General features: G+C 34.5%; 110 protein-coding genes and 1 tRNA gene (1 of these 111 cut by a window edge). 64 read left to right on the top strand and 47 right to left on the bottom strand.

Annotated elements, in window-relative coordinates:
• From GQ46_RS16835 to mnmE, 4 genes are all read right to left on the bottom strand, one after another.
• Nucleotides 1-785, bottom strand: the 5' portion of a protein-coding gene (locus GQ46_RS16835; RefSeq protein ID WP_044404280.1) for a gliding motility-associated C-terminal domain-containing protein. Its footprint begins 688 nt before the window's first position; 785 of the gene's 1,473 nt are visible here — the first part of the coding sequence; its start codon is at nt 783-785; its stop codon lies beyond the left edge, outside the window.
• Nucleotides 786-953: 168 nt separating this feature from the next.
• Entirely contained in the window at nt 954-2,252 is a 1,299-nt protein-coding gene (locus tag GQ46_RS16830) for a hypothetical protein (RefSeq protein ID WP_044404277.1), read from the bottom strand.
• A gap of 330 nt (nt 2,253-2,582) precedes the next feature.
• Nucleotides 2,583-3,020: a hypothetical protein gene (locus tag GQ46_RS16825; RefSeq protein WP_044404275.1), complete on the bottom strand. Its 438-nt coding sequence runs from the start codon at nt 3,018-3,020 to the stop codon at nt 2,583-2,585.
• 417 nt (nt 3,021-3,437) lie between these two features.
• Nucleotides 3,438-4,829 carry a tRNA uridine-5-carboxymethylaminomethyl(34) synthesis GTPase MnmE gene (mnmE, locus tag GQ46_RS16820; RefSeq protein ID WP_044404272.1) on the bottom strand — a complete coding sequence of 464 codons (1,392 nt, stop codon included), beginning with the start codon at nt 4,827-4,829 and terminating at the stop codon, nt 3,438-3,440.
• A gap of 105 nt (nt 4,830-4,934) precedes the next feature.
• Between mnmE and GQ46_RS16815 the strand changes: the two genes are divergently transcribed.
• Nucleotides 4,935-6,071, top strand: coding sequence for a TlpA disulfide reductase family protein (locus GQ46_RS16815; protein ID WP_044404269.1), 1,137 nt, complete (start codon nt 4,935-4,937; stop codon nt 6,069-6,071).
• A 44-nt stretch (nt 6,072-6,115) separates the two neighbouring features.
• Here the strand turns inward: GQ46_RS16815 and GQ46_RS16810 are convergent, their stop codons facing one another.
• Nucleotides 6,116-6,787, bottom strand: coding sequence for a rhomboid family intramembrane serine protease (locus GQ46_RS16810; protein WP_044404266.1), 672 nt, complete (start codon nt 6,785-6,787; stop codon nt 6,116-6,118).
• Nucleotides 6,788-6,917: 130 nt separating this feature from the next.
• Between GQ46_RS16810 and GQ46_RS16805 the strand changes: the two genes are divergently transcribed.
• Nucleotides 6,918-7,808, top strand: coding sequence for a lysophospholipid acyltransferase family protein (locus GQ46_RS16805; RefSeq protein WP_044404263.1), 891 nt, complete (start codon nt 6,918-6,920; stop codon nt 7,806-7,808).
• Nucleotides 7,809-7,943: 135 nt separating this feature from the next.
• Here GQ46_RS16805 and GQ46_RS16800 read toward each other — a convergent pair whose 3' ends face one another.
• The 3 genes from GQ46_RS16800 to GQ46_RS16790 are packed head-to-tail and all read right to left on the bottom strand — an operon-like array spanning nt 7,944 to nt 11,917.
• Nucleotides 7,944-9,440: an aminotransferase class V-fold PLP-dependent enzyme gene (locus GQ46_RS16800; RefSeq protein WP_044404261.1), complete on the bottom strand. Its 1,497-nt coding sequence runs from the start codon at nt 9,438-9,440 to the stop codon at nt 7,944-7,946.
• A 26-nt stretch (nt 9,441-9,466) separates the two neighbouring features.
• The gene (glmM, locus tag GQ46_RS16795) at nt 9,467-10,855 is read right to left on the bottom strand and encodes a phosphoglucosamine mutase (RefSeq protein ID WP_044404259.1); all 1,389 of its coding nucleotides are present in this window, start codon (nt 10,853-10,855) and stop codon (nt 9,467-9,469) included.
• The gene (locus GQ46_RS16790; protein WP_044404257.1) at nt 10,856-11,917 is read right to left on the bottom strand and encodes an acyltransferase; all 1,062 of its coding nucleotides are present in this window, start codon (nt 11,915-11,917) and stop codon (nt 10,856-10,858) included.
• A gap of 41 nt (nt 11,918-11,958) precedes the next feature.
• Between GQ46_RS16790 and GQ46_RS16785 the strand changes: the two genes are divergently transcribed.
• The 3 genes from GQ46_RS16785 (at nt 11,959) to GQ46_RS16775 (ending at nt 15,420) form a co-directional block, all read left to right on the top strand.
• A complete protein-coding gene (locus tag GQ46_RS16785; protein WP_044404255.1) occupies nt 11,959-12,558 on the top strand; it encodes an ACP phosphodiesterase in 600 nt (199 codons plus the stop codon).
• Between the two features lie 60 nt (nt 12,559-12,618).
• Nucleotides 12,619-14,307 carry a gamma-glutamyltransferase gene (gene ggt / locus GQ46_RS16780; RefSeq protein ID WP_044404253.1) on the top strand — a complete coding sequence of 563 codons (1,689 nt, stop codon included), beginning with the start codon at nt 12,619-12,621 and terminating at the stop codon, nt 14,305-14,307.
• Nucleotides 14,308-14,679: 372 nt separating this feature from the next.
• Complete coding sequence (locus GQ46_RS16775) at nt 14,680-15,420, top strand: hypothetical protein (RefSeq protein ID WP_044404250.1); 741 nt, start codon at nt 14,680-14,682, stop codon at nt 15,418-15,420.
• 36 nt (nt 15,421-15,456) lie between these two features.
• Here the strand turns inward: GQ46_RS16775 and GQ46_RS16770 are convergent, their stop codons facing one another.
• Entirely contained in the window at nt 15,457-15,981 is a 525-nt protein-coding gene (locus tag GQ46_RS16770; RefSeq protein ID WP_044404246.1) for a hypothetical protein, read from the bottom strand.
• A gap of 250 nt (nt 15,982-16,231) precedes the next feature.
• Between GQ46_RS16770 and uvrA the strand changes: the two genes are divergently transcribed.
• The 7 genes from uvrA (at nt 16,232) to GQ46_RS16735 (ending at nt 28,222) form a co-directional block, all read left to right on the top strand.
• Nucleotides 16,232-19,063 carry an excinuclease ABC subunit UvrA gene (uvrA, locus tag GQ46_RS16765; RefSeq protein WP_044404242.1) on the top strand — a complete coding sequence of 944 codons (2,832 nt, stop codon included), beginning with the start codon at nt 16,232-16,234 and terminating at the stop codon, nt 19,061-19,063.
• Between the two features lie 126 nt (nt 19,064-19,189).
• Nucleotides 19,190-19,357 carry a lmo0937 family membrane protein gene (locus tag GQ46_RS17825; RefSeq protein WP_044404240.1) on the top strand — a complete coding sequence of 56 codons (168 nt, stop codon included), beginning with the start codon at nt 19,190-19,192 and terminating at the stop codon, nt 19,355-19,357.
• Nucleotides 19,358-19,489: 132 nt separating this feature from the next.
• On the top strand, nt 19,490-20,179 hold the full coding sequence (locus GQ46_RS16755; protein WP_044404237.1) for a TIGR00730 family Rossman fold protein: 690 nt from the start codon (nt 19,490-19,492) through the stop codon (nt 20,177-20,179).
• Nucleotides 20,180-20,254: 75 nt separating this feature from the next.
• Entirely contained in the window at nt 20,255-23,089 is a 2,835-nt protein-coding gene (locus tag GQ46_RS16750) for a metalloprotease (RefSeq protein ID WP_044404234.1), read from the top strand.
• A gap of 159 nt (nt 23,090-23,248) precedes the next feature.
• Nucleotides 23,249-25,660 (top strand): thiamine pyrophosphate-dependent enzyme, encoded by a 2,412-nt coding sequence (locus GQ46_RS16745; RefSeq protein ID WP_044404232.1) that lies wholly within the window; start codon nt 23,249-23,251, stop codon nt 25,658-25,660.
• 203 nt (nt 25,661-25,863) lie between these two features.
• Entirely contained in the window at nt 25,864-27,465 is a 1,602-nt protein-coding gene (locus GQ46_RS16740; RefSeq protein WP_044404230.1) for a class I SAM-dependent methyltransferase, read from the top strand.
• Between the two features lie 268 nt (nt 27,466-27,733).
• The gene (locus GQ46_RS16735) at nt 27,734-28,222 is read left to right on the top strand and encodes an ATP-binding protein (protein ID WP_044404228.1); all 489 of its coding nucleotides are present in this window, start codon (nt 27,734-27,736) and stop codon (nt 28,220-28,222) included.
• Nucleotides 28,223-28,279: 57 nt separating this feature from the next.
• On the opposite strand, the gene GQ46_RS16730 is transcribed toward GQ46_RS16735, so the two are convergent.
• Nucleotides 28,280-29,110 carry an alpha/beta fold hydrolase gene (locus tag GQ46_RS16730; RefSeq protein WP_044404226.1) on the bottom strand — a complete coding sequence of 277 codons (831 nt, stop codon included), beginning with the start codon at nt 29,108-29,110 and terminating at the stop codon, nt 28,280-28,282.
• Nucleotides 29,111-29,409: 299 nt separating this feature from the next.
• On the opposite strand from GQ46_RS16730, the gene GQ46_RS16725 reads away from it, so the two are divergent.
• Together GQ46_RS16725 and GQ46_RS18155 are read left to right on the top strand one after the other, a co-directional pair.
• Complete coding sequence (locus GQ46_RS16725) at nt 29,410-29,883, top strand: hypothetical protein (RefSeq protein WP_044404224.1); 474 nt, start codon at nt 29,410-29,412, stop codon at nt 29,881-29,883.
• A 171-nt stretch (nt 29,884-30,054) separates the two neighbouring features.
• On the top strand, nt 30,055-30,291 hold the full coding sequence (locus tag GQ46_RS18155; protein WP_052503517.1) for an RDD family protein: 237 nt from the start codon (nt 30,055-30,057) through the stop codon (nt 30,289-30,291).
• 74 nt (nt 30,292-30,365) lie between these two features.
• On the opposite strand, the gene GQ46_RS16715 is transcribed toward GQ46_RS18155, so the two are convergent.
• The 3 genes from GQ46_RS16715 to holA all read right to left on the bottom strand — a co-directional run bounded on the left by GQ46_RS16715 (nt 30,366) and on the right by holA (nt 32,527).
• Nucleotides 30,366-30,926 (bottom strand): type 1 glutamine amidotransferase domain-containing protein, encoded by a 561-nt coding sequence (locus GQ46_RS16715; RefSeq protein WP_044404222.1) that lies wholly within the window; start codon nt 30,924-30,926, stop codon nt 30,366-30,368.
• Nucleotides 30,927-31,129: 203 nt separating this feature from the next.
• Complete coding sequence (locus tag GQ46_RS16710) at nt 31,130-31,522, bottom strand: hypothetical protein (protein ID WP_044404220.1); 393 nt, start codon at nt 31,520-31,522, stop codon at nt 31,130-31,132.
• Entirely contained in the window at nt 31,523-32,527 is a 1,005-nt protein-coding gene (holA, locus tag GQ46_RS16705) for a DNA polymerase III subunit delta (protein ID WP_044404217.1), read from the bottom strand.
• A 135-nt stretch (nt 32,528-32,662) separates the two neighbouring features.
• Between holA and GQ46_RS16700 the strand changes: the two genes are divergently transcribed.
• The 4 genes from GQ46_RS16700 to GQ46_RS16685 all read left to right on the top strand — a co-directional run bounded on the left by GQ46_RS16700 (nt 32,663) and on the right by GQ46_RS16685 (nt 36,708).
• The gene (locus GQ46_RS16700; RefSeq protein WP_044404214.1) at nt 32,663-33,109 is read left to right on the top strand and encodes a type I restriction enzyme HsdR N-terminal domain-containing protein; all 447 of its coding nucleotides are present in this window, start codon (nt 32,663-32,665) and stop codon (nt 33,107-33,109) included.
• 127 nt (nt 33,110-33,236) lie between these two features.
• On the top strand, nt 33,237-34,226 hold the full coding sequence (locus tag GQ46_RS16695; RefSeq protein ID WP_044404211.1) for a glycosyltransferase family 2 protein: 990 nt from the start codon (nt 33,237-33,239) through the stop codon (nt 34,224-34,226).
• Between the two features lie 93 nt (nt 34,227-34,319).
• Nucleotides 34,320-35,180 (top strand): OmpA family protein, encoded by an 861-nt coding sequence (locus GQ46_RS16690; protein WP_044404208.1) that lies wholly within the window; start codon nt 34,320-34,322, stop codon nt 35,178-35,180.
• A gap of 163 nt (nt 35,181-35,343) precedes the next feature.
• Nucleotides 35,344-36,708 carry a cytochrome-c peroxidase gene (locus GQ46_RS16685; protein WP_052503516.1) on the top strand — a complete coding sequence of 455 codons (1,365 nt, stop codon included), beginning with the start codon at nt 35,344-35,346 and terminating at the stop codon, nt 36,706-36,708.
• Here the strand turns inward: GQ46_RS16685 and GQ46_RS16680 are convergent.
• Both GQ46_RS16680 and GQ46_RS16675 read right to left on the bottom strand, forming a co-directional pair.
• Nucleotides 36,705-37,325 carry an L-threonylcarbamoyladenylate synthase gene (locus GQ46_RS16680; protein WP_044404205.1) on the bottom strand — a complete coding sequence of 207 codons (621 nt, stop codon included), beginning with the start codon at nt 37,323-37,325 and terminating at the stop codon, nt 36,705-36,707. The two genes, GQ46_RS16685 and GQ46_RS16680, sit on opposite strands and share 4 nt — an antisense overlap.
• Before the next feature lie 180 nt (nt 37,326-37,505).
• On the bottom strand, nt 37,506-39,845 hold the full coding sequence (locus GQ46_RS16675; protein WP_044404203.1) for an ATP-dependent helicase: 2,340 nt from the start codon (nt 39,843-39,845) through the stop codon (nt 37,506-37,508).
• Nucleotides 39,846-40,487: 642 nt separating this feature from the next.
• Between GQ46_RS16675 and GQ46_RS16670 the strand changes: the two genes are divergently transcribed.
• Nucleotides 40,488-42,041, top strand: a complete 1,554-nt coding sequence (locus GQ46_RS16670) for an FMN-binding glutamate synthase family protein (protein WP_044404201.1) — start codon at nt 40,488-40,490, stop codon at nt 42,039-42,041.
• Nucleotides 42,042-42,113: 72 nt separating this feature from the next.
• On the opposite strand, the gene GQ46_RS16665 is transcribed toward GQ46_RS16670, so the two are convergent.
• Nucleotides 42,114-43,871 (bottom strand): hypothetical protein, encoded by a 1,758-nt coding sequence (locus tag GQ46_RS16665; protein ID WP_044404199.1) that lies wholly within the window; start codon nt 43,869-43,871, stop codon nt 42,114-42,116.
• 186 nt (nt 43,872-44,057) lie between these two features.
• On the opposite strand from GQ46_RS16665, the gene GQ46_RS16660 reads away from it, so the two are divergent.
• Nucleotides 44,058-44,579 carry a hypothetical protein gene (locus GQ46_RS16660; RefSeq protein WP_044404197.1) on the top strand — a complete coding sequence of 174 codons (522 nt, stop codon included), beginning with the start codon at nt 44,058-44,060 and terminating at the stop codon, nt 44,577-44,579.
• A gap of 2 nt (nt 44,580-44,581) precedes the next feature.
• Here GQ46_RS16660 and GQ46_RS16655 read toward each other — a convergent pair whose 3' ends face one another.
• The 3 genes from GQ46_RS16655 to GQ46_RS16645 are packed head-to-tail and all read right to left on the bottom strand — an operon-like array spanning nt 44,582 to nt 48,524.
• Nucleotides 44,582-45,514, bottom strand: coding sequence for a patatin family protein (locus tag GQ46_RS16655; protein WP_044404195.1), 933 nt, complete (start codon nt 45,512-45,514; stop codon nt 44,582-44,584).
• Nucleotides 45,511-46,419 (bottom strand): patatin family protein, encoded by a 909-nt coding sequence (locus GQ46_RS16650; protein WP_044404193.1) that lies wholly within the window; start codon nt 46,417-46,419, stop codon nt 45,511-45,513. The genes GQ46_RS16655 and GQ46_RS16650 overlap by 4 nt, the downstream gene beginning before the upstream one ends.
• 38 nt (nt 46,420-46,457) lie before the next feature.
• Nucleotides 46,458-48,524: a M1 family metallopeptidase gene (locus GQ46_RS16645; protein WP_044404191.1), complete on the bottom strand. Its 2,067-nt coding sequence runs from the start codon at nt 48,522-48,524 to the stop codon at nt 46,458-46,460.
• Nucleotides 48,525-48,725: 201 nt separating this feature from the next.
• Between GQ46_RS16645 and recG the strand changes: the two genes are divergently transcribed.
• The 5 genes from recG (at nt 48,726) to GQ46_RS16620 (ending at nt 53,916) form a co-directional block, all read left to right on the top strand.
• A complete protein-coding gene (gene recG / locus GQ46_RS16640; protein ID WP_044404189.1) occupies nt 48,726-50,828 on the top strand; it encodes an ATP-dependent DNA helicase RecG in 2,103 nt (700 codons plus the stop codon).
• Nucleotides 50,829-50,831: 3 nt separating this feature from the next.
• A complete protein-coding gene (locus tag GQ46_RS16635; RefSeq protein WP_044404187.1) occupies nt 50,832-51,905 on the top strand; it encodes an FAD-dependent oxidoreductase in 1,074 nt (357 codons plus the stop codon).
• An 84-nt stretch (nt 51,906-51,989) separates the two neighbouring features.
• Entirely contained in the window at nt 51,990-52,571 is a 582-nt protein-coding gene (locus tag GQ46_RS16630) for a tRNA-(ms[2]io[6]A)-hydroxylase (protein ID WP_044404184.1), read from the top strand.
• A 186-nt stretch (nt 52,572-52,757) separates the two neighbouring features.
• On the top strand, nt 52,758-53,288 hold the full coding sequence (locus tag GQ46_RS16625) for a CIA30 family protein (protein ID WP_044404182.1): 531 nt from the start codon (nt 52,758-52,760) through the stop codon (nt 53,286-53,288).
• A 79-nt stretch (nt 53,289-53,367) separates the two neighbouring features.
• On the top strand, nt 53,368-53,916 hold the full coding sequence (locus tag GQ46_RS16620) for a GNAT family N-acetyltransferase (RefSeq protein ID WP_044404180.1): 549 nt from the start codon (nt 53,368-53,370) through the stop codon (nt 53,914-53,916).
• Nucleotides 53,917-53,938: 22 nt separating this feature from the next.
• On the opposite strand, the gene GQ46_RS16615 is transcribed toward GQ46_RS16620, so the two are convergent.
• Nucleotides 53,939-54,091, bottom strand: a complete 153-nt coding sequence (locus GQ46_RS16615; protein WP_156133273.1) for a hypothetical protein — start codon at nt 54,089-54,091, stop codon at nt 53,939-53,941.
• Nucleotides 54,092-54,463: 372 nt separating this feature from the next.
• Here GQ46_RS16615 and GQ46_RS16610 point away from each other — a divergent pair, with 372 nt between their 5' ends.
• From GQ46_RS16610 to GQ46_RS16595, 4 genes are all read left to right on the top strand, one after another.
• The gene (locus GQ46_RS16610) at nt 54,464-54,967 is read left to right on the top strand and encodes a YkgJ family cysteine cluster protein (RefSeq protein WP_044404176.1); all 504 of its coding nucleotides are present in this window, start codon (nt 54,464-54,466) and stop codon (nt 54,965-54,967) included.
• A 588-nt stretch (nt 54,968-55,555) separates the two neighbouring features.
• Nucleotides 55,556-55,831, top strand: a complete 276-nt coding sequence (locus GQ46_RS16605) for a hypothetical protein (protein WP_052503515.1) — start codon at nt 55,556-55,558, stop codon at nt 55,829-55,831.
• A 138-nt stretch (nt 55,832-55,969) separates the two neighbouring features.
• Entirely contained in the window at nt 55,970-56,779 is an 810-nt protein-coding gene (locus tag GQ46_RS16600; RefSeq protein ID WP_044404174.1) for an EcsC family protein, read from the top strand.
• Between the two features lie 247 nt (nt 56,780-57,026).
• Entirely contained in the window at nt 57,027-57,251 is a 225-nt protein-coding gene (locus tag GQ46_RS16595) for a hypothetical protein (RefSeq protein WP_044404172.1), read from the top strand.
• Between the two features lie 176 nt (nt 57,252-57,427).
• On the opposite strand, the gene GQ46_RS16590 is transcribed toward GQ46_RS16595, so the two are convergent.
• From GQ46_RS16590 to GQ46_RS16565, 7 genes are all read right to left on the bottom strand, one after another.
• Entirely contained in the window at nt 57,428-57,778 is a 351-nt protein-coding gene (locus tag GQ46_RS16590) for a hypothetical protein (protein ID WP_044404170.1), read from the bottom strand.
• A gap of 170 nt (nt 57,779-57,948) precedes the next feature.
• Complete coding sequence (locus tag GQ46_RS16585; protein WP_044404168.1) at nt 57,949-58,446, bottom strand: hypothetical protein; 498 nt, start codon at nt 58,444-58,446, stop codon at nt 57,949-57,951.
• Nucleotides 58,447-58,474: 28 nt separating this feature from the next.
• Entirely contained in the window at nt 58,475-59,137 is a 663-nt protein-coding gene (locus tag GQ46_RS16580) for a hypothetical protein (RefSeq protein WP_044404166.1), read from the bottom strand.
• Between the two features lie 36 nt (nt 59,138-59,173).
• Nucleotides 59,174-59,326, bottom strand: a complete 153-nt coding sequence (locus GQ46_RS17820) for a lmo0937 family membrane protein (protein ID WP_156133271.1) — start codon at nt 59,324-59,326, stop codon at nt 59,174-59,176.
• 350 nt (nt 59,327-59,676) lie between these two features.
• Nucleotides 59,677-61,698: an OmpA family protein gene (locus tag GQ46_RS16575; RefSeq protein ID WP_044404164.1), complete on the bottom strand. Its 2,022-nt coding sequence runs from the start codon at nt 61,696-61,698 to the stop codon at nt 59,677-59,679.
• 31 nt (nt 61,699-61,729) lie between these two features.
• Nucleotides 61,730-63,436 carry an ice-binding family protein gene (locus GQ46_RS16570; protein WP_044404162.1) on the bottom strand — a complete coding sequence of 569 codons (1,707 nt, stop codon included), beginning with the start codon at nt 63,434-63,436 and terminating at the stop codon, nt 61,730-61,732.
• Between the two features lie 121 nt (nt 63,437-63,557).
• Nucleotides 63,558-63,743 (bottom strand): general stress protein CsbD, encoded by a 186-nt coding sequence (locus GQ46_RS16565; protein ID WP_044404160.1) that lies wholly within the window; start codon nt 63,741-63,743, stop codon nt 63,558-63,560.
• 584 nt (nt 63,744-64,327) lie between these two features.
• Between GQ46_RS16565 and GQ46_RS16560 the strand changes: the two genes are divergently transcribed.
• Genes GQ46_RS16560 through GQ46_RS16545 form a run of 4 tightly spaced genes read left to right on the top strand, consistent with a single transcriptional unit; the run spans nt 64,328 to nt 71,819 of the window.
• Nucleotides 64,328-69,964, top strand: a complete 5,637-nt coding sequence (locus GQ46_RS16560) for a PAS domain S-box protein (RefSeq protein ID WP_044404157.1) — start codon at nt 64,328-64,330, stop codon at nt 69,962-69,964.
• Nucleotides 69,965-69,966: 2 nt separating this feature from the next.
• The gene (locus GQ46_RS16555; protein WP_231567364.1) at nt 69,967-70,407 is read left to right on the top strand and encodes a response regulator; all 441 of its coding nucleotides are present in this window, start codon (nt 69,967-69,969) and stop codon (nt 70,405-70,407) included.
• A 4-nt stretch (nt 70,408-70,411) separates the two neighbouring features.
• A complete protein-coding gene (locus GQ46_RS16550; protein ID WP_044404155.1) occupies nt 70,412-71,422 on the top strand; it encodes a response regulator in 1,011 nt (336 codons plus the stop codon).
• 10 nt (nt 71,423-71,432) lie between these two features.
• The gene (locus GQ46_RS16545) at nt 71,433-71,819 is read left to right on the top strand and encodes a response regulator (protein WP_044404153.1); all 387 of its coding nucleotides are present in this window, start codon (nt 71,433-71,435) and stop codon (nt 71,817-71,819) included.
• Nucleotides 71,820-71,890: 71 nt separating this feature from the next.
• Here GQ46_RS16545 and GQ46_RS16540 read toward each other — a convergent pair whose 3' ends face one another.
• The 5 genes from GQ46_RS16540 to GQ46_RS16525 all read right to left on the bottom strand — a co-directional run bounded on the left by GQ46_RS16540 (nt 71,891) and on the right by GQ46_RS16525 (nt 76,393).
• A complete protein-coding gene (locus GQ46_RS16540) occupies nt 71,891-72,106 on the bottom strand; it encodes a hypothetical protein (RefSeq protein ID WP_044404150.1) in 216 nt (71 codons plus the stop codon).
• Between the two features lie 25 nt (nt 72,107-72,131).
• A complete protein-coding gene (locus GQ46_RS17815) occupies nt 72,132-72,287 on the bottom strand; it encodes a lmo0937 family membrane protein (RefSeq protein ID WP_156133269.1) in 156 nt (51 codons plus the stop codon).
• Nucleotides 72,288-72,479: 192 nt separating this feature from the next.
• Nucleotides 72,480-72,914 (bottom strand): response regulator, encoded by a 435-nt coding sequence (locus tag GQ46_RS16535; protein ID WP_044404149.1) that lies wholly within the window; start codon nt 72,912-72,914, stop codon nt 72,480-72,482.
• The gene (locus tag GQ46_RS16530; RefSeq protein ID WP_044404145.1) at nt 72,907-75,816 is read right to left on the bottom strand and encodes a PAS domain-containing hybrid sensor histidine kinase/response regulator; all 2,910 of its coding nucleotides are present in this window, start codon (nt 75,814-75,816) and stop codon (nt 72,907-72,909) included. The genes GQ46_RS16535 and GQ46_RS16530 overlap by 8 nt, the downstream gene beginning before the upstream one ends.
• A gap of 37 nt (nt 75,817-75,853) precedes the next feature.
• Nucleotides 75,854-76,393 carry an AraC family transcriptional regulator gene (locus tag GQ46_RS16525; RefSeq protein ID WP_044404143.1) on the bottom strand — a complete coding sequence of 180 codons (540 nt, stop codon included), beginning with the start codon at nt 76,391-76,393 and terminating at the stop codon, nt 75,854-75,856.
• A gap of 383 nt (nt 76,394-76,776) precedes the next feature.
• Between GQ46_RS16525 and GQ46_RS17910 the strand changes: the two genes are divergently transcribed.
• Nucleotides 76,777-76,947, top strand: a complete 171-nt coding sequence (locus GQ46_RS17910) for a hypothetical protein (protein ID WP_197077370.1) — start codon at nt 76,777-76,779, stop codon at nt 76,945-76,947.
• Nucleotides 76,948-77,205: 258 nt separating this feature from the next.
• Here GQ46_RS17910 and GQ46_RS16520 read toward each other — a convergent pair whose 3' ends face one another.
• Together GQ46_RS16520 and GQ46_RS16515 are read right to left on the bottom strand one after the other, a co-directional pair.
• Entirely contained in the window at nt 77,206-78,273 is a 1,068-nt protein-coding gene (locus tag GQ46_RS16520) for a methyltransferase (protein ID WP_044404140.1), read from the bottom strand.
• Nucleotides 78,274-78,769: 496 nt separating this feature from the next.
• Nucleotides 78,770-79,618, bottom strand: a complete 849-nt coding sequence (locus GQ46_RS16515) for a DUF2911 domain-containing protein (RefSeq protein ID WP_044404137.1) — start codon at nt 79,616-79,618, stop codon at nt 78,770-78,772.
• Nucleotides 79,619-79,759: 141 nt separating this feature from the next.
• Here GQ46_RS16515 and GQ46_RS16510 point away from each other — a divergent pair, with 141 nt between their 5' ends.
• From GQ46_RS16510 to GQ46_RS16410, 22 genes are all read left to right on the top strand, one after another.
• On the top strand, nt 79,760-80,092 hold the full coding sequence (locus GQ46_RS16510; RefSeq protein WP_044404134.1) for a helix-turn-helix transcriptional regulator: 333 nt from the start codon (nt 79,760-79,762) through the stop codon (nt 80,090-80,092).
• A gap of 12 nt (nt 80,093-80,104) precedes the next feature.
• The gene (locus GQ46_RS16505) at nt 80,105-80,572 is read left to right on the top strand and encodes a DUF6428 family protein (protein ID WP_044404131.1); all 468 of its coding nucleotides are present in this window, start codon (nt 80,105-80,107) and stop codon (nt 80,570-80,572) included.
• A 1-nt stretch (nt 80,573) separates the two neighbouring features.
• Complete coding sequence (locus GQ46_RS16500) at nt 80,574-81,062, top strand: GNAT family N-acetyltransferase (protein ID WP_044404128.1); 489 nt, start codon at nt 80,574-80,576, stop codon at nt 81,060-81,062.
• A gap of 27 nt (nt 81,063-81,089) precedes the next feature.
• The gene (locus GQ46_RS16495; RefSeq protein ID WP_044404126.1) at nt 81,090-81,725 is read left to right on the top strand and encodes a low molecular weight phosphatase family protein; all 636 of its coding nucleotides are present in this window, start codon (nt 81,090-81,092) and stop codon (nt 81,723-81,725) included.
• A gap of 68 nt (nt 81,726-81,793) precedes the next feature.
• Nucleotides 81,794-82,465 (top strand): MIP/aquaporin family protein, encoded by a 672-nt coding sequence (locus GQ46_RS16490; protein WP_044404123.1) that lies wholly within the window; start codon nt 81,794-81,796, stop codon nt 82,463-82,465.
• Between the two features lie 104 nt (nt 82,466-82,569).
• The gene (locus GQ46_RS16485; RefSeq protein ID WP_044404120.1) at nt 82,570-83,226 is read left to right on the top strand and encodes a TetR family transcriptional regulator C-terminal domain-containing protein; all 657 of its coding nucleotides are present in this window, start codon (nt 82,570-82,572) and stop codon (nt 83,224-83,226) included.
• A gap of 59 nt (nt 83,227-83,285) precedes the next feature.
• The gene (locus GQ46_RS16480; RefSeq protein ID WP_044404117.1) at nt 83,286-84,596 is read left to right on the top strand and encodes an AarF/ABC1/UbiB kinase family protein; all 1,311 of its coding nucleotides are present in this window, start codon (nt 83,286-83,288) and stop codon (nt 84,594-84,596) included.
• Nucleotides 84,597-85,214: a flavin reductase family protein gene (locus GQ46_RS16475; protein WP_044404114.1), complete on the top strand. Its 618-nt coding sequence runs from the start codon at nt 84,597-84,599 to the stop codon at nt 85,212-85,214.
• A 114-nt stretch (nt 85,215-85,328) separates the two neighbouring features.
• Nucleotides 85,329-86,753 carry an SDR family oxidoreductase gene (locus GQ46_RS16470; protein WP_044404112.1) on the top strand — a complete coding sequence of 475 codons (1,425 nt, stop codon included), beginning with the start codon at nt 85,329-85,331 and terminating at the stop codon, nt 86,751-86,753.
• On the top strand, nt 86,746-86,895 hold the full coding sequence (locus GQ46_RS17490) for a DUF2256 domain-containing protein (RefSeq protein WP_082041781.1): 150 nt from the start codon (nt 86,746-86,748) through the stop codon (nt 86,893-86,895). Before GQ46_RS16470 ends, GQ46_RS17490 begins: the two co-directional genes overlap by 8 nt.
• Nucleotides 86,868-88,178 (top strand): DASH family cryptochrome, encoded by a 1,311-nt coding sequence (locus GQ46_RS16465; protein WP_044404110.1) that lies wholly within the window; start codon nt 86,868-86,870, stop codon nt 88,176-88,178. Before GQ46_RS17490 ends, GQ46_RS16465 begins: the two co-directional genes overlap by 28 nt.
• Nucleotides 88,179-88,194: 16 nt before the next feature.
• Nucleotides 88,195-89,727 (top strand): cryptochrome/photolyase family protein, encoded by a 1,533-nt coding sequence (locus GQ46_RS16460; RefSeq protein ID WP_044404107.1) that lies wholly within the window; start codon nt 88,195-88,197, stop codon nt 89,725-89,727.
• Nucleotides 89,727-91,214: a cryptochrome/deoxyribodipyrimidine photo-lyase family protein gene (locus GQ46_RS16455; protein WP_044404105.1), complete on the top strand. Its 1,488-nt coding sequence runs from the start codon at nt 89,727-89,729 to the stop codon at nt 91,212-91,214. The genes GQ46_RS16460 and GQ46_RS16455 overlap by 1 nt, the downstream gene beginning before the upstream one ends.
• A gap of 154 nt (nt 91,215-91,368) precedes the next feature.
• The gene (locus tag GQ46_RS16450; RefSeq protein WP_044404102.1) at nt 91,369-91,797 is read left to right on the top strand and encodes a hypothetical protein; all 429 of its coding nucleotides are present in this window, start codon (nt 91,369-91,371) and stop codon (nt 91,795-91,797) included.
• Nucleotides 91,797-92,075, top strand: coding sequence for a TIGR03643 family protein (locus GQ46_RS16445; RefSeq protein WP_044404099.1), 279 nt, complete (start codon nt 91,797-91,799; stop codon nt 92,073-92,075). Before GQ46_RS16450 ends, GQ46_RS16445 begins: the two co-directional genes overlap by 1 nt.
• A gap of 97 nt (nt 92,076-92,172) precedes the next feature.
• Complete coding sequence (gene folE, locus GQ46_RS16440) at nt 92,173-92,874, top strand: GTP cyclohydrolase I FolE (protein WP_044404096.1); 702 nt, start codon at nt 92,173-92,175, stop codon at nt 92,872-92,874.
• A gap of 2 nt (nt 92,875-92,876) precedes the next feature.
• Complete coding sequence (locus GQ46_RS16435) at nt 92,877-93,098, top strand: hypothetical protein (protein ID WP_044404093.1); 222 nt, start codon at nt 92,877-92,879, stop codon at nt 93,096-93,098.
• 53 nt (nt 93,099-93,151) lie between these two features.
• A complete protein-coding gene (locus GQ46_RS16430) occupies nt 93,152-93,835 on the top strand; it encodes an SDR family NAD(P)-dependent oxidoreductase (RefSeq protein ID WP_044404090.1) in 684 nt (227 codons plus the stop codon).
• Nucleotides 93,836-93,839: 4 nt separating this feature from the next.
• Nucleotides 93,840-94,379, top strand: coding sequence for a glutathione peroxidase (locus GQ46_RS16425; RefSeq protein WP_044404087.1), 540 nt, complete (start codon nt 93,840-93,842; stop codon nt 94,377-94,379).
• Nucleotides 94,376-94,837 (top strand): TspO/MBR family protein, encoded by a 462-nt coding sequence (locus GQ46_RS16420; protein WP_044404084.1) that lies wholly within the window; start codon nt 94,376-94,378, stop codon nt 94,835-94,837. Before GQ46_RS16425 ends, GQ46_RS16420 begins: the two co-directional genes overlap by 4 nt.
• Nucleotides 94,838-94,912: 75 nt before the next feature.
• Complete coding sequence (locus GQ46_RS16415; protein WP_044404081.1) at nt 94,913-95,377, top strand: SRPBCC family protein; 465 nt, start codon at nt 94,913-94,915, stop codon at nt 95,375-95,377.
• Nucleotides 95,378-95,571: 194 nt separating this feature from the next.
• Entirely contained in the window at nt 95,572-96,876 is a 1,305-nt protein-coding gene (locus tag GQ46_RS16410; protein ID WP_044404078.1) for a deoxyribodipyrimidine photo-lyase, read from the top strand.
• 277 nt (nt 96,877-97,153) lie between these two features.
• On the opposite strand, the gene GQ46_RS16405 is transcribed toward GQ46_RS16410, so the two are convergent.
• The 3 genes from GQ46_RS16405 to GQ46_RS16395 form a co-directional block, all read right to left on the bottom strand.
• Nucleotides 97,154-97,948 (bottom strand): hypothetical protein, encoded by a 795-nt coding sequence (locus tag GQ46_RS16405; RefSeq protein ID WP_156133267.1) that lies wholly within the window; start codon nt 97,946-97,948, stop codon nt 97,154-97,156.
• A 3-nt stretch (nt 97,949-97,951) separates the two neighbouring features.
• Entirely contained in the window at nt 97,952-98,488 is a 537-nt protein-coding gene (locus tag GQ46_RS17290) for a hypothetical protein (RefSeq protein ID WP_052503513.1), read from the bottom strand.
• An 84-nt stretch (nt 98,489-98,572) separates the two neighbouring features.
• On the bottom strand, nt 98,573-98,938 hold the full coding sequence (locus GQ46_RS16395; protein ID WP_044404073.1) for a hypothetical protein: 366 nt from the start codon (nt 98,936-98,938) through the stop codon (nt 98,573-98,575).
• Nucleotides 98,939-99,246: 308 nt separating this feature from the next.
• On the opposite strand from GQ46_RS16395, the gene GQ46_RS16390 reads away from it, so the two are divergent.
• Nucleotides 99,247-100,056, top strand: a complete 810-nt coding sequence (locus tag GQ46_RS16390; RefSeq protein WP_044404071.1) for an amidohydrolase family protein — start codon at nt 99,247-99,249, stop codon at nt 100,054-100,056.
• Nucleotides 100,057-100,240: 184 nt separating this feature from the next.
• Here GQ46_RS16390 and murA read toward each other — a convergent pair whose 3' ends face one another.
• From murA to GQ46_RS16375, 3 genes are all read right to left on the bottom strand, one after another.
• Nucleotides 100,241-101,557, bottom strand: a complete 1,317-nt coding sequence (gene murA, locus GQ46_RS16385) for a UDP-N-acetylglucosamine 1-carboxyvinyltransferase (protein ID WP_044404068.1) — start codon at nt 101,555-101,557, stop codon at nt 100,241-100,243.
• Nucleotides 101,558-101,565: 8 nt separating this feature from the next.
• The gene (locus GQ46_RS16380; RefSeq protein WP_044404065.1) at nt 101,566-102,228 is read right to left on the bottom strand and encodes a DUF4290 domain-containing protein; all 663 of its coding nucleotides are present in this window, start codon (nt 102,226-102,228) and stop codon (nt 101,566-101,568) included.
• A gap of 189 nt (nt 102,229-102,417) precedes the next feature.
• Entirely contained in the window at nt 102,418-102,711 is a 294-nt protein-coding gene (locus GQ46_RS16375; protein WP_044404063.1) for a DUF493 family protein, read from the bottom strand.
• A gap of 262 nt (nt 102,712-102,973) precedes the next feature.
• Between GQ46_RS16375 and GQ46_RS16370 the strand changes: the two genes are divergently transcribed.
• The 5 genes from GQ46_RS16370 (at nt 102,974) to GQ46_RS16350 (ending at nt 107,547) form a co-directional block, all read left to right on the top strand.
• Nucleotides 102,974-103,516 carry an AAA family ATPase gene (locus GQ46_RS16370; RefSeq protein WP_044405266.1) on the top strand — a complete coding sequence of 181 codons (543 nt, stop codon included), beginning with the start codon at nt 102,974-102,976 and terminating at the stop codon, nt 103,514-103,516.
• Between the two features lie 9 nt (nt 103,517-103,525).
• Nucleotides 103,526-105,427, top strand: coding sequence for an ATP-dependent DNA helicase RecQ (locus GQ46_RS16365; protein WP_044404062.1), 1,902 nt, complete (start codon nt 103,526-103,528; stop codon nt 105,425-105,427).
• Complete coding sequence (gene fmt / locus GQ46_RS16360) at nt 105,427-106,383, top strand: methionyl-tRNA formyltransferase (RefSeq protein ID WP_044404060.1); 957 nt, start codon at nt 105,427-105,429, stop codon at nt 106,381-106,383. Before GQ46_RS16365 ends, fmt begins: the two co-directional genes overlap by 1 nt.
• A gap of 192 nt (nt 106,384-106,575) precedes the next feature.
• Complete coding sequence (locus tag GQ46_RS16355; RefSeq protein ID WP_044404057.1) at nt 106,576-106,848, top strand: HU family DNA-binding protein; 273 nt, start codon at nt 106,576-106,578, stop codon at nt 106,846-106,848.
• Nucleotides 106,849-106,986: 138 nt separating this feature from the next.
• Nucleotides 106,987-107,547 (top strand): YqgE/AlgH family protein, encoded by a 561-nt coding sequence (locus tag GQ46_RS16350; RefSeq protein ID WP_044404055.1) that lies wholly within the window; start codon nt 106,987-106,989, stop codon nt 107,545-107,547.
• Here the strand turns inward: GQ46_RS16350 and GQ46_RS16345 are convergent.
• Together GQ46_RS16345 and GQ46_RS16340 are read right to left on the bottom strand one after the other, a co-directional pair.
• A complete protein-coding gene (locus GQ46_RS16345) occupies nt 107,544-108,386 on the bottom strand; it encodes an aminotransferase class IV (RefSeq protein WP_044404053.1) in 843 nt (280 codons plus the stop codon). The genes GQ46_RS16350 and GQ46_RS16345 overlap by 4 nt on opposite strands.
• Before the next feature lie 55 nt (nt 108,387-108,441).
• Entirely contained in the window at nt 108,442-108,828 is a 387-nt protein-coding gene (locus tag GQ46_RS16340; protein WP_044405264.1) for an START-like domain-containing protein, read from the bottom strand.
• A gap of 345 nt (nt 108,829-109,173) precedes the next feature.
• Between GQ46_RS16340 and GQ46_RS16335 the strand changes: the two genes are divergently transcribed.
• Nucleotides 109,174-109,247, top strand: a tRNA-Met gene (locus tag GQ46_RS16335).
• 210 nt (nt 109,248-109,457) lie between these two features.
• Here the strand turns inward: GQ46_RS16335 and GQ46_RS16330 are convergent.
• The gene (locus GQ46_RS16330; RefSeq protein WP_052503512.1) at nt 109,458-110,477 is read right to left on the bottom strand and encodes an AraC family transcriptional regulator; all 1,020 of its coding nucleotides are present in this window, start codon (nt 110,475-110,477) and stop codon (nt 109,458-109,460) included.
• A 340-nt stretch (nt 110,478-110,817) separates the two neighbouring features.
• Here GQ46_RS16330 and GQ46_RS16325 point away from each other — a divergent pair, with 340 nt between their 5' ends.
• Nucleotides 110,818-111,057 carry a hypothetical protein gene (locus GQ46_RS16325; RefSeq protein ID WP_044404047.1) on the top strand — a complete coding sequence of 80 codons (240 nt, stop codon included), beginning with the start codon at nt 110,818-110,820 and terminating at the stop codon, nt 111,055-111,057.
• Nucleotides 111,058-111,974: 917 nt separating this feature from the next.
• On the opposite strand, the gene GQ46_RS17905 is transcribed toward GQ46_RS16325, so the two are convergent.
• The 4 genes from GQ46_RS17905 to GQ46_RS16310 form a co-directional block, all read right to left on the bottom strand.
• The gene (locus GQ46_RS17905) at nt 111,975-112,130 is read right to left on the bottom strand and encodes a hypothetical protein (RefSeq protein ID WP_197077369.1); all 156 of its coding nucleotides are present in this window, start codon (nt 112,128-112,130) and stop codon (nt 111,975-111,977) included.
• Between the two features lie 93 nt (nt 112,131-112,223).
• Entirely contained in the window at nt 112,224-112,709 is a 486-nt protein-coding gene (locus tag GQ46_RS16320; protein WP_044404044.1) for a ferritin-like domain-containing protein, read from the bottom strand.
• 355 nt (nt 112,710-113,064) lie between these two features.
• Nucleotides 113,065-114,447, bottom strand: coding sequence for a histidine--tRNA ligase (hisS, locus tag GQ46_RS16315; protein WP_044404041.1), 1,383 nt, complete (start codon nt 114,445-114,447; stop codon nt 113,065-113,067).
• A gap of 264 nt (nt 114,448-114,711) precedes the next feature.
• Complete coding sequence (locus GQ46_RS16310) at nt 114,712-115,179, bottom strand: DUF6495 family protein (protein ID WP_044405258.1); 468 nt, start codon at nt 115,177-115,179, stop codon at nt 114,712-114,714.
• Nucleotides 115,180-115,343: the final 164 nt, after the last annotated feature.

The following is a 115,343-nucleotide window of genomic DNA, read 5'->3' as shown; positions in this document are numbered from 1 at the left end:
GTTAAAGTGGTTAAGCCTTGATCTGGGCAAAAAGGATTGCCTAAACTTGAAGAAATAGTAGCAGTAGCAGTTCCCGATGTCGCTTCACTAATGGTAACACGGTTTGAAAAAGAATTAGAAGTACAAGTACCATAATCAGTCTCTACAAAATAAGTACCTGGTTGGTTTACGGAAAGCGTAGGACCACTACCTCCTACTGGTGACGAAGTCGTAGGACCCGTTTCTATAAACCAGTTAAAGGTAAGCGATGGATAATTTAACGGAGAATCATTTTCTCCAGTTCCTGGATTATCTATTGTTAAAAGATAATCTCCTCCAGTACAATAGGCACCTGTAGACACCAAATTATTGATAGAAAAAGGACTGTCTTGAATTTTATAGTATGCTGCAAAAGGTACTGAACCCGCGCTAGAAGCAACTGGCGCAGTGCTTTTAATTTTAATTCTATAGCCTTCACCAGCTGTATCCGTAGGGAAAGGGAAACTTAAAGTAGCTGGAGATGTTGTTACTGCTCCCGCAGCTGAAGTAAAAATACGTATCTCATTTGAGAAATCTCCATTTGCATCTGATAACCAAACTTCAAATTGATTTGTAGGTCCTAAACCAGCCTCGGGAGAGAAGACAAATGAAGTGTTATAAGTGTTAAAAGATGCGCTAGCACATGCTTGACTGAAACCTAGATTTGGAGTAGCTATAACTATCTGAGCTTGTAGCTGTTCTGTAAAAAATAGAACAAAAAAACACAGTCCTATAAAAAGCTTATTTGAAATAGTAACTTTCTGCATACACTCTTATTTTGTAGATATGATTTCTATGATGCTTCATTTTATATTTTTATTATAAAATCACCTTCTAACTCAAAATAATTAGTGTTTTCTAGGTTTTTAGGCTTATAGAGAGAATACCTAATTATTATTATTAATTAACTAAATAGAGAAATCATATTTGACATCCTAATCTTCACTAGAAGCAACGATTTTATTAATTCGCAGTCTAAAGTCAGGATTTCTAGAGTTATTAGGATCAATGAATGTTTCTGAATCTGTAGTTTTCTGGTATACATTAAAAAAGGCACTGTTACCATACCAGTTTTCTAAGTCTTCGTTATTAGCATTGCCTTCGGTAAAAATATTTCCATTACACTTATTGAAATACATGTTACTGAATTTTATCTTTTCTAAGTTTTCACTATTTATAACTATACTTCTTTCGAATAACACCGCTGGATTATAACCTGAAATCACACTTTGTGAAATGTCTAATGAAGAATTATTACCAATGTATATCGCTTCATCTACTAAGCCTATTTTAATATCTTTTTCTAGATCTTTAGTAATATTTACGAATGTTAAATTTTGTGCTTTTACCACCGTTCCTTTTTTACTAAAATCTACTTCCTCTTTCTTTTCATAAGAAGAAACCCACAGCGATCTTGAGCCATTAACACCAGATACATAAGATGATCGAACAGCTAAAGAATTAACTAAATTACTTTGAGCTCCATAATTAAAGGCATAGTCCGTTCCTTTTGATTTATAGGAAACCATTTTTTTCAAATCTACAACACCACCCAATACATTGAATGAATTACCACCACAATAACTAATCATTACGTTTTCTAGAACTGTAGCTTTACCTACACCAGCCAACGTAAGACCATTAAAATAACCATGATCTTTAGTTCTTCTTCCTGCGTACTCTATTCTTACATATTTTAAAATACCAGAATTACTTTTTACATTATTTCCACCGTAGCTTGTATATAGAAAAGACGAAGGCTTTAAACCATAATCTACAGCCGACGCATTGCCAAATTTATTTATAGGCGCACTTCCAAGAATAAACAAGCCACCCCAGTCTCCTTCTTTTTTAACACTTCTATTAGAAGTGAAAACAATTGGATCTGTTTCTAAACCTTCTGCTATTATTTTGGAACCTTTGCTTATTGTTAAAGATCCATTCGTTTTAAAATCACCAATAATAGTGGTACCTGGCTCTATGGTAAGTGTCGTACTATCTGTAACAAAAACACTTCCTAATAACAAGTAAACATCTCTTTTTTTCAGTTTAGTATCCTGAGTAATGTTACCAGTTAAGATTTGAGTTGGCTCACCGTAATCTTCAACCTTAGGCTGGAATTCTGTCCAAGATTCTAACCAATTTTCTTTTCCTGTTATACCCTTTTCTTGTTGCGCTTGCATAGTGCTGGTTAACAATAATGTTAGGCATATAATTTGGGCTAAATTTTTCATATGTAATTAAATTCATTCTATTATCTATTCAAACATATAATAAAATACTATGAAATGCAAATAAAATCGATGAAATCCATCTTTTTATCGTATCTGTAGTACTTTTCATTCATATTAGAGTCATAATAGAGAGGGTTAATAATGTATTACTTAATTAAACTTTAGGATTAATTTCATTTTTTTAATTTAGTAGCAGCTGCTTAAACTGCAAAAAATCAATTATTTAGATATAGCTCTTAAAATTTATGTATGTGCTAAATTTTGTGTGTTAAAAGGGTATTTAAAAATCTTATGGTCTTGAATGTACTCGAAACCAATTAAAACTAAAAATTAATTAAATTCGCGATAAGTATGCAATGATTTTAAAGTTTCCTCATAAAACAATATGGCAGCTATTAAATTCGATTTATCAGAATAAGGCAATATCTTATTTTGAAATTCGAGTGTATTATTAAAATAATTAGATGTCGCCTCATGTTGATCCTCTAATGCCTTCCTGTGATCTTTAGTATCAGGAATACCTAATGCACTCATAGTAACACCTGGCATAGTTGCAAATGCTATATTAGGAAGTATTTTAACAATCACTTCTATTCTCTCAATATATAACGTTAACAATTGTCCTTTTTGCATTTGGTCTAATTCGTCGCGGTCGTGGTATTTTGAGATACCTACTTTCCCACTAATTATAGAAAGCTCAGCCTGAGCGAAACCAAAACTGGTTACTAGCAAAAAAACAATAATAAAAAGGGTAGGTTTCATTTTCATAATGTATAAGTTTTTAATTAATCCTTTAGAAAGCAAATCTATACAAATTATTAAGACCTACAAATATATTGTTAATTTTTTTTGCATTTCACCGCGTTTTTTAACATTACAACGAGAATTTTTATGCTTTTAGTCGATGTTTTTAAATAATTCAACACATTGCCTTAGAGCATTTTAAGTGAAATTTTAACTTTTTTAAGGTTTAAAATGAAGGGTTTCATATAATCCTATAAACAGGTTGTTTCGTCGATATATAGGCATTCTTTTAAAGCTCTATTTTTAAATTTACGTGAGTTTGTTTAAACATAGCACACCTAAAAGGGCAGAATTAGTAAAAATATAAAATATAAACACCTATAATTAAAGTTGTTGGAATGTGTTCGAATAGAAATATCACTCCATTAAAATGACTTGTTTTTACTTCCCAATACAGAAATTAGCAAAGATATTTCCTAGTAAATCATCACTGGTGATTTCACCTGTAATTTCTCCAAAATGATATAAAGCCTGACGAATATCAATAGCTAATAAATCGCCTGAAATCGCCGTTTGTAAGCCATATTTAACCTTAGCGACTTCTTCAAAAGCTTTTAAAAGCGAATCGTAATGTCGCGTGTTAGTAATTATCGTTTCATTATTTCTAAGTGCTCCGGTGTTAACGAAACCGATTAGTTTTTCTTTTAGCGCTTCTACGCCTAAGCCTGTTTTTGCAGACAACAAGTGGAGATTTTCAAACTCGGATTGCAGTTTATTTAATTCTGAATCGTTTAAGGTATCCACTTTATTCGCTATGACAACCAAAGGTTTTAATGGAAACCTATTCTTTATTTTTTCAATTTCAATTTTAAGTCTATCCGGTTCTGTTTTAAATTCTTCCGCAGAAAATAACAGAACAACGACTTGAGCCTGTTCCATTTTTTCAAACGTTTTTTTAATACCAATACTTTCTACAATATCGTCGGTCTCACGTATTCCTGCCGTATCGATAAAGCGGAAACCAATACCCTCAATCACTAATTCGTCTTCAATCGTATCACGCGTGGTACCTGCAATACTACTCACAATAGCACGCTCTTCATTTAAAAGCGCATTTAATAATGTTGATTTTCCCACATTTGGCTCACCAACAATAGCAACGGGAATTCCATTTTTTATAACATTCCCAACAGCAAAAGAATCAATTAATCGTTTTAATACAAATGAAATACGCGCTATTAATGCTTTAAACTGTGTACGGTCCGCAAATTCAACATCCTCTTCCGCAAAATCGAGTTCGAGTTCTATTAACGATGCAAAGTTCATGAGTTCTTCTCTTAACTTTGCTATTTCTGAAGAAAACCCACCACGCATTTGCTGCATTGCAATTTGATGGGAAGCTTCATTATCACTGGATATTAAATCGGCAACTGCTTCTGCCTGACTTAAATCCAGCTTTCCGTTTAAAAAGGCACGTAAAGTAAATTCACCAGCATTAGCCATTCTGCAGCCATTTCTAAGAAATAACTGAATAATTTCCTGTTGAATATATATAGAACCATGACAAGAAATTTCGATGACGTTTTCTCCTGTATACGAATTTGGGTTTTTAAAAATAGACACTAACACCTCATCAATAATCCTCTTTTCATCAACTATATGACCTAAATGTATGGTATGCGTTTTTTGATTTTTAAGTGATTTATTTGATTTAACAGACTTGAAAAAGCCGTCTGCAATAGTAATCGCTTCTTTTCCAGACAATCTAATAATTGCAACTGCGCCCGCTCCAGAAGCCGTTGCCAGGGCAACTATGGTATCGTTATAAATCATAGTACAAAGGTAATAAAATGCGCTTTGAAATTATTGTTAACATCAACTAATAAAGATGCAAATTTCAGATTATCTTATATATTTGTAACTCTAAAAAAATAAGCCGTGATAAAGAAAATAGTATTATTTAGTTTGATAACTTTAATGTTTGCCTGTAAAAAAGAGCAAAAAACCGATGGTTTTAATATTGATGTCACATTGGATTCTGATATTAATAATAGTACCGCAAGTTTATTTAGAGTAGAAAATAATAAAAAAATTGTTTTAGATTCTACTTTGATAACTAATGGGACTTTTACATTTAAAGGCAAGGTTGAATCAGCAGATAAATATTACATAACTATAGAGCATGTATTAGGCAATTTTCCCCTTATAGTTGCAAACGAGCATTTTTCTATCGAGATACCTTCAGATAGTTTAGCAGCATCTAAAGTTATTGGAAGTAAAGAAAATGAGTATACAAAAATCTACGTTGACGACTCGCAATATTTGCGTGACTTTAATGACGGTTTACGTTTAAAGTTTAAAACATTCCAATCTAACAATAATACAGAAGGAATGACAGCCGTTAAAAAATCTTATGATAGCCTGCTAAATGAAGCATTAAAAAATGATATTAAATTTATTGAAAAACATCCAAATGCTGTGCTTTCAGTTCTAACATTAGAACGCATAACCTTGGCCAAGCAAATTCCTTCAAAGCAATTGAAAACATTATATGATCTATTAGCAGATGATTTAAAAGAGACTAGAGCAGCAAAAACGGCCATGGCTTTTGTTAAAAAAAACGAATTAGCAACTCAGGCGGCAATAAACAGTGAGGTAGGTAAAGTTGCACCAAATTTCTCTGGTAAAACACCACAAGGAGAAACATTATCTTTAAGCGATATAAAAGCTAAGGTTATTGTCATCGATTTTTGGGCCTCTTGGTGTGTACCTTGTCGAAGAGAGAACCCGAATGTTGTGAAAACGTACAATAAATACCATGAGAAAGGACTTGAAATCATTGGTGTATCTTTAGACAGTTCAGGACAGCAAGATAAATGGATAGCTGCTATTGAAAAAGATCAACTCAAGTGGAGACACGTATCTAACTTAAAAGGTTGGAACGACCCTATTGCTATTCAATATGGCGTAAGTTCCATCCCTGCTACCTTTGTTTTAGATAATGAAGGTAAAATAGTCGCAAAGAATTTAAGAGGGCAAGCTTTAGAAGACAAAATAGCAGAATTACTTCAATAATTTAAAAAGTATTTGTTTATGCTTAGGTAGAAAACTTTTTCAGATTATATTTTTCCCAATTTTCTCATAATGAATAATATAATTATTGGAACAGCCAACAATCCTGTTATTAATAAATTTTCGGTTACTAACCAAGATGCCATTGCAATGGTTAAAACATAACCACCTATAGCGCCACCAAAGTGTGCGTCATGCCCAATATTATCGGCTTTCTTTTTCATGGCATAAATGGTATATAGTAAATATCCAATACCTAAAATATACCCTTTAATCCCTAAATCTACGGTTCCAATATGAGACGGTAAAAACATAAAATAATATTTCAATTCAGGTCCTAATAAAATAGCTGAATATAAAACTCCTGTAACAGCACCGCTTGCTCCAACGGCTGTATAATGGTATTCGTTTTTATGAAAATAAAAAGATAATAAACTGCCTGCTATCAAACTCGCAAAATAAACAATTATATAGCCTACCTCTCCTACACCACTAATAACCTGATTAGAAAATAAATAAAGCCCAAACATATTCATAAACAAATGCATTTGGTTAGTATGCAGAAAACCGGAGCTCAACATCCTGTACTTTTCGCCGCGTGCTATAGCACCTACATTAAACTTATATTTTTCAAAAAAAGAAAAGTCATTAAAGCCTTTTAATGACACCAGAACGTTTGCTATTATTAAAATAATTGTTACCGAATTTAAACTACCCATGCATATTACTATTTAGCGGTAAAGGTATTTAAAAAGAAAAACACACCCTTTACTTCTCACAATAATTTATAATAATTTTATGCAGTAAAAATATACTTTATCTTTGTCACTTAAAAAATAGAACACAACAATGCAATTATTAGCTTACATTATAATTTATCCTTTTTTATGGCTTATTTCTATACTGCCCTTTAGACTATTATATGCGTTTTCAGATTTTTTATTCCTACTGATCTACCGTATATTCAAATATAGAAAGCGAGTGGTAAAACAAAATTTAAGACTGGTTTTTCCGGAAAAATCTCCTGAAGAAATAAAAGAAATTACCAGAAAATTTTACCATCATTTATGTGATATGGTTGTAGAATCTGTAAAATCAATGACGATTTCTGAAGCTGAAATGAAAAAACGTTACGTTTTTACCAACTTGGATGTATTACATAATATTGAAGCCAAAAATAGAAGTACTATTTTAATGTGCGCTCATTATGGCAGTTGGGAATGGATTTTTATTCTTCAAACCTATATAAAATCTAGAGGAAACGCCGTTTACAAGCGTTTATCTAACAAATATTTTGATGCCTTAGTAAAACGTATTCGTGCACGGTACAATTCTTATTTAATTACTACAAAAGAAACGATTCCTATACTTACTGAATTACAAGAAAAAGACGTTTTAACTATTAATGGGTTTATTTCTGATCAATCACCAAAACCAGATAAAGCGCATCACTGGAATGAATTTATGGGAATTAAGGTACCAATACATACTGGCGCAGAAATGCTAGCAAAAAAATTAGACATGTCTGTCGTTTATTTCGCTGTTAGGAAAGTTAAACGTGGGTTTTATGAAGTAAGCTTTAAAATGCTTGCCGAGTATCCTAACGCGTTTAAAAACTATGAAATTACAGATCAATTCATCAGATTGGTAGAACAACAAATACATGAAGCTCCTGAATATTATTTATGGACGCACAAACGCTGGAAACATCGCGATAAAGTACCAAAAGAATTTCTATAGACCATTCTAATTAATAAAACCTGTGCGCTATTCCCCTGAAGTCTAAAGTACAAGATGTGACCTTATATAGCTTATGGAATTCGCATTAAAAATCAACGATATGGTCTGCTGTTTTATAAAACTAAAAGTTAAACATTACAACTCAAACCAATCACTCACTCGCGTGTCTTGCTTTGGCAAAAAATGCTTATGAACAAACTCATTATTAGCTTTGTTATAATCATAATCATTTGCCCATTCTTGGTGATTTTCAGACAAAGCAATTAAACTCTCACAGACGTAATCGATTTCATCACAGGTGGTGGTTGGGTGAATAGATAGCCGGATCCAACCAGGTTTGTGGGTTAAATCTCCAGACGTTATTTCACAGGTTAACGCATCAGACTTCTCTCTATCTACATTTAGTAAATAATGCCCGTAAGTACCCGCACAACTACAACCACCACGTGTTTGAATACCGTAGCGATCGTTCAATAATTTCACACCTAAATTAAAGTGTAAGTCTTCGATATAGAAAGATATGACACCCAATCTGTCTTTATGATTTGGTGCTAGGATTTTGATGTTATCTATAGCTCCAAGATTTTCAAATATTAAATGAAGTAATTCATGCTCTCTTTCTAAGATTTTCTTTACTCCCATTTGGTCTTTTAGCTTAATGGCTAATGCCGTTTTTATGGTTTGTAAAAACCCTGGTGTCCCGCCATCTTCACGATCTTCAATACTGTCAATGTACTTGTGTTCTCCCCAAGGGTTGGTCCACGACACAGTGCCTCCTCCCGGACAGTCAGGAATCATATTTTTATATAATTTCTTGTTAAACACCAAAACACCAGAAGTTCCTGGTCCTCCTAAAAATTTATGTGGTGAAAAGAATATCGCATCCAAAGACGCTTCTTCGTTTTCGGGATGCATATTAATATCTACATAAGGCGCAGAACATGCAAAATCTACAAAGCATACGCCTCCATGTTGGTGCATGAGTTTTGCAATCTCATGATATGGTGTTTGAATACCCGTGACATTACTACCTCCAATAACCGAGGCTATTTTTAAGGTACGGTCTTTATAGTGTTCTAAAAGCGTTTCTAAATTTTGTAAACTGAATAAGCCATCTTCACCAGCAGGAATCACCTCTACCTTTGCCATGGTTTCTAACCAAGAGGTATGATTAGAGTGGTGCTCCATATGAGTAACAAAAACTACAGGACGAATCTCGTCTGGAATCTTAGCGTACTTTTTAATATTTTCAGGTATTTTTAAACCTAAAATACGCTGAAACTTGTTTACTACACTGGTCATACCATTACCTGCTACAATTAACACATCATCTGCATTGGCATGTACATGACCTTTTATAATGTGTCTTGCTTTATGATAGGCATTTGTCATGGCTGTACCAGAAACTGTTGTTTCGGTATGGGTATTCGCAACAAATGGTCCAAATTGATTGGTGATTTTATCTTCAATTGGACGGTACAAGCGACCTGAAGCCGTCCAATCTGTATAAATCATTTTTTGTTTCCCGTAGGGAGACTCAAACTCCTGATTAATGCCTATAATATGCTTCCTAAACTTAGAAAAATACTGTTCTAATTCAGAATGTCTTGCTCTTGGTTTTGATGTAATCATAACGCTTTTTGTATTCCGCTAAAATACTAAATATTAGCTATTTCCTTAATTTCAGAAATTATTTTATCTGCTAAATCATCTGCTAATTGCTGAGATTTTGCTTCGGTATAAATCCTGATGATTGGTTCTGTATTACTTTTTCTTAAATGTGCCCAGTTTTCAGAAAAGTCAATTTTCACACCATCAATAGTGGTTAACTTTTCACCTGAATACTGCGCTTCCATGGCTTTTAAAATCGCATCCACATCAATTTCTGGCGTTAATGCAATTTTCTTTTTACTCATAAAATAACTGGTGTAGGTTTTTCGTAATGCACTAACACTCATTTGATTTTCGGCCAATAGGCTCAAAAATAGGGCTACACCTACTAAAGCATCACGTCCATAATGCGACGCTGGATAAATAATACCACCATTACCTTCCCCTCCTATAACGGCATTATTCTTTTTCATTAACGAAACAACATTTACTTCGCCAACAGCACTAGCTTCATAACTTCCACCATGTTTTTCTGTGATATCACGCAGTGCGCGGGTAGAACTCATGTTACTAACTGTATTACCAGGGTTTTTACTCAACACATAATCTGCACAAGCGACTAACGTATATTCTTCTCCAAACATCTCGCCATTTTCATCCATAAAAGCCAATCGGTCGACATCTGGATCTACTACAATTCCAAAATGGGCACCCTGCTTTTTTACTTCAGCAGATAAATCACCTAAATGTTCTTTTAAAGGCTCTGGATTATGTGGAAAATGGCCATTAGGTTCACAATATAATTTCACAGCATGAACACCCAAGCGTTCTAATAACAAAGGAATGGCAATACCTCCCGTAGAATTGACACCATCTACAACCACTTTAAAATTTGCTGCTTCTATAGCGTCTTTGTTTACATATTCTAAATCCAAAACATGATCAATATGCAAATCAATATACGCTTGATTTCTTGTTATTTTCCCTAAATGGTCAACGTCTGCAAACTGCATGGTATTACTATCAGCAATCTCTAAAATTTTAGCACCCTCCGAAGCATCTAAAAATTCACCTTTAGCATTTAATAATTTTAAAGCATTCCATTGTTTTGGATTATGACTGGCTGTTAAAATGATACCGCCATCTGCATGTTCCATGGGCACGGCAATTTCAACGGTTGGTGTCGTTGACAACCCTAAATCAATAACATGAATCCCTAAGCCTACTAAAGTATTCATTACTAAATTCTGAATCATTTCACCCGAAATTCGCGCATCGCGACCAACAACAACACGATAATTTTCTTTATTGCGTTGCGATTTTAACCAGGTACCATAAGCCGATGCAAATTTAACAGCATCAATTGGTGTTAGGTTCTCTCCTACTGCCCCTCCAATCGTACCTCGAATGCCTGAAATTGATTTTATAAGTGTCATTTATCTGTATTTATTTTTAAGTTTTAGAAAATAAGTTTCAAAATATTTATAAGAAACATGTGCTAATAAGATCGTAAAAACCAGAGTCATTACATTAAGTAACACAATGGTTAGAACATCATTAAACACTACGATTTTATTCAATTGCAAAAATAAGAAAACCATAGCATTTAGCACTATTACGTGGTACATATAAATACCATAAGAAATACTTCCCAGATAATTTAATAGTTTATTTCTCACTTTAAAACCCTTGGGGTGACTGCTAATAGCATGAATAAATAAACTGAATAGTATTGCAGTAATTAAATTATAAAGTATTCTGGAATCACATTTAAGCCAATCAGTAAAAAAGTAAAAAATAATTAGCACTACTATGCCCATCGAAATAATTTTTGATTTTTTTAAAAATAACAACTTTTCTTGCGCTTCCAAAACAGCTATGATTCCTCCAAAGAGGATAAAGAAATAAACGAATTGAAAACGTCTTAAGACTTCGAAAAAGTCTAAATGAAATAATAATAAATACAAGACCGTAATTACCGTTAATACAATGACTACTCTACGATTCTTAATAAGCAACATTAATGGTGCAATCGTTAGATAAAATTGTTCTTCAATGCCTATAGACCACAAGATTTCTAAAATCCCTCCAGGTTCAAATAAACCCGAAAACACATTAGGAAATAATAAAAGTAGAACGGTATCTTTAGCTTCGTAATTTATTTCAAAAGGAATCCCTAAAAAGGGAAGCACTACGTTATAAAAAAACAAGCCAAAAGCGACAATTAAAAAATATAAAGGAAGAATTCGAAGGGCTCGTCTGGTATAGAAATTTTTGATTGAAAAAGTATGGTTTGTCTTAGCAACATAAATTTGTCTAATGATTAAGAAACCACTTAAAACAAAGAACATATAGACTGCTTCAATCCCTTTATTAAAGATTGGTAAACCATTAAAATAGGGTAAGCCTTGATTACGTGATAATTGTGGTAAATGAAAAATTAAAACCAAAAATGCTAAAACAAAACGCAAGGGATTTAAATTTGGAAGTCTTTTCAATTAAATAGATTTTAAGCGATAAAAATACATATATTTATTTTATGAACTTTCTCGCACACATTTATCTTTCTGGAGACAACAAAAGCGTTACTATTGGCAATTTCATTGCAGATGGTATTCGTGGGAAGCGTTATCAAAAGTACCCAAAAGACATTCAAACAGGCATATTATTACATCGCCAAATAGACACGTTTACAGACGCTCATAAAACCGTTAGACTAAGCACTAAAAGATTACACAAGAACTACAGTCATTACTCTGGCGTTATTGTCGATATTCTTTACGATCATTTTTTAGCAAAAAACTGGAGTAATTATTCTACTATTCCTTTAGAGAAATATGTTGATGATTTTTATGAATCGCTTCAAGATCATTTTGAAATACTCCCAAAGCGAATTCAGCAAATGATGCCTTATATGATTACTGACAATTGGTTATTAAGCTACGCCTCTATTGAAGGTATTACTAAAGTATTAGAAGGAATGAATCGCAGAACACACAATAGAGCTCAAATGAATTTAGCCATTAATGAACTTCAGGAATTTTATGATGAATTTGAAACGGAGTTCAGCAGTTTTTTTGAAGAGCTCATTCACTTTTCAGCTAAAAAATTAATAGAAATAGAAAATATACAAAAATAACCTGCCCTGGCGCAGCGTTTTCGACGTCGCCCTCTTTTTTAATAAATCTCAAATAGGACTATGAAATTAAATGCGATATCTCTTTATTTCTTTATATCAGTAATCTGCTTTTCGTGCAAACAAAAAACACCTAGTCGTGGTTTAATCACACAAAAAGCGATGGTCGTCTCGGCAAGAGTTGAAGCCTCTCAAATTGGTAGTGATATCCTCCAACAAGGTGGCAACGCCTTTGACGCTATGATTGCCACGCAATTAGCACTAGCAGTAGCTTATCCTTATGCAGGAAATATTGGCGGTGGCGGATTCATGGTTTATCGTGAAAATAACGGTACTATTGGCAGTCTTGATTTTAGAGAAAAAGCACCTTTGGCTGCTACGAAAGACATGTATTTAGACAGTTTGGGGAATGTGATTCCAGATTTAAGTACCCGTGGTGCGTTGGCTGTTGGTGTACCTGGTTCTGTTGCCGCTATTTTTGCGGTGCATGAAAAATTTGGTAGCCTACCCATAGAAGCCCTTATAAAACCCGTTATTGAACTGGCAAAACGCGGTGTGATAGTCACTAAAAAGCAAGAAATAAGAACAGCAGAAAAGCAGGAAGATTTTAAACTCGCCAATAAAGACACCATTCTATTTGTAAAAAACTGGAAAGCAAATGACACGATTAAATATCCAGAATTAGCAGAAACCTTAACACGTATTATGCAAAATGGAAAGGATGAGTTTTACAGAGGAAAAACAGCAGAAATATTAGTCAAGTTCATTCAAGATAACGGGGGTGTTCTAAGCTTGGAAGATTTAGCCACGTACGCTGTTAAATGGAGAGAACCTGTGACTTTTGAGTATGACGGACTAAAAATTATTTCTATAGCACCACCTTCTAGCGGTGGTATTGCATTAGCACAGATCATGAAATCGGTTGCAGCTTTTGATTTATCAAAATTGGGTCATAATTCTGTAAAAACCATCCAAGTTTTAGCTGAAGCCGAGCGTCGTGCTTATGCAGATAGAAGCTATTATTTAGGTGATCCAGATTTTATAACTGTCCCTCAAAAAGAATTGATAAGTGATGACTATTTAAAAAACCGCATGGCTGATTTTTCTTTTGAGAAGGCAACGCCCTCTAGTAAAGTATCCCATGGAAAAGTTGGTATTGTAGAAAGTGATGAAACCACTCACTACTCTATTGTAGATCAATTTGGAAATGCGATTGCAGTAACGACGACATTGAACAGCGGATTTGGCTCTAAGTTATTCTCTTCAGAATTGGGTTTCTTTTTAAATAATGAAATGGACGATTTTAGCAGTAAGCCTGGCGTACCAAATTTTTATGGCTTAATTGGTGCTGAAGCCAATGCCATTCTCCCCGAAAAACGCATGTTAAGCTCAATGACACCCACAATTATAGAAAAAGACGGCAAATTACTAATGAGTGTTGGAACACCTGGTGGCTCAACGATTATCACCTCTGTATTACAAACCATTTTAAATGTTCACGCGTTTGATATGACCATGCAAGAGGCTGTTAACGCACCTCGTTTTCATCACCAATGGTTGCCAGATGAAATTAGAATGGAACCGAATGCTTTTTCAAAAGAAATCATTAAAGAACTAGAGCAAAAAGGTTATACTATAAATGAAGAACGCTCGCCAGTAATTGGTAACGTAGATGGTGTTTTAGTATTACCAGATGGCACACTCGAAGGTGGCGCAGATTATCGTGGGGATGATGCTGCTGTTGGTTTTTGATACTATCTGTAAATGCTAGCACTATTAACCTGGCACTCTTTTTATGCATAACTAAAGATGAATTCTAAGTTAAAAGCGTATTTATCATTGTTCTAACACAACGATAAAGAAGGTCGAAACATGCTAAAATAAGGCTTTTACCTTTCCGTATTCAACTAAAAAAAAGCGGAATCCACCCTAACTAAAATAGGAAAGGAATTTCTTAATTGTATCTTTACAGTCAAATATAAAAAGTATTCTCCTTTTTTTAAGTAGTGGTGTCAGATGAAATACTGGTAGTGAGGTGATATTCTAAATTAAAAGGAATACGTCCTGATTTATAGGGTTGGAAAACAATTAGATTCCTGGCATTGAGGAATAACAATACAATATATGAGCAAAAAAAAGAAATGGACACTTAAAAGAATCCTAAAAATTATAGGAGGAATTATTATATTCTTTACACTACCTACTTTACTACTTTACGGTTTCCTGTATTTTAAATACAATGAACCGTTACCAAAAGGAACTGAAGGAAAAGAAGCTGACGTCTTAGCTGTTAAAATGTTAAATGCTTTAGATTACGACGCTTATAAAGCAACCGATTATATAGCATGGACCTTTAAAAAACGCCATCATTTTAAATGGAATAAAACCGAGAACACCTGTGAAGTCTATTGGAAAAACTACAAAGTACTTTTAGATTTAAATAACCAGTCAAAAAGCGTCGCGTTTGAAGAGGACATAAAAATTGAAGCAGAAAAGCAACAAGAAACCATAAAAAAAGCTATCGCCTATTTTAATAACGATTCCTTTTGGCTTGTAGCCCCTTACAAAGTTTTTGACAACGGCGTAAAACGTTCTTTAGTAACACTTAAAAATGGTGAGAAAGCCTTATTGGTGACGTATACCTCTGGTGGCTCTACGCCTGGAGATTCTTACTTATGGCATTTAGATGAAACAGGAAAACCGACTAGTTTTCAAATGTGGGTCGCTATTTTACCCATCGATGGTTTGAAAGCCACATGGAATAATTGGACCACTACTAAAACCGGAGCGATACTGCCGACGTTTCATAAGTTGCTAATTTTGGGACTGGAAATTGAGGATATAGAAAGCGCTCAGTCACAATAAACAGACTAAAAACTGAGACTGGACAGAGTTATAAACCTATTTAGACTTCTGCCCTACAAAATACTGTGCCTTCAATTTAAACAATACATTAAAGGTTGTTAAACTCCCATAAATACGGGTGATATACTGTTGCAAATCAATCTTTTCGTTTTCTTCAAGATTACTGGCATTGATTTTTTGCTCCATCACACGTAAACGGTCGCGAACCATTGTGATTTTGTGAAAAAAATCGTCAATCTTTATCTCTTTACCTTGTAAATTAGTATCCTCTGGTTCCAAAATAAGTTTACCACCTTTCCATTTATCTGCAATATGGACCACTTCAGTTACGTCACTGTATTTCTTTAAAATGCGCACCAAACTGCTTTCAATATCAAAAAAGCTTACGGTATCTACCTCGTTTTCTGCTGCTTCAATGATTTCAATGGGTTCGTTTAAGGGAATGGTTTCTAATCCTTTTTCAATAAAGGTTACCCAATAGTGCTGATTATCAACATTAGTCACTACTCCCTTTCCGTAATCTTTGTGGCTAATTCTTGAGCCTATTCCTAGTATTTTCATGGTTTTGTCATTCCTGCCTGAACAGGACGCTTTTAGAGGTTAAACGTGTTTGCTATAGTTTTTAAATAAATCGCCTTAGAGGCATACAAAATACTAAAATATAAAATAAAAATCCTGATTCCGAAATTACTCAACGTTGTTCTTTAAAGAATCACTATTAAGAAAACCCTAACGAATTCCATTTCAAATTAATATCCTAAAAGCGTATCTTCGCAAATCTGTCTAAAAAGACAAAGATTTCACTATTGCTATGACAAATTTCGAAGAAAATATAGAAGTTCTTGGTGCCAGAGTGCACAATCTTAAAAATATAGATGTCACCATTCCGCGTGAAAAGCTGGTTGTTATTACTGGCTTGTCAGGTAGTGGTAAATCTTCACTGGCTTTTGATACGATTTATGCTGAAGGTCAACGACGTTATATAGAAACCTTTTCGGCCTATGCCAGACAATTTTTAGGCGGCTTAGAACGGCCAGATGTCGATAAAATAGATGGTTTATCACCAGTAATTGCCATCGAGCAGAAAACCACTAGCAAATCGCCCCGATCTACAGTGGGAACCATTACCGAAATTTATGATTTCTTAAGATTACTTTATGCCAGAGCAAGTGACGCCTACAGTTATAATACTGGAGAGAAAATGGTGAGCTACAGCGATGAGCAAATTAAAGAACTTATTATTCAAGATTTTAAAGGTAAGCGGATTACTGTTTTATCGCCTGCTGTACGCTCTCGAAAAGGGCACTATCGCGAACTCTTTGAACAAATAGGAAAACAAGGTTTTGTAAAAGTGCGCACAGATGGTGAGATTGTAGACATCACCAAGGGCATGAAACTGGATCGTTACAAGAATCATGACATCGAAATTGTAATCGACAGACTTAAAATTGACGACACAACAAAAAATGACAAACGTTTAGACGAAACGATTAATACCGCCATGTATCATGGTGACGATATATTAATGGTCATAGAGCAAGACTCACAAGAAGCACGCTATTTTAGTAGGAGTTTAATGTGTGCCGCTTCGGGCATTTCTTACCCTAATCCAGAACCAAATAATTTTTCTTTTAACTCACCAAAAGGCGCTTGCGATTATTGCAATGGTATTGGGACTTTGTATCAGGTCAATGAAAAAAAAATCATTCCAGACGATTCTTTATCTATTAAAAATGGTGCATTAGCACCACACGGACCAGAAAAGAAGAGTTGGATTTTTAAACAGTTGGAATTGATTGCAGAGCGTTATAAATTTAAAATGACAGATGCCTACAAATCAATTCCTGCCGAAGCAAAGCAACTCATTTTATATGGTGGAAACGATAAGTTTTCAGTAGAAAGCAAAACGCTTGGTGTTACTAGAGACTACAAAATTGATTTCGAAGGGGTAGCTACCTTTATTGATAACCAATATAAAAATGCTGAATCTACTTCCCTACAACGCTGGGCGAAAGATTTTATGGACAAAGTAGAATGTCCAGTTTGCGAAGGTTCTCGCTTACGAAAAGAATCTTTATACTTTAAAGTAAACGGAAAAAACATCGCCGAATTAGCGAACAAAGACATTGTTGACTTAGCTGAATGGTTTGAGGATTTGCCTAAACACCTCTCTGAAAAACAATTAAAAATTGCTGAAGAAGTCATTAAAGAAATCAAAGCCAGATTACAGTTTTTAGTAGATGTTGGTTTAACTTATTTGTCCTTAAACCGAAGTTCAAAATCACTCTCTGGAGGCGAAGCACAACGCATTCGTTTAGCGACTCAAATTGGCTCACAACTCGTGGGTGTACTTTATATATTAGATGAACCTAGTATTGGTTTGCATCAACGCGATAATGAAAAGTTAATTAATTCCTTAATTGCGCTGCGAGATATTGGCAACTCGGTCATTGTTGTTGAGCACGATAAAGACATGATTGAGCGCGCCGATCATGTTATTGATATTGGTCCGAGAGCCGGAAAACACGGTGGAGAAATTATTAGTCAGGGCACACCCGAGCAGTTACTTAAGGAACATACACTTACTGCAGAATATTTAAATGGAAAAAGAGAAATTGAAGTGCCTAAAAAACGTCGTGAAGGAAACGGTAAGTTCATAGAATTAAAAGGCTGTACAGGCAACAACCTAAAAAACGTTTCGGTAAAAATACCATTGGGTAAAATGATTGGTATTACAGGTGTTTCAGGAAGTGGAAAGTCGACTTTAATCAATGAAACACTCTACCCTATTCTCAATGCCTATTATTTTAATGGTGTAAAAAAACCTATGCCTTACAAAAGCATCAAAGGCTTAGAACATTGCGATAAAGTTATTGATATAAACCAGTCGCCCATTGGCAGAACGCCTCGTAGTAATCCTGCGACATATACGGGAACATTTAATGAAATTAGAAGTTTATTTGCTAAAATTCCAGAAGCCATGATTCGTGGTTATAAACCTGGACGCTTTAGTTTTAATGTCGCTGGCGGTCGATGTGAAACCTGTAAAGGTGGAGGTTTACGTGTTATAGAAATGAATTTCCTCCCAGATGTCTATGTAGAATGTGAAACCTGCCAAGGCAAACGTTTTAATCGTGAAACTTTAGAGATTAGGTATAAAGGAAAAAGTATTAGCGATGTGCTAAACATGACTATGAATGAAGCTGTTTCGTTCTTTGAAAACATTCCTAAAATTCATAAAAAGCTCAAAACTATTGTAGATGTTGGGTTGGGTTACATAACACTTGGCCAACAAAGCACAACGCTTTCTGGCGGTGAAGCACAGCGCATAAAATTAGCTACAGAATTAAGTAAACGCGACACAGGAAACACGTTCTATATCTTAGATGAACCTACTACAGGCCTACATTTTGAAGACATACGCGTACTGATGATTGTACTCAATAAATTAGCAAATAAAGGTAATACAGTGGTGGTTATTGAACATAATTTAGACGTTATTAAAACAGTGGATCATATTATAGACATTGGCTATGAAGGTGGTAAAGGCGGTGGGGAAATAATTGTGGAAGGAACACCTGAAGCGGTTGCTAAACATAAAAAAAGCTATACAGCAAAGTTCTTAAAAAAGGAATTAAAGTAAGAATATCATTACAAAAACATTCCTTTTTGGTGCATTAACTATTAGTTTTAACTCTTAAACTTAAATTTTAATTATTAGCCATTTAATTGTCTATCTTAGATTTAATTAACCAATAAATTAAAAATTATGAGAAGTATTCTTTGGCTTATAGCTGTAGTATTAATTATTGTCTGGCTTCTAGGACTATTAGGAATTGTTCAAGGAATTGCAACAGGTGGATTAATCCACATACTTTTAGTTATTGCTGTGATAGTAATTTTATATAATATTATTAGCGGTCGTAAAGTATTATAATAAAACCAAAACATAAAAATTAAAAAGCAACCATTATCAGGTTGCTTTTTTTATTCTAATAATTTAGTTGTTAAATCACTATTTCTCTTAAATTTGTCTTTCTTAAATAGCAAGAGAACTAAACATATTATAATGAGAGAAGAACAACATCATAAAGGTTGGAATGAAAACAAAACAAACGATTCATGGGCAATCTTTAAGATTATGGGTGAGTTTGTTAACGGATTTGAAAAAATGAGTCAAATAGGGCCTTGTGTTTCTATTTTTGGATCTGCAAGAACTAAGCCAGATCATAAATATTATAAATTAGCAGAAAGCGTAGCAAAAAGTATTTGCGAAGCAGGTTATGGTGTTATTACTGGTGGCGGACCTGGCATCATGGAGGCTGGTAATAAAGGTGCTCATTTAGCTGGAGGAACTTCTGTTGGCCTAAATATTGATTTGCCATTCGAGCAACATGACAACCCGTATATTGATAGTGATAAGAGCTTAGACTTCGATTATTTCTTTGTTCGTAAAGTCATGTTTGTTAAATACTCTCAAGGGTTTGTAGTTATGCCTGGAGGATTTGGAACATTAGATGAACTTTTTGAAGCAATTACATTGATTCAAACTAATAAAATCGAAAAATTTCCAATAATCTTAGTCGGTAAAGACTTCTGGTCTGGATTAATAGATTGGATAAAAGAAACCATGTTAGATAAATTCACTAATGTGAGTCCTGGAGATCTGGATTTGGTTCATTTAGTAGATACTGAAGAAGAAGTTGTGTCAATATTAGATGCATTTTATAAAGAGTATGGATTGAGTCCTAACTTCTAAAAGTTAAACTCAAGTTAATCTCATACTATTGACTTCAATTTTCACGTTATTACTAAAAAAAGCGCTGTATACCCTTTGAAAAAGAATGACTTAATACATGTCCTATGCTTTATTTTTAGTGTTTCGGCCTTAAGCCAGAACAGTATTGATATTAAAGCTGATTTTGACGTGGAAAATAAAAGTATTGCTATTGATCAAACCATTCAATATTATAACGACAGTGATGAAACACAAACGTTTATTTATTTGAATGATTGGAGCAACAGTTATTCAACAAAAAACACACCTTTAGCAGAGCGATTTACCCAAGAATTTAAAAACACTTTCCATTTTGCAAAAAATGAAGACCGTGGATTTACGGCCATTACCTCAATACAATCTGAAGGTATTGATTTAAGCTTTGAAAGAGTAGACCAGCATCCTGATATTTTAAAAGTTAAGTTAAACAGCCCCTTTGTACCTAAAGGTTACTATACTTTAAGGTTAAAGTACACTGTACAAGTGCCTGATGATAAGTTTACCCGGTATGGTGTTGACGATTATGGTGACTATTTTTTGCGCTATTGGTATATTACTCCAACCGCTTTTGATGGTGAATGGCATTATTATAGCAACAAAGACTTAGACGATTCTTTTGTTCCCAAAGCAAATCTTTCTTTGGAAGTAACCTATCCAAAATCATATACTCTAATTAGTGAATTAGATGAAGTGTTCACAAAAGAAGTTAATAATAACAAAGTCATCACTTCCCTAGAAGGTAAAGACCGCGTGAACACCAAGTTATTTCTAAACAAGGTTAATCTTTACAAAACGGTAGAAACAGATTTTTTTACCATCCAGTCTAATATTGAAGAAGAAGGCTTAAAACCAGTAGATGTTGCAGTTATTTCAGACAGAGTTGCTGCATTTATTACGAAAAATCTCGGAAATTATCCTCACAAAAAAATCTTGCTCACGAAAATAGATTACAAAAAAGATCCTATTTATGGTTTAAACTTATTGCCTGACTTTGTAAGGCCGTTTTCAGATCATTTTCAATATGAATTAAAACTTTTAAAAACAACACTTCGCAACTATCTAGAAAACACATTACTCATTAATCCAAGAGAGGACCAATGGGTTTTAGATGGCATTCAAACCTATTATTTAATAAAATATATTGAAGAAAATTATCCTGACATGAAAATTGTGGGCAATCTAGCTAATGTATGGGGCATTAGAGCGTTTCATGCCGCTGACTTGAAATTCAATGATCAATATGGTTTTTTATACATGCATATGGCGCGTTCAAATTTAGACCAGCCCTTAAATATGCCTAAAGATTCGCTTCTTAAATTCAATAAAAATATCGCTAACAAATACAAAGCAGGAGTTGGCCTCAATTACTTAGATGCTTATGCCAATGGTGCCGAAATCAAAACCATTATTAATAAATTTTTAATAGATAACAAGTTAAAACCTACGTCTGCTTCTGCATTTGAAACCGCTGTAAAAACGCAGACTAAAAAAAATGTAGATTGGTTTTTTAAGGATTATGTGGGCTCAAGCAAAAAAATTGATTTCAAAATTAAAAAGATTGAAAAAACAGAAGATTCTTTAAGAGTGACTTTAAAAAATAAGTACAATCATGAAATGCCAGTCTCTTTATTTACCATGAAAGATGATACGGTAGTGTCAAAACAATGGATTGATGGTTTTAAAGGCTTTAAGACGGTTACAGTTCCAAGAGACAGCGCAGATAAATTAGTTTTAAATTATGATTCTAAGATTCCTGAGATCAATTTAAGAAATAACTGGAAATCAGTAGGTGGCTTCTTCGCAAATAATAAGCCACTTCAATTTAGACTCTTTAAAGATATAGAAGACCCTAATTATAGTCAGGTATTCTTTATGCCTGAATTTGATTATAATTTTTATGATGGCCTTTCTCCTGGTTTGAAACTTTATAATAAAACCTTATTATCTAAAAATTTTCTATACCGTATAAGCCCAAAATACGCTATTAAAAGCAAGCAAATTGTTGGTGGCGCTTCTGTAAGCTATGCAGACAGAAGGGACAACGTATCAAATTATTATACTAAATATGGTATTGGTGGATCATTCTACAATTACGCTCCAAACCTTTCCTACACTTCTTATACGCCTTATATTGATTTTAGATTTAGAAATCCAGAGGATTTGAGAGATAATAGAAAAAGTTACTTAAATCTTCGCTACGTAAATATTGACCGTGAAGTCGATTTAACAGGAGAATTTGAAACCGATGGAGAACCTAAATACAGTGTTTTTAATGTAAGATATGGCCAAAGCGACCCTAATTTAAAAAAATTCAGTTCGTGGTTTACTGACTTACAACTCGCGAAAAGGTTTGGAAAAATCTCTGGAACACTAGAATTAAGAACACTCACAGAAAATAACAGACAATATAATCTAAGATTGTTTGCTGGTGCTTTTCTATATAACAAAACCTATCAGGATACCGATTTTTTTAGTTTTGCTTTAGACAGACCAACAGACTACCTATTTGATTACAATTATCTTGGTCGCTCTGAAGAAGCAGGCGTGTTAAGTCAGCAATTAATTGTCTCAGAAGGTGGTTTTAAGTCTCAGTTAGAACCTGCTTTTGCAAATCAATGGATTACCACAGCGAATGCGAGTACCACTATTTGGCGTTATATAATGGCGTATGGCGATCTTGGTCTAGTGGCTAACAGAACCGAAAATCCTAAATTCGTTTATGATTCAGGGATTCGTTTAAATCTTGTAGAAGATTATTTTGAACTCTATCTACCCATTTACTCAAATAAAGGCTGGGAAATTGCACAACCAAACTACGATCAAAGCATTCGTTTTATAGTGACCCTATCTCCTAATACATTACTTAAATTATTTACACGACGTTGGTATTAGTTATTGAATTATTTCTAAGAAAAATTCAATAAACCCCATTTAATTACACTTTTAACGTATTAAGCTTTATTTAATTAAGAATTTAATAATTATTTAGGATTTAACGCTCTTGCAAGTCTCATCACTTTTATCTATTTTTGTCTCAAACACCTTATCATTATGCAAGCAAAATCCGACTTAAATAAAGAGCTCTCTTTCGAAGACTTTAAATCACAAGTTTTAAATGATTATAAGATTGCTGTAACCAGTCGGGAATGTAGTTTACTTGGTCGCCGAGAAGTATTAACCGGAAAAGCCAAGTTTGGTATTTTTGGTGATGGCAAAGAAGTGCCACAACTAGCCTGGGCGAAAGCCTTTAAGAATGGTGATTTCCGTTCAGGGTATTATCGTGATCAAACGTTTATGATGGCGATTGGAGAACTAACTATCGCGCAGTTTTTTTCAGGATTATATGCTAACACTGATCTCGCTTTAGAACCAATGTCTGGCGGACGACAAATGGGAGGCCATTTTTCTACCTTTAGTTTAGATGACAATGGAAACTGGAATAATCTTACAAAACAAAAAAATTCAAGTGCAGACATTTCACCTACTGCAGGTCAAATGCCTAGGTTACTAGGTTTAGCACAAGCTTCTAAAATTTATAGAAATGTAGAAGGTATTGATACCACAAAGTTCTCTGTAGAAGGTAACGAAATAGCCTGGGGAACGATAGGGAATGCCAGTACAAGTGAAGGTTTGTTTTTTGAAACTATAAATGCAGCTGGTGTTTTACAAGTGCCAATGGTTATTAGTGTTTGGGATGATGACTATGGTATCTCGGTACATGCTAGACACCAAACAACAAAAGAAAATATCTCTGAAATCCTAAGTGGTTTTCAAAGAGAAAATGGTAGTAGTGGATACGAAATTCTTCGTGTAAAAGGCTGGGATTATGTAGCACTTATTGAAACCTATCAAGAAGCTGAAAAAATAGCTAGAACAGAACATGTGCCGGTATTAATTCACGTTAATGAGTTAACACAACCACAAGGTCATTCGACTTCAGGGTCTCATGAACGTTATAAAAACAAAGAGCGGTTGTCTTGGGAAGCTGCAAACGACTGTAATGTAAAATTACGGGAGTGGATGATAGAAACCGGTATCTCTACAGATGAAGAATTAATAGAACTTGAAAAAAGCATCAAAAAAGCCGTTCGCGAAGGAAAAAAAGCGGCGTGGGATGCCTATTTAAATCCGCTTCTAAAAGAAAGAACTGAGGCCTCAAATATTATTACTCAAGTTGCTACATCTAGTAGCAACAAAGTATTTATCAATAAAATAAACAACGAGTTATTAGCAATAACTGAACCTAATCGTAAAGATGTGGCTTCTGCTTGTAGACGCGTGCTACGCTATGTCATTTCAGAGGAATCTTCAGCTAAAACACAATTATTGCAATGGATTGATGGTTTCTTCAATGCTGTACAACCAAAATACAGTTCACATTTACATAATGAAACGGCTTCGGCAGCGACCAATATAAAGGAAGTTAAACCGACTTACGACACTGAAAAAGAAGATGTTGACGGCCGCGTAGTATTACGTGATAATTTTGATAAAATTTTCAGTAAATATCCACAATCATTAATTTTTGGAGAAGACTCTGGTGCTATTGGTGATGTTAATCAAGGTTTAGAGGGCTTACAAGAAAAATATGGTGAGTTGCGCGTTTCTGATGTTGGCATTCGCGAAGCAACTATTTTAGGTCAAGGCATAGGTATGGCCATGCGGGGATTAAGACCAATTGCCGAAATTCAGTATTTAGACTACATAATGTATGCCTTGCAAATTATGAGTGATGATTTAGCAACGCTATTGTACAGAACTAAAGGACGTCAAAAAGCGCCCTTAATAATAAGAACTCGTGGTCACAGACTGGAAGGAATATGGCATTCTGGTTCTCAAATGGGTGGGGTTTTAAATCTTATTCGTGGTATTTATGTATTAGTCCCTAGAAACATGACTAAAGCTGCCGGTTTTTATAATACTTTATTAGAAAGTGATGAACCTGCTTTAGTTGTAGAATGTTTAAATGGCTATCGATTAAAAGAACCTAAACCTACTAACTTTGGCGAGTTCAAAACACCAATTGGTGTAGTAGAAACGCTAAAAGAAGGTCATGATATCACGTTACTATCTTATGGTTCAACACTTAGAATTGTGCATGATGTGGCTAAAGAATTACAACAAATAGGTATTGATGCTGAAGTAATTGATGCACAATCATTATTGCCTTTCGATTTAAATCACGATGTTGTAAAAAGCATCGCAAAAACAAATCGTTTGATGATTATAGATGAGGATGTCCCTGGAGGTGCTTCAGCCTATCTTTTAGATAAAGTTTTAAACGAACAAAATGCTTACGAGTACCTAGATAGCAAACCACTGACTTTAACCGCTAAAGCACACCGCCCAGCTTACGGTACAGATGGTGATTATTTTTCTAAACCCTCGGCTGAGGACATTTTTGAAGCAGTTTATGGTGTTATGCACGAAGTAAATCCTAAAGATTTTCCTAAATTGAGATAAAGTAATTATTGGCTTAAGTATTAACCAGAAGTTATTATGTAGGTTGCAGTATTCAATGCCAGAAAAACCATCATTAACTACTGTAAATAGCATTTTTAATTAAACTAACATACAAAACGATAAACGCTATTGTTGCAATTTTATAAATTAGGCACTTACATTTGTAAGTGCTTTTTTTATATCTTTAAATCAAATAAAAGAGAATGTTATCCAAACAAGATAAAGAACAATTACGCGGTACAATTTTTAGACATCTGGATGGTATAGCTACAGCAACAACGGCTTATGCATTGCATAAAAAGGGTGTTTTAGATGTGTTACTAAAAAATAAAACGACTACACTTAACGAACTTTCTGAAGCCTTTAACGCTAATGAAGGTTACTTAAACGTCGCCTTACGTGTATTATGCTCTCAAGGTTGGCTGGTTCAGCATTTGGATAACTCGGAGAATACGGTTAGTTATGAAATAAACGAAAAAAGTGAGCGTGCCTTTTCTTTAGCACCTCTTTATGAAGAAGCTGTAATGGTATTAAATCATGCCGTCAAGTTCCCAGAGGAACGCATTGGTAGTGATGCTTTTATTGTTTTAGATCGCATTTTTAAAAAATATAAAAATAATTTTGATATTGAGACCGCAGATGACCACTCTGTAGAGCACCAAATATTACAGCATATAGAAGGGTGTATTGTTGCTCCTATTGCCGTTTTACTGGGGGTTAATGGTCTATTTCATAAATATTTCATGGAAGCTTCTTTTTCTGCTGAAGAATACCACAAAGATCCTGAAAGCTTTAAAAAAATATTAGATTTTCTATCTTATTTAGGTTGGTTTAAAAAGAAAAATGGAACCTATCAATTTACAGAGGAAGGCTTGTTTTTTGCAAAACGTGCTTCAGCTTATGGAGTAACAGTGTCTTATTTACCAACATTTTTACAGTTAGACGCATTACTTTTTGGCAATCCGTTGGTTTTAAAAACAGATGAAGATGAAACGGAAAAACACGTACATAGAGAAATGAATGTCTGGGGAAGTGGTGGCGCACATTCAACCTATTTTAAAGTAATAGATCAGGTGATTATTAAACTCTTTAATAAACCTATTGATGAACAGCCAAAAGGGATTTTAGATATGGGTTGTGGTAATGGCGCGTTCATTCAACATATATTTGACGTCATCGAACACCAGACCCTTCGTGGAAAAGTACTAGAAGAACATCCGTTATTATTAGTTGGAGCCGATTTTAACAAAGCAGCACTAAAAGTAACCAGAGCTAATTTAATAAAAGCGGATATTTGGGCAAAAGTGATTTGGGGAGACATTGGAAGACCTGATTTATTAGCAAACGACCTCCGTGAAGATTATAATATAGAACTCAAAGATTTACTTAACGTTCGCACCTTTCTAGATCATAATCGCATTTGGGAAGCACCAAAACAACCAACCAACCGCATAAGTACATCCTCTGGAGCATTTGCCTACAAAGGGAAACGCATCAGTAATAATTTAGTGGAAGACTCCTTACTGGAACATCTTAAAAAATGGAAGCCTTATGTTGAACAATTTGGATTATTAATAATAGAACTCCATACGATACACCCAGAATTAACGGCAAAAAACATTGGGAATACAGCTGCTACAGCTTACGATGCAACTCATGGTTATAGCGATCAATATATTTTAGAAGTGGTGGTATTTAACAAAGTAGCCGAAGAAGCCGGATTAAAACCAGAAAAGAATTATTTTTCGAGATTTCCAGATAATGAACTAGCAACAGTCAGCGTGAATTTATTAAAAGGCTCATGAACAAATTAGGTGATTTAACAGGCAGAGATTAGTTAGCGCTTGTGCTTACCAAGCGCCCTAATGAAGGCGCTTCTATAGCTTGTTTTAGAACCTTTATTGTGTTTTTATGTATCTAGATAACGACACTAAAACTAGAAGGATCAACTGAACTGAAACGAGTCGGAATTACCTAAGTCATTAAAGCACCAATAATTCTATTCATAAGTATTTATAGATTGTTTAGTGTTAAAACACCATAAAAAAGCATTATAAAATTTGATTCTGTAATATGATACATCTAATAGTGGGCAATACAGGCTCTGGAAAAACCACGTATTCACATCAGTTACGTGAACAAACAGTAGGTATTATTTTTTCAATAGATACATGGAATAATCACTTATTTCTAAAAGATAAAACCGAAAATGATGGTTTAGAATGGATGCTTGAAAGAATTAGTCGTTCGGAAGCATTAATAGAACATTACATCCTTCAATTAGAACATATTAGTGTAGATTCTATTCTAGATTTAGGATTTTCAAAATTTGAGCACCGACAAAAATTTCGTGATTTCGCTATCAGAAACAAGATTGAGTGCAAAATACACTATTTGGATATTGCGATAGACTTAAGAAAAGAACGCGTGATTAAAAGAAATACAGAAAAAGGAATAACCTATGAATTTGAAGTGAAGCAAGAAGATTTTGACTTCATGGAAATTTGGTTTGAAGCTCCAACCCATGCAGAATTAGAAAAAGGGCTTCATATTGTACTCTAAAAAATGCGTTTCCAATAATTGAAAACGCACTCCTGTCTAATCATTAAAATTATAGTTCTAAGACTTTAAAAACCTCATTAAAATGTCATTAAGTTCCTCTTTATGTGTGACGTTTAATCCGTGTGGTGCACCTTTTATCACTTTATAGGTTGCATTAGCGATACCTTTTGCAGCTTGATCTCCAGACGTTTTAATAGGCACAGTACTATCTGCCCCTCCATGTACTATTAGGGTCGGTACTTTTACGTTTTTTAATTCTGGTCTAAAATCAGTATGCATCCAGGCCAATGCTGCTTGAATGGTTCCTCTTGGAGAAGCATGAGACGCTACACTAAAGTCGTAGTCTAAAACAGCTTGGCTTACACGGTCTTTATTATCGTCATAATTATAGAACCCCTTATGGAACTCTTTTAAAAAACCTAAACGATCACTTTCTAGGGCATTTTGTATCTCTTTTAAAGCACTTTCGGGCACGCCATCAGGATTATCTTCTTTCTGCTTGACTAATGGAACGATACTTGAAATCAAAGCCGCTTTAGCAATTTTACTAACTCCATACTCTGTTAAATAACGCACTACTTCTCCTCCACCCATCGAGAATCCAACGATTACAACGTCTTTCAATTCCAATTTGTTAATAATCGTATCCAAGTCACTCGCTAAAGAGGAATAGTCATAACCATCCCAAGGTGCAGATGAAATACCAAAGCCCCGTCTATCGTAGGATATACATCGGTATCCTGCTTCAACGATTTTCCAAACCTGATGCTCCCATGATTTTCGGCTTAATGGCCAGCCATGAATTAAAATAACTGGTTGACCTTTACCGTAATCTTCATAAAAAATATCGACGTGTTCTTTACTCTTTTTGTTTGTTATAAAAGGCATTTATTTTAGTTTTAGGTTAATATTTATTTATTTTTGAACCTGTTACGTCCATTAACGAAAAGATACCTATATTAAAACCAAAATAGTGTTAAAGGATTTTTAATTGTGATAATTTTGGGCCTTACATTACAGTAAAAAAATAAGAGGCCGTGCTGCGACTTTAATGTTCAAAAAAAAACAACAAATATTAAAAGATTTCCAATTTCACATACTCGGAACGGGAAATGGAAATAAAAATTAACAGCTTTCCGCTTTCGCGGAAATAAAAAAATTAAGTCCCGTTTTCAAGGGAAATACATATGAAAGCAGTTTCTGTCGTTACTATAAGAAAGGAATTAAAGCATAAGTCGAATGAAGAGTTAGCCGAGTTGTGCCTCCGTTTATCCCGATTTAAAAAAGAAAACAAAGAGTTACTTACTTATTTACTTTTTGAAGCCGATAGTGAACATGGTTACATTGAAACCGTTAAACAGGAAATAGACGAGCAGTTCGACCTCATAAACACAGATAGTTTTTTCTACATTAAAAAGAGTGTTCGTAAAATTTTGAGGAATACTAAGAAGTACATTCGTTATTCGTTAAACAAAGAAACCGAAGTCGAGCTCCTACTCTATTTTTGTAAAAAACTAAAAGCGATGTCACCTTCAATTAAAAGAAATACGACCTTACAGAATATCTACGACCGTAATATTGAAGCGATTACCAAAAAGGTTGTAAATCTTCATGAAGATTTGCAATACGATTTCAATTCTGAATTAGAAAACTTAAAATGAGCCCAGTGTAATGAATCAATTACATCCAGCAGGGGTATTCCCAAAAGTAAAGGCAGCGACACTAGATGTTATTTTTATTATGATGATTATTTATATTGCTTCTTTTTTCTTTTGAATGGTCGACAACGTGAATGAAACATTGAGAGGCACTGTTTTTATAGTCCTCTTTTTTTGTACGAGCCGCTTTTTGTTGGCTTTTTTGGTGCCAGTTTGGGACATATGTTTTGTGATTTAAGAGTACTGAAAGATGACCTTACAGAAAAAAACATAAGCTTACCTCAAGCAATCTTAAGGTTTCTTTTAAAAACAGACTTAGGATGGATTTCTCTTTTTAGCATCAGCAGTGATCCTAAAAAAAGGGCCATTCATGATAAATTTGTTAACTCTGTTGTGGTCATAATGGCCTAACACAAATAATCGAACATAAAAAAAAAGCGAACTAAATAAATAGTTCGCTTTTAAGGTTCAAAATTAAGTATGTGTTATGCATTTTGCATTTTATGCTTACCTTCATATACTTCCTCTATTAATTTAGCATTAAAAGCTGGTAAATCGTTTGGATTTCTACTGGTAATCAAGCCTTCGTCTACAACGACTTCGCTATCTTCCCACATCGCTCCTGCATTTACAAGATCTCTTTTTATAGAGCTAAATGAGGTGATTTTTCTGTCTTGTAGTACTCCTGCTTCTACTAAAAGCCATGGTGCGTGACAAATTGCTGCTACGGGCTTTTTATTCGCAAAAAATGATTTTGTAAAACGTACGGCATCTTCATTTCTTCTCAAAGTATCTGGGTTCATAACACCACCAGGTAATACAAGTGCATTATAATCGTCTTGAGACACTTCATTTAATGTTTTATCTACTTTATAGCTGTTACTCCAATTTCCGTTTGCCCAAGATTTAATTTCACCTGAGTTTTCAGATATGATATGTACGGTTGCCCCAGCGTCTTCTAAAGCTTTTTTTGGTTCTCTTAATTCACTTTCTTCAAAGCCATTAGTTGCAAGTATCGCTATCGTTTTATTATTTAAATTTTCCATTGTTTTAGGGTTTTAAGATTAATAATTGATTTACTACAAGATACAGTAAATGAATATGTTGGAAGAATATTAAAACTGATTTAACTAGACTTTAGCATGAAGTGTTAAAGGACGATTGCTATGTGTTAAAATAGAATTTAAACGTTAAATATTTTATGAATGATTATACGTTTGTGGTTGTGTCCTGAGTGAATAAAATAATATCAATAGATGTATTTCCGTATTTCTTTTCTATCAACTTCTCCTAATTTATTAATCAACTTAAATTGATTTAGAAATTTTATCACATCTACTGTGTCTTCAATATCATCCACTTCAAATCTAATATTTTTGTTTTTCTCTAACCAATATACTTGTGGCAGGAAATGATTTCTCTTCGTAAAACTATTATACGTTACAATTATCTTAATTTTAAATATTGCTTTCTGTGTTAGAACATTAGAAATAACATATTCGTTTTTATAGTTTTTTTCAATTTTGACATATTCCTTTCCATCAAGGAGTGCAATATCATTTTTAACAACTATCTCTTGCGCAAAAAGCGCACCGCTACAAAGCAGTATTACAATTAAAATAATAGGTCTTGATTTCTTCATTTAATTTAAAATTCTAACCAGCATTTCTTTCAACAAATCCTTTTGAGGCACAGCATTAGAATTCACGCCTTTACTTTTTACATCAAATTCACGAAGCGTAGCAATAATACCGCTTACTTTTCGCATTGGAAAATTGCGCGCCGCATCTAAATATTCATTTACAAAATAAGGATTCACACGCAAAGCAGAAGCAACACTTCTAGGTGATTTATCATTCATGCCATGTAATTGTAATAATTGAGAAAAGAAGTTAAACAAAAGCGAGACTGTCACAACCATCGGATTGTCTTTTGGGTTCTCACCAAAATAATTCACAATTTTAAAGGCCTTGGCATCATCACGTGAACCAATTGCTTTACGGAGCTCAAAATTATTATAGTCCTTACTAATCCCAATATTTTCTTCAATATGTACTGGTGTAATTTCGGTACCTTCAGGTAAGACAATTTGAAGCTTTTCTAATTCGTTATTTATTTTACTTAAATCGGTACCTAAAAACTCAACCAACATTTGTGAGGCTTTGGGTGTTATTTTATACCCTTTTGTCGCTAGTGTTCTTCGAATCCAATCGGGCACTTGGTTATCGTATAATTTTTTGCTTTCGAAAACAACCCCAGTTTTCTTGATCTTTTTATAAACGGCTTTACGCTTGTCTACTGATTTATATTTATAACAAATAACTAAAACCGTTGATGGTTGCGGATTTTCGGCATAACTAGCTAATTTATCTATCGTTCTGGCCAAATCTTGTGCTTCCTTTACAATCACCACTTGTTTATCGGCCATCATTGGAAAGCGCTTAGCGTTACTAACAATATCTTCAATGGTTACATCGCGACCATACAATACCATTTGATTAAACCCTTTTTCTTCTTCTGCCAATACATTATCTTCAATAAAATCTGAAATCTTATCAATGTAATAGGCTTCTTCTCCCATTAATAAATAAATAGGCTTTAGGTTTTTGTTTTTTATGTCTGTAACTAGTTGTTTGACTTCGTCCAAAATTGAAATTGTATTGTGCCCTGAGTTCAAGAGATTCCGAATATTTTCGGAATTGTCTCGAGAACTACTAAAAACTTCTCGATATTTCTTTATTAAAATTCCCTCGAAGTGACGTTATAATTATACATTTGTGTAGTGCAAAAATTGAATTTCCCTACATATTCGTTCCGATTCAAAAATAGCGAAAATAAAGTATCTATATTCGATGCTATTCGTAAAAAATTCGTGATTTTACAACCCGAAGAATGGGTGCGTCAACATTGCGTCAATTATTTAATTGAAGAAAAAAACTATCCGAAATCGCTAATTAACGTTGAAAAAGAACTTAAAATCAATGATTTAAAAAAGCGATATGATATTGTCGTTTTTAATCCAAACGGTAGTATTCATATCATAGTAGAATGTAAAGCACCAAAAATAAAAATAAATCAAGATACTTTTGACCAAGTTGCACGCTATAATTTAGCTTTGAATGCCAATTATTTGATGGTAACTAATGGATTAAATCACTATTATTGTAAGATGGATTTTGAGACTGAGAAATATGATTTCTTACAAGACATCCCTCATTACGGAAACTAGTGTCATTCCCAGGAGTTTCGATTATAATCGAATACCGTAGGAATCTTTTGAAGTTGATTAAATTTAAAAAAATCGTGAGAAAACCACGGCACTCGTTTTAATAGTTTCTCGCTATGACAAAAAACAAATGAAAATAGCAGTAGTCATATTAAATTGGAACGGAAAAGCACTTTTAGAAAAGTTCTTACCTTCCGTTGTCGCTTATTCAAAAGAAGCTACAGTTTACGTAGCAGATAATGCATCGACTGATGATTCTATAACTTTTGTTACAGCAGCATTTCCTTCTGTAAACATCATTAAAAACAAAAGCAATGGTGGCTATGCTAAAGGGTATAACGATGCCTTAAAAGGTATTGATGCTGATGTTTTTTGTTTGCTAAACAGTGATATTGAAGTGACCAAAAACTGGCTCACTCCAGTTGTCGAAACATTTAAAAAAGAACCCAATACAGCTATCATACAGCCCAAAATATTAGATTACCACAATAAAACTCATTTTGAATATGCGGGTGCGGCTGGAGGCTATTTAGATAAATATGCTTACCCGTTTTGTCGCGGGCGTATTTTTGACACTATTGAAAAAGACAAAGGTCAATACAATAAAAATTCACAAATTTTCTGGGCCTCTGGCGCATGTTTTTTTATTAGAAAGCAAGTTTTTGAAAGGTTAAATGGGTTTGACGCGTCCTTTTTTGCGCACATGGAAGAAATTGATTTATGTTGGCGCGCCTTTAATTTTGGTTATACTTCAAAATATGTTGGAGAATCTAAAGTTTATCATGTAGGAGGCGCTACTTTAAATGCTAGCAATCCAAGAAAAACATACCTCAACTTTAGAAATAGTTTATTTACTTTAACAAAGAATGCAGGAGGAAACACTTTATTTCTAATAGTTATTCGTTTGGTTTTAGATGGGTTAGCAGCTTTTAAATTTTTATTAGCATTAAAACCAGCCCACAGTCTTGCGGTTTTAAAAGCACATTTTAATTTCTATTTTAATCTTCCAAGAGTACTGAAACAACGAAAATTAATGCCCCGAAAAGGGCATTATTTCCGTACAAAATCTATTGTATGGTCTTATTTTATAAGTAAAAAGAAGACTTTTAAACGTTTATAAAATTGTTTAGCAAAAGTTTTGTTAATACTTCTTTTAACATTTATAATTTTTATACTTTTGAATTGTTAAAATTTAATTTTATCTAAAACGATTATGAAAAAACTTATTATCCTAGGTGCGGTTGCACTACTTACTTTAAGCTCATGTGTTTCTAAAAAAGAATACATGGCTCTGGAGGAAAAACAAAAGAATACACAAGACCTTTTAAATACTGCTACTGTCAAACTGAACAGCTGTTTAGCAGACGAAGCTGCTTCTGCTGCTAGGTTAACCGAGCTACAAGCACGTCTAGCGGATATGAAAGCTAATAACTTGGCTCTAATTGAAAGCACGAAAGACATGACTGTCTTGACAACCCAAGGCGCTAGAAACGTAGAAAAGTCTTTAGAGAGTTTAAAGGAAAAAGATTTACGTATCACGCGATTACAGGATGCTTTAACAAAAAAGGATAGTGTAACGTTGGCTTTAGTAACTAGTCTTAAAAAAGAAGTTGGATTAAATGATCCGGACATTGAGATTAATGTAGAGAAAAGTGTCGTGTTTATTTCATTATCTGATAAATTATTATTCAAGAGTGGCAGTTATGACATTACGACCAGAGCGAACGATATCTTAGGTAAAGTAGCGACTGTTATTAATGGTAAACCAAATTTTGAAGCTATGGTAGAAGGTCATACAGACAATGTACCTTACAGCAAAGGTGTATTAATTGATAACTGGGATTTAAGTGTAAAGCGTAGTACTGCTATTGTTAGAGCTTTACAAGGTTTAGGTGTGAAGCCAGAACAATTAATAGCAGCAGGACGTGGAGATCATATTCCTTTAGTACCTAATACTACAGCAGAAAATAAAGCGATAAACCGTAGAACAAAAATTTATATCCTACCAAAAATCGATCAGTTCTATGAAATGATTGAAACTGAAATGAAAAGCTTATCAAAAGAAGGTAACTAATTCATTTTAAAAATATTATTAAAAAGCCCAATCGAAAGATTGGGCTTTTTACTTTTATACACAGGCTATATTAGACCATTCATCTATTTATGTTACATTTAATCTAAAAAAAAGAAACCGCTTTAAAATTAAAGAGTAGCTTTATTATAAACGCTATTTAACCATGTTTTTCTACACAATAAAAACCAATGCTGTGGCAATGTCGTTGCTTGCATTATCCTGTTTTTTATGTTCGTGTGTTAATGAATCTTATTATGAAGAAGTTTCTGCTTTAGATTCACAATTATTATCATTAATTGATGAAAAGTCTAATGGCATAGGTCCTTATTTTTTTCAACTACCAGATTCAAATGATTATGTAAATATCCCTCAAGATCCATTAAACCCAATTACAACAGATAAAGTAGCTCTAGGAAAAATGTTAGTCCATGACACAGCCACAGGAGGTAATGCCAAAATAGATTTGGCAATAGAAACCTTTTCATGTGCTAGTTGCCACCCTGTAGCTGCTGGTTTTTATTCTGGCAATTTACAAGGTATTGGTGAAGGCGGTAAAGGTTTTGGTACTATTGGAGACCATAGAATCATAGATCAAAGCATGCCTTTAGACTCCATAGATATTGAACCCATAAAAGTACCAAGCCTTTTAAATTCTGCTTATCAAGAGGTCATGCTCTGGAATGGATCGTTAGGTGGTACAGGAATTAACACGCCTTATATCGCTCAAAATGCGAATACCATTCCAGAAAACTTACTAGGCTATCAAGGTTTAGAAACCCAAGGTATGGCTGGACAAGCTGCACATAGATTGAGAATTGATAAAGATTTCGCAACTAATTACGGTTATAAAGCTATGTTTGACGCTGCTTTTCCTGAGGTACCAGAAAATGAGCGTTATACAAAATTAACAGCAGGGTTAGCGATTGCCGCATATAACAGGACGCTTTTAGCCAATGAATCACCTTGGCAAGATTGGTTGAAGGGAAATTACGACCGTATGAATGTCCAAGAGAAAAGAGGGGCTGTTTTATTTTTTGATAAAGGGAGATGTATTAACTGCCACACGGGACCTGCCCTCAAATCAAATGCATTTTATGCATTAGGCATGGGAGATATAGACCAAAGTAATGGCATTATAATTAACCCAGATGATTTTATAATCAAAAGTAAAGGACGTGGAGGCTTTACCAATAATAGTAGTGACGATTATAAATTTAAGGTTCCTAATTTGTACAATTTAAAATCTAATAGGTTTTATGGTCATGGTTGTACATTCACCTCATTAAATGAAGTGGTTAGTTATATCGTTAAAGGTGAAAAACAAAACAATAGTGTACCAAATGGACAGTTAGCAGAAGATTTCAAGGACCTCAAACTGTCGCAACAAGAAATTAATGAGATCGTTGCATTTATAGAAAATGCATTATATGATTCTAATTTAGAACGTTATGTTCCCGCTCAAGTCTTTTCTGGCAACTGTATTCCTAATAGTGATTTACAATCTCAGCTAGATTTGGGTTGTAATTAAAAAATTTCTAAACTCCCTTTTCCTTCTCTAATCACAATAGGTTCTGCTTCTGTTAAATCAACGATTGTAGAGGCTTCATTACCACCATAGCCACCATCGATGACTAAGTCCACTAAATCGTTCCATTTCTCAAGAATCAATTCTGGATCTGTAGTATATTCTAAAACCTCATCCTCATCCCGTATTGAGGTAGACACTAATGGATTACCCAAAGCTTTTACAATTTCAACAGTAATATTGTTGTTTGGAACACGAATACCAACCTGCTTTTTTTTCTTAAAAACACTAGGCAATGATTTTGATCCTGGTAAAATAAAAGTATAGGGCCCAGGCAAGGCTCGCTTTAAAATTTTGAAGGTAGACGAATCAATTTGCTTTACATAATCGCTTAAATTACTCAAATCATGACAAATGAAAGAAAGATTAGCTTTCTCTAGTTTAACGCCTTTTATTCTAGCGATACGCTCTAATGCTTTTGTATTTGTTATATCGCAGCCCAACCCATAAACAGTATCTGTTGGATAAATGATGAGTCCACCATTTTTTAGCACATTCACCACTTTCTTGATTTCTTTCGGGTTTGGATTTTCTTCGTAAATCCTAATAAATTCAGCCATAATTAGTAACTTAACCTTTTGTTCCTATAAAGTAAACACTATTTTTTAGGATGCTCAAATTTTTAAAACTCTTTTTTGTAAGTAGTCTCTTAATAATGACATCTATTAGCTGCTTGGATCATGATTAGATTCCTGGATTATACTAAATTATTTATACTTGTACATCGCTAATGATTAAAATTAGCCTATAAGCTCCAACTTAGCAAAGCGCAGTAACAATTTCTTTTTACCACCAAATTCAAAATCGATCTCAGCTTTAATATCGCCCCCTTTACCTTCCATTTTAAGCACTTCTCCTCTACCAAACTTTAAATGTTTTACTCTATTGCCTACAGTAAGTTCTCCGCCAAATAAGTTCGCCCCTTTAGGACTTGAAATTTCTGATGCTTTTTTAAGTTTTTTAGGTGCACTAATTTCGAAGTTCACCGGTTCTTTCTTTTTTGCCACTTTCTTTTGGAATTTAGGTTGTGTAGGTTTTTTAAATCTAATTTTATTAGGTTCAACATCGCCAAAAATATCTGCAGATAGCATGGGATTGATGCGTCTTTCTTCTATTGGAGTTATAATATCTAAGAACTCCTCTTCTATTTCTTCTATAAAACGGCTTGGTTCAGAATCTACTAGTTTCCCCCAACGGTATCTTGATAATGCATACGTAAGATACGCCTTCTTTTCTGCTCTTGTCAACGCTACGTAAAATAATCGTCGTTCTTCTTCTAGCTCATCACGTGTATTCATACTCATGGCACTTGGAAATAAATCTTCCTCTAAGCCCACTATAAATACCTGATTAAACTCTAAACCTTTAGACGAGTGAATAGTCATTAATGCTACGTGATTAGGATCTCCTTTATCGCCATCTAAGTCTGTAGCTAATGCGATATCTTCTAAAAATTCTGCTAAATCGTCTTTAGAATCTGCTATTTCTAATTGGCCTTCAACAAAATCTTTAATACCATTTAAGAGCTCTTCAACGTTTTCAAGTCTCATAACACCTTCTGGCGTTCCATCCTTGTTAAACTCTCGAATTAAGCCACTGGTTTTCGTAACATGTTCTGCTAAATCAAAAGCGTTTGCTGTTTGATTCATCACTTGATAACTTTCTATCAAGGTAACAAAATCTCTTAGTTTATTTTTTGTACCACCATTAATATTAATATCTATAGTATCTATGTCTTTTAAAAGGCCAAAAATAGTTTTACCAGTAACATTTGCAGCAACAACTAATCGATCTATAGTTGTTTGACCAATACCACGTGCCGGATAATTAATCACCCGTTTTAAAGCTTCTTCATCTGCTGAATTAAGTATTAAACGTAAATATGCCGTTACATCCTTTATCTCCTTACGCTGGTAGAATGATGTGCCACCATAAATACGATACGGAATATCACGCTTACGCAAAGCGTCCTCCATGGCACGAGATTGCGAATTGGTACGATATAAAATTGCAAAATCACTGTTTGGTAATTGATTAGTCATCTTTTCTTCCCAAATGGCACTGGCTACATAACGCCCTTCGTCTCCATCTGTTAAAGAGCGGTGTACTTTAACCTTTTCGCCTTCATCATTTGCGGTCCAAACAATTTTTTCTAATTTCGTTTTATTGTGCTCAATTACAGAATTAGCAGCACCAACTATATTTTTTGTTGAGCGGTAATTTTGTTCTAAGCGGAACATTTTAACATCGTCATAATCTTTTTGGAAGTTTAAAATATTATTGATGTTTGCCCCGCGAAAAGCATAAATACTTTGTGCATCGTCACCAACCACACAAATGTTTTGAAAACGATCGGCTAACGCTCGTACTATTAAATATTGTGAGTGGTTTGTATCTTGATACTCATCTACGAGTATGTAACGAAACTTATTTTGATACTGTGCTAGAACAGCTGGGAATCTGGTTAACAGCTCATTGGTTCTTAATAATAAATCATCAAAATCCATGGCTCCTGCTTTAAAACAGCGATCCACATATTCTGCATAAATCTCTCCCATTTTAGGACGCCTTGCCATGGCATCGGCTTCCATAAGTTCTGGGTTTTTGAAATACGCTTTTACAGTAATTAAGCTATTTTTATAAGAAGAAATCCTGCTGTAAACCTGTTTTGTTTTATAAATATCTTTCTCTAGTCCCATTTCTTTAATAATGGAACCCAAAAGTTTTTGAGAATCTTGTGTATCGTAAATTGTAAAGTTACTAGGAAAACCTAAGTGGTGACCTTCAAAACGAAGAATCTTAGCAAAAACAGAGTGAAAGGTTCCCATCCATAAGTTTTTTGCTTCTCCATCGCCTACAATTTGGGCAATACGGCCTTTCATTTCTTTCGCCGCCTTGTTGGTAAAGGTTAATGCCAGTATATTAAAGGCATCAACACCTTTGCTCATTAAGTAAGCAATACGATAAGTTAACACCCGCGTTTTCCCAGAACCCGCACCAGCAATAATTATCATGGGGCCATCCTTTTGAATAGTAGGCTCTAGTTGTGCTTCGTTTAACTGACTTAAATACTTTTCCAAATTAGCTTTATCTTTATAAAAGGGTAAAAATAAGTATTGTCGTTGTTTTTGGCTTTCAGTTTTGCTAATAATTATAAATAATTATCCACAATCTTATACTTGATCTTTCCTATATATATTTAGCATGTTATTTTTCTATTATCAAAACATAACTATTTAACCTATTAGAGAGTAACCAATTCTATTTATAGAATTCATTCTCATTTGTTTTATTTTTACTGCTACTTCTATTTTTCCTACTGGATTAGATCAACTATTTCCCGCTAAGAAAGTATTCTTCTAAAAATAATCATTGTTTTAATAGATGCTCTAGCTTTCCATCGCTAAAAACAATAAATAATGGTGGCAATGACTTTCATTATTGGTTTGAAATTGTTGGCTTCCAAGAGTATAAAAACGACATTCAATTTAGTAATCTGCCAATTACGGAAGTGAGCACTTTAAAAAAGAGATTAAACCTTACTGACTAAAGATGTAGCGGCTTACTATTATAAAAATATCAGAACCCACTTTTATAGTAAAGATATCTGCTAACCTGAACCTACAATATATAAAATTTACTAATAAGACAAAACTCGCTTTTCTTTTGTACACTAAATAGTTTATCCTTTAAGTTTTATATTTGTTGAAAACCAAAACCTCATGGATACCTTTCTAAACTTTCTATCAAATAGCTCTTGGTGGCTATGGGTTCTCATTGTATTAGTAATAGTAGTACTTCGCGATGTCATACAAAGAAAACACACCATAAGTCATAACTTTCCAGTTGTAGGACATTTACGTTATTTATTTGAAAGCATAGGCCCTGAAATCCGCCAGTATTTTGTTGCTAATAACAGAGAAGAACTCCCTTTTAATCGCATAGAACGTAGTTGGGTTTATGCGTCGGCTAAAAGTGAAAATAATTATGAAGGCTTTGGCACCGATCGTGATATTTATGCACACCAGCATATTTTCATAAATAACGCCATGATTCCTTATAGGGTTCCCGATGATCATCCCAATGCAAAAGACAAACACTTTTTACCCTGTGCTAAAGTTATTGGTTTACATAATAAGCGCAGACGTCCTTTTCGACCAGCATCAGTTATTAATGTTTCTGCTATGAGTTTTGGCTCACTATCTGCCAGAGCCATAGATTCTTTAAATAAAGGTGTGCAAATGGCTGATGCCTATCATAACACTGGAGAAGGCGGTTTATCGCCTTACCACAAGAATGGAGCTGATGTTATTTTTCATTTTGGAACGGGTTACTTTGGCGTTCGTGCTGAAGATGGTGGTTTTTCTATGGAAAAGATGAAAAAATTAGTGGAAGAGCATCCATTTATTCGCGCAATAGAATTAAAATTATCTCAAGGTGCTAAGCCAGGAAAAGGCGGAGTACTTCCTGGCGCAAAGATCTCTCAGGAAATAGCAGATATTCGCGGTGTTGAAGTTGGCAAAGATGTGCTTTCACCTCCAAATCACAAAGCCTTTGATACCATTCCCGAAATGGTCGATTTTATTGAAGCCATTGCTGAAAACACCGGCTTACCTGTTGGTATCAAAGCGGCTATTGGTAAATTAGAACAATGGGAAGAACTAACAAATATTATGAAAACCACAGGCAAGGGTCCTGATTTTATTACCGTTGATGGTGGCGAAGGTGGCACAGGTGCGGCACCTCCTAGTTTTGCCGATCATGTAAGCTTGCCATGGGTATACGGATTTGGAGATTTATACAAATTATTTCAGAAAAAAGGATTAGAAGAACAAGTGGTTTTTATTGGGAGTGGTAAATTAGGTTTTCCAGGAAAAGCAGCTATGGCTTTTTCCATGGGTGTTGATATTATAAATGTGGCCCGGGAAGCCATGATGAGCATTGGCTGTATTCAAGCCCAAATATGCCATACTAATCGTTGTCCAAGCGGTGTTGCTACGCAAAGCAAATGGCTACAACGTGGTATTGATGTTCCTTTAAAATCGGAACGCTTGGCACAATACTTTAAGACCTTCAAGAAAGAATGTATTGAAATCACGCATGCTGCAGGTTACGAACACCCTTGCCAATTCAAAATGACCGATATTGAAGTTAATATCGACGATCATAACTTATCCAATGCACTAAGTGAAACGTATCAATACCAAAAAACACCAGTTCCTTTTCACGGTATGCAGGATTTGAAAGACTGCCAATACCTAGGTGGAAACACGTAAATAAAAAAGCCATTTCTCAATCAGAAATGGCTTGTAATTATTATACAATATTTACTTATTAACTATCTCTCATTAACTATCTCTCAATACATGTATTGTTACAGAAAGTGTTCTTATGACTCCCGACAAATCTGTAAATGTTCCGTTAATAGTAGCATCAATATAATTACCTACACTACCATAACTTGCCAAGTTTAGTTGTAAATTATTAGGAACAGCATAATCCATAGCGATACTTGTGGCTTCCAATCCAAACTGAGCTAAAGTATAATTACCAGGTGTTATGGATCCTAATCCAACATAAAACCACTCAGTGCCTGTTCCTGAGTTTAACGGTGCACTTATTGTAAAGCCTACCCCTTGTTGATTATCATTTGCATCTATATCTGTAATATAGTAATCTATTGGATTACTATCAACTTGTACACTAATATACTCGCTTATAGCATTACATGCTATAATATTACCAACGTTACTATTTGTAAAGTTAAATGTTACATCATTTGTAGTTTGAAACGTATCATAATCTATGCCTTCTAATGTGAAATCAAGAAGGGCAGGACATTGTAGTAACGAAAATGTAAATGCCCCATTTACCACTTGAACTGTTGCTAATTCATTTCCATAATCTAAAACGACATAACCATTTGTTACATTAACGTTAGAACAATCAACCAAATTACCTGTAACAGTTGTAGAAACGACTGAAGTCAATACGATGTTCCCTAAATTAGTGTTTATTGAAAAAGGACCTATTGTTGTAGTATACTCTATATCACCGCATTGATTAAATGCATTTAAGGTTAAAGTTTCATTTGCAGGTATTAAACCACAAATTTCGCCATTACCATTAGAACGTCCCACTCTTGGATAAGTAGCACCACTCCTCCACAATTCAACTTTCACATTAGACACTGGACTAGTTGCATTATCTACTAAATTTAGGCATAAGGTAACGGTAGGAAATTGTGCATCACAGTTCCACCATGAAAAGTGTGAAACTTCTCCAACGTACTTTCCTCCAACTAATATAGCTTCTCCATCTTCTACCCAATACCCATTGACCTCATCAAAATGCCATAACGGAATTATTGATGGCGCTACACCTGTTTGTGCTGGATCTAGTGGTAATTCAATTTCTGCAACACTTCCGTCTGCAATATTTAACTGTTGTCCAGCATCCCCTTTTAATTCAACGTTTATCATGCCATAGGTTTCTAAAACACGTGCTTCTCCATTTGCGTTTTCTGCCTGTAAATTCCCTGGCATAAGCGCTTCTACATTTGGGTTTGCAGGATCTAGATGGTATATATAAACAGCTACGTTACCAGAGTAAGCGTTACCATTTTCATCTTTAAAATTACCATCAAAACTTACTTTTGTCCCATTAGTTAAAGTAACGTTACTACTGTTTCCAGAAGCAACTGTACCCGCTAAATTTTCTGTAACCAACATTATTTCAATCTGGTTTGTACCTTGTGTAGGTACAACTGAACGCATTCCTTTTAGAAAACCAGGTTTTTTGGCTATGATAAATGCTTGCTTTTGTTTTACATCGGCATTATTTATAATAAACATCCCGTTTGCATCTGTTGATGCTACTTTCGTTCCTATGGTAACCACAGCGTTTTCAATGGGCAAATTTGCTTCATCAACAATTCTTCCCATAAAATCGCGTTGGATACTAGAACCTAAATCTAATCCTATTTCATTATTTTCTCCTGGAATAAAAGGATCGCTATTATTGTTTGGTTCACATGACATAAATAAGGCGCTTAAGACCAGTAGGAGGCTAAGCATAAATCTAAAACTTGTATTTGCAATTTTCATAATTTAAAATTTTAATTGTTTAACATTCTTTGTTTATAGATTTATATACACTTGCTTTCGTTTTTGTTACCCTAATTATTTCATTTTTTAAAAAATGAAGAACTGATATTCAGTAACTATTAAAACATCCCTTGTACAATAAAATAAAACGCATTAAGTTTGTCTTATATCTAAAAACACAACGTAATGGAAGACCAATTACTAAACTTACTAATGTTCGCTATACCCTCATTAATTGTTGGCGCAATCGCTTTTTTGTTCTTTAGAGAGCATATTCAAAATGAAGATAACAGACGTATGTTTTTAATTCATAAACAACTACAAAAAGAATCTTTACCTCAAAGATTACAAGCATACGAGCGTTTAACGCTGTTTTTAGAACGCATAAACCCAAACAAGTTATTAATAAGAATTACGCCTGCTTCGAGTAACAAAAACGACTACGAAGCACTACTAATTAATGGTATTGAACAGGAATTTGAGCATAATCTATCGCAACAGGTGTATATAAGTGAGAGTTGCTGGAGCATTATAAATGCCTCTAAAAGTGCAACAATACAACTGATACGAAAGGTTGGAATGAGCGATAAAATTGATACCGCTGAAAAACTTAGAGAGGCTGTTCTCACGGAAATGATGGACAAATCGGCACCTAGTAATGCTGGCTTATCCTATATAAAGAAAGAAGTTGGTGAACTTTGGCAGTAAACCTAAACCTTTTTTATTTTCTTTAAAGAATCACTATCATCCATAGATTGACCTTTGTCGTGCTTGCTTTCTGCATAATGAAAACCTTCCTGCCACCACTTTTCCATTAAACTTTTATTAAATATCAATGAGTTTTCGGTTAGTTTTGAGGGCGTATAATATAAATTTAATTTGACGTTTCTGTATTCGGCAGCTAATTTACCAATCGCTATATCTCCTTTTTCTACCTGATCTAATAAATGACCAAATAAACTAATCATCAAAGAAAATGGGTTTTTACCCAGTACTTTATTATAATCCAGTTCTTCACTTTCTAAAACGATAGCATCAATTTCTGTCGCACCACGTCTTATGGCTTCTCGAATAGGGATTACACAGCCCAAACCGCCATCTGCATATTCAAAGCCGTTTTTTTTCACTAAAGACATAAACGGAATATAATTACAGGAAATCCAGATCCAATCGCAGAATTCTTCGTAATCAAAATCATTTATCGATTTGTATTCTGTTCTATTTTTAGACAAATTGGCAACAGTTACCACAACATCTTCCTTTGTAGCACGTATACGATCATATTCTTCTTTAGTAAAGTTCTTTTTAATATGCCTATGTAGATTTTTACTTTCACCAAACGTCCGTTTCTTCTTTATAAACTGAAGTGCCGTATTAATGTAATTAATAGAGACATACTCTCTACCTTTTTTCTTTTTAACGACGAAAGGATTAACACTAAAGATAGAATGCTGATTGACGTGGGTAAAAATATCATATAATTTACCGATGTCTTGAACAGCCAAATGCGGAATCAACAAACTCCCGGTTGATGTTCCCAGAAACATGTCATAATTCTTACCTTTCTGCTCAATAAGATATTGTGCCACGCCGCCAGCAAATGCGCCTTTACTTCCTCCTCCAGAAATTACTAATGCTTTCATTCTAATACTTCTAATTGACTACTTTTTTCATTGGTACGTTTTGCAAAATTGAATCCGCTTTCCCACCATCTTGTCATTTTCTCCTTATCAAATATTAATGAATTTGTTGTAAGCACTGTGGGTGTGTAATAGAAATTTATTATTGCATCATTATTGGAAGCAACAAATTTCCCTATTCTTATATTCTGACTCTCAATTCTATCTAACATGAAATTAAACATGTTTGTAAGTAATGAAAATGCATTTAGCGACGGCATTCTATTAAGCTGAGAGACTTCTGTTTGTAAGACAATCGCGTCTATTTCTGTGGCTCCTCGCTTTATCGCTTCCTCGATGGGCACCATAGAGCCTAATCCACCATCTGCATACTCACAGCCATTTTTCTTAACCAGTGTCATGAAAGGCGTATAATTACATGAGATCCATGTCCAGTCACAAAACTCTTCGTAATCACAATCTTTAATTGATTTATATTCAATTTGATTTAGTGATAAATTAGAAACGGTAACAACTATTTCAACATCACTCTGCTTTAATTTTTCAAATTCTGCTTCAGAAGTCACACTTTTTATTAGGCTTCTTAAATTATAGCTTTCTCCAAAGGTTTTACTTCCCTTTATAAAATTTTTTAAAATATTAAAATGATTTATCCCTATGGTTTCAACACCTCTTTTTTTATTTATCTTAAATGGACATAGACTAAAGATGCTACCTTGTGTGACACTGGTGTAAATGGTTTTAATTTCCTCAACTTTATTTAATGCCAAATGCGACACCAATAAACTCCCTGTAGAAGTCCCAATAAAAAGATCGTAATTATTATTTTTTTGCTCAATAAGATATTGCGCTACACCTCCCGCAAATGCGCCTTTACTTCCTCCTCCAGAAATGACTAGTGCTCTCATAAATCTCTTTTGTCATTCCCATAGCTATGGGAATCTTATTACTTTTTTTGTTCGGTCTGCAAATTAGCAATTATCTGCTCATATCGCTCATCTTCTGAAAGTCTTTCTAATAATTCCTTGGCAAAACTTTTAAAGCGCCAGTTATGATGCGTTGTAGCTGCTACCAAATGCTTTAACGCAACAGCATTGAACGCATTAATTGCTTCTAAATATTTAAAGGCGTTTTCACGTAATTGAAATCCGTACAACGGTGAAGTGTAGGCCACCAATTCATCATAATACTCTCGTTTTTTATCCTCGTTATAGTCTTGAGTATTCAAGGCTAAAACCAACCAAAGTGTTCTTACATTTTTAGCATTAAAACCAATAACATCTTTAGTTTGGTCTAAATATTTTTTTCGCGCATCTGGAAAATTAGACCATAAATTATATAAAGCCGTTTCTACGGTGACGTAAGATTTATCTTCTAAGAGTGATTCGTAGTCAGTTTTTAATTCAGAAGGAATTTCACTTAAATTTTGTGCAATGACTTGACGTACTTGTAATTCTTTAGATTGAAAGGCCTCTGTTACTAAACTTGCGTACATTGGATACTTGGGTTTCTGCAAGAGCTTAGTGACAACAGCGCTTTGAACAGGATAATAACCATCGGGCAACTTATGAACCAAACTAGAAGGAATAATGTCGTCATTGTCGTCCTTTTTATAGCTTAAATAAGGGCTTTCTTCCATGGCAAGCAAAAAAGAAGTCATTTCATTTTTCTCTAATGCAAAACGCATTTCTTTTTCTGGTAACACAGCGGAAGTCAACCATTGTAATACAAAGGTCGTTAAGTCTTGCCCTGAAGCTTTTTCAACTTCAGCTATAAAATCTTCCGTTTGCACATTTTTAAAAGCGTAGGTCTCCAAATAATTTTTTACCGCTTTCTTAAAAGCCACTTCTCCTATTTTCATATGCAACATGTGTAAAGCCCAAGCGCCTTTTTTGTAAAAGGTGGTGCTACTCGCTTTTGGATCTAACAAAGCCGTTGCTTGTTCAGCTCGTTCCTGCTCCAATAACTCTTGTGCATATTCATATAAGCGCCAATAATAGTAATCGTCACCAAAAATATCGCGTTCTGCTAATAAGGCGTAATAGGTTGCGAAACCTTCCTGTAACCAATGGTGTTTACCCTCAGTTTCTGTGACTAAATTGCCAAACCATTGGTGTGCGAGTTCGTGTGCATTCACATTTACGTAGTTTTTATCTACAAAAGAGGTCTCGTCAATCATGAAATCGTCACTAAAAATAGTAAGACTGGTATTTTCCATCCCCGAATACAAAAAGTCTTTTACGGGCACTTGCTTGTAATTTTGCCAAGGATACGGCACGCCAATGTCTTCTTCAAGAAAGTCGAATAGCTGTTTTGTATAACGGTATGTGGGTTCTACTTTGGCAGAATCTTCAGGATAATAATAGAGTTTTATTGGAATACCGCTTTTTGAGGTGAGTTCTTTTTTATTGTATTTACCAATGGCTAACGCTACAAGATAGCTTGACATTGGTTTTTGCATATCGTAGTGCCACACTGTTGTGCTTTCACCTATATCCTTATTGATAAGCTTTCCATTAGCCAAAACTTCATAACCATTGGCATAAGTGATTGACAAATCGAATTCAATTTTATCATTCATATCATCTATACTTGGCAACCAATTACTCGTGTACTTTCCTTGGCCTTGGCTCCAAATCTGAGCATTATCTTCTTCAGCAACTATAAAATAGAGTGCTTTGCTAGGTTGCGTTATCCATGCAATCTCTAGAGTATGTTTAGTTTTAGGTTTGAAATCATGTTTTATTATCACATGTTTTCCATCGTATAAAGAATCTATAATCGTCCCATTAAGTCTGTATTCAATGCTCTCAAAATTGTTGGCATTAACAAATATAGAATCACTAGCTTCCAATACTACAAACTCATAGGTGATAAAACCCAATACTTGATTAGCACCGCTATTATCAAAAGCCACTTCTGCTTTTGCCTTTACAAAATCAACATAATCCGTTTGCTGTCCTTCCACAGAAAAACACAGAAAAGCAATAACAATAATAAACAGTTGTTTCATAAGTAGATTTGAACAAGGATTAGACCAAAATACGATTTTTTGTCAGTTCGCGTAAAATTTGTTTTTCACAAATTTGGTATCGTGAACAAAATCAATAAAACATAAGACTTTTCGATACCTTTTTCTAATACTTTGCAAAACACGAGAAGTGACAAGAAACTTCTTTCACTTTACCCCAAAATACATTAAATTCGTCCACTTATGGCTACCAATCTTCAAACACCCATAGATTATTTAAAAGGTGTTGGACCAAATCGTGCCGATTTGCTCCGAAAGGAACTTGGTATTCATACCTATCAAGATTTGATTAATCTGTTTCCTAATCGCTATCTCGATCGCACGCAGTACTATAAAATCAATCAGTTGAACACCAACACTGCCGAAGTACAGGTCATTGGAAAAATCACTGGGTTTAAAGAGGTCGCTCAAAAAAAAGGCAAACGTTTAGTGGCCAATTTTCAAGATGAGACTGGAACCATGGAACTCGTTTGGTTTCGTGGTCAAAAATGGATCAAAGAGGGTTTAAAAGTCAATATCCCTTATGTTATTTTCGGGAAGGTCAATGTCTTTGGAGGCAAGTTTAATATGGCACATCCCGATACCGAGTTATTAGTGGAGCATGAGCAAAATTTACGTTCATCGCTACAGGCTATTTACCCGTCTACAGAGAAGCTCTCCAATAAGGGCATTACCAATCGTGTCATGGCAAAAATCATGCAAAATCTCTTCTTGGAAACGGGTGGGAAATTTGCTGAAACGCTACCCGAGAACATGCGTGAGGAATTAAAATTAGTTTCAAAATCTAAAGCCCTTTTTAATATTCATTTTCCTCTCGATTCTGAGTCTCTTTTTAAAGCGGAATTCAGGCTTAAATTTGAAGAATTATTTTACATTCAACTGCAATTAATTTTAAAAAATTTAATCCATAAATCAAAAATAAAAGGCTTTCCTTTTGAAAAAGTAGGCTCCTATTTTAATACCTTTTTTAAAGAGCATTTACCCTTCGAATTAACCAATGCTCAAAAAAGAGTGTTGAAAGAAATTCGCCAGGATTTAGGTAACAATGCCCAAATGAATCGTTTGCTGCAAGGCGATGTAGGTTCTGGCAAGACCATAGTGGCGCTTATGTCGATGCTTATAGCTCTTGATAATGGTTTTCAAGCCTGTTTAATGGCACCAACGGAAATCTTATCAATCCAACACTATAACGGATTAAAAGAACTGTGTAGCAATCTCAACATCACTATTAAACTCCTCACGGGCTCTAGTAAAACCTCAGAACGTCGTAAGATTCACGACATGCTTGAAAACGGAGAGTTAGACATCTTAATAGGCACGCATGCACTCATAGAGGATAAGGTAAAGTTTAAGAATTTAGGATTGGCAATTATCGATGAGCAACACCGTTTTGGTGTGAAACAACGGTCTAAACTATGGAAAAAAAACAGCTTACCGCCTCACGTTTTGGTCATGACCGCGACCCCCATTCCGCGTACCTTAGCCATGTCTGTTTATGGTGATTTAGACATCTCTATTATTGACGAATTACCACCAGGTAGAAAGGCCATAAAAACGGTACATCGTTACGACTCCAATCGTCTTAAAGTGTTCCGCTTTATTCGCGATGAGATTGCTAAAAAAAGGCAGGTTTATATGGTCTATCCTCTAATACAGGAAAGTGCGCAAATGGACTACAAAGATTTAATGGATGGCTACGAAAGTATCTCTAGAGAGTTTCCAATGCCAGAGTATCAAATTTCTATTGTTCATGGCAAAATGAAACCTGCAGATAAAGAGTTTGAAATGCAACGCTTTATAAAAGGCGAAACACAAATTATGGTCGCCACTACGGTCATTGAGGTTGGTGTAAATGTTCCCAATGCCTCGGTAATGATTATTGAAAGTGCAGAACGTTTTGGCTTATCACAACTCCATCAATTAAGAGGTCGTGTTGGTCGCGGTGCAGAACAGAGTTACTGTATTTTAATGACGAGTCATAAACTCTCTGAAAACAGTAAAACGCGCTTGCAAACGATGGTGCGTACCAACGATGGTTTTGAAATTGCTGAAGTCGATTTGCGTTTACGAGGTCCTGGCGATATTATGGGTACTCAGCAAAGTGGTGTGTTAAATCTTCGGATTGCAGATATCATAAAAGATAACGATATTTTAAAACTCGCACGTGACCATGCGAAAAAGCTTTTAGAAAAAGACCCCTCTCTAGGCCATCCTGAAAACGCAGTTGTTATAGAGACTTACAGGCAAATGAGTAAGTATAAAAATATATGGAATTATATTTCATAAGCTATGAAAACAATTAAAACAGACGTTCTCATTATTGGTGCTGGCTTAACTGGTCTCACACTCGCCTACTACCTTAAAAATAGTAATCTCTCTGTTACTATTGTTGAAGCACGTACTATACTTGGCGGCCGTATTAAAACACAATACAATACAAATCAAGCGCCTATTGAGTTAGGAGCCACCTGGCTTATTGATCAACAAGTTTCTGCTTTATCTCTATTAAAAGCACTCGACGTTCCTGTTTTTGAACAACAATATGGCACGACAGCCATTTATCACCCTACCGCTTCGCAAGCACCTCAACTTGTACAACTACCCTTAAATAATTCAGTAAGCTATCGTGTTAAAGGGGGGACTTACGCTATTATTGGGGCTTTAGCAGAACGGCTTTCAGAAAATACCGTTCAGTACAATCAAAACATCCAAACAATTAAACTAGTGGCTGATGGTCTAGAAGCAAGTACAACTAATGCGAAATACCATTGTAATCATGTGGTCTCTACAATACCACCATTGCTCTTTTCTAAACGTATAAGAACAGTACCCGCTTTACCAAACGACATTCAAGAACTACTATTAAATACACATACCTGGATGCATGATGCTATTCGAATAGGTTTTACGTATAAAACCGCCTTTTGGCAAACCAAAGACTCTAGCAGTACAATTTACAGCAATGTCGGTCCCATTAACGAATTTTACGACCATTCTAATGCAGATGGCAACTTACAGGCCTTAAGTGGTTTCATGAACGCCTCTTTTTTTAAACACACTAAAGCAGAACGAAAAGCAATAGCAATAAAACAATTACAAGGCTATTATGGTGATATTGCTTTAGATTTTGAATGCTATGAAGAATGTGTTTGGAAGGCTGAAAAATACACCACCATAGAAAGTGATAAGACCTTAATGCCACAAACGAATAACGGACACCCATTATATCAAAAAACACAATTAAACAATAGGCTGTTTATTGCTGGCGCTGAAACCTGTTCTGTATTCCCAGGTAAGATGGAAGGCGCAATCACTAGCGCAGGTCGTGTTTATGAGCAATTAAAAGCATTATACAAGCTATAATACGGCATCTTTTAAATGTTGGAAAGACATAACCCGTCCATTATAATTATCTTTGTCAAATAATAAAAGTCTATACTCATGAGTATGTTACATCTTAAACTAGAAACGGATCCACGCTGGGTAACTATTGTAGAATCTAATATTGAAGAAATCCTGACGGATCATGCCTGGTGTGAGCAAAAAGCAGCTACTAATGCCATTACTATAATTACAAATAATAGTGAACATGAAGAGCTAGTAACAGAGTTACTAAAATTGGCTCAAGAAGAACTAGAACATTTCCAGATGGTGCATGAGATTATCAAAGCCCGAGGTTATACTTTAGGCCGTGAACGCAAAGACCACTACGTAAATCAATTGTATAAGTTTATGAATAAAGGCGGCAGCAGACTCCAAAGTTTTGTAGATCGTTTATTGTTTTCTGCTATGATAGAAGCCCGTAGTTGTGAACGTTTCAAACTTTTATCACAGCGTATTAAAGATCCAGAATTAGCACAATTTTATCATGATTTAATGATAAGTGAAGCAGGTCATTACACCACCTTTATCACCTTTGCCCGGAAATACGGAAAAGGAATTGATGTCGATAAACGTTGGCAAGAATTGGTTGCTTTTGAAGGTGAACTGATTAAAAGCTATGGAAAAAGCGAAACCATTCACGGATAAAAAACGAGTTGAAAGTCTCTGTATTCAGTTTGCAGTTGCCCACTAAGACGAGTAAGCAGGTTGTAAGAATTGTAGATAACATAAGATGATTTTAACTTTTTATTGAGATAACTACCTAGTTATTAGCCTTAAATTTGATAAAAAGAAACAAGGTTTCCCTTCTTCACAGGAATGACCAGATAAATTATGAAAGCATTAGCTCTACTCCTATTAATCATAACAACTATGGCAACAACTACTATTTTTGACTTTACAAAAGATTCAGACCTTTCTAACTGGCGCATTGTTGATGATGTGGTTATGGGCGGACGGTCAAACGGATATTTTTCTATAAATGAAGACGGTCACGCGATCTTTAGGGGTAAAATCTCTCTGGAAAATAACGGTGGTTTTTCTTCTGTGCGTTATGATACGAAAGCGATAAATGTTACTAATTACACCAAAGTTTGTATTCGGCTAAAAGGTGATGGTAAACCGTATCAGTTTAGAGTTAAAGCAGACAGCCGAAAACGTTACTCGTATATTACCTCTTTTGAAACCTCTGGTACCTGGGAAACGATTACTATTGATTTAAAAGACCTATACCCTGCCTTTAGAGGAAGAACATTAGACTACCCTAATTTTGATAAAGATACTATTGACGAGTTGGCCTTTTTAATTGGCAATAAAAAAGAAGAAGCTTTTGAATTGCTCATTGATAAGATTGAGTTACAGTAATGCTCTTGAAACATTCGCTCGTTTAGAACACTAAAAAATAGCTTGTATTTATAGCACAGTCTATAAGTACATACATATCATGTCTAAAACCAGCCAAATAACCATTAGAGAAATTGAATTAAAAGACATTGATTTGATTGCTAAGTATTGGTTAGAGTCTGACCCCGATTTCTTAGTTGGTATGGGCGTAGACCTAAACAAACTCCCCAAGCGGAGTGATCTAACTCAAATGCTAAGCAAACAAATAGAGACACCAATCACTCAAAAAACAGCTTACGCGCTCATTTGGGAACTCAATAAAACAGCCATTGGTCACTCTAACGTCAGTCCGTTAGTCTATGGCCAACAAGCCACAATGCACTTACATTTATGGCATTCTGAAAACCGAAAAAAAGGTCTGGGCACTTTATTGATTAAACAATCGCTTCCCTTCTATTTTGAGCGATTAGCTCTTAAAGCACTCATATGCGAACCTTATGCTTTTAACCCTGCACCAAATAAAACGCTGGAAAAAGTGGGGTTTACCTTTATAAAAAAATACAAAACCATTCCAGGCCCCTTAAATTCTGAACAAGAGGTAAACCGTTGGGAACTGACCCGTGAACAGTATGACGCTATTTATGCTTAGCTATTTAAGCTACACGTTTAGTTTATTGTGCGCTAAGTAAGGCGATAACATTACTTTTATAGGTTTTTCCAATAGGGATAGTATACGCGCCACTAGTGATGCGATTGCCTTCAACGTTATTAATATGCTGTTTAGAAACCACCAACGATTTATGCACTTGAATAAATTCAGCCATGGTAACACGTGTTGCTTTATTAACCACTTTAAAAAACGCTCAAAATTAAAAGGCTATAAAAGATAGTCAGTAATATTCAGCTCATACTTTTCAAATGTCTATTGTTTATAGGCGGTCGTTACATGAACAAAACAAAGGAGACAGAACCAAATAAAACCAAACAACATCAAGAAAAACATACCATTTATTACTAGTTCGCGTCTAATTCTAAATCCCGAAGCATTTGGACTTGCTAATTTTAAAACTGTTTGAAGAGCGACAGGTTCATTTTGTATTTGCTATATTAGGCGCTTAAAACGGTACAACTCATCTTATGCCGACCATTAACACCAATTCTAGAGTCCTTTTTAAACGCTATTTAATTTATAAAACATGAGTGATGCATTAAATATTTGTTTGCCTTGCGGATTCTGTTGTGACGGTACCTTAATTGGTTATGTGCAGCTGGACCGTGAAGAGCTACCAGTATTGCGTGAATTAATGGAAATAGAGGATTCCAATGATAACGGCTTTTTTCTTCAACCTTGCAAAAACTCTTGTGATGGTTGCACTATCTATTCACAAAGACCAAAACAATGTGCCAGTTTTAAATGTGGCCTTTTAAAATCCGTGGAACAAAAGGAATTGAATTTTGATTCGGCAATTGAAATCATTAACCTAGTTAAACAAAAAAAGATCGCCATAGAAAAAAAACTAGATTTACTACCGTTTGAACTACAATCTCAATCATTTCATTTTAAAATGGCCGAATTGAAAAAGGTAATACGCGAAAACAAAGCTGAATCATCATCACCGCAAAACCATCTCGAATTAATATCGGATCTTGAGCAGCTCGATGTACTGTTGTCACAAAAATTTGGTGTTTCGCTGTATTAAAAATATGGATTAAACAAAAGAACGCGTAACATTACTTTTACTTAAAACAGTTATGAATAACACCCGCCTAGACAACCTATAATTCACACCACTTCCGCTATGGCGTTTCTGTGAAGTGTTATTGGTTTTTTTAGTTATAGCATTTACGACACGAATGGATTAACACTAAGCGCGCCATAAAAAAGCACATAATTAATTTCGAGTTCTAGTCTGCTTTAGAAAATCCTGACAGTTTTTTTTACCTATCAGCAAGCAGGTTCAAATTGTATTTGCTAAATTAGTGGCTTAAGCCTAGAACTTTAAGTACAAGCCGATAAACCCATTTAATTATGGAGAAAAACGAAAAATTAAACGAACAGATTTTAGAAATAATAAAAAATTAACTCAAAAACATCAATCCCCCCGAGACTAAAGTAACCTACGATAGATTATTAAAACAAGGCTTTACTAATTTACAAACCAGACAAATGATGGGGCTATGTTTAGCAGTTGAATTATTTGATGTTATAAAAATGGGGAAAACGTATAATAGTGGCAGATATATTAAAAATTTAAAAAAGCTCCCTGGAGAGCCATTTAATTAAAATTATGAAAATAGAGTTGACAAAAAAAGAATATAAGACGCTGCTTAGTATTATGTATTGTGGCGAATGGTTATTAAATAGTCACAAAACAAGTGAGGACAACCTCTCAAAAGAGACTGATAATTTAGAGCAAAATATTTTTTCATTTGCAAAAGATGCCGGATTAGAAAAATGGATAGAATATGACGCCAAAATGGGAAAATACTTTCCAACGGCAGATATGGATGATGACATACACGAATTCATTGATAGTTATAACTTAAGACAAAAAATAGAATAAAGTTAGTGCCTAATATTGCTTTTGTATTTCATTTAAAACTATTATACTTTGTATCTAGTTAACGCTCTAAAAATCCTAGCGAATCTTAAGCCGTAAAAACAGATACAAACCGTTAGGCATAAATTAAAACAGAAACTAATGCAAAAAATAAGTAGTACTAAAATAACAGAAGCGCATCGCAAAGAGTTATATCGTGCCATGTTGTTACTTGAAAACCCAAGCATTGCAGCGAAAATCACCAATTTCATTGGAAAACCTATTGAGAAGGGATTAGAAATGTTACCAGCAAGTTGGCATGAAAAAATAGGAGCGGTAACACAGGCATCGTTGTTAAAAGCAACAGATGCTGCTATATATACCATGAAGGACAAACCCAACGAAGGTTCTTCAAATTGGTGGCATAAAATTGGAGTTGCTGTTTCTGGTGGTGCTGGCGGCTTTTTTGGGTTACCAGCGCTAGCTTTAGAGCTTCCCATTTCTACCACTATAATGTTAAGGTCAATTGCGGATATCGCAAGGGCTGAAGGAGAATCAATCCATGATATTCAAACAAAACTAGCCTGTTTGGAAGTTTTTGCTTTAGGCGGGGAAAACAAGTTAGATGATGCAACCGAAAGTGGCTATTTTGTTATTAGAGCTGCTTTAGCTAAATCAGTATCAGAAGCAACAGAATTTTTAGCGGCAAAGACATTAGCAGAAGAAGGTGCGCCAGCGCTAATTCGATTTATTATTAATATCGCTGAACGGTTCAGTATTCAAGTCACAGAAAAGGTTGCTGCTCAAGCTATTCCTGCAATCGGGGCTGTAGGTGGCGTAATTATAAACAGCATATTTATTGATCATTTTCAAGATATGGCAAAAGGTCATTTCGTTGTTAGAAGACTAGAAAGAATATATGGGCAGGAAGACATAAAATATTTATATGGTGAAATGCTAAAATTGAAATAAAAAGCAATGCCTAACAAAAGTATTCACAAAACACTGTAACATCAATCTTTATTAAAATAGTATTTAGCTCAAAGTTTGAAAAATAAAAAATAGCTTTACTAAAGTTAGTCGAAGCATTGAAACTGTAAATAGCAGTGCAGCCTTATTTACACGTAATGTGTGTCGTTAAAATGAATAATAGTGCAAGAATGGTCCAGACTGGCCGCAACTCTTGTATATTGCATTAATACATTATTATTATATTTTTATGAAACTAAACTTATTGTCTTGTGATGCGCAACGGCCAGATAAAAGAGCGATAGCCAATTGTATTGCAGAGATTTCATCTAACATCAATGAATCTTTGTCCAATGAGCTTACAGACATACTCTTAGAAGGAGACGCTGTAGCTATTGAGGTGAATGATAAAAACTCTGGTTCTGCCTTAAGAGCTTTAAGAAAACTAAGTATTGACTACGAAATTATAGAATAAACCCACTGACTAGCAAAAATTTTTTCTTAATATCTCAAAATAATTACCCCACCTAGCACTTAACACTAACAGGAGTACAACACCTGCTCTCGTCATAAAGAAGTTATGCTTCTTTTTTTTAAATCGCTAACTCGCTGCTGTTTACAATGCTAATATGCCTATTACGAAATGTTTTTTTAAGGTTCTAAATCATCATAACCACTTTCTAAAACAATAAAAAGCATTTTAAATCTTTGGTTTGCTTCAATGGTATAAACCGTTTGACTTGGAATAATCATGGAATCACCATTTTGCATGTAACTGGACAAATTGTTTAACACTACCTCTGCTTTACCTTCAATAACATGAAGGAATGTAGAAAAAGAACTTACTTCGGGCTGGTAAACCTTACCATAATCTAGAGACAAAGCCATTATGTTTCCTGTTTTTTTGTTTAGAATATGTTTAATGTTTACTGAGTTTGAAACGTAGTCTAAAGTGTCTTTAATGTTAAAAGCAATTAAATTTTCAAATTCATAATGTTCCATAGCTTAATATATATTAGACCTATTAATTAATTGTGATGTACTAAAAATTAAACACCTCACACCTATTACTAATGTCGGTTTATTACAGAAAAAAAAAGCAGACTTAAAAGTCTGCTTTTTCAATTCTGTTTTGTTTTGTTTTTTTAAAAAATCAGCTCTTATTGCCGACCTTAAAACTGATATCTAAGACCCAAAGCGATGTCTAAGTCTAAGCCATCATTATTGAAATTTGAATCTCCAAAACCAAGTTCTGGTCTAAAATCTAATGAAATTAATAAAGGGATACCAAAATTGTATTCAATACCTATATCTCCCGCGATAAAAACAAAAGTATCTTTATAATCATCATTGTTATTATTATAATTATTAAAATTATATGATCCAACACCTCCACCAAGACCAAGATACCAATTAAAACGGTTTTCTATTGGCATCACCCATTGGTGTAAAGCCGTAATTTTAAAACCATCAAAATTCTTACCATCTCTCCATCCTAAATCCAACTCTAACCTATGGCTACTACTTAAACGTGCTTGATAAGATAGTTCTCCTCCAAAGCCGTCGCTATCTCCCAATCTAAGTCCTAGAGCATTTTTAGATATTTCTTGTGCATTCACTGTAAAACTTACTAATAGTATTAGTATGGCTGCGCTTATTATTTTTATCATGTTTTTTATTATTTAAATTATAATTATATTATTCCTTTGCTTTCGCGTTTTCTTCTGATTTTGCTCCCATTCTATTTAATGTGTACATCGGTGCAAACTTTAGTTTTAAACCTGCAATTTTCATATTATCAGAACTTGTTAACCCTTCATTTTCAACAGTATTTTTTCTGGTATCAATTGCCTCGTATAACAACTTAATTTCATCCCAATCTTCTCTCGAATAAGTATCTTTATTTGCCTGTGCTGTATCTACAAAATTTTGATATACGCTAAGTATATTGTCTTTGTTTATCCACTCAAACTTCATATCATCATTGATGTGGTTTTCACCAAGAAGAGAGGTTCTCAAATTATTTTTGAAAGCAACCATCTCTTGATGTTCTCTTTCAACCATAACCTCCGTTTTATAGGCTTCAAATAATGATGTTGATTCCTCTATATCCTTTTGTAACACTTCTTTTTCAGTAAGTTCATCTACATTTTTATTCGCAGCAAACCTATAAGCAGTATGCTCATTTTCAATAGTTTCCCAATTCGAACTCGCATTAGCTAGCTCTAAAGTACTTATTGAATCCACATAGTTTGAATAGTCTTCTACGTTTTCTGCAGCTATTTGTCTTTTATCATCATTACATGATGTAAAAATTAAGCCTAATCCGCATAATGCAATTGTAAATTTTATTATTTTCATGGTTTTTATTTTATTTATTATTTTTATTTATTCTTACTAAATTCCTTTACCGCCTATCAGTCTCAATAGTATCGCTATAACAGCAACAACTAATAAAACATGTATCAATCCACCTGCACTGTAGGCGAAAAAGCCTAATGCCCAACCAATAATCAAGAGGACTGCAATAATGTATAATAGACTTCTCATTTTGTCTTTTTTTAATGGTTAATATCCTATAATTCAATTTTTAGTTAGGCTTTATCCCCTAACAACCAAAAAGCTAATTATACGGACAAAGGTGATTATTTAACACTACATTCCGTTATATAATTATAGTACACTGTTACATAAATCACAGGTTTTAAAGAATGTATTATGAAAACAATACTATACTAATTACAATAGGCTAATTAGGTCTTTCTCTTAAAGACAAACAACTGAGTGGAATGGACATCACATGACTTCTAATGTGGCTATAGCCAATAAAAAAGGATAGCGATTAAAACGCTATCCTTTTATGTAAACATTATAACCCTTTTAATTGATTATATAAATCCTTATATTTTACTAGGAATAATATCAATAATCACAGTTCTGTTATAAGCTCTTTCTTCTGGATATTTATTATCAAAAGGAGACACATTTTCAGCCTCACCTAATCCTAATATCTTAAAGGTAACATCATTTCTTCCTACTTTTAAAAGGCTGTTTTTAAGAATATCTTTCACTTCATTAGCACGTTGGGTAGATAATATTTTATTATAATCTCTTTCTCCTATAATATCAGTATGACCATGAATAATAACCGTTCCGTTTTCAGGAATCTTAGGACTTACAATAGTACTTAAATACTCTTTATATAGAGACGGTGCGGTTGACTGATCGAATTCAAAAATAATACTGTATCTTATTCCTTCTTCTATCTCAGATGGCGTCCACAACACCATATGTGTAGACGTTTCTTTTACGATGGTATCACCACTTTCAGTTTGCCCTATCATTTTCACGTTGTAGGTGCCTTCAGGACGCGTGCCTAAAATTGATTTTCCAGAAATGCTAACACTTTCTCCTGTGTAAGGCCCAAATTTTTGTGTAACGCCCTCAGCATCTGAAATCTCCAATGACCACTTCTTAAACTTTACTTCATCACTCTTTGCACTAAAGGTTACATAGCTGTCAATAGGCGCTTCTTGCATGGCAACAATTTCTATTGGTTTAAGCGGTGCATTGGGCCCACTTTGGAATTCCATTAATAATTCTGAAGAATTGCTCTCAATAGAAACGCGACGATCGCCTTCACGTAGAAGAACCATATCGGCTTGAACACCACCATTTCCTTCTGGTTTTTCTGGTTTAAATTGGCCTTTAATACTAATTCTTGTCGCATTAATTCCAAATACATCCACTAAGTAGCTCTTAACAGAGCCTGCCATTGCTTCAGCATCTTCTGGCCCCTGCTTTGATGACCCCACCAAATTAATTGAAGTTGAAGGATATTTAACCATACGATCACCAAGAATATTGATAACATTATAATAAACATTCATTTGTCTTGCTGAACGCCCAGATTGAATTAATGGTGGTTCTGTTTCCAATTGTTCTCTACTGAAGGCCTTTACTTCACCCTTTTTAAGTAGCTTATAACGGTTTGAAATTTCAGTGGATCCCAAATCAAAATACACATAATTACGTAATGGAAATATTTCTCTTACAATTCGTTTTTCAGGAATATTTAAGGGCGCATCAACGGTAAAGTCAACTTTAGGAGGAACTACTACAGTGGCAACTTGCACTGGAGTATCAATTCTGTGACCTTGACCAAACTTAAGAACAACACCTGCTCTAATAGTCGTTAAATTCCAGGTTTCAATAGCACGTGGATTCTGTCCAAAATAAGGATGAAATGCTATAAAAGGTGACAGTGTAAATTGTGTCTTTTGACTATTAGAAGACAAGGGGATATCATATCCTGCACCAATTTGGGCAGAGATAATTGTTTTCTCCACAGCACTAAAATCGCCTTCGACATCTGCAGGTGCCATTTGATTAGGTAAATTTGGATTTATGCCTTGTTCGTACGTAAATGCTTGATTTTGAACAAAAGCAAAACGCGGTCCGCCATAGAAATATAAATTCGACTTAAATGGTGCATAACGCAAACTAGGCTCTACGGTAATATAGCTTAGGTCTGTACTCAAGTTTGCTGGACAATTACAATCTGTTAATTGCTGATCGAAATTTCCTTTGCGACTGTCTAATCCTGCTTGTAAAATAAATCCGAATCTTGTATTGGGTTTGTAAAACTCAATACTAGGCGCAAGAAACAATCCAAACCCGTTTCCTTTATGGAACGTTGTAGGAGGTGTAAAATCTGTAGACAACTGATTGGTTGAACCTTCATAGAAATTAGCGTTAGTTCCAGCAGCTACTCCAAAATACCAGGTAGGTGCAGAATATTGCCCCTCTTGTGCCTGTACAGCTTGGATTCCGATAACTATTAAAGCACTTACAAAAAGGCTTTTTAGAGAAAGGGACCACGCTGAATGCGATCCCTTTTTTAAATTAATTTTATTTTTCATAATTTGAAATTGAGAAATATTTAGATGATTGTTAATCAATAGGTTTAGTAATAATATTGGTATGTGTCATTATAACAGCTCCATTTCTAGCTAACATTCTACCTTCTGCGGTTGAATATGAATTCATTGTAATAGAGGTTAAGGCTAATATGTTTCCTTTAAAATCGGTATAATCTCCTATAGTAGCAGATCTACCAACTTGCCAAAAAACGTTTTTAGCTTTAGCACCACCTGCTAAAATCACATTTCCACCTGCACCACCTACTGTTGTAAAGTCAGAAGCAATTTGGAAAATCCAGGTCGCATTAGGGTCGCCTTGTGCATCAAGTGTTAAATCTCCTGATTCTATTAAAAGAGTAGAGGTTGTTTTATAGATCCCTGGTGCTAACGTTGTACCACCTTGATCACCAGACACTGTTGCAGGGGCTGGAGAAGAGGCTCCTTCAGCAAATAAATAAGCAGCTGTCAAGTCATCTTTAGCTTGTAATAACATGGCAGGTACGCCTGCAGGTGCGGTATCATCTGAAGCGAAAATAGCGCCATTAACTACAATTGCTGGAGGAAATCCAGTTAAAGAACTTCTTACGCCTGGGTAAATACCTACATCCATATTTCTAATTTCACTAAATCCAGCATTGTTGCTTACCGCAACACCTGCAATAATTCCAAATCTTGCAACACTTTGCAGATCTACCAAGGTTCCACCGGTGGACAGCGTATTAAAGTTCCATACATAGTCATTTGCCAATGCAATACCGCTAAGACTTTGAGCATCCGTTGTGATAGTACCGGTATAGGTTGTACCTTCTAAAAGAGGACTTCCTGGAACAAAGGTTAGTGTTGTGCCAGAATAAGATAGGGCTCCAGTTATTACCGTTGCTCCATTTTTTAAAGTAAAAGACGTATTATTAATCGTTGTATTATCCATGGTTTCACTAAAGACTGCCGTGATAACCTTATCAAGAGCAACTCCTGAAGCATTATTCATAGGATCAGTAGAAATTACTGTAGGCCCTGTAATAGTTCCTGTAGTAAAGGTCCACGTATAATCACTTACTAAAGCGGTACCTTGAACATTCCGTGCTCCTGTAGTCATAGTAGCAGTATATTCAGTAGCATCCAAAAGATTGTTCGTTGGATTAAATAGGGCCGTTTGACCTGAATAGCTCACAACACCTAGAACCTCAGTTGTTCCTTGTCTCAAGGTGAAAGTACTGGTGTTAATCGTTGAATGATTCATCAACATATTAAAATTTGCAGCAACTGTTTTGTTAAGAAATACATTAGTTGCTAAGTCCAATGGATCTGTTGAAGCAACCACTGGCGTAACCGTTGAACCGGTGCTAAATGTAAAAACATAGTCTTCTTGCAAAGCATTACCGTCCATATCCTTTACTAATGTTTTAACAGTACCAACATAGGTCGTGTTAATTAATAAAGCATTTGTTGGGTTAAACGAAGCCGTTGCTCCACTAAGAGAAACATTTCCTGCAATAACAACTGAACCTGCTTCTTCTATAATAAAAGAAGATTGGGTAAACGTTGTTGGATTCATCTCCTTGTTAAACAAAACCGTAATCGTTTGGTCTAATGGTACATTTATAGCACCATCCAACGGATTTGTTGAGGTAACAACAGGGCAAAGACCTATGACTTCTTCAAAATCATCATCTGAACATCCAGAAAACAATGAAATACATAGTATTACAAAGGGTAAAATTAAATTTTTAATTTTCATTTTTATTAGGTTTTAGTGTTTATTCTTAAGTGCTGTGTTTACAGCTTTTTTTTGCCTCTGACAGAATCATCATTAGCCTATTATTGCGTATTTTTTTTAAATCATCTTAAAAAAATACAGCCTAAGTTGTTTTTAAAATTTCTTCTATTTCTTCTTTAGTTTTACCCAGGGTGATTTGAAGTTTAGCAATCATCTCTTCTTTCTCTCCTTTCTCAAACAATAAATCAGAATCAGTCAACGCAGCAAATTTTAATTTAAGTCTGGCTTTTTGAGCGCTCCATGTTTGATTAATTCCAGTTGTGTCCATACCCTATAGCGATTATATTTTTTAAAAGACAAAGGTGACTTTACAAGGCCTTAGAAGTGTTATATAACTTTTATAATTAGTTACATCATTCACACATAAGCACAAGGAAAACAGCCGATTTTTGTTGGATTAACCAGGAGACGTACTGTTATTTTTGGATAATTCAGGATCTTCAAACAACAGGTTTAGAAGACAAATAGAAAAAAGGTGTTGGCGGAGTACACATAATTTATTACATTAGAGCGTGTTATAAATATGTTCTTCAGGATGGATTTACTTGCAATGACATACGAAAGAAAAACACAATTCTCAAGCGCTGTTCTTTTACTATTCTTAAATATAGGGTAGTCGCTTTAGTGACTAACACCCATGAAAGAGGCGAAAGTAATTTACCAGGAACACAAATGCTAAAACATCGTAAATTTTTTAAACTAAATTTATCTTATTAAATTTTTCAGAAGCCAAAGTCTATACAATAAATTTTTAATCCTTATTTTTATTACACATATCCTTTATTATACGATAAATATAACTATAGCCTCAAACAATTCATTTTCAATATGACCCCCTCTCAGTTGACAAATATGTTTCTAGATCAGAGCAAAGACCACATTTGGATCATTGATCTGAACTTTAAATTGATTTATGCCAATAAAAGTTGGTTCAGCCTAGTAAAAGAAGTTACAGGTAATGAAAAGAAGCTTAACGAATCTGCATTTGTAGAAGGCTTTGGTGAGGGCTATATAAAAAAATGGAAAGCGTATTATAGCAGGGCGCTCAAAGGAGAGCATTTTAAAGTTGAGGAACATTATTCTCATCCAGAAACAAATGAAATACATTATGGCCAAATCACGATAAAACCTTTAAAGGGAGACGATAATGAAATTTTTGCTGTTGCTTGCCAAGCAAGTGATATTACAAGTGTAATAAAGGATGCCTCTGAAGCGAATCAATTACTTGATGCTTCATTAGATGTTTTTTGTACTGTTAATGAACAAGGCCATTTTGTTTATGTGAGCAACGCTGCGACAACACATTGGGGATACTTACCCAAAGAATTAATAGGCGAACCTTACATCGATTTTATTCTGGAAGAGGATGTGCCAAAAACCAACGAAATAGCAACTGCTATTCTTAGTGGTCAGGACATAAAATCTTTCTTTAATCGTTACAAAAAAAAAGATGGTGGTATTGCTTATAATTTATGGTCAGTGACATGGAATAACACTTCTAAACTGATGTATTGTACAGTAAGAGATGCTAAAGAAATAATTGCCCAGGAAGAAAAAGTTAAACACAGCGAACAGCGCTTTAAAGCATTGGTTCAAGAAGGTTCCGACCTTATAGCAATACTGGACGTAGAAGGCAACTATCTATATGTTAGCCCAACTAGCACTGCCGTTCTTGGGATTGAACCAGAAGAATTTACAGGAAGAAATGCACTAGAGTTTGTCCATCCAGAGGATGTAGAAAGAACCTTAGGTAGTTTAAAAAAAATAGCCACCGAAGACAGGGTGATAGTAGAGCCCTTTCGTTTTCAAAACAACAAAAAAGAATGGCGATGGATTGAAACGGTGTTAACAAATATGCTAGACAATTCTGCAGTGAAAGGCATTGTAGCCAATTCACGAGACATCACCCCTAAAATTGAGGAAAACCATAAGCTAAAACTCCTTGAAAGTGTAATTACCCATACTAATGATGCCATTTTAATTACCGAAGCGGAGCCCTTAGATAAGCCAGGACCGAAAATCATTTATGTAAACGAGGCTTTTACCAAAATGACAGGCTATACCTCTGAAGAAGTTATGGGTAAATCCCCTCGGATTCTTCAGGGACCAAAATCGGACTCAGAAGCACTTGCAAAACTGGGAGTGGCACTCAGAAATTGGGAACCACATGAAATAACCACCATCAACTATAAAAAAAACGGAGAGGAATTCTGGGTCAATTTCACGGTGACTCCTGTAACCAAAGAAAAAGGCTCGTTTACCCACTGGATTGCCATAGAACGGGATGTAACCAATCAAAAAAATAAAGAATTAGAAAAAGAACTTCTCAATAAAATAAGTAAGATTTTTAATCAAAGTACGGACAATGAGTTAATAGCATGTCTATCAGAGCTATGTGAGAAAATCACTAAATTTGGCGGTTTTGATTTCGTTGAAATATGGTTGCCTGCTATTGACAATAAAACAATTAATCGTGTCGCACATTATGTTGAAGGCGAAACCGGAAATGCATTTTATAATGCAGCCCAAAACTTAGATTCCTTTAGCATAATGCAGGAAATGCCTGACCATGTTTGGCAAAACAAAACAACAGAAATTTGGGAAGAAGGTAATGCCCAATGGCAGGTTTTTGAGAGAAAAGAAGCCGCAAGAAAAGCAGGCATTCAAAACTTAGTACGCGTGCCTTTAAAGCACAAGGGAGAGATTATAGGCAGACTTTTGATGGGTACAGAAAAAACCAAATCAGCTCTGGAGCTACATTTAAAGCTATTTCAAAAATTAGAATCAACCATAGGTGCTGAACTGAGTCGAAAGAAAACAGAAATCGAACTCGCTCAAATATTTAACTTTACTCCAGATATCATTTGTGTAGCAGGTTTTGACGGTTATATAAAGCGAATCAATCCTGCAGGCTTAAATATACTCGGATATTCCTTAGAAGAAATGCGTTCACGACCAATCAAATCATTTGTACATGAGGAAGATAGGCTAATCACAAAAGAAAAACAAACGGAATTATATTCTGGTGGAAATCTACAAAATTTTGAAAACCGTTATATCACAAAAGAAGGAAAAATAGTATGGTTAAGCTGGACTGCTAGCTCTACTAAAGAGCAGGGTATTGTATATGCCGTTGCCAAAAATGTTACGGAAGAAAAGAAACTAAGAGAATTGGATAAACAGGTTCGCAGTATTGCCCAAATTGGAAGTTGGGAGATGGATTTAGTGAATCAAAGTCTCTTTTGGTCAGACGAGGTACACCGATTGCATGGTACGGACCCCAAATTATTTACACCAAATTTAGAGGAGGCCATTAATTTTTACAGAGCCGATTTTCGCCAATTGGTGCGCTCGAGTGTTGAAAAATGTATCTCTACTAGAGAACCTTATGATCTTCAAGCTGTAATTGTTACCGCTAAAAACAAAGAACTTTGGGTTCGTGCTCATGGGAATGCTGAATTTGTTGACGGTGAATGTAAACGCATCTACGGTAGTTTTCAGAATATAACCGAACGTAAAGAAGCAGAAATAAGGCTGCAATCTTTAGCCAACAATCTTCCTGGTGTGGTATTTCAATACATCACCTATCCTGATGGCACAGACCGTTTAAAATATATCACCAAAGGTTCACAAGAGGTATGGGGCTTTACTGCGGAAGAAGTGTATGAAAACAACGAGCTGGTTTGGGAAAGAATGGCGGCTGCGGGTGAAATTGAAAAAGTTAATGACAGTATAGCTGAGGCTATAGCGTTAAGAACGAAATGGACAGCCCGATGGAAATATGTCATGCCTACTGGTGAAATGAGAACACATCTCGGATATGGATCCCCATCTTTTTTAGCGGATGGCACCATCGTTTTTAACTCAATTATTCTTGACATTACGCAGGAAGCCAAAAACGAGGAATTGTTAGAGCAGGTTACAAAAATAGCACGAATAGGCAGTTGGGAGCTTGACTTAGTAAACCAAGACGGCGACACGATGTACTGGTCTCCCATGTTATTTAAAATATTGGAACTAGAGGATGACTACAATCCTACCTTAACCGGAGGCATCGAATTTCATATTGGGGAAAGTAAAGCACGAATACAGAAAGCACTAGATCTTTTAATTAAGGAAGGGACTGAGTTTGATGAGGAGATCTTATTACTTACAGCCAATGGGCATGAACGATGGATTCGCTGCATTGGCAAAAGCGAAATAGTGAATAACAAGCGTACCAGAATTTATGGTAGTTACCAGGACATTCATGAGCGAAAGCTAGCCGCAATGGCGTTAGAGAAAAGTTTGAAAGTATTAAAAGATTATAAATATTCTTTAGATCAGTCTGCCATTATTGCTTTTACAGATAAGAAAGGTGTCATTACTTCAGTTAATGATAATTTTTGTGAAATTTCAAAATATAATAGTGAAGAGATTATTGGTAAAACCCATCGCCTGATTAATTCTAAACATCACCCAAAAGATTTTTTTAAAGCATTATGGAAAACGATAGCTTCTGGAAAGGTATGGCGCGGAGAAATAAAAAATAAAGCAAAAGACGGATCCTATTATTGGGTAGATACTACGATTGTCCCTTTTCTTGATGAAAAAAATAAGCCCTCTCAATATTTAGCCATTCGTTTTGATATCACTTCAAGAAAAATAGCAGAAGAAGAAAAAAATAGCTTGCAAAAAACTATAGAAAACAGCCTCAATGAAATTTATATATTCGATGCAAAAACATTCTTGTTTAGCTATGTTAACAAAGGTGCACTACTTAACTTAGGCTATTCAGAACAAGAAATAGAAGCATTAACGCCTCTAGATCTAAAGCCGGAATTTACAACCACTTCTTTTAAAGAACTTGTGTCCCCATTAGTTAATAATGAAAAAGAGAAAATTATATTTTTTACCAATCACCAAAGAAAAGAAGGCAGTCTTTATCCTGTGGAAGTCCATTTACAATTGGTAACAGAAGGCAACAATAAAAGATTTTTAGCCATTATTCTCGATATAACAGAACGTAAAAAAGCAGAAGAAAGTATCCTCCTAGCTAACGAGCGATTCGAAAAGGTAACGCAAGCAACCAATGATGCTATATGGGATTGGGATATCGTAAACCAAACATTTTACCGTTCAGAAGCTATTGATAGATTTTTTGGAAAAGAAACGTCAAAATCTTTTAATAAGGATGATTTCTGGAAAGATGCTTTTCATCCAGATGATACAGACAAAATTAAAAGGCGTGTTGATGAAGCAATTGCCGATCCCTCTTGTACACGATTAGAATTGGAATATAGAGTATTTAATGAACATGGGGAAATACTTTATGTAATAGATCGGGGTGTAATCATTAGAAATAAAGACGGGAAAGCCATTCGAATGGTAGGCGCAATGACCGATGTTACAAAGCAAAAAAAATTAGATGAAGAAAATAGGTTCAAGGCTAATTTACTAAGCATGATAGGGCAGGCGGCTGTAGCAACAGACCTAGAAGGCACTGTTAATTACTGGAACAACGCTGCTGAAACTATTTATGGCTGGAAACAGGAAGAAGCAATAGGAAAGAACATCATGGATCTAACACCGTCGGAAACCAATGAAGCGCAAGCTAAGCAGATAATGAATGAACTAACAAAAGGACAAACATGGTCAGGAGAATTTAAGGTAAAGAAAAAAGATGGAACCAATTTTCCTGTTATGGTTACCAATTCTCCAATTTATGATGAGAGTAATACACTATCAGGTATCATTGGTATTTCATCAGATATTACGCAGGAAGTCAAAAACAAGGCCTTGCTAGCCAAGTATACTCGTGAACTGGAACGCTCAAACGAAGAATTAGAGCAATTTGCCTTCATTGCCTCTCATGACTTACAAGAGCCGCTAAGAATGGTTACTGGTTTTATGGATCAATTAAAAAGAAAATACGGAGAACAGCTTGATGAAAAGGCACACCAATATATTCATTTCGCAACCGATGGTGCGAAAAGAATGAAGCAAATCATTCTTGATCTCTTAGTATATTCCAGAGCAGGCAGATTAAATGAAGGAAAGGAAATTGTAGACTTAAACGAAGTTCTTCTTGACTTTAAGCAATTAAGAAGAAATCTTCTTTCAGAAAATTCTGCTATCATTAAGACTCAAAAATTACCAACACTTAACACGTATAAAGCTTCTATTACCCAAGTACTTCATTGCCTTTTAGACAATGCCATTAAATATTCTGCTTCAGGTACGGCTCCAATTGTAGAGATTAAGGCCACTGAAAATGAAAACGAATGGGAATTCTCGGTTGAGGATAATGGGATAGGAATTGATCCTCAATTCTACGATAAAATATTTGTTATGTTTCAAAGACTGCATAATAGGGATACCTATTCCGGAACAGGCATAGGCCTATCCATCGCCAAAAGACACATTGACTATTTAGGAGGACAAATTTGGCTGAAGTCTGCAGTAGGAAAAGGCACCATATTTTACTTCACAATTCCAAAAAACAAATAATTATGAAAGATGAAAAAATGAAATTAGCACATATTCTTTTGGTAGAAGATAATGAAGGTGATATTTTACTTACCCTCGATGCCTTTGAAGAATGTAAAGTAAAAACAGAAATTAGCATTGCGAGAAACGGCCAAGAGGCCCTTGACTTTCTTTTTAAGAGAGGGGCGTTTACAGAGGCAAAAAAGCCTGATCTTATTTTATTAGACATTAATATCCCTATATTTAATGGCCATGAAGTTTTGCAACAGATTAAAGCCGATTTAAAACTTAAAAAAATCCCTGTTATCATGCTCACCACTTCCTCTGATGAACAAGATTTAAATAAAGCCTATGAAAGTCACTGCAATAGCTATGTAAAAAAACCACTCGACATGAATGATTTTTTAAGTGCCATTTTAAAAATTGAAGAATTTTGGTTGCAAATAACATCGTTAGCAGATTAAGAATATGACAGAAATACTTGCCCCTACAGAAAAGTTGACGATTCTTATCATTGAAGACAATCATGGTGATTTCGTCCTAATTGAGGATTATTTACTTGAGAAATTTACAGACATTACTATAGTTCACTGTACAGATTATGCGCACTCCGCAAATTACCTAAAGCACACCACAGAAACCCTTTCTTTAATATTATTAGACCTGAATTTACCAGATATGCAAGGTGTTCCATTAATAAATGAGGTTTTAGCCTGTAATCATGAGGTACCCGTTATTGTTCTTACTGGATATTCAGACCTTAGCATGGCTAAAAAGAGTTTACAAATTGGTGTTTCTGATTATTTAGTAAAAGACGAAATTAATCCAATGATATTGTATAAAACTATCATTTTTGCGATAAATAGGAGTAATTACATTAATCAGATTGAACATGAAAAACGAAATTATGAAAATCTATTTAACTTTAATCCACAACCCACTTGGCTCTTAGATGCTAAATCCTTAAACATAATCAATGCCAACCTGGCTGCACAAAATAAATATGGCCTTTCTTTGAGCGATTTTCAAAAGCTATCCTTTGTAGAACTGCATCCCAAAGAAGAACAACAACACATAAAAAATAAACTCATTTCAAAAGAAGAGCCCTTTAACAATAAACACTTTACACATTTATTAAGTGATGGCAAAGAAATTAAAGTAGAAATCTGTTTCCAAGAAATCACAGGCACCAAAGACCACAAACTAATTGTACAATCGAATGATATTTCTGAAAGTTTGCAGCACATTAGTACCATCGAAAATCAAAATGCCACATTTAGAGACATAGCATGGACCCAGTCTCATGTGGTAAGGGCTCCCCTTTCTAGAATATTAGGAATAGTAAATTTACTTGAGGAGCAGCCAGATAATTTTGATAAAATCGCTTTCTGGTTGAAACAGTTAAAAACTTCAACAAACGAAATGGATGCGATCGTAAAAAAAATAGTTAGAGAAACAAATCAATTTGAACAAGACTAATTTTAATTACATGAAAAAGGAAATATTTATTATTGATGACGATCCCATTTACACCATGATTGTTTCAATGATGATAAATGATATTGATGCTTCTTTACCTATTAATGAATGTAAAAATGGTGAAATTGGGTTGGAGAAGCTGGAAAAGATAAAAAATGCGAAGCATGAAGTTATCGTACTCTTAGATATTAACATGCCAGTGCTTAACGGCTGGAATTTTCTAGAAACAATAGAGAAGCATGATTTTTATAAGCTGCCGCAACTTCTTATCGTCATGGTGTCGTCCTCTGTGGATGAAAGTGATATCTTAAGAAGCCAACAGTATAAGTCTGTGAGCTCATTTTATCACAAACCTTTAGAAAAAAAAGATCTTAAAACCATTCTTGGTCTGGATTAAAATTATTTTAATCTTCCTTCGCTTTTAGTTGTAGCTCCTACTCTACTTCTATTCTCTAATTAAGTCTATTGCTACTTTTTTTTATTGCTAATCATTACCAAAACACCACCAACCAGCAGTATTGCACCAAGTATTGGTGACCATTGAACTGGATGGTTCTTTTTCGCATTCAATTGAATGGGTCCTAGATCAACCACTTTTTCTGTAGTAACATAATTAAAACCCGTGTACATGATCATAATAAGCCCTATGACAACAAGTAAAATCCCTAAAGTTTTCGTATTCATAATTTGAGTATTAAAATAAGCTGTTTTAAAGGATTTTTTTTCCTGAGATAACTCTTAATAAGATTACAACAACAGCAATTACAAGCAAAAGATGAATTAGTCCACCAGCATTAAAGCCTACAAGTCCTACTAACCATGCTATGATTAAAACAACGACGATTAAATACAATACATTTCCCATACACACCTATTTTATTTACCAAATATCGCTGTCTTTTAATACAATAGCGTTGCAGAATTAAGGGTAAGTGTTACAAGATTCACACGTTTTTAGTGGTGATTTTTTTAGAAAAAAAGACAAAGGTTCATCAACAGACTCCCAATAATTTAAAACATCACAAAAAGTATTTTTTGTGCTCTTAATAAACAATTATTACATGCGTTCCATATACCATTTCAATTGTTTTTCCATTTTATTATAGCGCAAAACTTCAGTAATTACTTTTTTTAGACGCAGAAAAGCAGTTTCGCTTTTTACAATATAATCAGCAGCCTTGTGATGCATACATTCAACAGCCACTCTAATTTTATCTTGCGACGAAAGAATTATAACAGGAATATCAGGGTTGAACGCTTTTATTTTATCTAATGTTTCCAGCCCATTCATGGCCGCTTTTTCAATACCATCGAGATGGTAGTCTAAAATAATCACATCTGGCTTATTTGATAAATTCGCGAGACAACGTTCTCCTGTAGAAAATGTTTCAATTTCAAAATCGCCACTTCCTATAAAATCAATTTCCAAGGTTTTGAGAAACAGTGCATCATCATCCACCAGAAAAAGTTTTATTTTATTATTGTTATTCATGCTTTGTGTTTTTAAAGTTTTCAAGATCCACTAACAATTCTAGACAAGCCTGATTACACACTTTTTCAAGTTGCTTTACCAAATTTGGTAAGTCTTCTATCTCCTGCATAGTGCAGGCCAATTCCTGAACTTTTTTAGCGATATTTACGTAATCGGTATGAATACCTACAATTGTAAAGGAAGGAATCATTTTATGAACTGCTGTTTGTAGTGTTTTCCAATCTTTTTCTAACAGGCTTTGATTCATGGCACTAATTAGCGGCGGCGTTTGCTCTAGATAAAGGGAAATCATTTCCATCATCAATACCGGATTGGATTTTGTTCGGGTATTTAAATATTGTAAGTCGGTGCATTTATCTTTTATTGGGTTATCACCATCACTTGCATCGGACTCCATATTAACAGAATTCTTCTTTATATACCCTATCATTTTACTGTATAATATCCGTTCATCAACAGGTTTTGCTATGTAATCATCCATGCCAACTGCTTTGCATTTAGCTAAATCCACGGTAGTAACGTCTGCAGTTAAAGCAATGATAGGAATGTCACTATTCATAGTCTTCCGAATATAATCGGTTGCTTCAAACCCATTCATTTCAGGCATTTGCAAATCCATTAGAATAAGATCATATGTTTTGGTTTGCATTTTATCGATAGCGATTTTTCCGTTTTCTGCAATATCGCATTCAAATCCAAAATCATCTAATAGTGTTCTCATTAGCAATTGATTGAGTTGAATGTCTTCTACAACCAATACGTTTACGTTAGACACGTCTTCATCATATTCTGCAAGTTCTATTTCTACTAAAGCATCTGCTTTTGTTTTCTGAAAAGGCAATGTAAAGCTAAAGGTAGTGCCTTCATTGATTTTACTTGTTACGCGAATACTTCCGCCTTGTGGCTCTACTAATTGTTTTACAATGGCAAGTCCTAAACCTGTCCCTCCATACAGGCGCGAGGTTCCGCTTGATGCTTGCTGGAAGTTTTCAAATATCGTTTCTATTTTCGAATCTGGTATTCCAATTCCGGAATCGGAAACAGAGAATTCGACGGTTGCTTCGTGTTCATCTTCATGGAGTAATTTGGTGCTGACTTTAATTTCTCCTCTAATTGTAAACTTAACAGCATTACTGACCAAATTCATAATGATTTGGTGTAAACGTACCGGGTCACCCAACAGTACATCTGGTATTCTATGATCGTATACTTTTGTTAGTTTTAAATTCTTTTCGTGAATTTTTGGTTCAAATAAATGGAGCATCGCAGAGATGGATAAGGATATTTTAAACGGTATTTGTTCAAACACCATTTTACCTGCATCTACTTTTGCCAAATCGAGTATGTCGTTAATAAGCACAATCAATGCATCTCCACTAACTTTAATAGCTCTTAAATATTCTTTTTGTTTTACGGTCAAGTCTGTTTTTAGCAACACTTTTGTAAAGCCGATGATGGCGTTCATTGGCGTGCGTATTTCATGGCTCATATTTGACAAAAACTGCTGTTTTGCTTTCACGGCGTCTTCAGCAATCAATCTGTCTTTTTCAGCTTTTGTTTTCGCCTCCTCTGCAATTAGTGTTGCCATTTCTGCAAACAGCATGGCTTCTGTAAGTTCTTTAGCCGCTCTCTTCTGTTCGGTAACATCTCGGGCTACAATAACGATGCCGTCTACATTTCCTTTTTCATCTTTATAAATAGAGCCATTAAATAACACATCGGTTAATTTGCCGTTTTTGTGACGCAGTGTCAGCGGAAAATCGGCAACAGACCCTTTTGCAAATACTTCCAAATAAACGTCTCTTGCTTTTTTTGGTTCTGTAAAATAATCGAGAAAGTCAGAGTCTGTTAGTTCTTCCCTTGTCAACCCTGTCACATTGGTTAAAGCCTCGTTCATATCAGTTATCTTACCTTTTGAACTAATGGTAACCAATGGATCCAAACTAGCTTCAATGAGACTCAAAGAATACTGGGAGTCTAATTTTATATCAATATTAGACGCTTTAAGTTTTTCATTGGTAAGGTTTTGTCTTGTATTCTTAATATTTTGATACGCTAGTTCCTCATTAGCGATAGCGAATTCAGCAGCACGTTTTTCTTTCTCAGTATTCTGGAAGGCGAGCTCTTTGTTGGCAATAATCAATTCTGCTGCACGCTTCTCTTTTACTTTATTTTGATACGCCAGTTCTTTATTGGCAATAACCAATTCAGCGGCACGTTTTTCCTTCTCTGTATTTTGGAAAGCGAGCTCTTTATTGGCTATTACCAATTCTGCAGCGCGTTTCTCTTTTACTTTATTTTGATAGGCTAGTTCTTTATTAGCAATAACTAATTCGGCGGCACGTTTTTCCTTCTCTGTATTTTGGAAAGCGAGCTCTTTATTGGCTATTACCAATTCTGCAGCGCGTTTCTCTTTTACTTTATTTTGATAGGCTAGCTCTTTGTTGGCAACAACCAACTCACTGGCTCTTTTTTCTATCTCTTTATTTTGAATGGCTAGTTCTGCATTAGCTTCTCTTAAATCTATTGCCCACTTTTGAAGGGTAACATCACGAGCCGCAGCAAAAACGCCGAGCACATTCCCTTTGTCATCTCTATAAACGGAAGCATTATAGACCACATCAGTTAAGTGTCCATTTTTATGCTTTATCGTCAATCGATAATCAGACACAAACCCTTTTTCAAACACTTGAAGATAACCTTCCTGTGCTTTTTTAGGGTCTGTAAAATAATCGGAGAAGTTTGTATTAATTAGTTCTTCTCTAGAGCAGCCAGTAACTTTTATTGATGCTTCGTTAACATCAGTTATTTTCCCTTCTGCACTTATTGTAACCAATGGATCTAAGCTCGCTTCAATTAAGCTTCTCGCATAATTAAAATCTTCTGTATTTGTGTTTTTCATTTCCTGCTTTATCACTAGATTCGTGTAGTTATCCCAATCAAATTCCTTCTAATGGGCTACGTCTTTTATTTTTTAATTTTTTAAAGTGAGAAGGCGAAAGTCCCGTTACTTTTTTAAACTGATTGGATAAATGGGCGACACTGCTGTAATTCATTTTCCATGCAATTTCAGTGATACTTAATTCACCATAAATAATCAATTCCTTGATTCTTTCAATTTTGTGAGCGATAATGAATTGCTCAATGGTGGTTCCTTGAACTTCAGAGAATAAATTGGACATATACGTGTAATCATGATTTAACTTCTCACTTAAATAATTTGAAAAGTTTATTTTGATGACTTCGTCTGAATGGTGAACCATTTCAATAATGGCATTTTTAATTTTCTCAATCAAAACAGCACGCTTATCGTCCATTAATTCAAACCCAGATTTGAGAAGCGCCATTTTTATTTCATTCCGCTGTTCTTCAGAAATGTTTTCCATTATTTCCACTTCGCCTAAATCGACTATGATAAAGTGTAGACCAAGCCTTGTTAAGGCTTCTTTTACCGCTATTTTGCAACGGTTGCTTACCATGTATTTAATATGTAGTTTCAAATGGGATTTTTGTTAAATGTACAATTAAATCAAGGTAAAAGAACTTATATTCTTAAGTAAGAATATAAAATGGTTTAAATACTATTGGTTCCTGTCTATTTATTATTTAAATGTAGTAAAATCTAAACTTGATACGCATCCAATTTATAAAGCGTACTTAGCTAATTACTACAAGGGCATCACCAGTGCTTTGCGGCACATAGTTACATAGTTCACATAGCACAATCCCATGCTACAATCTTATTAGAGCTAGTGCCAAAATAATGGGTGTAGAAGAAATACTTAAAATAAAGCGCTTTATTAAAAAAGAAAAGATATTTTTGAGTTTGAATCATTATTTATGAACCTTTAAAATTTTTATTATGAAACCATCATCACCAACAAAAATTATTTGGATTATTGCATTAGTAGTAGGTATTCTTGGAATTTTAGGTCGTTATGCTGAAATCCCGTTGGCAACAGAGTATAATTATTCATTTTTGCTCACAGGTTTTGTTCTTTTGGCATTAGGAACTACATTTAAAGGCATTTAGTGTAATAATTTTTGCTTCCCCTACGCTTCGAAGTTTGCTTTTCTGCGCTTCGAAGTTTGCAACGTCTATGTAGTATAGTCATGCAACTTAATCTTGAAATTAATCTTTTAAGAACAGATGTTACGATTTAAATTTATCTGGAGATAAGAAGTTCTAAACACCCTACAACACCAACACAATAAAAAGCTGCTACTATTACAATAACAGAATTAAAACTGAAGCAGTCCCTAATCTGAGGTTTTATTAAAATTCTAAAGCTTATTTGTGAGTCAGTACCCAAAGCTCTACTTCTTCAGAAGCTCGCCAATGCTGATCGCGTTTTGTTTTGTCAGAAGCCACTTTTACTGCCTTTTTTAAATAGTTTTCTAACTTAAATCGGCCACCTTCAGCGAGTTCCTTTTCTATGGGATGTGCTGTTGTGACCTTCGTTATTTGGGCTAAATTCGAGAATAAGAGCACTAATTTTCCTTCTGGTAAAAGGCGTTGCTTTGCGCCCGCAAAAAAATCAGGAAAGAGGTGTTCATTGTAATAAATAGCTTCCTCGATGTTATCAGCATTATGGGATTCTGGCAACCAAGGCGGATTAAAAACAATTAATTCTGTCTGCTTTTCAAATTTCCCGAAAAGAGATGCAAAATCTAATTCGATCTTTCGCGATAACTTTGTCTCTCCCATATACTCTTTTAGTCCAACGATCGCATTAGGATTTGTATCTGTACCAAAAACCTTCTGAAACCCATGCTTTATCATTTGGAGCGAGAGTACACCACTCCCAATTCCAACGTCTATAGCCGCTTTTTTTGCACCATCATAACGTTTTAACCAATTATCGAAAAGCTCTAAATGATCGAAACGTGTTGGAAAATAAACACCATAATAGGGATGTAATTTATTTCTTAATACAGGAATAGCAACCCCATTTTTGTACCATTGCCAAGCACTATTTAGTCCTTGGGTTTGGGGAAAAGACAATAAAAAACTACTGTTTTCAGGATAAAGCTTTTCTAACCAACCAATAGAAGGTGCCTTTTTTACTACCAACTTATGATCTATAATTTCAACTAAAATAAGATTCGATAACTTATGATACTCCGATCGGTACTCTCGTTGTTCTTGAAAAGTGGTATTGGGTAGCTTTCTTTTAAGATGCATCTTTAATGCCTTAAGAAGTACCAATCCATTACTGTAAAACGCAGTAATTAAAACAGGTTTGCCTGTCTCTAATAGCTTAATCGTTTGTTTAAAATCTGTAGCAGGATTAAATAACTCTAAACGTTTTTCAGGCGCTATAGGTTCTGGTTTGTTTATATCTATATCTGTTATCATTTTTGGTTTTGCTTTTGTATGAAACAAAGAACTTTTTTCTATTAATTAGTAACTATTAGCGACTTAACACTTTCAACCTGTTTTAAATACTTTGTGTAAACAGACACAACTCTTTTATCTCCTTTATAGAATTGAAACGAATTGCAGCGTAACGACATCAGCAAAGCCTAAGATTAAAATTATTATTAAATAGTTGTTATTGCGTGCCCAGACCTTACGTTTTTATCACCCCAAATAAGCACTTTAGCTTATCTTAGCACTTCGTCGAAGTAGTACGAAGCGAAAACCAATACTAAGAGCGAATAATATGTTCTCAGCGAATAATACGTTCTCAAAGATACGTTATAAAAGTCACGCAAAAGCAAAATAGGTATACAATACATAAAACGTGTAGCACACAGACTTTTTTTAATTACAAAACTAAAACGAGTAACACAAAAAAAACGCAATCTTACGATTGCGTTTTTAAAAGTCTATAAGCCTCTAGTAAACCAGATTACAGCGCTCCCCATTCTTTAAGAGACGCCTTGTTCATTTTTACATAATCTGTGTTTCCTGCTTTTTCAGCAGCAGCTAAAGACGCTTTTGCTGCAGCAATCGCAGCATCCTTGTTTCCAGCTTTCGCGTGGATTAAAGATTGCTGACGCAGATACCAGAACCGTGGTTCGTCTTTTGTCATGTCTATAGCCTTGTCAATCCACATGACTGCTTTATCAATATTTTTTCCTTCTTGTAAGTAATATACCGCCGATGAATAATAATCTGCAGCTCCAGGACCAGACATGGCCTTTTCAATATTTGCAGATACTTTTTCAGCAGTAGGAACCTCAATCTTAACCCCTACATATACGTCTTCCCATAGCATACCTAATGTGGCAGAGTCATTAGATAGATCGTCTAATATCATGGTAAACGTTTCCATTTTCATAGGCATTTTCATCACCTCTGATTTAACTTTTGCAGCAACTTTGTTATCATCCCATTTTTCTGGTGTTCCCCAGTTTTCAGTATCTGAATAAAAAACAACATCCCAAGAGGACTCATTTGGTGTTGTAAAAATAGCATAAGATCCAGCTTTCACTTCCTTTCCGCCAATCATAACATCATCACTAAATGTAATCATCGTATTCTTATTCGCTCCAGTTCTCCAAAGTTTTCCGTAGGGCACTAAATCACCAAAAATAGTACGCCCTTTCATCCCTGGTCTGGAATATTCTAATGTGACATCTGTTAAACCAACCTTTTGTTCTACTTTAGAAAACGGACTTGGTTGTGGTGTTTCAACTTGAGCATTTACAGTAAAAGATACAGCAAAAACTAAAGCAATTAATAGTAATTTTTTCATTATATTTTTGTGGTGTTAGTTATAAAACAATTGTAAATTTACAACTTAACTGCGCTTTTATTAGTTAACAAAACCTTAAATTAACGATGTGTAGCTTGCCCAATAGATTATTTAATCGTAACATTGCAATAAACAAATTAAATGGGTTTAATAAAAACAGAGCGGTTTACCGATAAACAAAACAGTATTGCTTTATTTGCCAAAGCATTTGGGCATCCTGCGCGTGTGGCTATCATTCAACATCTTTTTAAAATTAACGCCTGTGTTTGTGGTGATTTAGTTAACGAAATTGGTTTGGCACAACCAACCGTTTCCCAGCACTTAAAAGAACTAAAAGCACTAGGCTTAATAAAAGGTACTGTTGAGGGCACCAGCGTTTGTTACTGTATAAACCAAGATAATTGGACTACCATGAAAGCGTTATTGAACTCTTTTTTAGATGAAGACACTATAAACATCAGCGATTGCTGTTAATATTTAAACATTATGACACTCTCAGAAATTAAAAACACATTAGAAGGTTTAGATACCATTTCATTTACATTACCCAATGGCACATTAGTTCCAAATCATTTTCACGTTACTGAAATAGGCCAGATTTCTAAAACATTTATTGACTGTGGCGGGACTTTAAGACAAGAAAAGAAAGCAAATTTTCAGCTTTGGAATGCAAACGATTATGATCACAGGTTACATCCAGAAAAGCTTTTAAAAATCATAACACTGTCTGAAAACACCTTAAATCTTAAGGACTTAGAAATAGAAGTAGAATATCAAGGCGAACAAACCATTGAGAAATTTGGTTTAGCTTATGAAAATAATACTTTTCTCTTGACATCCTTAGTAACAGATTGTTTAGCGAAAGATAAATGTGGTATTCCTGTTAAGCAAAAAGTGAAGCTATCCACGATTCAAGATCAAGCGTGCTGTACTCCAGAATCTGGTTGCTGCTAGTATGGAATTCATTGGCATAAATAAAACGAACTATGCTCATGTTCAAACAATTTATAAAGAAGGGATTAACACAGGGCTAGCAACGTTTGAAACAGAAATTCCCGATTGGGATAAGTGGCAGACCTCTCACCTCTCTTTTGGTAGACTTTTAGCTACAGAAAAAAACGCATATTTGGGTTGGGCTGCATTAAGTCCTACTTCCATAAGACCCGTTTATAGAGGTGTTGCAGAAGTGAGCGTTTACGTAGCAAAGGAGCAACGAGGGCAAGGCATTGGGAAACTACTATTAGAGCAATTAATTACCACAAGTGAAAACAACGAGATATGGACCTTACAAGCGGGCATTATGAGAGCGAATAAAAGTAGTCTTAACCTACACTTGGGTTGCGGTTTTAGAATTATTGGCTATAGAGAAAAAGTAGGAAAATTGAATAATAAGTGGTTAGATAATATTATTTTAGAAAGAAGAAGTAAAACAGTTGGCGTTTAACTTTATTAAAAAAAAACAGGTAAAAGCATGATACAATTAGAAAACAAAACCTCTTTTAACACCCTTCATAACTACATACATGCGCTAAATGTTTTAACGGTTAGCGATGAACGAAAAAAAATACTACAGCCACTTATTGACTATATTATAGAGAAAAAAAGTACACAAGCTGCTATTCGACTAAATTTTATTTGTACCCATAATTCACGTAGAAGCCATTTATCTCAAATATGGGCGCAGGTCATGGCTTTTTATTATTCTATTGAAAAAGTAAGCTGTTATTCTGGTGGCACAGAAGCAACAGCTTTATTCCCAAAGGTCGCTGAGACTTTAAAAAACTGTGGTTTTGCTATTGAAACATTAGCATCAGAAAACAATCCTGTTTACAGCATTAAGTATGACAGTAATGAACATCCTATTATTGGTTTTTCCAAAACATTTGATGATAACTTCAATCCGCATTCAGAATTTGCAGCACTACTTACGTGTTCTAGCGCAGACATAGGTTGTCCGTTTATTGCTGGCGCAGAAAAAAGAATTCCAGTGACCTATGAAGATCCAAAACTATTTGACAACACGCCACAACAAAATGAAAAATATCTGGAACGCTCCAATCAAATAGCAACGGAAATGAAATATGTTTTTGAACAGGTAAAAAAATAAGATTCCTATTTTCCTGGGAATAATTAAGTATAACCATAAACAGATTCCCACTTTTGTGGGAAATAAATATGAAAAAATATTACGCTGAAGCTATTGGAACATTCGCTATGATTTTTTGCGGCACCGGAGCGATGACTATTAATGAAATTACCAACGGAAGCATTTCACATGTTGGTGTTGCAATTACCTGGGGATTAATCGTTATGGCTATGATCTACGCTTTTGGAGAGATTTCTGGAGCTCACTTTAATCCAGCGGTAACTATTGGTTTTGCCTTTGCCAAGCGATTTGCATGGAAAGAGGTGCCAAAATACATCATCGCTCAAGCTATTGGAGCCATTCTAGCCAGTGCTATTTTATGGTTTTTGTTTCCTGAAAGTCAGTTTTTAGGCGAAACTGCGCCTGCCGAGGGTTTTCCGCCCTATAAAGCAGCTGTTTTAGAATTTTTACTCACCTTCTTTTTAATGGTCGTTATTATAAATGTGTCTACAGGAAGTAAAGAAATTGGTACGATGGCTGCCATTGCAGTAGGTGCAGTAATTTTATTAGAAGCTATGTTTGCTGGGCCTATGACAAAAGCTTCAATGAATCCCATTCGCTCCATTTCTCCTGCCCTATTTACGGGTAATTTTCAGTATTTATGGTTGTATATTACAGCACCTATTTTAGGCGCCTGGACGGCGGTATCTTCTTGTAAGTTAGTAAAAGACGAGGATTGCTGTGCTGATATAAACTGCTAGTTAAATCCCTGCGCAACCCCGGTCACAAACTCTTGTTAATTTTGTTTAACTGATATTTAAAATTGTTAAACATTTTGTATCTTTATCCTATTAAAGATTTTAAAATGGCAAAGAAGAAAAATATTAGTACAAACGACATCATTACTTTTTACATGGACTATGTGTTAGCGCACAACGAGCAGCCAAAATCGGTTTATAGTTTTGCGAAGCATAATCACTTTGAAGAAGCAAAATTTTATGAATTTTTTGGATCATTTGAAGCTGTTGAAAAAGGTGTTTTTAAAGCATTCTTTGATAACACAATAACTGCACTTCATAAAAGTCCAGAATACAAAGATTTTGAACCTCGCAACCAGTTGTTAAGTTTCTATTTCACGTTTTTCGAGAATTTAACCGCCAATAGAAGTTATGTGGTTTATGCACTACACCAACATAAGAACAGCATGAAATCATTGGCTGCTTTAACAGCCTTAAAATCTAGCTTCACGCATTATATTTCAGAATTAGGTATAGAAATGATTGCTATAAAGCAAGAGCAATTAGAAAAAATTCAGAATAGAAGCCTAAAAGAAACGGCCTGGCTACAGTTATTACTCACTATGAAGTTCTGGTTGGACGATACCTCACCAAGTTTTGAAAAAACGGATATTTTTATTGAGAAATCAGTAAATACGAGTTTCGATATCCTGGATGTTGCACCACTTAAAAGTTTAATTGACTTCGGGAAGTTTATCTTCAAAGAAAAAATCAAAATGAATTAAAAACAAAACGCTGACAGAGTTACTTGTGTCACTTTTACGCTCTAAAATAAATAATACTATTGAAAACTATAGACAACATCCCAACCTCAAAAATTCAACGCGCCTCTAAATTAGTACAAACTGGGGCTAAAGTTGGTGTTAATTACATAAAATATTACGGTGACCGTTTAACAAAAACCGAACTAGAATCTAAAGAAAGATTGAATGAGAATAATGCAGGAGATATTTACGACGGACTAAAGCAACTAAAAGGGAGCGCCCTGAAAGTGGCACAAATGTTAAGCATGGAAAAAAGCATTTTACCACGTGCTTATGTAGAAAAATTCTCGTTGGCTCAATTTTCTGTTCCACCATTATCTGCGCCTCTCGTGACCAAAACCTTTAAAAAATACTTTGGTAAGCTTCCAAATGAAATCTACGACACCTTCAATTCAACTTCTGTAAATGCCGCTAGTATTGGTCAAGTACATCGTGCAGAAAAAGATGGGAAGAAACTTGCTGTGAAAATTCAATATCCAGGTGTCGCAGAAAGTATTTCTAGTGATTTAGCCATGGTAAAACCCATTGCTATTAAAATGTTTAATATTAAAGGAAAAGATAGCGATAAGTACTTTCAGGAGGTGGAAGATAAATTAGTTGAAGAAACTAATTATCTTTTAGAGATTAAACAAAGCATGGAGATTGTGAAGGCCTGCAAGCACATTCCTAATCTAAAATTCCCTAATTATTACGAAGACTTATCTTCAGAACGTATTATCACCATGGACTGGATGGAAGGTGAACACCTTTCAGAATTTACAGCCTATAATACAGACCAAGATAAAGCGAATACATTAGGCCAGGCACTTTGGGACTTTTATATGTTTCAAATTCATACCTTAAGAAAAGTACATGCAGATCCGCATCCTGGTAATTTTTTAATTTCAAAAGAAGGCGATCTCATAGCTTTAGATTTTGGCTGTATGAAAATTGTACCAGATGAATTTTATGTTCCTTATTTTGAATTAGCAAAAAAGGAATGTATCGATAACCCAGTACTTTTTGATTCTAAAATGTATGAACTGGAAATTCTCCGTGCAGATGATTCTCAAGAAGAACTCGCTTTCTTCAGAAGCTTATTTCATGAAATGTTGAGCTTGTTTACGCAGCCATTTCACAACGACACTTTTGATTTTTCAAACCCAGATTTCTTTGAAAAAATTGCCGAATTAGGACAGCGTTATAACAAAAGTGCTGAATTACGCAAAATGAATGGCAATCGTGGTTCTAAACATTTTATATACATCAATCGCACCTTTTTCGGACTTTATAATTTAATGTTCGACTTAAAGGCGCAACACGTTAAAATCAATAATTTTAAAACCATATAAATGGCGGCTTTCAATATAAAAGAGATTAACGCTTTAGATCATTTATATAAAATAAACCTCATAAATAGTTGTTCTGGTTTTAAAAGTGCTAATTTAATAGCTACAAAATCAAAGGATGGTATTGAAAACGTCGCGGTATTTAGCTCTGTGACGCATATTGGATCCAATCCGCCATTATTAGGTTTCTTTTGCAGGCCAACAACCGTAACCAGAAACACGTATACAAACCTTAAAGAAACTGGCGTTTATACTATTAATCCTATTCATGAATCTATTCTACAGGAGGCGCACCATACATCGGCAAAATATCCTTCAGATATTTCAGAATTTGAAATGACCAGTTTAGCTTCAGAATATAAAAGGGATTGTATAGCACCTTTTGTTAAAGAGGCACCTATTCAAATGGAAATGAAATATATTGAAGAATATGTTATAAAAGCAAACGATACCATTTTAGTCATTGGTGAAATTCAAAATTTATATATCCAAGATCATTTGCTAGCAAAAGATGGCTTTATAGATTTGGAAAAGGCGAATATCGCTGCCATAAATGGATTGGATGGTTATACTATTCCGAAGTTAAAAACAAGGTTAGACTACCAGAGACCTAAAGTGTAAATACTGTTAGTCTGAGCACTCCCGATTATTCTGGAGACACCATTTTAACGCTCATTAATACAATATGACTCCCGAAATTCAGTAGGGCTAACTATTAGTCAAAACAAAACAATTATGCGAATATTAGTTACAGGCGCTACAGGTTATATTGGGAAACGATTGATTCCATTGTTAATCGAACAAGGTCACACTGTAATTTGTGCGGTGCGTGGCAAATTACGTACTGAAAATCGTTATAAAGATGAGGAAAATGTTTTTGCCGTTGAAGCCGACTTCTTAGATCCCGAAACACTCAAAAACATCCCTAAAGATATAGATGCGGCTTATTACCTAATACATTCCATGTCTAATTCCATTGATAAATTTCATCAAATGGAAAACGATTGCGCGATGAATTTTAAGCATTATATTGAGACAACAGATGCAAAACAAGTTATTTATCTTAGCGGAATTACTAACGACACAAAACTTTCAAAACATTTATTATCCCGTAAAAATGTTGAAAACACATTAGATTCACAAAAATACGCCTTAACTGTTTTTAAAGCGGGAATTATTGTCGGCTCTGGAAGTTCTTCGTTTGAAATCATTAGAGATTTGGTAGAAAAACTACCAGTCATGGTAGCGCCTAAATGGCTAAACACAAAAACACAACCCATTGGTATTCGTGATGTATTATCGTTCTTAACTCGTGGTTTAGGAGACGAACGTTTGTTTAACCAGTCGTATGATATTTATGGTCCAGAAATACTAACCTATAAGCAAATGTTATTGCGTTTTGCTAAGATTAGAAAACTGAAGCGCTACATACTCACGATACCAGTAATGACGCCAAAATTATCCAGTTACTGGCTCTATTTTGTAACGTCAACGTCTTACAAATTGGCAAGGACACTGGTTAACAGTATGGGAGTAGAAATCATTGGTAAAAAAAGTAATATTAATGAGCTCTTAGAGATCGAACCAATGAATTATGATGAAGCTGTAGCGTTTGCCTTCGAAAAAATTAAGCAAAATAGTATTGTTTCAAGTTGGAAAGACTCTTTTGTTAGTAGTCGTACCAAAAACAGACCCTCCGCAAAATACATCAACGTGCCAAAATATGGCTGTTTTAAAGACATTAAGGAGCGAAAGGTTTTGGATGAGCAACGTACTTATGCTAAAATATGTGCTATTGGTGGCGAAAATGGCTGGTACTACGGTACTTTTCTTTGGAAAATTCGCGGTTACATGGATAAGCTTTTTGGTGGTTCTGGGTTAAGACGTGGGAGAACAAATAAGGACACCATCCAAGCTGGTGATGCTTTAGATTTTTGGCGCGTATTGTTAGCCGATGATAAGGAGAAGCGGCTTTTGCTGTTTGCAGAAATGAAATTACCAGGTGAAGCTTGGTTAGAATTTAGGGTCGCTAAAGGAAAAGTGTACCAACGCGCCGTATTTAGACCAAGAGGTTTAGCAGGTAGACTCTATTGGTATAGTGTTTTGCCATTTCATGGCTTTATATTTAATGGCATGATCAATAAGTTAGCCAATGCCTAAAAGCATACAGAAACAAAATTTTCCAACTAAAACCTGCCCTACTTGCGGTTTACCATTTTCTTGGCGTAAAAAATGGGAAAAGCATTGGGAAAATGTAAAATATTGTAGTGACAAATGCAGAAAAAACAAAACAACAGCTTAGTCTGGTTTAGAAATGATTTACGCATACAGGATAATACTTCGCTTTCCCAAGCAATAGAAAACAGTAATCAAGTCGTCGCGGTGTATTGTTTTGATCTCAGACAATTTGCTAACGACCCTTTCGGCTTCAAAAAAACAGAAAAGTTCAGGACTAAATTTCTAATAGAAACTATTACAGATCTAAAGTTGCAATTAGAAACGTTACATATTCCATTATTTATTTACCACGATTATACGGCATCCTGTATTTCACAATTAAATGAAAGGTTTCAATTTGAGGCCATCTATTTTCAAACAGAATGGACTCCCGAAGAACATGCTGTTCGAGACCAAGTGATTGCCGCCTTAACTGAAGAGCTTAAAATTTACGAAACCTATAATCAGTTTTTATACCATCCTGAAGATCTTGCCCTTCCTTTCAACGCTATTCCAAAAGTCTTTACCGATTATAGGAAACACATTCAAAAGAACAGTAAAATACGGCCTGAAATAAAATTAGACACCGCTGCTTTTCAGAATAAAAGCATTCAAAACAATACAAAAGTTCCAACGTTAAAGGATTTCGGTTTCGAAGCTTTTGAAACCCATGTAAATTCTGCATTCCCTTTTAAAGGTGGAGAAACCGAAGCGTTACAGCGTTTAAAAGATTACTTTTTTACCACTAAAAAACTTGGGGTTTATAAGAAAACAAGAAACGGATTAATAGGGACAGACTTTAGTTCAAAATTCTCACCGTGGTTAGCTAACGGTAGTCTAAGTCCTAGAGCGATTTACTGGCAAGTAAAACAGTTTGAACAAGACTATTTTAAAAACGATTCGACGTATTGGCTTGTTTTTGAATTGATTTGGAGAGATTATTTTAAATACATCTCATTAAAACACAAAAACAAAATTTTTAAAATTGGTGGCATTTTAGAAAAAGACTATGAATGGAAAAAGGATCAAAACGTCATTAAGAAATGGATTAATGGCGAAACTGGAGAACCTTTTGTGGATGCCAATATGATTGAAATAAAAAAAACAGGTTGGATGAGTAATCGCGGGAGACAAAATGTGGCTAGTTATTTTGCGAAAACGTTGAATCTCGACTGGCGCATTGGCGCTGCTTATTTTGAATCGCAATTAATAGATTACGATGTTCATAGTAATTACGGCAATTGGATGTATGTTTCTGGCGTAGGTAGCGACCCAAGGGACCGTAAATTTAATGTAAAACTACAGGCAGAACGCTATGATAGCGCTGGTAAGTTCCAGCGTTTGTGGCTACAAGACACTTTGTTTTAAAACGATTGAAAACACATTGAAAACATTAAGACTCATATTAGGCGACCAACTTAACAGCAAACATTCTTGGTATAAAGGCAATCAGGAAAACGTTGTGTATTGTTTATTTGAAATGCGCCAGGAAACCGATTATGTAAAACACCACATTCAAAAGGTTATTGGATTTTTTGCCGCCATGCGTGACTTTGCAAAACAGCTAGAAGCCAATAATTGTAAGGTCATTTATTTTAAACTGAATGACAAAAGCAACACTCAAAGCCTCACAAAAAATCTTCAGTTCTTAATTAAAGAACATGCCATCGCTACCTTTCAATACCAAATGCCAGATGAATACCGTTTAGATGAGCAACTCATCACGTTTTGTAAAGGCTTGACTATTGAAACCGAAACCTTCTCTACAGAACACTTTTATACCAAGCGCCAAGATTTAGCCACTTTTTTTAAAGGCAAAAAGCAATGGCTCATGGAACATTTTTACCGCGACATGCGAAAAAAGCACGCTATTTTAATGGTCGCAGGGCAACCTGAAGGCGGCAAATGGAACTACGACAAAAGCAATAGAAACCAATGGAAAGGTGAAGCTGAAATACCTCCTTTTAAAGCTTTTGATAATGACGTTTCAGACCTTGTAGAATTACTAGAGTCTGAAAGTATTAAAACCATAGGACGATTTGATGGTTCTATTTTCCAATACCCAATAAATAGAACTCAGGCATTGGAGCAGCTTAAATATTTTTGTGAAAATCTTTTAATTCATTTTGGAGATTATCAAGACGCCATGCATACCAAAGAAGTGTACCTGTTCCACTCGCGCCTATCGTTTGCCCTGAATTGTAAAATACTGTCACCAAAAAATGTAGTAGCTACTGTACTAAACTATTGGCAAAAACACGGAGCCCAAATAAACATCTCTCAAGTAGAAGGTTTTATACGCCAAATTATTGGTTGGCGTGAATACATGCGCGGCATGTACTGGGCATTAATGCCAGATTATAAAACGCAAAATCATTTAGAAAACCATAATGCATTACCAGATTTCTTCTGGACAGGTAAGACTAAAATGAATTGTTTAAAACAAGCCATTACAAATTCATTAGATAATGGTTATGCACATCACATTCAACGCTTAATGATTACTGGAAATTACATGCTTTTGACTCAAATAGCTCCAGACGAAGTCGATGCCTGGTATCTAGGTATTTATATTGATGCTATAGAATGGGTTCAACTACCCAACACCCGTGGTATGAGCCAGTATGCCGATGGTGGAAAAATAGCAACCAAACCGTATGTTTCAAGTGGAAGTTATATAAACAAAATGAGCAACTACTGCAAGGACTGCCATTACAACCATAAAGAAAAAGTAACAGAAAACGCCTGTCCATTTAATAGCTTGTATTGGCATTTTCTAGATGACAAACGAGAAAAACTAGGCGGTAATTTTAGGATGGGAATGATGTACAGTCTCCTTGATAAAATGAATCCTGAAACCTTGCAAAACATAAAGGAAAGAGCGCTTGATATAATTAAAACTCCAGACCGTTTTTAGTGGAAGAAAAAGAGACATTGCATATTTTATGGTTTAAACGTGATTTACGTTTAGCAGATAATGAAGCTGTTAGTAACGCGTTGCAATCTGGCACACCTGTTTTATTATGTTACATTTTTGAGGATTTTTTACTAGAAGATAAACATTATAGCGAACGGCATTGGGATTTTGTAAAACAATCTTTAGAAGATTTAAACAGCCATTTAAAAGCATATAATTCAAAGGTGTTTGTAGTAAAAGACAGTGTCGAATTATTTATTTTAAAACTTCAAAAATATTATAATGTTACCCAGATCTATTCGCATCAAGAAACTGGTATTAAAAAAACATTTGATCGTGATATAGCCTTTTCAGCATTCTGTAAAACACAAAACATTGTATGGACTGAAAACGTAAATAACGGTATTTTTCGTGGCCTAAAAAACAGAAAATCTTGGCTTTCAGATTGGGAGCATTTTATGATGCAGCCTGAATATCAGTTTCGACCAAAACGTAATCAACTATTATCTATCGAAGCCCTTGACTCGTTAGCAAAGGATTTCAACACTATTGATTTAAAGTCTCCTAAATCAAAAACAGTCCAGCAAGGGGGCACAACAACGGGCTTAAAATATTTGAATTCTTTCTTAAAAGAGCGACACAAAAGCTATAGCGCAAATATCTCAAAACCTTTAAAAGCAAGAACCAGTTGTAGCCGCATATCACCCTACATCGCCTGGGGAAACTTATCTGTAAAACAAGTAATTAATGCTACCAGAGACTCCTTTAATGATAGTAAACATAAAAAACATTTAAATGCTTTCTTATCTAGGCTGCGTTGGCAGGCCCATTTTATTCAAAAGTTTGAAATGGAAAGTAAAATGGAATTTAAAAGCATCAACAAAGGCTTTCACCAATTAAATAAACCAATAAATTTAGAGTTTCAAAACGCTTGGAAAAATGGACAAACTGGATTTCCTTTGGTTGATGCCTGTATAAGATGTTTAATTGAAACAGGGTATTTAAATTTTAGAATGCGGGCCATGATCGTTTCCATATTTACCCATAATTTATGGCAACCATGGCAAGACATGAGCGACTATCTCGCCGCGCTATTTTTAGATTTCGAACCAGGAATACATTATCCGCAAATACAAATGCAAGCAGGTGAAACAGGTATTAATATGCTTCGTATTTATAACCCGCTCAAGAATAGCTTAGAACATGATCCTGAAGGTGCATTTATTAAACAATGGGTTCCAGAACTATCAGATTTAGAAGCACCCCATATCCATAATCCTCAAGACATGTCTTATTTCGATCAACAAATCACTGGTTTTCAATTGGGCAAGGACTATCCATTTCCGATTATAAATGAAAAGGAGACCAGAAAGAAAGCGAGCGCTACACTATGGCGTATGAAAGCTAATGCTTTAGTTAAAAAAGAGGCTAGTCGAATTTTAAAGAGACATACGCTAAGTAACCGGGATACTCTGAAGACAAACTAAAAATCACTTCAACTAATTATTATTACATCTGCTCTAAACAACTACTATAGGTTTTGACTATAAATCAATAAACTTTTAAATGTTAATTTTTGTTTAACTTATATTGAATTAAGTTAAACATTTTGTAAATTTGTTTACATTCAAAACGCATAAATTGATTTTAAACACAACACATACAGATAAAAAAACGGATGCAATTATAAATGATTTAGTAGGCAAACCCTATTCGTTTATTCAATCTATTCGAATGAAAGGTACTGGATCTAAACGTATGATTGTAGATGAAGTGAGCCCGAGTTTACAGCGTTACCTCAATATTATATCAGATATAAATTATGCAAGTATTGAATTAAGACCTAGTGGCATTTTAATACACATCAATCAAGGATTAAAAAATTTTAGTTGGGCGATTCCTTTTTATCAGTTAGTGATTTACAAAATAAACGGTTCGAGCATTCATGCACAAGGCAAGTTTATTCACTTCAGAAATAGCAAAACCTTTAAAGAGAATCAGTCTTTTTTTGATAGGCTTTTTGCGAAAAAAATAGCTTTTGATGAACAATACAAATTCATGGGCCTATAATGAAAAAAACGTTTACAATTGAAGCTTTAGATCGCATTATAGAAATGGCATGGGAAGACCGGACACCCTTTGACGCGATTACCTTTCAATTCAATATAAAAGAACAGGAAGTAATTGAACTCATGCGGCGGGAGATGAAACCTAGCAGTTTTAGACTTTGGAGAGCTCGAGTACAAGGACGAACAACCAAACACTCGAAAAAACGCGGTTTTGAAGACGGACGGTTTAAATGCACAAGACAAAAACAAATTACGCACAATAAAATAAGTAAACGATAAATATTTCTAAGACAGGTGTTAAAAAAGTATTACTGGAAATCAATACTTTTAGAAGCGAAGCCCTTTGATCTATTAAAAATAATAAAAAAGAACACAGATGAACAAGACTGATTTAGAAATGCTTACGAAAAAAAATGGTGTTACGTTTAATGGTTTATCTCAAGAAGACATTGGTGACAATCATTTATATACTGGTTTAGAAACACCTATGAAGGCCGATGCCTTTAAAATGAATGATGCAGAAAAGAAAGAAAAAATAGCAGGACTTTTTGAAGAGATTATGGATGTTATGGGCTTAGATCTCACAGATGATTCTCTAAGAGGCACACCAAATCGCGTCGCCAAAATGTACATTGATGAAATTTTTTCTGGATTAAACCCCAATAATAAACCAAAAATTGCTTTATTTGACAATAAGTATCAATATAACCAGATGCTTGTCGAAAAAAATATCACGTTTTACTCCAATTGTGAGCATCACTTTGTTCCTATCATTGGTAAAGCACATGTGTCATACATTTCTTCTGGCAAGGTTATTGGTCTATCAAAGTTAAACCGAATTGTACAATATTTCGCAAAACGACCACAAGTACAAGAACGTTTAACGAATCAAATAGCAAACGAATTAAAACTAATTCTAGAAACAGAAGATATAGCTGTAATTATTGATGCAAAGCATTTATGCGTTTCATCACGTGGTATCAAAGACGATACTTCTACAACTGTAACTGTTTATTATGGAGGCGCTTTTAAATCGCAAGCCAAAATAACTGAATTACAGAATTACCTAAAAGATTGACAATGGACATTTTAAAAAAAGCCTTAGAATTTGAAGAAGCAGGTACTACATTTATTACCACCAATGAACGTATTATAGCTTCTCGTAAAGTAAAAGAACTAATTTTAGGCTTAAATGAAATTTATAAAGAAACAAAAAACCCAGAGCTTATGGACGTGATGAAGCGTCTTACGGCAATGAAACAAAAAATTGAAAAACGATTGAAAGGTCGTCCTACATCATAGAGAATACAGCCTAAGTGCTGCCTTTCGTCTATGCTAAAAATCTCATTAATATTATGAAAAACATACTAGTTATAGGCGGAAGCAAAGGTATTGGCAATGCTATTGTTACTAGCTTATTAAATGGCAATAAGGTAATAAACATAAGTAGAACGCCTCCAGAACATTCTCATCAAAATTTAACACATCACACGTGTGATGTGTTAAAAGATGAGCTCCCTGAATTAGAAGCTTTAGACGTCTTAATTTATTGCCCAGGCAGCATTAACTTGAAACCAATTTCTAGACTAAGCTTAGACGATTTTAGAGCAGATTTCGAAATTAATGTACTTGGTGCAGTCAAAGCTATTCAAAAGTATTTACCAATATTAAAAAACGGTAACGCACCTTCTATCCTATTGTTTAGCACAGTTGCTGCCAAATTAGGCATGCCATTTCATGCCAGTGTAGCCACGGCAAAATCTGGCATTGAAGGTTTAGTAAAATCTTTAGGTGCTGAATTAGCACCAACAATAAGAGTTAATGCCATTGCGCCAACAGTCACAGACACACAATTAGCTTCAAAATTACTTCGCAACGAGAAAATGGTCGACAACATGACCGACCGCCACCCGCTTAAAAAATTCCTGAAACCTGAAGAAGTTGCCAATATGGCAGACTTTTTAATTTCAGAAAAGGCCGCCTCTATTTCAGGTCAAATTTTCGAAATGGACTGCGGGATAGTAAGCTTCAAAATTTAAGCTTATGAATCCCTTTCAAATATTCTTTAAAACGTTTTTTTCTAAACCTTCTGAATCCATTAATACGGGTAACACCCAATCCATTTATGATATTAAAATAAATGCCTTAAATGGAATGCCCATATCATTATCAGACTTTAAAGGCAAACACCTACTATTTGTAAACGTGGCTTCCAAATGTGGCTTTACACCGCAATATAAAGCACTTCAAGAATTAAGTGATGCTTATAAAGCTACTTTAGTAGTCATTGGTGTCCCTTGTAATCAATTTGGAAAACAAGAGCCTGGGGATGCAAAAGACATAACAACGTTCTGTGAGGTAAATTATGGTGTCACTTTTTTAATTACTGAAAAAATTAAGGTTAAAGGAAACGAAAAACACCCACTGTATAAGTGGTTGACTCAAAAATCTAAAAATGGGGTCAGTAACTCTTCAGTAAAATGGAATTTTCAAAAATATTTAGTGAATAACAAGGGCCTATTAGTAGACTATTTCTACTCTGCGACTAATCCGCTAAGTAAAAAAATAACCAAGCACCTATGAAACTAGCTAAACGCATACTGTTTTTTTTGATTATTAACTTTGGGGGTCTCGCTTATGGCAGTTGGCTCATGAACAATGGACCACTAACCGAGTGGTACATTAATCTTAACAAAGCGCCCTGGACACCACCAGGTTGGGTTTTTGGAGCGTCTTGGACACTCATCATGATTTGCTTTTCTATTTATTTAGGCTATTTGTTTTTGAAATTTGACGCGTTAAAATTACGTTTGGCTTTTGTCTTTCAACTCATCTTGAATGTGCTTTGGAACTACGTGTTTTTTAATCAGCATAAAACAGCAATAGGACTCGCAGTTATTGGCGCACTTACCGTGGTTATTTTTACTTTTTTCTTTAGTAATAAAAATGCTATGCAAGCTAAAAGCTATTTGTTATTGCCTTATATGATTTGGCTGTTGATTGCAACTTCTTTGAATGCTTATGTACTATTAAACAACTAATAAAAATCTTCACTACCAAAGTTTCGGAATTCAAAAAATTAAAATAACTAAAAAGACCCCTTTCACGGGCATGCTATGAAAATATACAGACTACACAAAAAACAAAAGCTTCCAATGACTAAAGAACAAGCCTGGGCGTTTTTGTCAAGTCCACAAAATCTTAAAACCATCACTCCAGACTATATGGGGTTCAACATCCTTTCTGGAGCAGATAGACCCATGTTTGCTGGTCAAATCATTCAGTATATTGTGACTCCCATTTTAGGTATCAAAACCAAATGGGTTACAGAAATCACACATGTAAAAGAAGGGGAGTATTTTGTAGACGAGCAGCGTTTTGGTCCGTATGCCTTATGGCACCATAAACATTTTATAAATGAAATTGAAGGTGGTGTCGAAATGGAAGACATTATTGATTACAAGGTTCCCTTGGGATTTTTAGGTCAGTTAGCACATCCTTTTTTAGTTAAACCAAAGCTAAACGAGATTTTTGAGTATCGTACAAAAAAGCTAGAAGCGCTTTTTGGTGTTTATAAATAACAACTACCAAGGTCTTTTTTATGTAAATTATTTAATTATAACTATTAATTTAGTGTGAACTGGCGTCCTTAGATCGAGCTCAAACTGACATCAATAACACTATTGACGGCAACACATCTAAAATGCCATAATAGCCTTATAAAGGTTGAGAAAAAAATTACCGTTTAATCGGGAACGAAAAACCCTCTTTTAAAATGAAACAAACTGTGACTATATTTTGGTTTCGACGCGATTTACGCTTAGATGACAATGTAGGCTTTTATGAAGCTTTAAAATCGGAACATCCTGTTTTACCCCTATTTATTTTCGATAGTGAGATTCTTGATAAACTGCCCGAAACGGATGCGCGCGTAACTTTTATACATAGTACGTTACAAAACATGCGCAAAACCTTGCAAGAGGAACAAGATAGTAGCCTTGCCATGTATTATGGTAAACCTGAAACTGTTTTCAAACAATTAATTGAAGACTATGCCATAGATACCGTTTTTACCAATCATGATTATGAACCCTATGCCAGAACCCGTGACGAAAACATCGAAAAATTACTCAAAAAAAATGCTATTAGCTTTAAAACATTTAAAGACCAAGTCATTTTTGAAAAAGAAGAAGTCACAAAAGATGATGGTAAACCCTATGTAGTTTATACGCCCTACATGAAAAAATGGAAAGCGGCTTTTAAATCGTATGATTTAAAAATTTACTACACCAATGAATTCCTAAACAACCTGATTCAAAATTCAAGACTTCCAAATTTAAGTTTATCAGACATTGGATTTAAAAAAGCCAAACAGGAGATCGCGGAGTATACAGTAACGCCAACGTTGATTCAAGATTACGAAGCGACCAGAAACTTTCCAGCGAAAGACAGCACATCACGGTTAGGGCCTCGTTTGCGCTTTGGCACTGTAAGTATTCGTAAGATGATGAAAAAAGCCATTGCAGAAAATAATGAAATATTCTGGCAAGAACTGATTTGGCGTGAATTTTTCATGCAAATCCTATGGCATTTCCCAGACACTCATAAAGACGCTTTTAAATCGAAATATGACCGTATTGAATGGCGCAATAATGAACAAGAGTTTAAGCTATGGTGTGAAGGAAAAACAGGCTACCCATTAGTAGATGCTGGTATGCGACAATTAAACGAAACCGGATTTATGCACAATCGTGTACGCATGTTGGTGGGTAGTTTTTTATGTAAACATTTACTAATCGATTGGCGCTTAGGGGAAGCCTATTTTGCTGAAAAGCTACACGATTACGAGATGGCAAGTAACGTAGGGAACTGGCAATGGGTGGCAGGTTCTGGTGTAGATGCCTCTCCTTACTTTAGAATTTTTAACCCTACCACTCAAATTGATAAATTTGATAAGGACAGACACTATATTAAACAGTGGGTACCCGAATTTGACACCAATGATTACCCTGAAAAAATGGTAGATCACAAAGAAGCTCGGGAGCGTTGTTTGCAGGTTTATAAGGAAGCCGTGAGTTAATAAAATAATGTTTTAATTTAGTGTAAATTAAAATATTATAAACGTACTAGCCTTTTCATTAAACGATCAACAGACAAATTATAAGAAAAAAACGAAACCTTAAAAAACGGAATACTGGCAAAAACAAAAACCCATTCTCCAAATTCATTATTTTGTAAAAAAGTACACTACGGCCATGCTGCATCTCTTAATACCTCAGAAAAGGAAAAGCGCTTGTTTACTTTAGTCTTTCATGAGTAATGGCATATACTATTTTTTAGAGCTCGATAAAACGAACTCATATTAAAGTCGACAAATAATAAAATGCTGGATAGGCGGCTGAAAAACCCCAAACAAAATCGTTTAATCCCATTACTATTGCAATCGATAAATGAAATAAGAAACCGAAACCTAAAAAGATTAAAGTTATTTGTGGGTCTAAAAATATAACTAACGGAAAGCATATTTCCATTATAATAGTAAGCCAACATAAAGTCAAACACATAAACTTGTTTTTGGTAAGTTTTTCTCTAGTAAATTTCATACCATAGGTATAAGTACTCAAAATACCCTGAATAGCTAAACCGCTTCTCCATTGTTTAGAAAACAATTTTGCAATTCCCGCTACTGTGTACGATAACGATAATTGAAACGCAATAAAGAAAACACCAATTTTTTGAATATTAGGGTCACTTGCAAAAACATAGCATAAAAACACTGTAATAATAAGCAACAACGACATTTGATCTGCGCCATCTAAACCATAAGAATGTCTGTAATACAATAGTAAATTCACACTTAATAATACCACTACAGCAGTACTAAACAGTACACTATTAAATGGTGAGGCATAAATAATTACGGTAGACATTAAAGATAAAGTAATAAGAGAAATCACACCATTTTTAGAATAAATAAGCTTAAAAAACCAACCAAGTTTTCCCATTTGAAACATATCTATACCAATTACTGAATAATCAAAAGCATTTCCTTTTTGAAACATTTTTATAGTGGATAAATATTCGCACGATTTTATAGATAATCCTATAGATAATATTAAAATGATGTAGTAATATATAATTGTAATATCCATGATTTAAAATTTATGAAAAGGTGAATAAAATAAAGGGATTAAATTTCTTTGTCCTCCAATATTTGTAGAATCTAAAACTATAAATTGCCGAGATACTGAAGTCTCTTTTTTCTTTTTATGGCTAAATATCATATTAAGTAATAACATATAACCTTTAGAGAATTTAATTTGATTAACAAGAATCATGTCGTCTATTTCTTTGAGTATCCCTGCATTTTTAATAGCCTTAACCTCAGAAATAGCATCAATGGTTAGTTTGTTTGTTCGTTTATGAGGATTCCAGATAAAGTGATAAAATTTTCGACTTTGTACGACATCGATCTCATGCCAATCACTAAATGCTCCACCATCTAACTTATCTCTATATAAAAGATGGGTATCATACATTCCAGGATTTGGTGCAAAAAAAGTCCAAATGGGTAATATATTAAAAGTGTTTATGACCCGTAGTATTTTACTTTGTTCTCTTACTTTTTCAAATTGCCAAGCAATGGTAAAAAGTAACCAAGCTCCAAAAATTATTAAATATAATATATACATTGTCCTGTTTTTTAATTAAAAGATGCCTTAACTTAAATCAGCTTTACAAACTATTTCCTCAAGACATCTTTATTAATTAATAAATTATTTAGATTTTTTTTTGGCACAAATTAAGTCCTTTCTTAATCTTGCATAAGTATCTAAACTTGGTGAATCTTGATCCATAGATTCTAACGCGCTAAGCTCTTTAATAATACTTTTAAAGTGCACTTGAAAGTCTTGAGGATCTGCTGCAATTGTGCCATAATCTTGGTATACATCGTACGCAAATTTTGCAACGGCTACCACTAATAAAGCTGCAGGTGTAAATGCTAAAACGTCTGCATTTAAAAACTCTACACCATTCTTTTGTGCTTTTTCAATAGTCGTTACATATTTTTCAAAAGTTTCAATTTCTTGTCTTGACAACTTCATGTCCTTAAAGAAGTCATTTTTGCATTCATTTTCCATAATTAAATATTATTTTGGTTTATAATACATGCAAGTTATGTCTTGAACATAAAAATTATAGCAGGAAAAAACTTGTTTTTAAAAAGACATAACACCAAATTAAAAAGGGTGTTTATCCTTAAAAAAAAGAAAATGAATAGGGTTGTTGTGGTCGTTTTTTGGTAATTTCAATGTTTTTAATCTAAAAATTTTTAATCTGTTTTATGGACAAACAGAAAAAAGTATGATCAACACCGTTAAGGAGATAAAAAGCCTCTAATTTTTAAATCTAAGTGTTATAAACCACTGCATTCAAAACAAAAACAAACATGATTATAGACGTACATACTCATATTAATAATTACCACGAAGACCGGGTGGTTTCTCTAGAAGATTGTCTAAACAATCTTACGGATAACATGTTAGAAAACAAGGTAAACTATTCGTTAGTGCTGTCTTCTTATAAAGTTAATGAGCACCGTCCCAGCACAAGGCAGGTTGTTGAAGCTATAAAAGGCCGTGATAACTTAGGTGTTGTTTCTGGTATTAGTTATTTACATTATGACCATAGAGATGTAAGAGAAATAAGTGAATACCTAGAAAATGGCCTCATAAAAGGTTTAAAATTTTATCCAGGCTACGAGCCGTTTTACCCAAACGATATTCGATTGAAACTCATGTACGAAATGGCTATAGAATATGATGTTCCAGTCATGTTTCATTCTGGTGACACCTACGCGCCTACTGGTAAAATAAAATACTCTCACCCCATACATATTGATGATTTAGCAGTAGATTACCCCGATTTAAAAATAGTAATCTGTCATATTGGAAATCCATGGATTAAAGATTGTATGGAAGTCGTCTATAAAAACAAAAACGTGTATGCTGATATTTCAGGATTGGTTCTGGGTAATTTTTCTGAAAAGTTCGAACGCTACATGAAAAAAGAAATTGAAGAAATGATTACGTATGCAGGTGACCCAAATTATTTGTTATACGGTACAGATTGGCCCATTTCTAATATGGAATCTTATTTAAAATTTATGAATCAATTAGAACTAGCAGATGAAAAAAAGGAGTTAATCCTTTGGAAAAATGCGGCTAAGCTCTTTGATATAGATGTAAAAAAGCTTTAATTTTTTACATCTTATTATATAAAAAAAGAGGCTGTCTAAAAAGACGAGTTCATTGTCATATTGAGCCTGTCGAAATATTTTAACCTACTGGTAATAAATATTAGTTTCGACAAGCCCAACCTGACAAAATAAATTTAAAAGTCTTTTTAGACAGCCTCTTTATGTTTTATATAAAGAACTTATTTTAGTTTCCTTCTACTCTTTCAATCTTTGCACCTATACGTTGTAGACGTTCTACTATGTGTTGGTAACCGCGATCAATTTGTTCGATATTATGAATTTTAGAGGTTCCTTTTGCAGATAATGCAGCAATCAATAATGAAATACCTGCTCTAATATCTGGCGACGTCATGGTGGTTGCTTTTAGCTGTGATTTAAAATCATGACCAATAATGGTCGCTCTATGCGGATCACACAAAATAATTTTTGCGCCCATATCAATTATCTTATCTACAAAGAATAAACGGCTTTCAAACATTTTTTGGTGTACTAATACTTCGCCTCTTGCTTGCGTTGCAACAACTAAAACAATGCTTAGTAAGTCTGGAGTAAAACCAGGCCAAGGCGCATCTGCAATCGTTAAAATAGAACCATCAATATAGTTTTGTATTTCGTAACCTTCTTTATGCTCAGGAATATAAATATCGTCTCCACGTCTTTCTAAGGTAATCCCTAGTTTTCTAAATACGTTTGGTATTTGTCCTAAATCAGCCCAACTTACATTTTTAATGGTAAGTTCACTCTTCGTCATAGCTGCAAGACCAATCCAACTACCAATTTCAATCATATCAGGAAGCATGGTATGTTCTGTTCCGCCTAAACGGTCTACGCCTTCTATGGTTAATAAATTAGAACCCACACCAGAGATTTTTGCCCCCATACGATTCAGCATTTTACACAATTGCTGTAAGTAAGGTTCACAAGCCGCGTTGTATATCGTTGTTTTACCTTCTGCTAAAACAGCGGCCATGACAATATTAGCTGTTCCAGTAACCGATGCTTCATCGAGAAGCATGTCTGTTCCTTTAAGTTTTTCAGCCTCTACGCCATAAAAATAATCTTCACGATTATATCTAAATTTCGCACCAAGGTTAATAAAGCCTTCAAAATGGGTATCTAAACGACGACGGCCAATTTTATCACCTCCCGGTTTAGGAATGTACCCTTTTCCAAAACGTGCTAATAAGGGTCCAACAATCATGATTGAGCCACGCAAACCACGCCCTTCTTCTTTAAACAGGGCAGATTCTAAATATTTTAGATTAATGTCGTCTGCTTGAAAAGTATAAGTTCCTTCTGTTATTTTCTCAACTTTAACCCCTAAATTGCCTAAAAGCATCATGAGTTTATTGATATCAATAATATCTGGAATATTATTAATGGTAACTTTTTCAGAAGTCAGCAATACAGCACATAAAATTTGTAATGCTTCGTTTTTCGCGCCTTGAGGCTGTATTTCACCTTTTAGCTGGTGTCCGCCTTCAATAATAAATGTACCCATTTGCTATTTTAATATCGTTTTTTGTTGCGGTTAGATGTATTGGATTTACTTTGAGATCCCTTTTTGCTAGAATGCGTATTGGTATACTTTTTCTTATTACTACTTTTTATTAAACTTGCAGAATCTGTTAATTCTTCCTCTGAATCTTTAAGGTTCAACTCACCATTAGATAATTCGAATAAGTGATTAAAAATCACACTATCTTCCACGGTGTCCTTGTTCCAATTTAAGAAACATTTTTTCATGTGGTTGGCAATAGTATAGATTAACGCTTCTTTCAAATCGCCATCTTCCCATGAAATAGCCACATCAATCATCGTTTTGATATTGTTACCGTAGAAACGGTATTTTGGAAAATTCTGAGGGTATTCTAATGTTTCTGGTCTCTCTTCTAAAAGTTCTTTAGATGGCATTCCATAAGGAGAATCTGCGTCTAACTCAAATTTAGACATGATAAAGAGTTGATCCCAAAGTTTATGCTGAAAATCTGGCACATCACGTAAATGAGGTTGTAGATTTCCCATGACCGAAATAATTGCTTTAGCAACTTTACTGCGTTCTTCTTTAGTCTCTTGCTTAATAGCAAAGTTCACCATTTTTTGAACGTGTCTTCCATATTCTGGAATGATTAAATGCTCACGCTCTGTGTTGTATTCTATGTCGTCTATCAAAATAAAAATGTGTAGAATTAATGTAATGCATTGAAGATTCTAATGCTTTGGCAAAATACAAAAAGTTTAATGTATAACGTAAAAATTATAGAGAAATTACGTTCATAACTTGAATTATTTAGTTAACAAACCCCTGTTACCAATCTATTGGTCCCTTTTCCTCTTTAAAAACAGAAAGCAAGATACTTTCTATAAAGAAATAACCCCTTCTATTTTGGCGGCGACTTCTTTGTATTTTTCAATAACAGCATCAGGATTTTTTAAACGCACATGTATTGAAACGCTGGTGTATTTACCATTACTAGATTCTTTTGTGTTAATCACCGCTCCTAAATGGTTAAAAATAGCTTCGATATCTAAAATTTTTTTCGCATCAGATTTAACAATAAATTTATACAAGTACTCCGTGGGCCATAATGCAGTATCCTGCAACTGCTCTTTTAGCTTCTTATAAAATTCATCTGGATTTTGTTTCTCGCTCATAAGTCTCAAATAAGTTACAAAGATAAGTTATACTTTGCATTTTTTTTATACCTTTTTACCTTGGATTACACATTACAAAATCTATTATAGCTTGAAACTGCTTAAAAACAATCACTTTACTACATTTTCAAATTTTACCATAGCTAGGCTATTCTAAAACGAGTAAAATGTCAGGTTTTATTGCATTTCCAAACTTCATAAAGAATTTTTAGTGCATAATCCAGGTTTAATCACGAATTTTACAGCTAAAATTATACCACAATTGAATACAAAAACTATTGTCATAACCGGTGGTCCAGGAACCGGAAAATCTTCACTAATAAAGGAGTTAACAAAAAGAGGGTTTACCTGCTTTGAAGAAATATCTAGAGACGTGATATTAAAAGCTAGAGAAGAAGGTATTGAGCAGCTTTTTTTAACAGATCCTATAAAGTTTAGTGAATTACTTTTAGAAGGAAGAATTACACAATACAAGGACGCTATTTCAAGTGATAATGAATTCGTGTTTTTAGATCGTGGTATTCCAGATGTGCCCGCGTATATGGATTTTAAAGGCACTAGTTATGCCAATGTTTTTAAGCTCGCCTGCAAAGAACATGTTTATGATTCGGTTTTTATCTTAGCGCCGTGGCAGGATATTTTCACGAGTGATAATGAACGTTATGAAAATTTTGACCAGGCCATAGAAATTCATGAAAAACTGCTAGATACCTACAACAGCTATGGCTATAATTTAAGAGATGTTCCTTTTGGCTCCATTGAAGCTAGAGCAGATTATATTATCGATGTTGTAAAAGTATTGTAATTCGTAGTAATGGAGCATCCTATAAACATATTAGAACGTTATTGGAAATTCACCACATTTAAGCCGCTTCAAGAAGACATTATAAATTCGGTTTTAGCAGGTGAAGACACCTTTGCTCTTTTGCCTACTGGTGGAGGTAAATCGCTATGTTTTCAAATTCCAGCTTTGGCCAAAGAAGGCATTTGTATTGTCGTTTCGCCTTTAGTAGCACTTATGAAAAACCAAGTGCAGGCATTACAAGATAAAGGTATAAAAGCAATGGCTTTAACCAGTGGTATTTCCTATTCGCAATTAGACACACTCTTAGACAATTGTATTTATGGCAATTATAAATTCTTGTATTTATCCCCCGAACGTTTACAACAAGATATTGTTCAAGATAGAATACGGCAAATGCATGTGAATCTTATTGCAGTAGATGAAGCACATTGTATTAGCCAATGGGGAAACGACTTTAGACCAAGCTATAAAAATATTACAAAGTTACGTGAGTTACAGCCCACTGTAAATGTTATTGCTTTAACCGCAAGTGCAACTCCAGAAGTGGTTGAGGACATAATTATAGAACTTGATTTTATTAGTCCGAAAGTATTCCGACAGTCTTTTTCTCGGCCTAATTTAGCCTATATGGTTTTCCACGAAGAAGATAAATATTTCAGGTTAGAGGCTATTTTAAAAAAAAATCCAGCGGCTTCAATCGTCTATGTCAGAAACCGAAAAGCAACATTAGAGGTCAGCCGGTTTTTGGAAAGCAAAGGCTTTACTTCTACTTATTATCATGGCGGACTAACAAACAAAGAGAAGGATGCGGCTCTTGATAACTGGATGCAAAACAGAAAGCAAATTATAGTTGCTACCAGCGCTTTTGGCATGGGTATAGACAAACCCGATGTAAAAACGGTAGTCCATTTAAACTTGCCTGAAAGCATGGAAAGTTATTTTCAAGAAGCTGGACGTGCAGGAAGAAATGGAAACAAGGCATTTGCCGTTATTTTAAAAAACAACGCGGATGAAGGTCTGGTTAAAAACCAGTTTTTAAACGTGCTGCCAAGGGTTGACTTTATAAAGGTAATCTATAGGAAGTTGAGCAGTTATTTTCAAATTCCTTATGGTGAAGGTGTCAATGAAACATTCGATTTCAATTTTAATAAATTTTGTAAGCTTTATAAATTTAATACTGTTTTAGCCTACAATGCCTTACTATTACTAGACAGAACGAGTGTGATAACACTTTCAAAGCAGTTTAACCAAAGAACCATTGTACAGTTTATTGTAAGCAATGCCGCTCTTTTTAACTATTTAGAAACACATTCAGAGAGTAATACGGTCGTAAAATCGATTTTAAGAACTTATGGCGGCATTTTTGAACAGGAAACTAAAATCAATACCAGTTTGGTAGCCGAGAAAGCCTCAGTTAATGAAAATGTTATTTTTGCTGTGCTAAAACAATTAGAAAAAGCTGAGATTATTACATTTAAAAATTCAAAGACAGATGCACAAATAACGTATTTGCAACCGCGAGAAGATGATAATACGATTAATAGCATTTCTACTGTTATAAAACAACAAAACGTACTAAAGGAAAAACAGGTGCTTTCGGTTTTAAACTATATAAATAATGATGACCTTTGTAAAAGCGTACAACTCCTCTCCTATTTTGGAGAAAAAGACGCTTCTGATTGCGGTGTTTGTTCTGTTTGTATTAGTCGAAAACCATCTAAATTAGCGGATTCAAAAGTGATTACCCGAAAAATAATAGAAGCTTTAGAGTCTGAAAATTTATCATCTCGAAGTTTATTTGAGCGTCTAAATTTTTCTGAAACACAAATAAACAGCACATTAAAAGTCTTATTAGAACAAGAAATAATAAGTATTACAAAAACCAATACCTATAAATTAGCACATATATAATGACAAAGGAAAAAGACTTACGGATAGTTTTTATGGGCACACCAGATTTTGCCGTCACCACTTTACAAACACTTGTAGAAAACAACTATACTATTGTTGGTGTTATTACTGCTCCAGACAAACCAGCAGGCCGCGGCCGCAAACTTAACAAAAGTGCTGTAAAAGAATTTGCTGAAGCACAGCATTTAAATATTTTACAACCCACTAATCTTAAAGACGCGGATTTTTTAAAAGAACTAAAAGCCCTAAAGGCAAACCTACAAATAGTGGTAGCCTTTAGAATGTTACCAAAAGCGGTTTGGCAAATGCCTGAGTATGGCACTTTTAATCTTCATGCCTCTCTTTTACCAAACTACCGTGGTGCAGCACCAATTAATTGGGCAATAATAAATGGAGAAACAAAAACTGGGGTATCTACATTCTTTATAGATGAAAAAATAGATACTGGCGCCATGATTCTCCAGGAGGAGCTACCCATTGAAGCCAATGAAAATGCAGGAAGCCTTCACGACAAACTAATGACTCTTGGGAGTACCCTAGTACTAAAAACAGTAAAACTAATAGAAGAAGGCGCTGTTAAGACCATAGCACAACCTGAAGATGCGATTAGCAAAACAGCCTATAAACTAAATACAGAAAATTGTAAAATAGATTGGTCAGCACCAATAGATACTATATATAATAAAATTCGTGGCTTAAGCCCCTACCCCGCTGCCTGGAGCACTTTGCATAACGGAGATACTACTTTAGATGTGAAAATTTATACTTCAGAAAAAGAAGTTGTTGCCCATGACTATGCGGTGGGTCAAATTATTTCCACTAAAAAAGAAACTAAAGTCGCTGTAAAAGAAGGTTTTATAAAAATACTAGAGCTAAAGCTACCAGGAAAACGGACCATGGACATTAAATCTCTTTTAAATGGTTATTCTTTTGAAAAGGATGCAAAAATGGTGTAAAGCCTTATCAACAGTGATAAAGTTAAAAAATCACAAAAAACACCACCTTTATTAACAAATGGTTTAAGTTATCAACAAATTTTGGTATTTCCCTTGCTATTACTTGCATAGTAGCATAATCCGTATAAATTTGTAGAGGATTTAACAAAAATATTGTTTACCAACTATTTATTAATAATTAAAATTTAAATTATGAACAAAACAGATTTAATCGATGCTATGGCAGAACACGCAGGAATTACTAAAGCAGCTTCAAAAAAAGCTTTAGAATGTGCGTTAATTGAAATAGAAGGCGCTTTACAAAAAGGTGACAGAGTTTCATTAGTAGGATTCGGTTCTTGGTCAGTTTCTAAAAGAGCTGCAAGAGATGGAAGAAACCCACAAACTGGAAAAACAATCAAAATCAAAGCGAAAAACGTTGTTAAGTTTAAAGCTGGATCTGATTTATCAAGTGCTGTAAACTAATTATTTACAACATTATATCATTTAAAAGCCTTCTCACGATGTATCGTGGGAAGGCTTTTTTTTTGTATATTAACCTGTATAAACGTTGTGTATTTAATAAATAAACTTTACATTTAATATGATTAAATCCTTTTTATTATGATTTTGACCAAACCAAAAAAAGGGGATTTGTTAATTGCTGAACCATCAATAATTGGAGATTTATCTTTTAATCGGTCCATTGTCTTATTAACAAATCACTCAGAAGAGGGCTCTATTGGTTTTATACTGAACAAGCCTTTAGATTACACGATTAATGATTTAGTTCCCGAAATCAATGCGCCCTTTAAGGTTTATAATGGAGGTCCTGTTGAACAGGATAATCTCTATTTTATACATAAGGTACCAGAATTGATTCCCAATAGCATTGAAATCTCTTTAGGTATTTTTTGGGGAGGCGATTTTGGCGAGGTTTCAAAATTAATCATTGAAGAAAAAATAACTGAGAGGGATATCAAATTCTTTTTAGGTTACTCGGGATGGGAAATCAATCAGTTAGAAGAAGAACTCAAGTCTAATGCTTGGGTGGTAACAAAAAACGTACACAAAAACACCATTATTGAAAAAGATTACGAATTTTTCTGGAAAGAAAAAATGATAGAACTGGGTGGTGACTATAGTATTTGGTCTAACGCTCCAGAAAACCCTACCTATAATTAAGACAATCTTATCTTCACATTTAGTTTTTGAAGTAACACTTTAGAAACAGTATTTGAATAGCTTTTTTTTCTGTACTTTGTTATTGGTTGAATGCCATGAATAACGTTAGTAATAAATAATTCATCAGCTTTTTGAAGTTCAAAAGCAGAGATTGAAGTTTCCTCAATACTATAGTCTGGTAATACCTCTAAAATATCTAGGATTTGCTTACGCATAATGCCTTTTAAGCACCCATCAGTTAAAGGCGGTGTTTTAATTGTTTTTCCTTTTACAAGAAATAAATTTCCGTTTAGCGCTTCAATGACCGTTTTATTGGTATTCAAAAGCAGACAGTTATCTAAGTCATTTTCTTTTGCAAAAATACTACCTAAAACATTTAAGGCCTTATTATTGGTTTTAAGTGTAGATAATAAACTTGGTGCCACATAAAAATCCTTATACAAGTCAACCTCATAATCAGCCTCATTTAGCAAATAAAAATCATTTTCAATGGCCTTTGCTGTAATGACATAACTTACCGCATTTGTTGTTGGACTATACAAACCACCTTCATTTCTATGTACACTAATTTTTATACGAACAGATGTTTGTCCCAAATCATTAGCTTCAATTGTTTTTAAAACTTCAGCTTCAAGAAACTCCATGGTAAAAGTCATAGGGATTTCCATGCGCATGATTCGCATAGACGCCATCAATCTAAAATAATGATCTTCCCAAAATAAAAGCTTTCCATAAGACACTTTTATAGTTTCAAATAAAGCATCACCATAAGCGTAACCTCTATTAGTAATGCTTAAATTTTCTGTGTTTTTATTAAACGTTCCGTTGTAATTAATCATAAAAAAAAGTCCTGAATTACTTCAGGACAAATATAAGTTTAAAATATAAAAATCTTTATGCAGAACCTAATACTTGTTTTAAATCTGAAATTTGATTTTCCCAAAGCATTTTTGCTTCATCGACTTCATCTTCTTCAGCAAAATCGGTAATCATAATGGACACATCTTTTGTAATTTCATCAACCTGTATTCTTATCTCAAAATAATATGGATCGTCTTCATCTACTAACCATTTAAATTTAATGCGCTCTCCACTCTTCTTTGCAATTAACTTTGCTGACTCTTCTGATCCATCCCAAATAAACTTAAAAAGCTCACCTCGAGAGTTTACATTATCTGCAAACCATTCAGATAAACCAGACGGTGTCGAGATATATTGATATAGCAATTGCGGAGAAGCGTGAATAGGAAATTCCAATTCGTATTTTAATTTTTCGTCCATTTGTTGGTTTGTTATAATAATATTTTGTCCAATATATAACATTAATTAGTGTTAAAAAAATTAATATCAAAAAGTGATATTCTATATTAATATCTCTATAAAAAAAATTAAAATTATTAAATTTTATATTTTTAAACAGAACCTATTTTAGAAAATTAGGTGCAGAATTTCTTCAGAAAACGCTTCTATTAGAACTTTATTAACAGTCTCTCGGCCGCTTATATTTCAATAAATAAATTTGATAAAAATCAGACTTGAACTATCAAAAAATCAGACTTGAAATTTAACTCACTTTTTTATTTGTACTAACTATAATAGTTTATATATTTGCACACTTAAAATTATGGCGAGGTAGCTCAGTTGGTTAGAGCGTTGGATTCATAACCCAGAGGTCACGGGATCGTGCCCCGTTCTCGCTACAAGTACAGAAAGGAAAGTCAGAGCTTAGGTTCTGACTTTTTTTGTTTATGTATCCTGTCGTTACGCCCCCTAAGTGTTTTGCTTTAATAAAAAGTAATTATACCTCTATTAGCCTCCTATCGATTGACGCTCTACTGACTCATTATAACCCTCAAATACCTTAATAAAGGCGCATTAAGCAATTATTTAAATGGTTTTTTTGATATTTATTACCCTGCTGCTGCTAACCCGTTCTTTTGTTTATAGGCACTTGGAGAACAGTTGTACACTTCTTTAAAAATGTGCGAGAAATAGCTCCTATTGGTAAGACCTAAGGTATAAACAATTTCAGAAATATTTAAATCTGTTGTTTTAATGAGTTCTTCAGATTTTGTTACCCTTACAAACCTTATGTACTCATTTAACGTTTTTTCGTGCATTAACTTAAAGCCTTTTTGAGCTTTCTTAGTGTTTAAACCAAATTTTGAACATAAGCCGCTCACCCCCAAATCTGTTTCTGGAAAGTTTTTTATGAACTGAGAGAGCTCATTAATTTGTTTTAACTCAGACTTTGTTAATGCTTTTGTTAAAGCTTGAGGTCTGGAAAGGTCTAATGTGTAGTGCTCTATTTTCATAGATAAAATCACATAAATTAACCCTTCGGTTAATACTCTTTTTACAATCCCTTCTTTTGATCTGTTTACTAATCGTTCAATATGTTCCGTAATTTTTAAATTACTAGAGCCGTTATAAATAAAATCCTGAGTCTGACCTTCAACAAAAAGTTTTGAAACCATTTTATTAATACTACTATTAGCTAAACTCGTCTTAGAAGTATTTACAGCGATTAGCACACAATGTACCTGCTCGTTTTTAGGGAAGTAAAGATGATTTTCTTCCGTTTCAATAGGTGCAGAAATATGGGTATGGTAGGTTTGAATGGAATTGACTAATTTGTTTTTTTCAAAGCTTTGAGATATATTTCCTTCAATACAGTATAAAAAATTTACAACCGAACCTTTTGGAGTATCTAATTTAATGGTGATGTCTTCATTAAATTTTACATCAAACTCAATAAATAAAATGTCACTATCTAATTCGACTCCTTTAATAGTCCCACGAACCAAAGCGCTATCAAGGTTTACTTCATATTCTTTTGGATGAGTACTGTCGTTGGTATAATCTATTCTTACCGCCCCAATAGCGCATTCAAGACTTTCGAAAAAAGTTTTTAAATTATTGATAGTCATTCGTTAAATTTTCATGGTTATTACCTGTTATTATTTATTGTCTATAAACACTAATGAAACGTTTTAATTTAAAAAAATTAAATATTCTATCTCAATGCATTAGCATGTAATTCCTGGAGCTTAGTATTTTCTCTGAGGTTTGAAGTTATACCAAATTGTTTAGAAAAAACTTTACCAACTCTTGCGAACTGCTTTAACGGGTTCTTAGGTTTCTGTTCCATATATTTTATTGAAGGTTATTTTTTTAAACAAATATATGAAGCGATAAGACTCAATTTATTACATAATTATTTGATATTGTTGTAAGATTTATCGAATGAAGCAAATAAAATCATAAATTATGGACATACCAAGCATTAAAAACGAAGACCAATATGAAGCTTTAAAAGATAAAGGTTATAGTAAGGAGAAAGCGGCAAGAATAGCAAACACACCAAATGCCGGCAAAAAAGGCGGTAACGCTAAGCCCTATGAAGCGTGGTCAAAAGAAGAGCTCTATGAACAGGCCAAAAACGTTGGTATCGATGGCCGATCTAAAATGACAAAGGATGCGTTAATTAAAGCTTTAAGAACTAATTAGCGCCCCTAATACTCTTTGAAAGCTGGGTTACGTCTTAGCATTAAAAGGGAAGTTAAATATAAAACTTGTGTTTTTTCCTTTTCACTTTCTACAGCTATACAAGTACCATATCAAACAATAATACGTTTTGCAACCGTATAATGATTATAAGTATTCTTCTTTTTAATGGGTTTAGAAACACGGCCCTGTTTATCTAAACTTAAACCAATTCCTTTGTTTTATTTCCAAACTAAAACAAGGACTGTTCTTTTGATTTTAAAAAAGTTTTACTTTTAAATAGTGAGCAGCTAACCTAATACCATAAAAAGAAGGAATTATACAACTATTTAGCTTAATTGTACAAGATTTCATTTTTAATTTGGCATAACTTTGATTGAATGATGTATTCTTAATTACATTAAATAGCAAAAATAGTGTTAAACGAAGTACTCTGAGAGTTTTAAAATTACTTTTCACTTCTAAATCATTAAGAACTTAAACGGGGAATTTCAGCACTATTTAAAACCCTCGTCACTCGTTATGCTAAAGCTTTTAAATCATATTCTCAAATTATTTTTTATTACTTGGTGGGCTGGCTTACTTATTATTAAAGATTATGAAATTTTTAATTTTATATTCCTCGTTATAAGTGCGATCACTCTTACTTATGTTAGCCTTCCTATTTCACTTAAAATCAAGCCATAACATATTTGAATAATGGAGAAAACAGCGCGTCCTAGCAAGGATACTTTTAAAAAGCAGTATCAAAAAAAAGCAATGTTTTAACTAAGAATATTTTTCAGATAACAACTCCTAATGCGTTTATTTATAAACATTTACGTCGCAATGAGCTTTTAAACTAAAGTATGTTAAATACGCTTTTGGCGCGTAATGCTGTTCATTTTAAAATACATTATAGTTCAATCACATCGCATGATTTAATTCTTTTTGCGAGCACCTCTTTTTTTGTGCGCGTCATCTTTTTTACCGTATTGATTATAATGCGTTTCTTTTAAAGGTCCTTTTTCATCTGTAGTATTTTGATGTAGTTTCTTTTCGTGTTCTGTCTTAGGGTTTTCTCTATCTAATGTCATTACTTAATATTTTTTAGGGTTATATTAAAATTAAAGATCATGACGACGATACGATATCCCAATCACGATCTCTATAAATTTGCAAATGTTAAATTAAGCCATCGCCTTTTCATTCAGCCTTCCTTCGGCTAAATTGCCTAGTTTATTATCTGCATTATATTCTTCATCTAAGGTTTGTTGCAATTTTTCAGCAATGCCTTTATGTCCTAATTCTTTTGCAAAACGCACTGCGGTTCCATAACCAGATATTTCATAATGTTCAACGCGTTGTGCTTCAGCAATTAATCCTACGTCCATGACCTCTTTATCTTCTGCTTCACTCATAAACCCTTCGGCCTCTTTTATAAGCCCTTCCATAGCATTGCATTTCTCGCCACCAGGACTAACCCCTAATTCTTTACAAATTTCTTCTAATCGTGCTTTTTGGGTTTTAGTTTCTTCTAAATGTCTTTCAAATACAGCTTTCAACTTTGAGTCTGTTGCTTTATTTGCCATTTTTGGTAATGCATTTAACAACTGACTTTCTGCACTATATAAATCCTTTAATTGATGTTCAAATAATTTCTGTAAATTTTTCATGATTTCTAAAATTTTAAGTTCGTATCCTTTAACATACAAAATCACTTTGATATTTATTGATTCAATACCTATCTGTTTTAACTCAAAAAACCCATAAAATAAAACAGTTTGCTGATGCCTTGAAACCTGAGTGGCTACGCCTATTTTTTTTTATAGCCTAGAATACAACAGCAGTCCTAAATCTTAGAATAGTATTAAAGGCTTTTAAATAAGTCTCATTTTTTGGAATACGGGGTAAGAAACCCTTTGGAAACACTCTAAAAAAGTAGTCGTTGGATGAAACTACTATTAGCAAATAAAAAAGGCTGTTTACTTGATTGTAAACAGCCTTTTGAATTTTTATCCGATGCTCGTTTTATTGTAGTGCTTTTACTAAATCTTGTAAAGACACTTTAGACTGCTCACCAGAGCTCATCTGCTTTAAGGTATAAACGCTGTTATTCATTTCCTCGTCACCCACTAAAACCACAAATGGAATGTTGCGCTTATTTGCATAATTCATTTGCTTTTTCATGTGTTTTCCATTCGTAATCTGATCAGGATATAACTCTGCATTAATTCCTGCCTCACGCAATGTTTTTATCGCTTTTAAACAAAACAAGGCCTCTTGGTCTCCAAAGTTAATAAAGAGCACCTCAGTGCTTTTAGTAATCGTTTCAGGAAACAAGCCTAACTCCTCAAGGACTAAGTAAATACGGTCCAAACCAAAACTAATACCCACGCCACTTACATTGGGTAATCCAAAAATTCCAGTTAAGTCATCATATCTTCCGCCACCGCCAATCGAGCCCATAGCTACACCTTCTGGTGCAGAGACTTCAAAAATAGCGCCGGTGTAATAATTTAATCCGCGTGCTAAGGTCACATCTAATTGTAAGTTTGCCGATTTTAACCCCAGTGCATCAATTGCTTTATTGATAAAGTCTAATTCTTCAATTCCTTTTTTTCCTTCTTCGGAAGTGCTAAGTATGCCTTTTAAACTTTCAATTTGCGCCTCAAAAGTCCCTGTTAAAGAAAACAAAGGTTGTAATTTATCTATTCCGGCTTGCGGAATCCCTTTAGCTAACATTTCTTCTTTGACTTTTTCCTCGCCTATTTTGTCTAGTTTATCTAAGGCGACCGTGAAGTCAATTAATTTATCACTGGCGCCAATCACTTCGGCAATACCCGATAATATTTTTCGGTTGTTAATTTTAATCGTTGTGCCTTTTAAACCTAAAGCTGTAAATATAGTATCGTACAACTGTACAAATTCTACTTCTTGCCATAAGGAGTCGCTACCAACCACATCTGCATCACACTGGTAGAACTCTCTAAAACGCCCTTTTTGCGGACGGTCTGCACGCCAAACGGGTTGCATTTGGTAGCGTTTAAATGGGAACTCAATATCGTTTTGGTGTTGCACGACGTAACGTGCGAATGGGACTGTTAAGTCGTAGCGTAGGGCTTTCTCTGAAATCTGAGGTGTAATCTTTATTGCGTTTTTATCTAAGTAGCTTCTATTATCTACTTTCGATAAATAATCACCACTATTCAAAATCTTAAAAATCAAGCGATCCCCTTCTTCACCATACTTCCCCATTAAAGTATCAGAGTTTTCAAAACTTGGCGTTTCTATAGGTTGAAATCCGAAGGTTTCAAACTGCGCTTTTATTGTAGCAAAAATATAGTTGCGTTTTGCAACTTGTTCTGGATTAAAATCTCTGGTGCCTTTTGGTATGCTTGGTTTTTGTGCCATGTGTATTCCTTTTAAAAAAGGGCTCGTTTTAATGATTCTTAGTTTGTTTCACTTCGATAAAGCTTGTCTTGTGTCTAGCCGAAGGCCTCAATGGGACAAAAATATATAATTATAAACGTCATTGCGCGCTTTTCATTAGAAAAAATTAGCCTGTACTGAGCGCAGTCGAAGTATCGCAATCTCATGACCTGTTCTCAAATTAATAATTGAAATACTATTTATGAGAGTGCCACGTCCTTCGTCCTCGCGATGACAGACTAATTATTAATTTATAAGCTTAAACAAATACTCATACAACTCGCCTTTTGTAATATTTGCCCCTTGCTGTATTAAGGTAAACCGATCTAAATTTTTATCGTCGCTATAGTCTTTTTTTGCTTGTACGAATTCAACCGCATCATCCATTAAATTGCTACGCAACCAATTAAAACCCTCTGTTGTGGTCAAATCTACATCTGTCGTTACTTTCACCCCTATTAAATGCATGTGCTCTTCATTTAAAGCAAACAAATGCATGTCTTTTGGTGAAATGTGTTCTAAATATTTAGCATGATTTAAAACGCCTTCCCAAACCAAATCACTAAATACATCTAATTCTTGCTCTGCAACTTCTGGATTATTAGTTTTGATATCCTCCCACTCCCCTGCGCTTATCGTTTGTGAGGCTAAAAAATTAATAAACTCTTGGTGGAGTTCTTCAAATTGTTCTTTTGTAAGTCTAGAATACTTCATTATAGTCTTTTTTGTCATTTTAGTCATTTTCGTATAGCCGAAAACCTTTCTGTTTTATTTTTTATTGCTGTGTCCGAATCCAAAAACTTTAGGACAAAACCTGAAAGTATATTGCTTATTTTAAATCCCTACACGGTTTTTAAAACCTTATATGATTCGTCTGA

The organism is Lacinutrix sp. Hel_I_90 (assembly GCF_000934685.1).
In the GTDB taxonomy this organism is placed as follows: Bacteria; Bacteroidota; Bacteroidia; order Flavobacteriales; family Flavobacteriaceae; genus Lacinutrix.
The sequence above is the reverse complement of the archived record's forward strand: the minus strand, read 5'-3'. Positions and strand labels throughout refer to the sequence as shown.

What these genes read in the sequence shown, in the direction of transcription:
- GQ46_RS16830 (WP_044404277.1), bottom strand. Translation starts at nt 2,252, where the DNA reads ATGAAAAATTTAGCCCAAATTATATGCCTAACATTATTGTTAACCAGC.
- GQ46_RS16825 (WP_044404275.1), bottom strand. Translation starts at nt 3,020, where the DNA reads ATGAAAATGAAACCTACCCTTTTTATTATTGTTTTTTTGCTAGTAACC.
- mnmE (WP_044404272.1), bottom strand. Translation starts at nt 4,829, where the DNA reads ATGATTTATAACGATACCATAGTTGCCCTGGCAACGGCTTCTGGAGCG.
- GQ46_RS16810 (WP_044404266.1), bottom strand. Translation starts at nt 6,787, where the DNA reads ATGGGTAGTTTAAATTCGGTAACAATTATTTTAATAATAGCAAACGTT.
- GQ46_RS16805 (WP_044404263.1), top strand. Translation starts at nt 6,918, where the DNA reads ATGCAATTATTAGCTTACATTATAATTTATCCTTTTTTATGGCTTATT.
- GQ46_RS16800 (WP_044404261.1), bottom strand. Translation starts at nt 9,440, where the DNA reads ATGATTACATCAAAACCAAGAGCAAGACATTCTGAATTAGAACAGTAT.
- glmM (WP_044404259.1), bottom strand. Translation starts at nt 10,855, where the DNA reads ATGACACTTATAAAATCAATTTCAGGCATTCGAGGTACGATTGGAGGG.
- GQ46_RS16785 (WP_044404255.1), top strand. Translation starts at nt 11,959, where the DNA reads ATGAACTTTCTCGCACACATTTATCTTTCTGGAGACAACAAAAGCGTT.
- ggt (WP_044404253.1), top strand. Translation starts at nt 12,619, where the DNA reads ATGAAATTAAATGCGATATCTCTTTATTTCTTTATATCAGTAATCTGC.
- GQ46_RS16775 (WP_044404250.1), top strand. Translation starts at nt 14,680, where the DNA reads ATGAGCAAAAAAAAGAAATGGACACTTAAAAGAATCCTAAAAATTATA.
- GQ46_RS16770 (WP_044404246.1), bottom strand. Translation starts at nt 15,981, where the DNA reads ATGAAAATACTAGGAATAGGCTCAAGAATTAGCCACAAAGATTACGGA.
- uvrA (WP_044404242.1), top strand. Translation starts at nt 16,232, where the DNA reads ATGACAAATTTCGAAGAAAATATAGAAGTTCTTGGTGCCAGAGTGCAC.
- GQ46_RS17825 (WP_044404240.1), top strand. Translation starts at nt 19,190, where the DNA reads ATGAGAAGTATTCTTTGGCTTATAGCTGTAGTATTAATTATTGTCTGG.
- GQ46_RS16755 (WP_044404237.1), top strand. Translation starts at nt 19,490, where the DNA reads ATGAGAGAAGAACAACATCATAAAGGTTGGAATGAAAACAAAACAAAC.
- GQ46_RS16745 (WP_044404232.1), top strand. Translation starts at nt 23,249, where the DNA reads ATGCAAGCAAAATCCGACTTAAATAAAGAGCTCTCTTTCGAAGACTTT.
- GQ46_RS16740 (WP_044404230.1), top strand. Translation starts at nt 25,864, where the DNA reads ATGTTATCCAAACAAGATAAAGAACAATTACGCGGTACAATTTTTAGA.
- GQ46_RS16735 (WP_044404228.1), top strand. Translation starts at nt 27,734, where the DNA reads ATGATACATCTAATAGTGGGCAATACAGGCTCTGGAAAAACCACGTAT.
- GQ46_RS16730 (WP_044404226.1), bottom strand. Translation starts at nt 29,110, where the DNA reads ATGCCTTTTATAACAAACAAAAAGAGTAAAGAACACGTCGATATTTTT.
- GQ46_RS16725 (WP_044404224.1), top strand. Translation starts at nt 29,410, where the DNA reads ATGAAAGCAGTTTCTGTCGTTACTATAAGAAAGGAATTAAAGCATAAG.
- GQ46_RS16715 (WP_044404222.1), bottom strand. Translation starts at nt 30,926, where the DNA reads ATGGAAAATTTAAATAATAAAACGATAGCGATACTTGCAACTAATGGC.
- GQ46_RS16710 (WP_044404220.1), bottom strand. Translation starts at nt 31,522, where the DNA reads ATGAAGAAATCAAGACCTATTATTTTAATTGTAATACTGCTTTGTAGC.
- GQ46_RS16695 (WP_044404211.1), top strand. Translation starts at nt 33,237, where the DNA reads ATGAAAATAGCAGTAGTCATATTAAATTGGAACGGAAAAGCACTTTTA.
- GQ46_RS16690 (WP_044404208.1), top strand. Translation starts at nt 34,320, where the DNA reads ATGAAAAAACTTATTATCCTAGGTGCGGTTGCACTACTTACTTTAAGC.
- GQ46_RS16685 (WP_052503516.1), top strand. Translation starts at nt 35,344, where the DNA reads ATGTTTTTCTACACAATAAAAACCAATGCTGTGGCAATGTCGTTGCTT.
- GQ46_RS16680 (WP_044404205.1), bottom strand. Translation starts at nt 37,325, where the DNA reads ATGGCTGAATTTATTAGGATTTACGAAGAAAATCCAAACCCGAAAGAA.
- GQ46_RS16670 (WP_044404201.1), top strand. Translation starts at nt 40,488, where the DNA reads ATGGATACCTTTCTAAACTTTCTATCAAATAGCTCTTGGTGGCTATGG.
- GQ46_RS16665 (WP_044404199.1), bottom strand. Translation starts at nt 43,871, where the DNA reads ATGAAAATTGCAAATACAAGTTTTAGATTTATGCTTAGCCTCCTACTG.
- GQ46_RS16660 (WP_044404197.1), top strand. Translation starts at nt 44,058, where the DNA reads ATGGAAGACCAATTACTAAACTTACTAATGTTCGCTATACCCTCATTA.
- GQ46_RS16655 (WP_044404195.1), bottom strand. Translation starts at nt 45,514, where the DNA reads ATGAAAGCATTAGTAATTTCTGGAGGAGGAAGTAAAGGCGCATTTGCT.
- GQ46_RS16650 (WP_044404193.1), bottom strand. Translation starts at nt 46,419, where the DNA reads ATGAGAGCACTAGTCATTTCTGGAGGAGGAAGTAAAGGCGCATTTGCG.
- GQ46_RS16645 (WP_044404191.1), bottom strand. Translation starts at nt 48,524, where the DNA reads ATGAAACAACTGTTTATTATTGTTATTGCTTTTCTGTGTTTTTCTGTG.
- recG (WP_044404189.1), top strand. Translation starts at nt 48,726, where the DNA reads ATGGCTACCAATCTTCAAACACCCATAGATTATTTAAAAGGTGTTGGA.
- GQ46_RS16635 (WP_044404187.1), top strand. Translation starts at nt 50,832, where the DNA reads ATGAAAACAATTAAAACAGACGTTCTCATTATTGGTGCTGGCTTAACT.
- GQ46_RS16630 (WP_044404184.1), top strand. Translation starts at nt 51,990, where the DNA reads ATGTTACATCTTAAACTAGAAACGGATCCACGCTGGGTAACTATTGTA.
- GQ46_RS16625 (WP_044404182.1), top strand. Translation starts at nt 52,758, where the DNA reads ATGAAAGCATTAGCTCTACTCCTATTAATCATAACAACTATGGCAACA.
- GQ46_RS16620 (WP_044404180.1), top strand. Translation starts at nt 53,368, where the DNA reads ATGTCTAAAACCAGCCAAATAACCATTAGAGAAATTGAATTAAAAGAC.
- GQ46_RS16615 (WP_156133273.1), bottom strand. Translation starts at nt 54,091, where the DNA reads ATGGCTGAATTTATTCAAGTGCATAAATCGTTGGTGGTTTCTAAACAG.
- GQ46_RS16610 (WP_044404176.1), top strand. Translation starts at nt 54,464, where the DNA reads ATGAGTGATGCATTAAATATTTGTTTGCCTTGCGGATTCTGTTGTGAC.
- GQ46_RS16605 (WP_052503515.1), top strand. Translation starts at nt 55,556, where the DNA reads ATGAAAATAGAGTTGACAAAAAAAGAATATAAGACGCTGCTTAGTATT.
- GQ46_RS16600 (WP_044404174.1), top strand. Translation starts at nt 55,970, where the DNA reads ATGCAAAAAATAAGTAGTACTAAAATAACAGAAGCGCATCGCAAAGAG.
- GQ46_RS16595 (WP_044404172.1), top strand. Translation starts at nt 57,027, where the DNA reads ATGAAACTAAACTTATTGTCTTGTGATGCGCAACGGCCAGATAAAAGA.
- GQ46_RS16590 (WP_044404170.1), bottom strand. Translation starts at nt 57,778, where the DNA reads ATGGAACATTATGAATTTGAAAATTTAATTGCTTTTAACATTAAAGAC.
- GQ46_RS16585 (WP_044404168.1), bottom strand. Translation starts at nt 58,446, where the DNA reads ATGATAAAAATAATAAGCGCAGCCATACTAATACTATTAGTAAGTTTT.
- GQ46_RS16580 (WP_044404166.1), bottom strand. Translation starts at nt 59,137, where the DNA reads ATGAAAATAATAAAATTTACAATTGCATTATGCGGATTAGGCTTAATT.
- GQ46_RS17820 (WP_156133271.1), bottom strand. Translation starts at nt 59,326, where the DNA reads ATGAGAAGTCTATTATACATTATTGCAGTCCTCTTGATTATTGGTTGG.
- GQ46_RS16575 (WP_044404164.1), bottom strand. Translation starts at nt 61,698, where the DNA reads ATGAAAAATAAAATTAATTTAAAAAAGGGATCGCATTCAGCGTGGTCC.
- GQ46_RS16570 (WP_044404162.1), bottom strand. Translation starts at nt 63,436, where the DNA reads ATGAAAATTAAAAATTTAATTTTACCCTTTGTAATACTATGTATTTCA.
- GQ46_RS16565 (WP_044404160.1), bottom strand. Translation starts at nt 63,743, where the DNA reads ATGGACACAACTGGAATTAATCAAACATGGAGCGCTCAAAAAGCCAGA.
- GQ46_RS16560 (WP_044404157.1), top strand. Translation starts at nt 64,328, where the DNA reads ATGTTTCTAGATCAGAGCAAAGACCACATTTGGATCATTGATCTGAAC.
- GQ46_RS16555 (WP_231567364.1), top strand. Translation starts at nt 69,967, where the DNA reads ATGAAAGATGAAAAAATGAAATTAGCACATATTCTTTTGGTAGAAGAT.
- GQ46_RS16550 (WP_044404155.1), top strand. Translation starts at nt 70,412, where the DNA reads ATGACAGAAATACTTGCCCCTACAGAAAAGTTGACGATTCTTATCATT.
- GQ46_RS16545 (WP_044404153.1), top strand. Translation starts at nt 71,433, where the DNA reads ATGAAAAAGGAAATATTTATTATTGATGACGATCCCATTTACACCATG.
- GQ46_RS16540 (WP_044404150.1), bottom strand. Translation starts at nt 72,106, where the DNA reads ATGAATACGAAAACTTTAGGGATTTTACTTGTTGTCATAGGGCTTATT.
- GQ46_RS17815 (WP_156133269.1), bottom strand. Translation starts at nt 72,287, where the DNA reads ATGGGAAATGTATTGTATTTAATCGTCGTTGTTTTAATCATAGCATGG.
- GQ46_RS16535 (WP_044404149.1), bottom strand. Translation starts at nt 72,914, where the DNA reads ATGAATAACAATAATAAAATAAAACTTTTTCTGGTGGATGATGATGCA.
- GQ46_RS16530 (WP_044404145.1), bottom strand. Translation starts at nt 75,816, where the DNA reads ATGAAAAACACAAATACAGAAGATTTTAATTATGCGAGAAGCTTAATT.
- GQ46_RS16525 (WP_044404143.1), bottom strand. Translation starts at nt 76,393, where the DNA reads ATGGTAAGCAACCGTTGCAAAATAGCGGTAAAAGAAGCCTTAACAAGG.
- GQ46_RS17910 (WP_197077370.1), top strand. Translation starts at nt 76,777, where the DNA reads ATGAAACCATCATCACCAACAAAAATTATTTGGATTATTGCATTAGTA.
- GQ46_RS16520 (WP_044404140.1), bottom strand. Translation starts at nt 78,273, where the DNA reads ATGATAACAGATATAGATATAAACAAACCAGAACCTATAGCGCCTGAA.
- GQ46_RS16515 (WP_044404137.1), bottom strand. Translation starts at nt 79,618, where the DNA reads ATGAAAAAATTACTATTAATTGCTTTAGTTTTTGCTGTATCTTTTACT.
- GQ46_RS16510 (WP_044404134.1), top strand. Translation starts at nt 79,760, where the DNA reads ATGGGTTTAATAAAAACAGAGCGGTTTACCGATAAACAAAACAGTATT.
- GQ46_RS16505 (WP_044404131.1), top strand. Translation starts at nt 80,105, where the DNA reads ATGACACTCTCAGAAATTAAAAACACATTAGAAGGTTTAGATACCATT.
- GQ46_RS16500 (WP_044404128.1), top strand. Translation starts at nt 80,574, where the DNA reads ATGGAATTCATTGGCATAAATAAAACGAACTATGCTCATGTTCAAACA.
- GQ46_RS16495 (WP_044404126.1), top strand. Translation starts at nt 81,090, where the DNA reads ATGATACAATTAGAAAACAAAACCTCTTTTAACACCCTTCATAACTAC.
- GQ46_RS16490 (WP_044404123.1), top strand. Translation starts at nt 81,794, where the DNA reads ATGAAAAAATATTACGCTGAAGCTATTGGAACATTCGCTATGATTTTT.
- GQ46_RS16485 (WP_044404120.1), top strand. Translation starts at nt 82,570, where the DNA reads ATGGCAAAGAAGAAAAATATTAGTACAAACGACATCATTACTTTTTAC.
- GQ46_RS16475 (WP_044404114.1), top strand. Translation starts at nt 84,597, where the DNA reads ATGGCGGCTTTCAATATAAAAGAGATTAACGCTTTAGATCATTTATAT.
- GQ46_RS16470 (WP_044404112.1), top strand. Translation starts at nt 85,329, where the DNA reads ATGCGAATATTAGTTACAGGCGCTACAGGTTATATTGGGAAACGATTG.
- GQ46_RS17490 (WP_082041781.1), top strand. Translation starts at nt 86,746, where the DNA reads ATGCCTAAAAGCATACAGAAACAAAATTTTCCAACTAAAACCTGCCCT.
- GQ46_RS16465 (WP_044404110.1), top strand. Translation starts at nt 86,868, where the DNA reads ATGCAGAAAAAACAAAACAACAGCTTAGTCTGGTTTAGAAATGATTTA.
- GQ46_RS16445 (WP_044404099.1), top strand. Translation starts at nt 91,797, where the DNA reads ATGAAAAAAACGTTTACAATTGAAGCTTTAGATCGCATTATAGAAATG.
- folE (WP_044404096.1), top strand. Translation starts at nt 92,173, where the DNA reads ATGAACAAGACTGATTTAGAAATGCTTACGAAAAAAAATGGTGTTACG.
- GQ46_RS16435 (WP_044404093.1), top strand. Translation starts at nt 92,877, where the DNA reads ATGGACATTTTAAAAAAAGCCTTAGAATTTGAAGAAGCAGGTACTACA.
- GQ46_RS16430 (WP_044404090.1), top strand. Translation starts at nt 93,152, where the DNA reads ATGAAAAACATACTAGTTATAGGCGGAAGCAAAGGTATTGGCAATGCT.
- GQ46_RS16425 (WP_044404087.1), top strand. Translation starts at nt 93,840, where the DNA reads ATGAATCCCTTTCAAATATTCTTTAAAACGTTTTTTTCTAAACCTTCT.
- GQ46_RS16420 (WP_044404084.1), top strand. Translation starts at nt 94,376, where the DNA reads ATGAAACTAGCTAAACGCATACTGTTTTTTTTGATTATTAACTTTGGG.
- GQ46_RS16415 (WP_044404081.1), top strand. Translation starts at nt 94,913, where the DNA reads ATGAAAATATACAGACTACACAAAAAACAAAAGCTTCCAATGACTAAA.
- GQ46_RS16410 (WP_044404078.1), top strand. Translation starts at nt 95,572, where the DNA reads ATGAAACAAACTGTGACTATATTTTGGTTTCGACGCGATTTACGCTTA.
- GQ46_RS16405 (WP_156133267.1), bottom strand. Translation starts at nt 97,948, where the DNA reads ATGGATATTACAATTATATATTACTACATCATTTTAATATTATCTATA.
- GQ46_RS17290 (WP_052503513.1), bottom strand. Translation starts at nt 98,488, where the DNA reads ATGTATATATTATATTTAATAATTTTTGGAGCTTGGTTACTTTTTACC.
- GQ46_RS16395 (WP_044404073.1), bottom strand. Translation starts at nt 98,938, where the DNA reads ATGGAAAATGAATGCAAAAATGACTTCTTTAAGGACATGAAGTTGTCA.
- GQ46_RS16390 (WP_044404071.1), top strand. Translation starts at nt 99,247, where the DNA reads ATGATTATAGACGTACATACTCATATTAATAATTACCACGAAGACCGG.
- murA (WP_044404068.1), bottom strand. Translation starts at nt 101,557, where the DNA reads ATGGGTACATTTATTATTGAAGGCGGACACCAGCTAAAAGGTGAAATA.
- GQ46_RS16375 (WP_044404063.1), bottom strand. Translation starts at nt 102,711, where the DNA reads ATGAGCGAGAAACAAAATCCAGATGAATTTTATAAGAAGCTAAAAGAG.
- GQ46_RS16365 (WP_044404062.1), top strand. Translation starts at nt 103,526, where the DNA reads ATGGAGCATCCTATAAACATATTAGAACGTTATTGGAAATTCACCACA.
- fmt (WP_044404060.1), top strand. Translation starts at nt 105,427, where the DNA reads ATGACAAAGGAAAAAGACTTACGGATAGTTTTTATGGGCACACCAGAT.
- GQ46_RS16355 (WP_044404057.1), top strand. Translation starts at nt 106,576, where the DNA reads ATGAACAAAACAGATTTAATCGATGCTATGGCAGAACACGCAGGAATT.
- GQ46_RS16350 (WP_044404055.1), top strand. Translation starts at nt 106,987, where the DNA reads ATGATTTTGACCAAACCAAAAAAAGGGGATTTGTTAATTGCTGAACCA.
- GQ46_RS16345 (WP_044404053.1), bottom strand. Translation starts at nt 108,386, where the DNA reads ATGATTAATTACAACGGAACGTTTAATAAAAACACAGAAAATTTAAGC.
- GQ46_RS16340 (WP_044405264.1), bottom strand. Translation starts at nt 108,828, where the DNA reads ATGGACGAAAAATTAAAATACGAATTGGAATTTCCTATTCACGCTTCT.
- GQ46_RS16330 (WP_052503512.1), bottom strand. Translation starts at nt 110,477, where the DNA reads ATGACTATCAATAATTTAAAAACTTTTTTCGAAAGTCTTGAATGCGCT.
- GQ46_RS16325 (WP_044404047.1), top strand. Translation starts at nt 110,818, where the DNA reads ATGGACATACCAAGCATTAAAAACGAAGACCAATATGAAGCTTTAAAA.
- GQ46_RS17905 (WP_197077369.1), bottom strand. Translation starts at nt 112,130, where the DNA reads ATGACATTAGATAGAGAAAACCCTAAGACAGAACACGAAAAGAAACTA.
- GQ46_RS16320 (WP_044404044.1), bottom strand. Translation starts at nt 112,709, where the DNA reads ATGAAAAATTTACAGAAATTATTTGAACATCAATTAAAGGATTTATAT.
- hisS (WP_044404041.1), bottom strand. Translation starts at nt 114,447, where the DNA reads ATGGCACAAAAACCAAGCATACCAAAAGGCACCAGAGATTTTAATCCA.
- GQ46_RS16310 (WP_044405258.1), bottom strand. Translation starts at nt 115,179, where the DNA reads ATGAAGTATTCTAGACTTACAAAAGAACAATTTGAAGAACTCCACCAA.